This is a genomic window from Streptomyces hesseae (assembly GCF_031845785.1).
GTDB classification, from domain to species: Bacteria; Actinomycetota; Actinomycetes; order Streptomycetales; family Streptomycetaceae; genus Streptomyces; species Streptomyces hesseae.
Window position 1 is genome coordinate 1 of sequence record NZ_JAVRFI010000003.1, and the last position, 113,897, is coordinate 113,897.

A 113,897-nucleotide genomic window follows, 5' to 3' on the forward strand; every position below is an offset into this window, starting at 1 on the left:
GGACCCCCGCTCCTCAAACGCCGGAGGGGCTGAATTACTATCCGTCCAGCTGGTCGATCGTCGCGATCGACGGCCCCCGCTTCGCGGAGACCTCCCGCGCCACCGCCTCCGCGTCGCGGAGGACGCGCGTCGCGTTCTGCCACGTCAGCTTGGCCAGGTCCGCCTCGGACCAGCCGCGGCGCAGGAGTTCCGCGATCAGGTTGGGGTAGCCGGAGACGTCGGCGAGGTCGGCCGGGGTGAAGGCCGTGCCGTCGAAGTCGCCGCCGATGCCGATGTGGTCGACGCCGGCGACCTCGCGCATGTGGTCGAGGTGGTCGGCGACCGTCGCGGCCGTGGCCACCGGGCGCGGGTGCTCCGCCTCGAAGGCATGGTGGACGGCCATGCCCTCGGCGGTGGTGTCGAGGTGGTGGAGGCCATGGGCACGCATGTTCTCGTCGGCGGCCCGGGTCCAGGCGACGGCCTCCGGCAGGACGAACTTCGGGACGAACGTGGCCATGGCCACGCCGCCGTTCGCGGCGAGCGCGCCGAGGACGTCGTCCGGGATGTTGCGGGGGTGATCGCAGACCGCGCGGGCCGACGAGTGCGAGAAGATCACCGGCGCCTCGCTGACCCGCAGCGCGTCCCGCATCGTGCCGGCCGAGACGTGCGAGAGGTCGACGAGCATGCCGAGGCGGTTCATCTCGCGGACGACCTCTTCGCCGAAGCGCGTCAGCCCGCCCGCCGCCGGCTCGTCGGTCGCCGAGTCCGCCCATGGGATGTTGTCGTTGTGGGTGAGCGTCATATAGCGGACGCCGAGGCGGTGGAGGGCGCGCAGCGTGGCCAGCGAGCAGTTGATGCTGTGGCCGCCCTCGGCGCCCATCAGCGAGGCGATGCGCCCCTCGGCGCGGGCGGCCTCCATGTCGTCGGCCGTCAGGGCGAGCCGCAGCTCGCCGGGGTAGCGGTCGACGAGCTGCCGTACGACGTCGATCTGTTCCAGCGTGGCGCTGACCGCCTCGTCGCCGGCCATGTCCGTGCGCACGTACACCGACCAGAACTGCGCGCCGACGCCGCCCGCGCGCATCCGGGGCAGGTCGGTGTGGAGCCCGGCGGCGCTCTGGTCGGTGGCGATGTCGCGCTGGTCGAGGTCGTAGCGGACCTGCTGGCGCAGGGCCCAGGGGAGGTCGTTGTGGCCGTCGACGACGGGGTGCGCGGCGAGCAGCTCGCGGGCGCGGATCAGCTCGTCCACGGCGCTCACTTCCCGAATCCGAAGCCGGTGCCGCCCTCGACCTTGGCGCGCAGGCGCTTGCCCTTCTCGGTGGCCTGGTCGTTGAGCTCGTCCTGGAAGCGGCGCATCCGGTCGAGCAGCTTCTCGTCGTGGGCGGCGAGCATCCGGACGGCCAGCAGGCCGGCGTTGCGGGCGCCCGCGACGGAGACGGTGGCCACGGGGACGCCGGCGGGCATCTGGACGATGGAGAGGAGCGAGTCCATGCCGTCGAGGTACTTCAGCGGCACGGGCACGCCGATCACCGGCAGCGGGGTGACCGAGGCGAGCATGCCGGGCAGGTGGGCCGCGCCGCCCGCGCCCGCGATGATCGCCTTGAGGCCGCGGCCTGCGGCCAGCTCCCCGTACTCGATCATCTCGCGCGGCATCCGGTGCGCGGAGACGACGTCGACCTCGTAGGGGATCTCGAACTCGTCCAGGGCCTTGGCGGCGGCTTCCATAACGGGCCAGTCGGAGTCCGAGCCCATGACGATGCCGATGAGGGGGGAGCCGGGAGAACTCATTCCGTGATCGTTCCTCGCAGGTATCCGGCGGCGTGCGCGGCGCGCTCGCGCACGTCCGCCAGGTCGTCGCCGTAGGTGTTGACGTGTCCGACCTTGCGGCCGGGCTTCACGTCCTTGCCATACATATGGATCTTCAGGCCGGGGTCGCGCGCCATGCAGTGCAGGTACGCGTAATACATGTCCGGATAGTCGCCGCCGAGAACATTGGCCATCACGGTCCACTTGGCGCGGGGGCGCGGGTCGCCGAGCGGCAGGTCCAGTACGGCCCGGACGTGGTTGGCGAACTGCGAGGTGATCGCGCCGTCCTGGGTCCAGTGGCCGGAGTTGTGGGGGCGCATCGCGAGCTCGTTGACGAGCACCCGGCCGTCGCGGGTCTCGAAGAGCTCCACGGCGAGGTGGCCGACCACGCCCAGTTCCTTGGCGATGCGGAGGGCGAGCTCCTGGGCGTGCGCGGAGAGCTCGTCGGACAGGCCGGGCGCGGGGGCGATCACCGTGTCGCAGACGCCGTCGACCTGGATGGACTCCACGACGGGGTAGGAGACGGCCTGGCCGTGCGGGGAGCGGACCACGTTGGCCGCGAGCTCGCGGACGAAGTCGACCTTCTCCTCGGCGAGCACGGGCACGCCCGCCCGGAAGGGCTCCTCCGCTTCCTTGGCGTCGCGCACGACCCAGACGCCCTTGCCGTCGTAGCCGCCGCGCACGGTCTTGAGGACGACGGGGAAACCTGTTTCTCCCGCCCGCCCGCCCGGCGATCCCTCCGCCGCGAAGCGCTCGACGTCGGCGGGGTCCGCCACGAGGCGGTGCCGGGGGCACGGCACCCCGATCGCGTCGAGCTTGGCGCGCATCACACCCTTGTCCTGGGCGTGCACCAAAGCGTCGGGCCCCGGGCGGACGGGGATGCCGTCCGCTTCCAGGGCCCGGAGGTGCTCGGTCGGAACATGCTCGTGATCGAAGGTGATCACATCGCAGCCTTGTGCGAACGCACGAAGGGTGTCCAGGTCGCGGTAGTCGCCGATGACGACTTCGCTCACCACCTGGGCCGCCGAGTCCTGAGGGGTATCGCTGAGCAGCTTGAACCTGATGCCGAGGGGGATGCCCGCCTCGTGGGTCATACGGGCGAGCTGACCGCCGCCGACCATGCCGACTACCGGGAACGTCACTCCCCCAGAGTATCCGTACGTACGAACCACTCCGACCCCTCCTGGACGATCCTCCAATCTCGGAGGCTGCCGTTCCGGTGGCGCGGGGACGGCACGGAGGCGGCATGGAGACGGCACGGAGGCGGAATCAAAGCGGCAAAACCGGGCGTTCGCCGTTCGTTCACCGACTCTCCGGACGGGCTCCTCCGCGGGCTCGTTAGCATGAAGACCATGACTCAACGGCGCACAGTGCGTTCCCGGCTGGAGCGGCTGGCCCGCGAAATCGCGAAATTCGGCGCCGTGGGCGCCGTCGGATTCGTGGTCAACTTCATCGTCTTCAACATCTGCGTCCACGGCGCGGGACTGGCCGTGGTGCGTTCGGGCGTCATCGCCACGGCCGTGGCGATCGCCGCGAACTACGTCGGCAACCGCTACTGGACCTACCGCGACACGGACAAGAACCGGCGCAGCCGCGAGCTCACCCTGTTCCTGCTCTTCAGCGGCGTCGGCCTGGTGATCGAGAACGGCATACTCGCCCTCTCCCACTACGGCATGGGCCTGACCAGCCCGCTCGCCGACAACATCGCCAAGAACGTCGTCGGCCTCGGCATCGGCACGGTCTTCCGCTTCTGGTCGTACCGCTCCTGGGTGTTCCGCGCGATGCCCGCCCGCGACGCCGTCCAGGCCGCCGAATCGTTCCTGGCGGAGGCGCCCGAGCAGGAGCGGGTCAGAGCGGGGAAGTAACCGGCCTCTAGTCGTCCTGATCCGCTTCGCGGCTCAAGAAGAGCGCGAACACCGGCGGCTGCTGCTGGAGGAGTTCCAGCCGGCCGCCGTCCGCCTCCGCGAGATCGCGGGCGACGGCCAGGCCCAGGCCCGTGGAGTTACGGCCGCTGACCGTCCGCTCGAAGACCCGCGAGCCCAGATCGGCCGGGACGCCCGGACCCTCGTCGGAGACCTCCACCACCGCCTGGTTGCCGGTGACCCGGGTGCGCAGGGCGACGGTGCCGTCCCCGTGCATCAGGGAGTTCTCGATCAGCGTCGCCAGCACCTGGGAGACCGCACCCGGCGTGCCCACCGCGCGCAGCCCCTGCTTGCCGGAGCGGACCACGGCCCGGCCCGTGGCGCGGGCGGCCGGCCGCCACTCCTCGATCTGCTGCTTGATGACCTCGTCGAGGTCGAAGGTGACCGCGGACCCGGTCTGCGGGTCGCGGGAGTTCGTCAGCAGCCGCTGGACGACGTCGGTGAGCCGCTCCACCTGGGTGAGGGCGATCATCGCCTCCTCCTTGACCGTCTCCGGGTCGTCGGTGAGTGTGATCTCCTCCAGCCGCATCGACAGCGCGGTCAGCGGCGTCCGCAGCTGGTGCGAGGCGTCGGCGGCCAGCCGCCGCTCCGCCGTGAGCATCCGCGCGATCCGCTCGGCGCTCGCGTCCAGGACGTCGGCGACCCGGTCGAGCTCGGGGACGCTGTAGCGGCGGTGCCGGGGGCGGGGGTCGCCGGAGCCCAGCCGTTCGGCGGTCTCGGCGAGGTCGGTGAGCGGGGCGGTGAGCCGGTTGGCCTGGCGTACGGCCAGGAACACGGCGGCGATCACGGCCAGCAGGGCCACCGCGAGGATCACCAGCAGGGTGCGGCCGATCTCCCGGCTGACCGTGCTGCGGGACTCCTCGACCCGTACCGTCTCGCCCTGTTCTCCCTTCAGCGTCGTGGTGATGACGCCGCCCTCGGGCCGGCTGCCGATCTCGATCGGCTGCCGGCCGGGGAGGTCGACCCGGGCGTACCGGTTGGGGGTGATCTGATCGCTCAGCACCTCCGACTCCACGCGCTCGTGCCCGGCGAGCCGGCTGTCGACGATCGCCACCAGCCGGACGGCCTCGGACTGCACGCTCTCCTGCGCGCTGTTCTCGATCGTCCGGGTCTCGACGATGACGAGCGAGATCCCGAAGACCGCGATCACGACGAGCACGACGGCGAGCGTGGAGTTGATCAGTCGGCGGCGCACGGTGTCTTCGGTCAGCTCTTCTCGAAGCGGAAGCCGACGCCACGCACGGTGGCGATGTAGCGCGGGTTGGCGGCGTCGTCGCCGAGCTTCTTGCGCAGCCAGGAGATGTGCATGTCCAGGGTCTTGGTGGAGGACCACCAGGTGGTGTCCCAGACCTCGCGCATCAGCTGGTCACGGGTGACGACCCGGCCGGCGTCCCGTACCAGGACCCGCAGCAGGTCGAACTCCTTCGCGGTGAGCTGGAGTTCCTCGTCGCCCATCCAGGCGCGGTGCGACTCGACGTCGATCCGCACGCCGTGCGTGGCGGGCGGCTGCTGGTGGGCTTCGACGGTGCCGCGGCGCAGCAGCGCCCGGACCCGGGCGAGCAGCTCGGCCAGGCGGAAGGGCTTGGTGACGTAGTCGTCGGCGCCTGCGTCCAGGCCGACCACGGTGTCCACCTCGTCGGCGCGGGCGGTGAGCACGAGCACGGGGAAGCCGTGCCCCTCGTTGCGCAGTCTGCGGCAGACCTCGAGGCCGTCCATGCCGGGCAGCCCGAGGTCGAGGACGAGCAGGTCCACCCCTCCTTGCAGGCCGGCGTCCAGGGCCGTGGGACCGTCTTCGCGCACCTCCACCTCGTACCCTTCGCGGCGCAGGGCGCGCGCGAGCGGCTCCGAGATGGAGGCGTCATCCTCGGCGAGCAGTACTCGGGTCATGGGGTGATGGTAGTCCGCGCGGGCGCACGTCAGCGGCGGGCCGAGTGCTACCTACGGCAACACTTCACCGAAAGTGCTACCACCATCGAAAGGAAGGATTCGGTTCCGGAATCGACTGTGATCCATGTCTCAACACCTTCCATGGCCAGGCGGGGTGTGACGTATGGTGACCCGACATCTGTAGCACTACAGCGGGACCTTCGGGACATCCGACGAGCCGAAGGTCTCTGTTGTGCGCAGGGCTGGTGATCCAGCCTTGTTCCACAGTGTTTGACCTGTCGGCCGGGTCCCCTGCGCGAAGGTGCGCGGGGGGCGTGGATCCCGGAATACGGCCGTCCCGCGACTCCTCCACAGAGGAGCCGCACCCCAGGGGAGTGGGGTGGACGGCGTCAGTAGCCGGTGCCGGCCAACCCCCACCCGGGCGCGCGTCCTCCGGACCACCGCGCGTCCCGAGCACCCTAGGAATGACCATGGCGTCCAGCCTGACGAAGGACGCGGCGGAGCAGGAGAAGACCTCTCCGACCTCGCGCGGCATGACCTTCTTCGGCCACCCCTTCGGCCTGGCCCCGCTCTTCTTGACCGAGATGTGGGAGCGATTCTCCTACTACGGCATGCGGGCCCTGCTCGTCGTCTACCTGATCTCCGGCGGCCCCGATGCCAAGCCCGGCAGCCAGGGCGGCGGTCTGGCGATGCCCGAGGCCAGCTCGGTGGCGATCTACTCCATCTACGTGGCGATGGTGTACCTGCTCGCCATGCCCGGCGGCTGGTTCGGCGACCGCGTATGGGGTCCCCGTAAGACGGTCACGATCGCGGCCAGCACCATCATGGCGGGCCATCTGCTCCTGGCCGTTCCCGGCAAGCCGACCTTCTTCGCCGGCCTCGCGCTGGTGGCGATCGGCTCCGGCCTGCTGAAGTCCAACATCTCCACGATGGTGGGCCACCTCTACGACGGTCCCACGGACCCGCGCCGTGACGGCGGCTTCACGCTGTTCTACATCGGCATCAACCTGGGCGCCTTCTTCGCGCCGCTGGTCATCGGCACCATCGGCCAGGAAGTCAACTGGCACCTGGGCTTCGGCATCGCCGCCGCCGGTATGGCGCTCGGCCTGATGATCTTCCTGTGGGGCACCCGCCACCTCGACCCGAAGAGCAGCGTCGTCCCGCAGCCGCTGTCGGCCGAGGAGCGCAAGAAGACCCTCACCAAGGCCGCCATCTGGCTGGGCGTCGCGGTGGTCTTCTACGGCATCGTGGGCGGCGCCGGGATCTTCACCCTCAACTGGGCCCTGATCCCGATCACCGTGCTTGGCCTGATCATCCCGATCACCGTCCTGCTGCGCATCAAGCGCGACAAGGACCTGACGGACACCGAGCAGACCAAGGTCAGCGGCTACATCTGGTTCTTCGTCGCCGCCGCGGCCTTCTGGATGATCTTCGACCAGGCCGGTTCGACGATGTCGACCTTCGCCGAGAAGAAGACCGCCGACAACGTCTTCGGCTTCAGCTTCCCGTCGACCTGGTTCCAGTCGGTCAACCCGCTGTGGGTCATGGCGCTCGCCCCGGTCTTCGCCTGGCTGTGGGTGTTCCTGGCCCGCCGTGACCGCGAGCCCAGCACCACGGTGAAGTTCTCCATGGCGATGGTGCTCATCGGCGCCTCGTTCTTCGTCTTCGCCGTCCCGATGGGCATGGCGGGCGACGGCACCAAGGTCAGCCCGGCCTGGCTGCTGATGATCTACATGATCCAGACCATGGGTGAGCTGTGCCTCTCCCCGGTGGGTCTGTCGCTCACCACGAAGATGGCGCCGAAGAAGTACGCGAGCCAGATGCTGGGCGTGTGGTTCCTCGCCGTCACCGCCGGTGACTGCACGACGGGTCTGCTGTCCATCGCCGGTGTGGACATGAACGGCACCGGCACGATCGTGTTCCAGGCCGCGCTCGCCACCCTCGCGGGTGTCGCGGTGTGGATGTACCGCAAGCGGATCATCGCCCTGATGGGTGACGTCCACTGACGCGGGTCCATTGACGGACACACGGAAGCCCCCGGCACGGGAACGTGCCGGGGGCTTTCGCGTGCCCCCGTTTCGCCGTCCGTCAGCCGGGGGACGTCCCGGATCCGGGGTCGGCCGGGGCGGGACCGCCGGGGCCCCTGGGGTCGTTCTCCGACGTGAACCACGGGAGGGCGGCCTCCCGGCCCTCCGCCAGGTGTCCCGCACCGGCCGCGGCGGGCGCCCGGGGCGCCCTGGGCCGGACGTGGTCCACGACCGCCATGCCCGCGCGGAAGACCGCCAGCGGGACGACCACGCCCAGCAGGATCCAGAAGAGCGTCACCCCCCAGGGCCGGCTCACGTCCCACGGCTGCTCGACGAGCACCTTGCCGCCGTACTCGAGCGAGACGAGGTAGTCCCCGTACGCGCCCGCCGCCAGCTCCACGTCCAGCGTCACCCGCTCCTTGTGCCCGGGGGCCACCGTGCCGCGCCAGGGGCGGTCCTCCCAGACCGGGGCGAGGACCCCGCGCGAGGTGCCGAGCCGGAAGGCGGGGTTCTTGGCGGGGGTGGTGCCGAGGTTGGCGACGGTGACGACGAGCCTGCGGGCGGGCGGGGCGCCGAACCACGTCAGCAGCCCGCCGGCCCCCTCCAGCCGGGCGTCGAGCACGCTGAGCCGCTCCCCGCCGCTCTGCTCCGGCAGGGGCGCGACCGGGTGCCCGGTGATGACCAGCGGGACGTCCGTCGCGGCGGAGTCGCCGGTGACGGTCGCCACATGGACGACACACGGGCAGGGCTTGGGCGGCGCGGGGACGGGCACGTCCTTGCGGAAGGCGCCGTCGGCGCCGGTGGTGACGGCGCGGCCGTCGGCGTTGGCGCAGGCGTTGGTGCCGCCGATCATGTTCTGCCCGCAGACGAGCAGGGTGAGCAGCGCGCCGCCCGGCCAGCCCCTGCCGGTCACGGTGACCCGGCCGTCCAAGGGGGCCTCGGAGCGGTCCACGGAGGCCTGGGGGGCACCGTCGGCGAGGGCTGGGGGCGCGGGGAGGACGAGGAGCGTGAGCAGCGCGAGGAGGGAGAGGAGGGCGAGGAGCGGGAGCGGTGCCGGGAGCGCCGTTCTTCGCTTCCGGGCGCTCTCCCGGGCGCTGCAGCGCCCTCCCGGCGGGCGGCTCATGAGCGGACCGCCCGTCGGCGCCTTACGAGGCGTACGGCCGCCCCGGCCGCCACGAGCCCGGCCGCCCCGGCGAGGGCCGGGCCGAGCCAGGGCAGGGGCGTGTACGCGCCGGACGCGGCGGCCCGGGTGCCGTCCGGGGTGGTGGCGGTGACGCGCACCGCCACCCGGTCCAGACGCGGGGCCTCCGGCCACCGCTCCGCCAGCCGTACGCTCTCGCCGGGCGCCAGGGCGGCGGGGACTCCGGCTGCCTCGCGGCGCAGGACCTGTCCGAAGAGGCCCTCCGCCCGGATGGTCAGCCGGGGGGCGAGGGCGATGTTGCCCCGGTTGACCAGGGCGTAGTGGATCACCGCGTCCCGGCCCGTGCCGCTGACCCGCACGTGCTCCACCGAGAGCGCGGCGAAGGCGGTCCCCGCGACCCGTACGGCCATGGGCACCCGGACCCGCCGGCCGTCCCCGGAGGCGGTCACGGCGGCGGAGCGGTCGCCGGGTGCCGTACCGGCCGGGACGGTCACGGTGAGGGGGACGTCCGCGCGGGTGCGGGGCGGCACGCTCACGCGCCCGGCGGCGAGGGAGATCCACGGGTCGCTGCCGCTCAGCTCGACCGTCAGACGCCGGTCGCCGGGGTTGACGACCGTCAGCTTGTCCTCCAGGACCGAACCGGGGGCGCCTTCGAGGTAGAAGGACGACCGGTCCTCCGCTGTCGGCGCCTTCCTCCCGCCGGGGGCGGGTGCCGCCGTCCACGACGGCCGGCTGTCGGCCGGGGCCGGGGCGGTCGGCGCCGGGGCAGTCGGGGCCTGGGCGGTGGGCGTGGGCACGGCGAGCACCGAGGCGGCGCAGAGCAGCGCGGCGGCCCGGGCGCGGGAGGGCTTCGGGATGGTCGGTGGCGGCATCGGCGGCTCCCTGGGCGTGGGGTGAGGGGGTTCAGCCGGCGCTGCGGCGCCTCCGGGTGAGCCAGAGGGTGCCGGCGAGCCCGGTGAGGAGCACGGTGCCGCCGAGGGTGGCGAGGGCGACGGCGGAATCGGAGGGCCCGGTCTGTGGGAGCTGACCGCCGCCGGTGGTGCCGCTGGTGGTCGAGCCGGTGGACCCGCCGGTGGTACCGGCCGTGGAGCCGCTGCTCGACCCGCCGGTCGACCCGGCCGACGATCCGCTCGTGGACCCGCCGGTCGTGGCCCCACCCGTCGTAGAGCCGCCCGTCGTAGAGCCACCGGTCGTGGCCCCACTCGTCGTGGAGCCGCCCGTCCCGCCCGGCTCCTTGACCTCAAGGGTGAGCGAGGGCTTGGGGTTGTTGGTGGGGGTGCAGGTGGTCGTGGTGCCCAGGGCGGAGATGGTGAGGACGGAGGCCGTGAAGGTGACCTGGCCGCCCTTCTTCGGGGTGTACGTCCCCGACAAGTCGCTGATCTTGATGGGGGTGTTGGGCGGTATCGGCTGGTCGTTGGCGGGGCCGGAGACATCGACCGTGCCGCTGTCCGCGCCGCCCACCTTGATCACGGCACTTGGCTTCATCGCGCCCTTGCCGAGCTCGATGGGGCTGGAGGAGACGCCCTTCTGAAAGGTCATGGTGAGCTTGTAGGCGTCACCGCTCGCCGTGGCCTTGATGTCGATGGGCGAGACCGCGCTGCGGTCCCCGATCGGTGTCTTGCACTGGTAGTTGACGTCGACGACCTCGGCCCGCGCGTCCGGCGCGACCAGCAGGAACGCGCCGCCGGCCAGAGCCGCCGAGACCGCGAGCGCGCCGGCGCGGCGCATGGGGTTGCGTGAGGTGCGGTACACCTGGGGTTCCCCTCTCGTCCGGTGCCGCAGCCGAGCTTTGCTGACGGCACATCAGATCGGACGCCGAAGGTACGCCCGGGACGGTGGAGAGGGAAGACAAGGAACAGCCCGTAAGAGCTCTCCTACGACGGTCCGGCCAGCTCCGCCCAGACCGTCTTGCCGACGCCGTCGGAGCGCCGGACGACTCCCCAGTCGAGGCAGAGCCGCTGGACGATGAACATGCCGTGGCCGCCGGGGCGGCCCGCGCGGTGCGGGGTCCGGGGCGCCGGGGTGCCGGCGCCGAGGTCGCTGACCTCCAGCCGGAGCACTTTGCCCGTACGGCTGACGCACAGTTGCTCGGGGCCGTCGGCGTGCAGGCAGGCGTTGGTGACCAGCTCGGAGACGACCAGCAGGACGTCCTCGGCGGCGGCCCGGTGGTCGGCGGAGACCGCGGGGAGCCAGCCCCAGTCGTAGAGCGCCTGACGGGTGAAGTCGCGGGAGAGCGGTACGGCGCCACCGACCCCGACGAGGCGCAGCCTGCGGGCCGCTTCCGCCGGGGCCGGTGAGCCGGCCGAGGCGGCGTCCCCCGCCTCCGGGCCGGGACCGTCCGGCGGTGGGCACGCCCGGGTGGTGCTCATCAGCGCTTCACCTCACCGATTCACCGATACGAACACAAACATCTTCAATGGATTCAGCTGTCTCCTGCCCGGCCGGACCGTGAGAACACCCACGGATTCGACGCGGCGCCTGTGACACAGGCAACGGAGATTCCCGGATCGGCTCAGTCGGCGAGCGCCGAGTCGAGCGTGTCGTGCAGGGTGAAGACGGCCCCGGCTCCCGTGATCTCGAACACCCGGGCGACGACGGGGGTCATCGCGGCCAGGTGAACGGCGCCTCCGGCGGCCTCGGCCTTGAGCCGGGCGCCGAGGAGGACGTTCAGACCGGTGGAGTCGCAGAAGTCGAGCCGCGAGCAGTCGACGACGACGCGGGCGTCACCGTCGCGCACACAGCCCTCCAGGGACTCGCGCAGCAATTCGGCCGTGTGGTGATCGAGCTCACCCGCGGGTGAGACGACCGAGCTCGCGCCCTCGCGCCGGACCTCCACCTGCAGTCGGCCCCTGCTCGGATTGCCGACCATCCCGCGATCCATGCGCTCCCGCTCCCCTTCATGCGCTCGTGGTGTGCTCGCGCTCCGCTGCCGAAACACTACGCCTTCCTGACGCAGCTCCGGAAGCTGAAGTTCCGCCAAACATTGACAGAATGGGACAAACCACACTTGCCAGGGAGTGGTGAAGACCGGTAGGGCTAGTAGGGACACATTCGCCACGGACGGCTTTGGAGGCGCCGCAAACCGCAGCAAAAGGGTCACGGCTTCGGCAGCCATATGCCGAGAAACGATGGAGGAGACCATGTCACCCCGGCTCGACGAACAACGTCCCGGCACCTCGTGCGCCTCATACGAGGACCTCGCGACGGCCTCGTCGGCAACCCTGCCCGCACACGACGCCCCCGACACCCCCGGCCTCGCCGGACTCCCGGAGATCCCCCCGTACGACAAGGTGGACGCGGTCGACGCGCGGGCGCTGTCCAAGACGCTCTTCGCCCGCCTCGCGTCGCTCGAGGAGGGAACCCACGACTACGCGTACGTCCGCAACACACTGGTCGAGCTGAATCTGGCCCTGGTGAAGTTCGCGGCCTCCCGGTTCCGCACCCGCAGCGAACCGATGGAGGACATCATCCAGGTCGGCACCATCGGTCTGATCAAGGCGATCGACCGGTTCGAGCTGACCCGCGGTGTGGAGTTCCCCACCTTCGCGATGCCGACGATCATCGGCGAGATCAAGCGCTTCTTCCGCGACACCAGCTGGTCCGTCCGGGTCCCCCGGCGACTCCAGGAGCTCCGCCTCGACCTGGCCAAGGCCGGCGACGAGCTGGCCCAGCAGCTGGACCGCGCCCCGACCGTCGCCGAGCTCGCCGAGCGGCTGGGCCTGACGGAGGACGAGGTCGTCGAGGGCATGGCCGCGAGCAACGCGTACACCGCGAGCTCGCTGGACGCCCAGGCCGACGAGGACGAGCCGGAGGGCTCCCTGTCGGACCGCATCGGCTACGAGGACCACGGCCTGGAGGGCATCGAGTTCATCGCGTCGCTCAAGCCCCTCATCGCCGAACTGCCGTACCGTGACCGCCACATCCTCTCCCTGCGGTTCGTGTCGAACCTGACGCAGTCGGAGATCGGCGAGGAACTGGGCATCTCCCAGATGCACGTCTCCCGGCTGCTGTCCCGCACGCTGGTGCGGCTGCGGCGGGGGCTGCTGACCGAGGAGTGACACGTGGCCGCGCGCCACGACCGCCGCGACCGTCATGACCGCCACGTCTGTGCCGCATGGGACGAGCCGTCCCATGCGGCACAGCGCGTTTCACGATGGTTCTTCGTGGGTCCTTCGTGGCCGAAAACGTTCTCCACAAAGGCTTCACGCAAGCCATTGAATGTCCGTCATCAACGCCGATCACTCACCGGCGATTTTTCGACGGTCGGGAGACCCTCATGAGACGACTCCGCACCGCGGGTCTGGCCCTTCTCGGCGCGACGCTCTTCGCCTCCGTCGCGGCGAGCCCGGCCCAGGCGGCGCCGGGCGAAACCCGCACGGTGTGCGCCGACACGATGACCCCGGACGGCTGGGTCGACGTCAACTGGGGCACGAGCGCCTCCTGCCGCGCGACCGCCGGCCCCAACATCAAGATGATGAAGAACCTCGACGGCCTCCCCGTCGGCACCCAGGTCAACGCCTGCGCCACGGCCTTCCCGCCGAACGGCTGGACCAGGGTCCAGACCTACTACAGCGGCGGCTGCGTGGCCTTCACCAACTCGTCCTTCACGCCGAACGCGTGGCTGCTCAAGCGGGTTTCCTGACGGGACCGCGACGGGGCCTCACCCGCTGAGCGTACGCTCGCCCCATGGGTGCCACCTTCGGCCAGCGGCTCCGGGACGTACGCAAGCGCCGGGGCCTGAGTCAGCGCGAACTCGCAGCCGTGTCGGGTGTTTCGCTCTCCCTGATCCGCAAACTGGAGCAGGCCGAGCGCGACGGCACCCGGCTGGAGACGGCGCACAGACTCGCGGTGGCTCTGCGGGTACCGACGACCCAGTTGGTCAGCGACCGGGGTGACGGCGAGCCCGAGGGCTCCCCCGCGGACCAGTGGGAAGCGGTACGCCGGGCTCTGACGGATACCGTCCGGGTGCCCGGGCCGGAAGAGCCCCCCACCCTCACGGGCGTCCGCGCGGCCCTCGACTCGGCGCTACCGCTGTTCTCCACCGACCGGTACACAGAACTGGGCACGATCCTTCCGCCCCTCATCCGGGACACCGACGCGCTGGCGGAGACCGACCCGGACGGCAAAGCCGTCCGGGCCCGCCTGATGCAGCTGACGGGCTGGCTCCTCACCCAGACCCGCCAGTTCAAGGCAGCGCACGTAGCGCTGGAGCGCGCACTGGGCGAGGCTACGGACGAACTGCACGCGGCGACCACCGTCAGCACGCAATGCTGGCTGCTCCTGCGGCAGGGCAAGCTCGACGCCGCACGCGAACTCGCGACGCGCTGGGCCGACGAAGTCGAACCCCGCGTGTCCCGCGCCACGCCCGCGGAGCTCAGCGCGTGGGGATGGCTTCTGCTGCGGCACTCCGCCGCGTCCGTCAGGGACAATAGGCCCGACGAAGCCGATCAAGCACTACGGCTGGCCCACTCCGCCGCGATCGCGATGGGGCGGGAGTTCGCGCCGGAGAAGGACTTCCTCCGGGCTCTCGGCCCCGTGACGGTGAAACTCAAGCGCGCCGAGAACGCACTGATCGCCGACCGCCCCGACCACGTACTCCAACTCGCGGAACGCGTACCCACGAGCGGCCTGCGGCCCACCTCGAACAACCGCAACCGTCACCTGCTGGACGTCGCGGAGGCGAACGTCCGGCTGCGGCGGTACGCGGAAGCGGTGGACGTCCTGGAGCACGTCCGGACCGTGGCGCCCCAGTGGCTGCCCAACCAGCGGTACGCGCAGGACATTCTCGGCCGGGTGATCGAGAGGAGGAGGACCCTCACGCCGGGCATGCGATCGCTCGCGGACGCCATCGGCGTGCCGCTGTGACCGGATCAAGCGCACCCGGCGAGAGGCGACCGCACGGGGCGACGCCGAGGGGATGGCCCGCGCCGCCACGCTCATGGGCGTGCATCAGCGCGAGGCGCACGCGTGACCAAGGCAACCGGGACGCGACGAGCCGCGAACCGGTCCGGCTGGACGTCCCTTTAAAGGACTTGGGGAAAGAACCAACCCCTACCAACCCGACACGTCACCCCATCAGGTGACACGGTGGAAGTTGTGGGCGGCGGCGCGGTACGTTCGCCGCGCAAGCTCCAGACAGACGACGGCCCCCGGCCGGGACTGGCATCCCGATCGAGGGCCTGATCATCCAGGAAGCTGAGACCTTCCCAATGACTGAAGCGCAGTCTAGCGCGCACCCCTCCGCGCGCACCGGCTCTCCGCGAGCCGGAGTGGTCCACATCCGGCACCGCCACGACACGAACTTCACCGTCGTCGGCAACCACCTCGCCCAGCATCCCGACCTGTCCGCTGTCGCGATCGGCCTCGGCGTCTACATCCAGTCGCTGCCGGACGGCGCGGCCGTCGGCATCAAGGACCTCACCCGCCGCTTCAGGGAAGGCGAAATCACCATCGCCCGGGCCTTGAGGGAGCTGGAAACCGCTGGCTACCTGGAGCGGAAGCCCGAACGGATGGCGACGGGCCGGATGGTGACCCATACGAGCTGGTACGACCGGCCCGGCGCCGAGCCGCCCCCGCCCCCGCCCCCGCCCAAGGTCGACCTGGTGAAGCGGCGGCCTGCCGCCCAACCGCCCGTCCGGCGCGAGGAGCCGAGGGAGCCAACGGAGCCGACCCCCTTACCGCCCGCCGACCGGCCCGCAGCCGACCTGCTCGCCGGGCTGCGCCGTCGCGACCCACGGCTGTGGCTCTCGGAGATGGACGTCCGACGGCTCTCCCCCGCCGTACGCACATGGCTCGACCGGGGGATCGGCCCCGTACAGATCGCCCTCACCCTGACGGGCGGCCTGCCCATGGGCACCATCTCCTGGCCCGCCCGGCTACTCGGCTACCGCCTGACGAACTGGCTGCCACCCGCCCTGCCCGTACGGACCCCGGAGGCGCCACCGGGCCCGTCGCGGCCCCCGGCGCCCCTGCCGTTCCAGACCTGCGGCGGCTGCGAACGCGTCTTCCGCGCCGCCGAGCCCGGCCGCTGCCGGGACTGCCGCCGGGCGGCAGAACAGGCCGCATGACGTGTGGGCCTTTCAGGTCGTGGCGGATCCGGCCTTCGCGGACCTCAGGGAGTGGGACTCCCGCACCGGGCGGGATATTCCGCTCGTGACGCTGGAGAGGACGGGCTGAGCAGCGGTGGCGTTCTTGCCCAGCGGGGCGAGGGTCAGGAGGAAGAGCAGACCGCTCAGGGGTATCAGGTCCAGGCCGCCGGCCGCCGTAACCGCCACGCCCGCGACGATCGCGAGCGGCCGCCAGAAGGCTGTCGCGCGCAGGGCCGCCAACTGCCCCACGAGCAGCAGCAGTCCGACGTAGAAGAGCAGCGGGCCGACGGTGTAGACGGCCGGTGTCACGCCCGGCCAGCTGTGGATCCGCTCGAAGAGGGCGTCCATCGTCTCGCGGTCCACCGACGCGTATCCGACCAGCAGGTCGATGGCCGTCTGTGCCGTCACGGCCGCCACGCCCAGCAGGCCCAGGGTCGCGCCGACGCCCGCGAACGCCCGGCTCACCGGGCCTCGGCCCGTCGCCGCCGTCCGGCGGAGGCCCAGCATCACCTGTCCGAACAGCAGGACGCCCGCCAGCAGGGCGAGATGACCCAGCGACCAGGCCGGGCCCGGGCCGTGGCCGGGGTCCGTCAGCCGGATGAGGCCGTAGGCCGTCATGCACAGCGGGCCCGTCGCGAAGGCCGCCTGTCGCCATGTCGTGTTCGTCATGGCCCCGATCCTTCCGGCCGGGGCCGTCAAACGGCTTCCGGGAAGACCCTGGCCCCGCCCTGAGACCTCCCTGATCCGACCCGGACCTCAGAGCTCGCGTACCCCGCGCCGCCAGACGGCCGAGACGAGCGGCACGCCGGGCCGGTAGGCGAGGTGGACGTGCGAGGGGGCGTCCAGGAGCGCCAGGTCGGCGCGGGAGCCCGGGGTGAGGCGGCCGATGTCCGTGCGGCGGAGGGCCGCCGCACCGCCCGCCGTGGCGGACCAGACGGCCTCGTCGGGCGTCATTCCCATGTCGCGCACAGCCAGGGCCACGCAGAACGGCATGGAACTGGTGAAGGACGAGCCGGGGTTGCAGTCCGTGGAGAGGGCGACCGTGACGCCCGCGTCGAGGAGACGGCGCGCGTCGGGCCACTGGGCGCGGGTGGAGAACTCGGCGCCGGGCAGCAGGGTGGCCACCGTGGAGCCCTGGGCCAGGGCGTCGACGTCCGCGTCGGTGAGGTGGGTGCAGTGGTCGGCGGAGGCGGCGCCGACCTCGACGGCCAGCTGGACGCCGGGGCCGTGGCCGAGCTGGTTGGCGTGGACGCGCGGGACGAGTCCGTGGCGCTTGCCGGCCTCCAGGATCGCGCGGGCCTGGTCGCCGTCGAAGGCGCCCTTCTCGCAGAACACGTCGACCCAGCGGGCGTGCGGAGCGCACGCGTCGAGCATCTCGCCGGTGACGAGGGCGACGTAGCCGTCGGGGTCGTCGGCGAACTCCGGCGCCACGATGTGCGCGCCGAGGTAGGTGACCTCGTCGGTGTGGGCGGCGGCGATCCGCAGGGCGCGGGCCTCGTCGTGGGTGGTGAGGCCGTAGCCGGACTTGGTCTCGAAGGTGGTCGTGCCCTGGCGGAGGGCCTCGCCGAGGTAGCGCAGGAGATTGGCCTCCAGCGCCTCGTCGCTCGCCGCGCGGGTCGCCGCCACCGTCGTGCGGATGCCGCCCGCGCTGTAGCTCCGCCCGGACATCCGCGCGTTGAACTCGGCGGTCCGGTCGCCCGCGAAGACCAGGTGGGAGTGGGAGTCCACGAAGCCGGGGACGACCGCCCGGCCCCCGGCGTCGACGGCGTTGTCAGTGGCGGGTGCTTTGCTGGACTCACCGATCCACGCGACGCGGTCGCCGTCGATGACGACAGCCGCGTCCTGGACCAGACCGAGGGGGCCTTCGCCGAGAGAGGGGTCGTTGGTGACCAGGCTGCTGATGTTGATGATTGCCGTGCTCATGCTTGCTCCGGTCCTCGGCGTCAGCCGCTCAGGGCGGCGATGGAGTCGGCCAGTGCCCGCGGCACGTCCGGTACGAGCTGGTGGAGCCCGTCGCGTACGACGTGCCGGCCGCCCACGACCGTATGGCGGATGTCCGCGCCCGTCGCGGCGAATACGGCCGTCTCGGCACCGTGGCGCGGAGCCGGCCCCGCGGTACGGACGGAGTCCAGCGCGACCGTCGTGAGGTCGGCGAGGGCGCCCGGCTCGATGCGGCCCGCGTCCGCCCAGCCCAGGGAGGCGTGCCCGTCCTCGGTGGCGGCGCGCAGCAGCGCGGCGGCGGTCCAGTGGCCCCGGGTGCGGCTGCGCAGCCGTTCGTCGAGCTCCATGGCGCGGGCCTCTTCGAGGAGGTCGATGACGGCGTGGCTGTCGCTGCCCAGGGACAGCGGGCTGCCCGCCCGCTGGAGTTGGACGGCGGGGCCGATGCCGTCGGCGAGGTCCCGTTCGGTGGTCGGGCACATGCAGATCGTCGACGTCGCGCCGCCGAGGAGGGCGATGTCCTCGTCGGTGAGGTGCGTGGCGTGCACGGCGGAGGTGCGCGGGCCGAGCACACCGTGGTCGGCGAGCAGCCGCGTGGGGGTGCGGCCGTGCGCCGCGAGGCAGGCCTCGTTCTCGGCGGTCTGCTCGGAGAGGTGGACGTGGAGGGGCGCCTCGCGTTCGTCGGCCCAGCGGGCCACGGTCGTCAGCTGGTCGGCGGGCACGGCGCGCACCGAGTGCACGGCCGCGCCGATCCGGGCGTGGCCGGCGGGCTTGAGGGCGGCGGCGCGCTCGGCCCAGGCGTCGGCCGTGCCGTCGGAGAAGCGCGTCTGGTGGTGGTTCGGGGACTCCCCGAAGCCGGAGGAGAGGTAGGCGGTGTCGAGGAGGGTGATGCGGATGCCGGCTTCGGCGGCGGCCGCGATCAGGGCCTCGCCCATGGCGTTGGGGTCGGCGTAGGGCGTGCCGCCGGGGCCGTGGTGGAGGTAGTGGAACTCCCCGACGCAGGTGATGCCGGCGAGGGCCATCTCGGCGTACGTGGCGCGGGCGAGGGCGAAGTACGAGTCCGGGGTGAGCCGGTCGGCGACGCCGTACATCACGTCGCGCCACGTCCAGAAGGTGCCGCTGCCCACCTGTGTGCGGCCGCGCAGGGCGCGGTGGAAGGCGTGGGAGTGGGCGTTGGCCAGGCCCGGGAGGGTCAGGCCGCGCAGCGTCGTCGCGCCCGGGGGCGGGGAGGGGACCTCGGCGCGGACGGCCGTGATCCGGCCGTCCGTCACCTCGATGGCCACACCGGGCTCGACACGGTCGCCGAGCCACGCGTGCTCGGCCCAGTAGGTCACCTGCACGCCAGGCCCTCCAGTACGTCGGCGAGTGCGGTCACTCCGGCCACGCAGTCGTCCTCGGTCGCCGTCTCGGCGGGCGAGTGGGAGACGCCGGTGGGGTTCCGCACGAACAGCATGGCCGTGGGGATGACACCGGACAAAATACCGGCGTCGTGCCCGGCACCCGTGGGCAGCACGGGCGCGCCGCCCAGGAGCTTGGCGAGCTCGTCGCGCAGGTCGTGGGCGAACTCCACGACGGGGGTGAAGGACTCCCGGGTCACCCGGACCTCCACGCCGTCGCGGACACCGCGCTCGACCGCCGCCTGCTCGATCTCCGCGACGACGGCGGCCAGCGTCTCCTCGTCGGCGGCGCGGGAGTCCAGCCAGCCGCGGACGAGGGAGGCGATGGCGTTCACACCGTTCGGCTCGACGCCGATTTTCCCGAAGGTCGCCAGGGCGCCGGCGAGCCGGGCCTTCTTGCGGGCCGCGAGCACGGTGTTGGCGTACGTCAGCATCGGGTCGCGGCGGTCGTCGAGGCGGGTGGTGCCGGCGTGGTTGGCCTCGCCGTGGAAGTCGAACCGCCAGCGGCCGTGCGGCCAGATCGCCGACGCCACGCCCACGGGGTGCGGGGTGTCCGCGAGGGCCCGGCCCTGCTCTACGTGGAGCTCGACGAAGGCGCCGATACGGGCGAGGCGGTCGGGGTCGGGGCCGATGGCCTCGGGGTCGTACCCGGCGCGCTCCATGGCCTGGGCCAGGGAGACGCCTCCGCCGTCCCGGAGGGCGTGGGCCTTGTCGCGGGTGAGCTGGCCGGCGGTCAGGCGTGAGCCGACGCAGGCCAGGCCGAAGCGGGCGCCCTCCTCGTCGCCGAAGTTGACGACGGCGAGGGGGCGGTTCGGCTCGGCGCCGCGGGTGCGGAGCTCGTCGATCGCGGCGAAGGACGACACGACGCCGAGGGGGCCGTCGAAGGCGCCGCCGTCGGGGACGGAGTCGAGGTGGGAGCCGGTGACGACGGCGTCACCGGCGGTGGGGTCGCCGAGCCAGGCCCACTGGTTGCCGTTGCGGTCGACCTCGTAGGTCAGGCCGCGGGTTTCGGCTTGCGCCTGGAACCACGAGCGGCAGTCGGTGTCGGCGCCGGTCCAGGCGTAGCGGCGGTAGCCGCCGCTTTCGGGGTTCCGGCCGATGGGGCGCAGGTCCGCCCACATCTCGTGGAACGACGGCGCGTTCGCGGGTGCGGGCCGGTGGTCGCGTTGTGCCCACCCGTCCCGCCCTGCGGGACGACTGCCCGCAGCGGCGGTCACTCGCCCTCCCGCATCGGGATGCGCACCCCACGCGCCTCGGCGACGGCGTCGGCCTCGTCGTAGCCCGCGTCGACGTGGCGGATGACGCCCATGCCCGGGTCGTTCGTCAGGACGCGGCGGATCTTCTCGCCCGCGAGCGCCGTGCCGTCGGCGACCGTGACCTGGCCCGCGTGGATGGAGCGGCCCATGCCGACGCCGCCGCCGTGGTGGAGGGAGACCCAGGAGGCGCCCGAGGCGACGTTGACCATGGCGTTGAGGAGCGGCCAGTCCGCGATCGCGTCGGAGCCGTCGAGCATGGCCTCCGTCTCGCGGTAGGGCGAGGCGACGGAGCCGCAGTCGAGGTGGTCGCGGCCGATGACGATGGGCGCGGAGAGCTCGCCGCTCGCGACCATGTCGTTGAAGCGCTCGCCCGCGCGGTCGCGCTCGCCGTAGCCGAGCCAGCAGATGCGGGCCGGGAGGCCCTGGAAGTGGACGCGCTCGCCGGCCATCTTGATCCAGCGGGCCAGGGACTCGTTCTCGGGGAAGAGGTCGAGGATCGCGCGGTCGGTGGCCGCGATGTCCTTGGGGTCGCCCGACAGCGCCGCCCAGCGGAAGGGGCCCTTGCCCTCGCAGAAGAGCGGGCGGATGTACGCCGGGACGAAGCCGGGGAAGTCGAAGGCGCGGGTGTAGCCCGCGAGCTGGGCCTCGCCCCGGATGGAGTTGCCGTAGTCGAAGACCTCGGCGCCCGCGTCCTGGAAGCCGACCATCGCCTCGACGTGACGTGCCATCGACTCGCGCGCCCGGGTCGTGAAGTCGGCGGGCTTCTCGGCGGCGTAGGTGGCCATCTCGTCGAAGGAGACGCCGACGGGCAGGTACGCGAGCGGGTCGTGGGCGCTCGTCTGGTCCGTCACGATGTCGATGGGCGCGTTCATCGCGAGGAGCTGCGGTACGAGCTCGGCGGCGTTGCCCAGGACGCCGATGGACAGCGGGCGGCGGGCGTCGCGCGCCTCGACGGCCAGCTGGAGGGCGTGGTCGAGGGAGTCGGCCTTGACGTCCAGGTAGCGGTGCTCGATGCGGCGCTCGATGGCGCGCGGGTCGCAGTCGATACAGATCGCTACGCCGTCGTTCATGGTGACGGCGAGCGGCTGGGCGCCGCCCATGCCGCCGAGGCCGGCGGTCAGGGTGATCGTCCCGGCGAGCGTGCCGTTGAACTTCTTGGCGGCGACGGCGGAGAAGGTCTCGTACGTGCCCTGGAGGATGCCCTGCGTGCCGATGTAGATCCACGAGCCGGCCGTCATCTGCCCGTACATGGTCAGGCCGAGGGCCTCCAGACGGCGGAACTCCTCCCAGTTGGCCCAGTCGCCGACGAGGTTGGAGTTGGCGATGAGGACGCGCGGCGCCCACTCGTGCGTCTGCATCACGCCGACGGGGCGGCCGGACTGGACGAGCATGGTCTCGTCCTGCTTGAGCGTCTGGAGGGTGCGGACCATCGCGTCGAAGGAGCGCCAGTCGCGGGCCGCCTTGCCCGTGCCGCCGTAGACGACGAGCTTGTCCGGGTGCTCGGCGACCTCGGGGTCGAGGTTGTTCTGGAGCATCCGCAGCGCGGCTTCCTGCTGCCAGCCCCGGGTGCTCAGCTCGGTGCCTCGCGGTGCTCGCACGGGTCGCGGTCCTGACATGGGCGCTGCCTCCCTGGCTCTCTCCATCGCGTTCTGAATAGAACACTGCACAGTCTGAGCATCTGAATACCTCTAGTCAACAGGTTCGCCGGTCGACCTCATAGGCGGTCGCACCGTGGCCGTCGGCCTCCCTCGGTGGTGGAGTAGGGCTATGGGTCACGTGGAGAGCGCCGCGCGGCGGCGGGACGCGGCCGTGCTGGCGGCCGTCCGGCAGGGGGTCGTCTCGGCGGACCGGCCCGTCGTGGGCCTGCTGGACGTCCCGGGGATCAGAGCGGCCGCCGCCGCGCTCCACAGAGCGTTCGCGCAGGTCAGCGCCCCAGGGACGGACGTTCTGCACACCTTCGCGGTCAAGGCCGCGCCCCTGGTGCCCGTACTGAGGCTGCTCGCCGACGAGGGGCTGGGCGCCGAGGTGGCGAGCCCCGGGGAGCTCGCGCTGGCCCGCGCGGCGGGCGTGCCGCCCGGGCGGACCGTGCTGGACTCCCCCGCCAAGACTCCCGCCGAGCTGCGCGAGGCGCTGGCGCTCGGCGTCGCCGTCAACGCCGACAGCCGGGAGGAGCTGGCCCGGCTGGACGGCCTTCTCCACGACCTCCACGACACGACGTCCGTCCCGCCGCTCGGGCTGCGTGTGAACCCCCAGGTCGGAGGCGGCAGCATCGACGCGCTCAGCACCGCCACGCCGACGTCGAAGTTCGGGATCCCCCTGCGCGACGAGGGGGCGCACGAGTGGCTGGTACGCGCCTGCGCCGAGCGGCCGTGGCTCACCCGCATCCACGCCCACGTCGGCTCGCAGGGCTGCCCCCTGGAGCTGATGGCTTCCGGCATCCGGGCGGTGTACGAACTGGCCGAGGAGGTCAACGAGCGCGTCGGCGGCCGGCGGATCCGGTCCGTGGACATCGGCGGCGGTCTGCCCGTCAACTTCGCCTCCGACGACGTCACCCCCACCCACGCCGCGTACGCGCGACTGCTCGCCGAGACCGTCCCCGGGCTGTTCGACGGGCGCTACGGCCTGGTGACCGAGTTCGGGCGGTCGCTACTGGCCAAGAGCGGGACGGTACTGGCCCGGGTGGAGTACGCCAAGTCGGCGGGCGGCCGCCGGATCGCGGTGACGCACGCGGGCGCGCAGGTGGCCGTCCGCACGGTGTTCGCGCCGGAGGCGTGGCCGCTGCGTGTGGCGGTGTACGACGCGTGGGGACGGCCGAAGGACGGGGCGCCCGAGACGCAGGACGTGGCCGGGCCGTGCTGCTTCGCCGGGGACCTGGTCGCGACCGGGCGGTCGCTGCCCCGGCTGGAGGCCGGGGACCATGTCGCGCTGCTCGACACCGGCGCGTACTACTTCTCGAACCACTTCGCGTACAACACGCTCCCCCGCCCGGGGGTTTACGGCTACGCGGAGCACCAACAGCCGACCGGGGCCGAGGAGGCCCCAGGTGTGCGCTTCGTGCCCGTACGGCCGCCGCAGTCCCTCGACGAACTCGTCGCCGAGAGCGGCGGCGCCCATGCGGTGGGGCTCACCGCGCTGCGCTGACCACCGCACCGCCCGGGGCCGGACGTCCGCGCCGCCGGGCCCCGCCGGGCAGGGCGTCACCGGCGGCGAGACCGGTGGTGAACCAGCCGCTCACGGGCGCCGCGACGGGGCTGCCCTGCGCCCGCTCCGTACGCACCCACAGCAGCGACTCGCTCCGGCGCTCCAGGCCGCCCAGCCACAGGGCCTTCGCCCACAGCCCGGCGCCCGCGCCCGCCATCGCCAGGCCGGCCGCCGCGGGCACCGCGAGCGAGGAGGCCGTGGCGGCGACGAACGCGCCCGCCAGCCACCAGCGCCGGGCCCGCCGCCAGTTCCGCGCCGTCACGGCCCGGTCCTGGAGGAACACGGCCCGGCCCGCGCGCGTCGCGCCGCCCGCCAGCTCCGTGTACCGGCGGCGCCGCGCCAGGAAGGCCACGGCACCGGCCACGACGAACAGGACAGCACCCACCGCCAGCCCGAGCCGGCGTCCGGTGAGCCCCGGCACCAGCCCAGGAACCAGCCCGGGCGCCAGCTCCGGCACCGCGACACCGGCACCCGCGCTCAGCAGCCCGAGCCACCACAGCCGGCCCGCCGGCGCCCTCACGATCACGGCCACACGAGCCAGCGCATACGCTCCGCGCCCCACGTCGGACCTCCTCGTCGGTCTTCTCGCCACCTCTGACGCACCTCTGGCGCACCTCTGACGCCATCGCTGCGGGCCGCACGCTAGCCGACGATTCTGAGTGCGAGCTGAGAACCGCGCGAGCCCGTAGCCCACCGGGGTCATACCCGGGTAGCACAGGCGAGTTGCCCCCCACGTATGTCGTGTCGACGCATCATCGGTCCCTATGGTCGTCATACCAGCCGAGCGGTGGGAGGAGACCGGAATGCCGGTGAACGAGCGTGCCCTTCGGCGACGGGCACTGGCGGCGGCGGGTGCGCTGGCCCTGACCGGTCTGCTCGGCGCCTTCGCCCCGCACGCACGCGCTGCGGCCGACGGCGCCCCAGCTGCCTCTTCCGCTGCGGCCGGCTCCCGCGCCCACGTCCGGCTGCCCGAGCCCACCGGCCCGTTCCCCGTCGGCACCACCACCCGCCACCTGGTCGACACCTCCCGCGAGGACCCCTGGCACCCGGGGCGCGGCCACCGCGAGGTCATGATCGGCCTCTGGTACCCGGCGGCCCACGCGGGCTGGCGGACCGCACCGCGCACCGCGCCCCACATGGAGCGGCGCGCCGCCGCCCACTTCGGCTCGCCGGGCGGCTCCGGCCACCTCGGCTACCGCGTACCGGCCGGGGCCGTGGACTGGGCGGCCACCGCCACCCACGCGCGCGTGGACGCTCCCGCCGCGCGCGGGACGGGCGTACGGCCGGTCGTGCTGTACTCGGCGGGCCTGGGCGACCCCCGGACCTGGAACACCTCGCTCGTGGAGGACCTGGCCTCGCGCGGCTACGTGGTCGTCACGGTCGACCACACCTACGACTCCTCCGAGGTCGCCCTCCCCGGCGGCCGCCTCGCGCCCTCCGTGCTCCCCGGCCTCGCCGCGAAGCGCGGCACGAACCCGGGGAAGGTGCTGCGCAAGGCGATGAAGGCGCGCGTCGACGACACCCGCTTCGTCCTCGACCGGCTCGGCGACCGTCAGCACCGGCTCGCCCTGCCGCACGGCCTGGCGGCCGCCATGGACCTGCGGCACGTGGGGATGGTGGGCCAGTCGGCGGGCGGTTTCACGGCCGTTCAGGCGATGCACGACGACCGGCGCATCCGGGCCGCGGTGAACATGGACGGGACGATGGAGTTCCCCGGGCCCAAGGGCATGAGCTCGGCGTCCCGCGACGGCGTCGACCGGCCGTTCCTGCTGATGGGCACGGACGCGGCGGATTCCGGCGAGTACGGGCGCCAGCCGTCGTGGAAGGCGCTGTGGCAGCACTCGCGGGGCAGCGGAGGCTGGCGCGGTGACGTGACTCTCACCGGGTCGGAACACGGCGCGTATACGGATGCGGCGGCGCTGCTGCCGCAACTGGCGCGGCGGGGAGTGGTGCCGTGGGGGACGGTGCGGGGGGATGTCGGGTCGGTGCGGGGGGAGCGGGCGGTCGCCGTGACGCGGGCGTATGTGGCGTCGTTCCTCGACCGCTTCCTGCGGGGGCAGAACGATGGCCTCTTGGACAGGCCGTCGAGCCGCTTCCCGGAGGTGCGGTACGCCCGTTAGGGCGCTCCGCCCCCGGACCCCCGGCCCCCCGGTCCTCAAGCGCCGGACGAGCTGAGACCAGCTCCTCACTCCACGAACAAGCCCCGCGCCGCCGCCTTCGCGTCGAACTCCTCCAACCGCGCCTGCGCGTCCGGCAGCGCGTCGCACATCGCCTCCAGCAGCACCCGCCCCAGCAGCATCGGCGCGCACGCCGTGTCGAAGGCGAGCCCCGTGCCGACGGCGGCCGGCAGGAGGATGTCGCTGTGGCGCGCCACCGGGGCGAAGGTGGAGTCGGCGACGGTGACGACCGTCAGGCCGACCCCCCGCGCGTACTCCAGCGCCTCCACCACCTCGCGCGGATGCCGCGGCAGCGCGAAGCACAGCAGGGCGCTCGCCCCGGCCCGGACCGCCGCGTCGATGCGGTCGACGAGCAGCGTGCCGCCCTCGTCCAGCAACCGCACATCGGGGTGGACCTTGCGCGCGAAGTAGGCGAAGCCCGCCGCCTGGGCGGTCGCCGCCCGCAGGCCGAGGACCGGCAGGGGGCGGGAGGCGGCCAGCAGCCGGCCGGCCCGGGCGACGGGGGCCGGGTCGGCGAGCAGGGAGGCGAGGTGGCGGAGGTTGTCGATCTCGGCCTGCACGGCCTGCTGGTACTCGTTGTACGAGTCCTCGGCGGGCGCCTCGGCCGCGGGGACGACGTCGCGCAGGTGGCGGCGGAGCGCGGGGTAGCCGTCGAAGCCGAGGGCGACCGCGAAGCGGGTCACCGACGGCTGGCTGACGCCCGCGAGCTCGGCGAGCTCCACGCTGGAGAGGAACGGCGCGTCGGCGGCGCGGCGCACCATGCAGTGGGCGATGCGACGCTGCGTGGGCGTCAGCCGGTGCCCTTCGAAGAGCTTCTGCAGCCGCGCGGTGGCTTCCGGCTCGCCCCCGGTCTCGCCCATGGGCCCTCCTCGGTCAGTCAGTCATTCATCCGGCCCGTACCCTGCATGAAATTATGCAGGGTACGGCACCGGGATCGCGTCTCACAGCGGAGGCAGCAGCTTCTTCTGCGGCTTGCCCATCGCGTTGCGCGGCAACGCGTCCATGAAGCGGATCCGGCGCGGCCGCTTGTGGACGGAGAGATGGCCCGCCACGAAGTCGATCAGCTCGCGCTCGCCGATCCCGTCGGCCACCACATAGGCGACGATCTCCTGCCCCAGGTCGTCGTGCGGCAGGCCGACGACCGCCGCCTCGCTGACCGCCGGGTGGTCCAGGAGGGCGTTCTCGACCTCGCCGGCGCCGACGCGGTAGCCACCGGACTTGATCAGGTCGGTGGAGGCCCGGCCCACGATGCGGTGGGTGCCGTCCGCCTCGATCGCGGCGATGTCGCCCGTGCGGAACCAGCCGTCGGCCGTGTACGCGGCCGCCGTCGCCTCCGGGCGGCCCAGGTAGCCGGCGAAGAGCGTCGGGCCGGACACCTCCAGCTCCCCGATGCCGCCCTCCTCCCCGGTCTCCACCACGCGGGTGCGCACGCCCGGCAGCGGCAGGCCCACCGAGCCGGGGCGGCGCTCGCCATCCGCGCGGGCGGAGACGGTGATCAGGGTCTCCGTCATGCCGTAGCGCTCGACGGGGCATTGCCCGGTGAGCGCCTCCAGGTCGCGGAAGACGGGCGCGGGCAGGGCGGCGCTGCCGGAGACCAGCAGCCGGGCGCCGGAGAGGGCGCGGGCGGCGGTGTGGTCGCGCACCACCCGCGACCAGACCGTCGGCACGCCGAAGTAGAGGCTGCCGCCCGCCGCAGCGTACGCCTCCGGCGTGGGGCGGCCGGTGTGGACCAGCCGGCAGCCGGTGCGCAGGGCGCCCAGCACGCCCAGCACGAGGCCGTGCACGTGGAAGAGCGGCAGGCCGTGCACGAGGGTGTCCTCGGCCGTCCACTTCCAGGCCTCGGCGAGCCCGTCCAGGCCCGCAGCGACGGCGCCGCGCGGGATGAGCGCGCCCTTGGGCGCGCCGGTGGTGCCGGAGGTGTAGAGCACGAGGGCGGTCGACTCCGGGTCCGGCTCGGGCGCGGACCAGGTGCCGCGTTCCCGTATGTCCACGGGGACGTCCTCGCCGAGGACCAGTCCGGCGCCGGAGTCGCGCAGGATGTGGCCGCGCTCGGCGGGCCCGGCGTCCGGCGGCAGCGGTACGACGGGCACCCCCGCGAGCAGCCCGCCGACGACGGCCACGACGGTCTCGGGCTCCGCCACCGCCCGTACGGCCACCGACGGGGCCCCGGCGATCCGGGCCGCCACCGCGCCCGCCGCGCCCAGGAGTTCCTCCCGTGACATCGTCCGTCCCGCGATGGTCAGGGCGTCCGGGCGGTCGGCGGCGTCCGGGGCGACCAGGGACGACAGCAGGGGTTCGGGCACGGAATCGCTCCTTCCACGGGGCCCCGGCGGACCGGGGGGCATCCCCTCTGCGGATACGGGTGCTGGCCCCACTGACGCGGGGCCCTCGCCGACCGTACCGTCATGGCCATGATGGCCCGTGACACCGATGCCCCGAAGGACCCCGGTCGCGCCGACGACCCCGCCCTCGGCCTGAAGAAGGACCCCGAACTGCGCCGGGAGCTGGACGCGACCGCGCACACGCTCAAGGAGCTCGGGCCGGAGTACGAGGCGGAGCTCATCGACTCCTTCCTGGAGAAGGTCGGGGAGCGCATCGACCGGCGGATGGACGCCACGGCGGACCGTCAGGTGCGCCGGTATCTCGCCGAGCGGCAGATGAGCGCGGCGCGGGGCGTGGCCGGGCGTCAGCCGGGTGACGGCCCGGCGCTCGGGGGCTTCGGGCAGCGCTTCGGCTTCGCGGCGGTGTCGCTGGTGCTGGCGGTACCGCTGTCGGCGATCGCCGCGTATCAGGCACATCTGGCGGGGCTGGTGGTGACCTGGGTGGGGATCGTGGGGGTCAACGTCGCCCAGTCGGCGTGGATGCCGTGGCGGCGACGGTCGGCCGAACAGCCTTCGGAGGGCTGGGGCGCGTAAGCAGGCCGGTTGCCTGCGAGCCGGTGGGGGCTTGTCGCGCAGTTCCCCGCGCCCCTTCGGGGCGCTGCCGTACGGCCCGGAAAACAAAGAGCGCGGGGGCCGCCGCACCCCGGCTGTGGCCGGGGTCGGGACGACGGCGGTCCCCGCGAAGGACGTGGGCCGGATCCCGGGTGCCGGTATCCGGTGCCACGTCCGGACGGCACTGGAGTCCGGGAGCCGCTCCGGAGTTCCGCCGCCTCGATGCCCCCCACTATGCCGGTCCCGTGTTAAGCCCGTGCTGCGCGCACGTGACGCATACGTACCTTTTACGGACCGGTAGTTGACCGCAAGGGGTCCTACTTCGTTCCGCCGTTGCCGCCCTCGGCGAGGAACGCGAGCAGGTCCTGCCGGCTGACGACGCCCTTGGGCTTGCCCTCGACGATCACGATGGCCGCGTCCGCCGTGCCGAGGACGTTCATCAGGTCGCCGACCGGCTCGCCGGAGCCGACCTGCGGCAGCGGCGCGCTCATGTGCTTCTCCAGGGGGTCGGTCAGCGAGGCCCGCTGGGCGAACAGCGCGTCCAGCAGGTCGCGTTCGACGACCGAGCCGATGACCTCGGCGGCCATGACGTCGGGGTGACCGGCGCCGGGCTTGACGATGGGCATCTGCGAGACGCCGTACTCGCGCAGCACCTCGATGGCCTGACCGACCGTCTCCTCGGGGTGCATGTGGACGAGCGAGGGGATGCCGCCGTCCTTGCGGCGCAGCACGTCGCCGACGCGGGCGGCGTCGCCGGGCTCCTCCAGGAAGCCGTAGTCGGCCATCCACTCGTCGTTGAAGATCTTGCTCAGGTAGCCGCGGCCGCTGTCCGGCAGCAGCACCACGACGACGTCGTCCTCGCCGAGGCCCTCCGCGGCGCGCAGAGCGCTGACGACCGCCATGCCGCAGGAGCCGCCGACCAGCAGGCCCTCCTCCTTGGCGAGGCGGCGGGTCATCTGGAAGGCGTCCTTGTCGGAGACCGCGATGATCTCGTCGGTCACCGTGCCGTCGTAGGCGGTGGGCCAGAAGTCCTCGCCGACGCCCTCGATCAGGTACGGGCGGCCCGAACCGCCGCTGTAGACCGAGCCCTCGGGGTCGGAGCCGATGACCTTGACCTTGCCGCCGCTGACCTCCTTCAGGTACCGGCCGGTGCCGCTGATCGTGCCGCCCGTGCCCACGCCCGCGACGAAGTGCGTGATCTTCCCCTCGGTCTGCTCCCAGAGCTCCGGACCGGTGGAGTGGTAGTGCGAGAGCGGGTTGTTGGGGTTGCTGTACTGGTCGGGCTTCCAGGCGTTGGGCGTCTCGCGCACCAGGCGGTCGGAGACGTTGTAGTACGAATCCGGGTGCTCGGGGTCGACGGCGGTCGGGCAGACGACGACCTCTGCCCCGTACGCCCGCAGTACGTTGATTTTGTCCTGGGAAACCTTGTCAGGGCAGACGAAGATGCACTTGTAGCCCTTCTGCTGGGCCACGATCGCGAGACCCACGCCCGTGTTGCCCGAGGTGGGCTCCACGATCGTGCCGCCCGGCTTGAGTTCGCCGGACTTCTCGGCCGCCTCGATCATCCGCACGGCGATGCGGTCCTTCACCGAACCACCGGGGTTGAAGTACTCCACCTTGGCGAGCACAGTCGCCTTGATGCCTTCGGTCACATGGTTGAGCTTCACGAGCGGGGTGTTGCCAACGAGCTCAATCAACGAATCGTGATACTGCACGGTGATCTCCGCGGTCGGGGGCACTAGCGGTCGTCGCGTGCCCATACCGCCAGCCTAGAGCGCGTGCGACCGCTCCAACGGCGCGTTGCGAAGGCGAGTGCGCGGGGCAACCTGCTGATAGCGCGCACTGGCAAGGGCGCGCCGGATTCATGAAGCTTTTGTGAAGCGTTTGTAAACCGTCTTTCGGAGCGCTTCGAAGCGCTGAGGAGGCTGTCCGGTGTCGATGCTGAGGGCGAGGGCCGCGCGGCGGATCGCGGCCGCTGCGGCATACGGAGGCGGCGGGGTCGGCCTGCTCGGCGGGGCGGCGCTCGGGGTGCTGATCACGGAGGTGGCGCTGGCCCGGCGGGTCGTCGGCGGGGCCGGCGGCGCCCCGCCGCACGCGGACGGCCGCTACGGCTCCGCGTTCGTCCACGGGCCGGGGCGGGAGCCGCTGCTGCTGGGCGTGCTGGGCGACTCCACGGCGGCGGGCCAGGGGGTGCACCGGCCCCGGCAGACCCCGGGCGCGCTGATGGCCACGGGGCTCGCGGCGGTCGCCGAGCGGCCCGTGGAGCTGCACAACGTGGCGCTGTCCGGGGCGCAGTCCTACGACCTGGAGCGGCAGGTCACCCAGATCCTGTGCGATCCGGAGCGGATCCCGGACGTCTGCGTGATCATGATCGGGGCGAACGACGTCACCCACCGGGTGCCCGCCACCCGCTCCGTCCGGCTGCTCACGGAGGCCGTGGGCAGACTGCGGGAGGCCGGCTGCGAGGTGGTGGTCGGCACCTGCCCCGACCTGGGCACGATCGAGCCCGTCTACCAGCCGCTGCGCTGGCTGGCCCGGCGGCTGAGCCGGCAGCTGGCGGCGGCGCAGACGATCGGGGTGCTGTCGGCGGGCGGCCGGACGGTCTCGCTGGGCGATCTGCTGGGGCCGGAGTTCGAGGCCAACCCCCGGGAGCTGTTCGGGCCCGACAACTACCACCCGTCGGCCGAGGGTTACGCGACCGCGGCCATGGCCGTACTGCCCACGCTCTGCGCGGTGCTGGACCTCTGGCCGGAGGAAGAGGAGCGGCCCGACGCGGCGCGTCGCGAGGGCATCCTGCCGCTGGCCCGGGCGGCCGCCGAGGCGGCCGCGGAGGGCGGCACGGAGGTCACGGCCCGGGGCCGCTGGGCGCTGCTCAAACACCGCAAGCGGCGGCGGCTGCCGACGGGGGCGGAAACCGCTCCGGACGGGGAGCGGCCCGCCCATACTGGAAAGAGTCCGGCGTCACAGCCCGGAGACCGTGACCCGGGACGTACTTGCGGGTAACTTCCGGGGAGTCTTCGTTCCCGCGCAACTGGAGCCGTGTGATGCCCGAAGCCGTGATCGTCTCTACCGCCCGCTCCCCCATCGGGCGCGCCTTCAAGGGCTCCCTGAAGGAGCTGCGGCCCGACGACCTCACCGCCACGATCATCCAGGCGGCGCTCGCGAAGGTCCCCGGGCTCGACCCGCGCGACATCGACGACCTGATGCTCGGCTGCGGCCTCCCCGGCGGCGAGCAGGGCCACAACCTGGGCCGCGTCGTGGCCGTGCAGATGGGCATGGACCATCTGCCCGCCACCACGATCACCCGCTACTGCGCCTCGTCCCTCCAGACCTCCCGGATGGCGCTGCACGCCATCAAGGCGGGCGAGGGCGACGTCTTCATCTCGGCGGGCGTCGAGATGGTCTCCCGGTCCGTCAACGGCTCCTCCGACGGGATGCCCGGCACCCACAACCCGCTCTTCGCCGACGCCGAGGCCCGTACGGCCGCCCGCGCCGAGCAGGGCGGCGAGGGCTGGCACGACCCGCGCGAGGACGGCCTGGTCCCGGACGCGTACATCGCGATGGGCCAGACCGCCGAGAACCTGGCCCGCCTCAAGGGCGTCACCCGCGAGGACATGGACGAGTTCGGCGTCCGCTCGCAGAACCTCGCCGAGGAGGCCATCAAGAAGGGCTTCTGGGCGCGCGAGATCACCCCGGTGACGCTGCCCGACGGCACGGTCGTCTCGACGGACGACGGCCCGCGCGCGGGCGTCACCCTGGAGGGCGTCGCGGGCCTCAAGCCCGCCTTCCGCCCCGACGGCCTGATCACGGCGGCCAACTGCTGCCCGCTCAACGACGGCGCCGCCGCCCTGGTGATCATGTCCGACACCAAGGCGCGCGAGCTGGGCCTGACCCCGCTGGCCCGGATCGTCTCGACGGGCGTCTCCGCGCTCTCCCCCGAGATCATGGGCTACGGCCCGGTGGAGGCCAGCAAGCAGGCCCTGCGCCGGGCGGGGCTGACCATCGGCGACATCGACCTGGTCGAGATCAACGAGGCGTTCGCCGCGCAGGTCATCCCCTCCTACCGCGACCTGGGCATCGACATCGACAAGCTCAACGTCAACGGTGGCGCCATCGCCATCGGCCACCCCTTCGGCATGACGGGCGCCCGCATCACCGGCACGCTCATCAACTCGCTCCAGTTCCACGACAAGCAGTTCGGCCTGGAGACGATGTGCGTGGGCGGCGGCCAGGGCATGGCGATGGTGATCGAGCGGCTGAGCTGAAACGCCTCCAAAACACCGCTCGGCAACTGCCAATAGCAACGTTCGGCCACCTTGCCGGAACGTGACCCAATCTCCCCCAGGATGTGACCAACATCCCGGGGGAGATTCGTTTCCCCAGGTCAGAGTGGTTGAAGGAACAACGTCCGGGCCCTTGGTCCCGTCCGTTTACTGACGTTTTGCACTGTGGGCCTCCAAAGGCATGCGCGAAGCTGAGGTAGGAATTCGGGGGATCCAAGCAACCGGGAGTACGTCAGTGAGCGCCATGTCCCTTGCCCTGCTGCTGGGCGCTGCCGCCGCCACGGCCGCGGGCGCCGCCGCCCTGCACAGCACTCGCGGTCTGCGCCGGCAGATCACCGCCCTGCGCGAGGAACTGGCCGTCGCCACGGCCGGCGCCGCCGAGCGCGGTGCCGTGCCCGCCGCCCGTACCGCCCCCGTCGCGGAGCTCTCCGAGATACGCGCGGCCGTCGCCGACGCGCTCGCCGAGGAGCGGGAGCGCGAGCTGGCCGAGGCCCGGGCGTTCTGGGCCGCCCAGGAGGCCCGCGACCTGGCCGGGGCCGGCGACGCGCCCTCCCTGCCGGTGGTCCTGCCCGGCCTCGACGACGCCCTGTTCCTGCCCCGCCAGGCCGACCTCGCCGGACTGGACCTCGCCGGACTGGACGCGCTGGCCGACCTCGAGTCGCTCGAAGAGTCGCTCGAGTCCGAGGCCGCGGACTCCCCCGAGCTGGCGGCGGCCCGCCGCCGCCACCCCTCGCACCCCGACTTCACCCCCATGGCCTCGTCCGTCACCGACCACGAGCGCACGGTCGAGCGCCTCACCGAGCTCGCCGACGACGGCGTACCGCTCACGGACGTCCGCCCCGGCCCGCTGGGCACCCTCGACGTCTACGTCTTCGCCGACGGCACCACGGTCTGTATGACCCCCGGGCACCGCGAGACCGCCGAGCGCCTTGCCGAGGCCCTGCGGGCCGGTGACGCGCCCGTCCTGCTGGGCGGCTCCGGGGTCTCCGGCGCCTACGCCCTGACCTTCGACTGCGCGACGGGCACGGTCTACGTCCTGGCCGACCGCGTCATCGCGTCGCTGTAGCCGGAACGCCGCCACGCCGGGCCCCCGGCGGCCCGGCGGTCACAGCCCGCAGGGTCACAGCCCGCAGCGCCCCGCGGCCTCCTCGATCAGTCCCACGGCCCGGGTCACCCCTTCGGCGACCCCGCCGGAGGCGAGCAGCGCTTCGGCCAAATCATGGCCGGCCACCGCCACTTGATCGGCCACCGCGAAGATCCCGGCGTCCGGCATCTCCCGTACCGCCGGGGCGTCCGGCTCCTCGATCCGCTGGGTCCAGGCGGCCAGCTCCCGGGCCAGGGCCAGCGCTTCCGCCGCCGCGCCCCGGCTCAGCCGGGACTGGGGCAGGGTCCGCAGCCGGTCGGCGAAGGTGTCCACGGCGGCCAGAAGAGGTGTCACATCATCCACGCCATGAGACTATGCGCCGCCCGCCGACTGTTGCCAACGCTTGAACACTCGGGCACGGTGACATGAAGGACCATCATTCGACGCGTCCGGAGGCGCCGATGTCCCACGTCTTCTCCGACGAGACCCACCGGAACCTGCTCTCCCGAATCCCCCAGTGCACCGGCCGCGAAGTGGCGGACTGGCTGCGCACGGTCGAAGAAGGCCCCTCCCTGTTCCGTTTCGAGGAGAAGGTCAGCTGGCTGCGCGGCGAGCACAATCTCGCCTACGGCCATGCGAAGGCCATCGTCCACGAGTACGACCTCCGCCGAGCGGCACGAAAGCTGGGCTGAGCCACGCGCCACGCGTGAACGGAACAGGCCCGGGAAGGCATCGCCTTCCCGGGCCTGTCCTGCCATGGATATATCCAGGTATACCCATGCGGATGTTTAGTCGTTGTTCAGGATCGCGATGATCCGGAGAATCTCCGTGTAGATCCAGACGAGCGACAGCGTCAGACCGAAGGCCGCCAGCCAGGACTCCTCGCGGGGAGCGCCATAGGCCACGCCGTCCTCGATCTGCTTGAAGTCCAGCGCCAGGTAGGCCGCACCGAGCAGCACACCGACGACGCCGACCGCGATACCGAGACCACCGCTGCGGAAGCCCAGACCGTCACCGCCGCCGAAGACCGCGAACAGGGAGTTCGCGACCATCAGCAGAAGGAAGCCGATCGAGGCGCCGATCACAAAGCGCGTGAAGCGCCGGTCGACCCGGATGATCCGGGTGCGGTAGGCGATCAGAACACCCGCGAAGACGGCCATCGTGCCGAGCACGGCCTGCATCGGGGCGCCGTAGGCGACCGCGTTGTAGTACTTGCTGATCACGCCGAGGAAGAGACCCTCGAAGGCCGCGTAGGCCAGGATCAGCGCCGGGGAGGGCTTGGCCTTGAACGACTGGATCAGGCCCAGCACCATGGCCACGAACGCGGCGCCGAAGCCCACGCCGACGGGCAGCGAGAGCGCCCAGGCGGCACCGGCCGCGACGATCACCGTGCCCAGCGTGATGCCGGTCCGAGTGACGACGTCGTCGATCGTCATCCGGCCGGCGGCCCGCGCCGGGGCCTGCGGGTGGCCCTGCTGGAGATCCGGCCCGCCCTGCGCGTACGGATTCGTCGCGTAGGGGTTGCTGGGCTGGGCGTACGGGTTCCCGGCGTACTGGTTGCTCGCGTACGGGTTCCCCTGGGACGCGGCCCCGGCCTGCGCCCCCGCGTCGAAGCCCGCGTAACCGCTGTTGTCGCGGCTGAACCCCCGTCGCGAGAAGACCGGGTTGCTGCTCCTCATCTCACTCCTCCGTGGCCACCCTGCGCGGCCTTGGCGTCAAGGGTAATGGGCTAGCAAAGAAAAGGCCCTCATGCTACGGGACGATCTTTTCTCTGCCGGACCCCGTACCCGACAACGCGTTCCGGGGCCCACCGGTTCCGGGAGAACCACGAAATGCGGCACTCTTAACGCGATGCCGACGGCAATACGGCTCTCGCGAAGTGATCGCGAAGCGGCTCGCGAAGTGATGAGGTGCCCGGAGCCGGACTTGAACCGGCACGGCCCTGAGGGCCAGCGAGGTTTAAGCTCGCCGTGTCTGCATTCCACCATCCGGGCGGGGGGCTCTCGGGCAGCCCGGCGGTGAGGCGCGCGAGCCTCCCCAAGGAGAGCAGCACGAGCCTAGCCGGGGGGCGCCCCCCAAACAGCGGAACATGAACCCGAGGTTGTCTTATTTTATGGGCAACTGAGCCCCCATCAGCACTGGGATGACGCCGTTGGCACATGCCAGGGGCCGATCTCCGCCGTTCACCACCCCACCCCCATGGGCAACGGGAATTGTCGCAATCTCGTCGCCCTCGGTAAGGGTCTGTCTCCTACCCAGGGATGACAGGGCCCTCCCGGCATACCTCCGGAGGCTGTCCCGGGAACGGTAGCTACGGCTGATCCCGGCGGCCGAAGCGCGTCGGACCATGGTGTACGTGCCCTGATTCCGTGGACGACGAGTCCCGGAGCCCGCCGTCCCGACAGGAGAGGCCCCACCGTGACCACCATGCCCTTCGGCGCCCCGACCGCCGTCCGCAGCACCGTTGCGGCAGCCCGCGCCACGGACCTGACCAAGGTCTACGGCCAGGGCGAGACCCAGGTGGTCGCCCTGGACGCCGTCTCCGTGGACTTCCACCAGGCCGAGTTCACCGCGATCATGGGCCCCTCCGGCTCCGGCAAGTCCACGCTCATGCACTGCATGGCCGGCCTCGACAGCGTCTCCGGCGGCTCCGCCCGCATCGGCGACGTCGAGCTCACCGCGCTCAACGACAAGAAGCTCACCCGGCTCCGCCGCGACAAGATCGGCTTCATCTTCCAGGCCTTCAACCTGCTGCCGACGCTCACCGCCCTGGAGAACATCACGCTCCCCATGGACATCGCCGGCCGCAAGCCCGACCAGCAGTGGCTGAACATGGTCGTCGACACCGTCGGCCTCTCCGGGCGCCTCAAGCACCGCCCGAACCAGCTCTCCGGCGGTCAGCAGCAGCGCGTCGCCGTGGCCCGCGCCCTCGCGGGACGGCCGGAGATCATGTTCGCCGACGAGCCCACCGGAAACCTCGACTCCCGCTCCGGCGCCGAGGTCCTCGGCTTCCTGCGCAACTCCGTGCGCGAGCTCGGCCAGACGGTCGTCATGGTCACCCACGACCCGGTCGCCGCCTCCTACGCGGACCGCGTGATCTTCCTGGCCGACGGCCGGATCGTCGACGAGATGCGCGAGCCCACCGCCGACGGCGTCCTCGACCGCATGAAGCGGTTCGACGCCAAGGGCCGCACGAGCTGATCCCCGCCGGACTCGAACTTCAGGACTGAACCCCATGTTCCGCACCGCGCTGCGCAATGTGCTCGCGCACAAGGCCCGGCTGCTGATGACCGTCCTCGCCGTCATGCTCGGCGTGGCCTTCGTCTCCGGCACCCTGGTCTTCACCTCGACCATCTCCGACGCCTTCCAGAAGAGCTCCCAGAAGGGCTTCACAGGCGTCGACGTCGCCGTCCAGCCCCACAAGGAGAGCCGCGACAAGGGCGTCCCCGGCGCGGCCCCCCGGCTGACGCAGGACCTCCTCGACCGGGCCGCCAAGGTCCCCGGCGCCGCCTCCGCCACCGGCTCCGTCAGCGGTTTCGCGGCGATCGCCGACAAGAAGGGCAAGCTGATAGGCGAGGGCTTCTCCTCGTCCGGCGCCAACTACTACGCGGGCCAGGGCGGCAAGGACGCCCGCTACCCGATGAAGACCGGCCGCGCGCCCCAGGGCGCCGGCGAGATCGCCCTCGACGCGAAGACCGCCGACCGGGCCGGCTACAAGGTCGGCGACACCGTCCGCGTCTCCGTCGACGGCCCCGTCCTCCAGCAGAAGATCAGCGGCATCTTCACCACCGACGACGGCAACGTCTCCGCCGGTGGCAGCCTCGCCCTGTTCGACACCGCCACCGCGCAGAAGCTCTACGGCAAGCCCGGCGGCTTCGACGAGATCGACGTCAAGGCCGCCGCGGGCACCTCGCAGACCGCCCTGAAGTCCGCCGTCGAGAAGGTCCTCCCCAAGGACACCGAGGCCACCACCGGCAAGCAGCTCGCGGACGAGCAGAGCCGGATGATCTCCCAGTCCATGGACGGCATGCGGACCAGCCTGCTGGTCTTCGCGGGCATCGCCCTCTTCGTCGGCATCTTCATCATCGCCAACACCTTCACCATGCTGGTCGCCCAGCGCACCAAGGAACTGGCCCTGATGCGCGCCGTCGGCGCGAGCCGCCGCCAGGTCACCCGCTCGGTGCTCATCGAGGCGTTCGTCGTGGGCACGGTCGCCGGTGTGACCGGTCTTCTCGCGGGCATCGGCATCGGCGCCGGCCTGCGGTCGCTGATCGGCAGCACGGGCGCCACCATCCCGGACGGCCCGCTGGTCATCTCCCCCAGCACCGTCCTGGTCTCGATGGTCGTCGGCATCGTCGTCACCATGCTCGCCGCCTGGCTGCCCGGCCGCCGCGCCGCGAAGATCCCCCCGGTCGCCGCGATGAACAGCGTCCACGCCGTGGCCACCACCAAGTCCCTGGTCGTCCGCAACTCCATCGGCGGTGTCATCACCGCCCTCGGCGCCGCGATCGTCCTGACCGCCTCCAGCTCCACCATGATGGGCCTGGGCGCGGGCCTGGTCCTCATCGGCGTGTTCGTGCTGACGCCGCTGCTGTCCCGCCCGGTCATCGCCGCCTCGGCGCCGGTCCTGCGACTCTTCGGGATGCCCGGCAAGCTCGCCCGGCAGAACGCGGTCCGCAACCCGCGCCGCACCGCCGCCACCGCCTCCGCGCTGATGATCGGCCTGACCCTGATCACCGGTCTGACCGTCATCGCCGGCAGCGTCCAGCAGGCCATCGACAAGATGGCCACGGGCTCCCTGAAGGCCGACTACGTCGTCTCCATGGCCAGCATGACCCCGCTGTCCACCGACGTGGAGAAGAAGCTCTCCACCCACCCGGACGTCGTCGCCTCCAGCCCGCTGCGCTCCTCCCCGGCCCGGATCGACGGCGAGTACCAGAGCCTCACGGGCGTCAACGGCAAGGACATGAGCAAGCTGACGAACCTGGACTTCACGTCGGGCTCGTTCGCCGACCTCTCCGGTGACAAGGTCCTCGTGGACGACGCCACGGCCCGCACCAACCACTGGAAGTCCGGCTCCTCCTTCGACGTCACCTTCGAGGACGGCAAGAAGGGCAAGCTGACGGTCGGCGGCGTCTACAAGGGCAACGACCTGATGCGCGGCGTCTGGATCGACGCCCCGACCCTGGCCCCGCACCAGCAGCAGGTCGACGACCGCCAGGTGATGGTCAAGGTCAAGGGCGGCGCCGACGAGAAGGTCAAGGACTCCCTGGCCAAGGCCCTCGGCGACAACCCCGCCATCCAGATCCAGACCAAGCAGGACATCTCCGACGGCATCTCCAAGGCCATCGGCCTGCTGCTGAACATGCTCTACGGCCTGCTGGCCATGGCCGTGGTCGTCGCCGTCCTCGGTGTCATCAACACCCTGGCGATGTCCGTCTTCGAGCGTCAGCAGGAGATCGGCATGCTGCGCGCCATCGGCCTGGACCGCAAGGGCATCAAGCGGATGGTGCGCCTGGAGTCGCTCGTCATCTCCCTCTTCGGCGGTGTGATGGGAATCGGCCTGGGTGTCTTCTTCGGCTGGGCCGCGGGCGACCTCATCAAGAAGGGCCTGAACACCTACGAGCTGGTGCTCCCCTGGAGCCGGATGGGCGTCTTCCTGCTGCTGGCCGCGGTGGTCGGCGTGCTGGCCGCGCTGTGGCCCGCCCGCCGGGCGGCCAAGCTCAACATGCTGTCGGCCATCAAGGCCGAGTAGCCTCCGGAGTACGAACGGGCCGGGCCCCGCGGCTACCGCCGCGGGGCCCGGCCCTTTTTCAGTTCCAGTCGCGGGTGCGCAGCGGCAGCCCGGGCTCCCCGGACTCGGGCGTGCGGATCGCCAGCACCTGGTTGACGCCGATGCGGTTGCGCTCGAAGGCCAGCGCGCAGGCGGCCATGTAGAGCCGCCAGACGCGGGCGCGGCCCGTGGATGTCAGCAGCACGGCCTCGTCCCAGTGGGCCTCCAGGTTGGCCACCCAGCTCCGCAGGGTGAGCGCGTAGTGCTCGCGCAGCGCCTCGACGTCCCGGACCTCGAAGCCCGCCTCCTCCAGCTGGGCCACGGTCCGCCCGACGGGGGCGAGCTCGCCGTCGGGGAAGACGTAACGGTCGATGAACTCGTCGACGCGGTAGTCGTCCTCGTCCCGCAGCGGGCGGCGGGCGATCTGGTGGTTGAGCAGCCGGCCGCCGGGCCGCAGCAGGGCGTACAGGTCGGCGGCGTACTCGGCGTAGCGCTCGGAGCCGACGTGTTCGGCCATGCCGATGGAGGAGACGGCGTCGAAGGGCCCGTCGGCGACCTCGCGGTAGTCCTGGACGCGCAGCTCTATGCGGTCCGCCAGTCCGGCCTCGGCGACGCGCTTGCGGGCGTAGGCGGCCTGCTCCTCGGAGAGGGTGACGGCGACGACGTCCGCGCCGTACTCGCGGGCGGCGTGGAGGGCCATCGAGCCCCAGCCGCAGCCGACGTCGAGCAGCCGCATTCCGGGTTTGAGCCCCAGCTTGCGGCAAACAAGGTCGAGCTTGGCCCGCTGGGCCTCTTCAAGAGTCGACTCAGGACTCTCCCAGTAGGCGCAGGAGTAGACCATGGAGGGGCCGAGGACGTGCTCGTAGAAGGCGTTGCCGACGTCGTAGTGGTGGCTGATGGCCTGCTTGTCGCGGTGCAGGGAGTGGAGGGGCCCGCTGCCCCGGCGGGCCTCCTCGGCGGGCGGCGCGGGTGGCGTCCAGGGCCCGGTGAGCTTCAGGAGCTCGCGTCCGGCGGCCCGGATCTCCGGGTCGCGCAGGGCCTTGAGGACGGCCATGGGGCCGGTGGGCCGGTCCGCGTCCTCGTCGCGCTCCCAGAAGAACCCGGAGAGCAGGGCGAGGGCCTCGTAGAGATCGCCCTCGACGTCGATGTCCCCGGCGACCCAGGCGCGGGCCAGGCCGAGCTCACCGGGCTTCCACAGCAGCCTGCGCAGGGCGCGCCGGCGCCGGACGACCAGTACGGGCGTGCCGGGCGGGCCTGACTCGCTGCGGTCCCAGGCGCGTACCCGGACCGGGAACGGGGCGCCCAGGGCGCGCTCCGCGAGCGCGGTGAGCCGTCGAGCGGCCTCGGCCATGTCGCACACCTCCATGATGAAGGGTCAGCAGATCGTTTCGCCTGACACCTGAAACACCGGCAGGTCGTGCTCTAGTCCTTCCCCGCGCGAGAGGTCCGTCCTCGTCCGGGTACGCCGAAGGGCGTCCACCCCACGGATAGGCGGACGCCCTTCGGCTGTGCTGTTCAGTTGTGACCGGGGGTCAGGAGGCCTTGGCCTTCTCGGTCTTGGCGGGGGCCTGCGGGGCCGGCTTGGCGGCCTCGTAGAACTCCTCGCGCGGGTTCTCCATGGCGCGCAGGGAGACGACCTCGCGCTTGAGGAACATGCCCAGGGTCCAGTCCGCGAAGATGCGGATCTTACGGTTCCAGGTCGGCATGGCCATACCGTGGTAGCCACGGTGCATGTACCAGGCGAGACGGCCCTTGAGCTTGATCTTGGTCTTGCCCATGACGATCATCGCGACGCCCTTGTGGAGGCCGAGACCGGCCACCGCGCCCTTGTTGGCGTGCGAGTACGTCTTCTGCGGGAAGCCGCGCATGCCGGACAGGACGTTGTCGCCGAGGACCTTGGCCTGACGCAGCGCGTGCTGGGCGTTGGGCGGGCACCAGGCGTTCTCGTTGCCCGCCTTGCGGCCGACCATGTCCGGGACCTGGGCGTTGTCGCCCGCGGCCCAGATGTAGTCGGTGCCCTGGACCTGAAGGGTCTCGGAGGTGTCGACGTGGCCGCGCGGGCCCAGCGGCAGGCCGAAGCGGGCCAGAGCCGGGTTGGGCTTGACGCCCGCAGTCCACACGATCGTGTTGGAGTCGACCTCGAGGCCGTTCTTCAGCACGACGTGGCCGTCGACGCAGGAGTCCATGGAGGTCGAGAGGTAGATCTCGACGCCGCGGCTCTCCAGGTGCTTCTTGCCGTACTCGCCGAGCTTGGGGCCGACCTCCGGGAGGATCTTGTCGGCGGCGTCGACGAGGATGAAGCGCATGTCCTCGCGCTTCACGTTCGGGTAGTACTTGGCGGCGTCGCGCGCCATGTCCTCGACCTCGCCGATCGTCTCGGCGCCGGCGAAGCCACCACCGATGAAGACGAAGGTCAGCGCCTTGCGGCGGATCTCCTCGTCCTTCGTCGAGTCGGCCTTGTCGAGCTGCTCGAGAACGTGGTTGCGCAGGCCGATGGACTCCTCGATGCCCTTCATGCCGATGCCGTTCTCGGCAAGGCCGGGGATCGGGAAGGTGCGCGAGACGGCGCCCATCGCGATGACCAGGTAGTCGAAGGGCAGCTCGTACGCCTCGCCCACGAGCGGGGCGATCGTCGCGACCTTGCGGTCCTGGTCGATGGTGGTGACGCGGCCCGTGAGGACCTCCGCCTTGGGGAGCACACGTCGCAGCGGCACCACGACGTGGCGGGGGGAAATGCTGCCGGCGGCTGCTTCGGGGAGGAAGGGCTGGTACGTCATGTACGAGCGCGGGTCGACGACCGTGACGGTCGCCTCGCCGTACCGCATCTTCTTGAGGATGCGGCGCGCCGCGTACAGGCCGACGTACCCACCGCCTACTACGAGGATCCGTGGACGCTCCGTGGTGCTCATGATTCGAGTATCCAGCACTCTCCCATGGGGTGCTCGTGAGCCCCTTCACAAGGCTCGAAAAGGGGTCTGCTACACTCCGCCGCCCCCGTGATGGACGCCATACTTCCGCAAGGGAACCGCAACGGGCGGACGGGCGTTGAGCACCCCCGCTGAACTGGCCTTGGGGCACGAACGGCGACTGGACCACGGTCCGGGCCGGGCCCGCATAAGGCTTCCTTTAACCCGGCCGAAACCGGATGGTTTCCTACCGCCAAGGCCCCGGAGGGCCCGAAAGAGGGGCCGAAGGCCCTCTTCCGACGCTCCGGAGCCGCTTTTTCATGTGAAGGATTTCACGAACATTTCCCGGCGGCCTGTCCACGGCACGTCCGGTACGCCCCTTACAGCCCGGTAGCGTCACCACCGGCCATGCCCAACGGGCATGCCGGCACCCGAGGAACCCGGAGGGAGCGCCACCGTGCGAGAGACCTGGGACACCGTCGAGCGGCTGGTCGAATGGCTCGACGCCGAGAGCACCGTGTCACCGGACATGGCCCGGCTACTGCGCGTGCTGAAGATCAGCGAGGAAGCCGGCGAGGTCGCCGAGGCGATCCACGGTGTCACCGGCTCGAACCCGCGCAAGGGCAACAGCCACACGTGGGACGACGTGCAGACGGAACTGTGCGACGTGATCCTCACGGGGATGGTCGCGCTCCGGACGATCACCCCGGACGCCGCGAAGGTGTTCGCGAAACGCCTCGCGCACGTCACCGAACGCTCCCTCGGTCGCTAGCCCCCGCACAGCGTCGGATCTCCTGTGCCGCTCGGCACAGGAGATCCGTTCGGTGCTCGGTTACGCGACGCTCCACGCGATGCCATCAAGGATGTCGTGCTCGCTCACGACGACTTCCTCGGCTCCCACGCGCTCCATCACGCACTGGAGGATCAGCGCGCCCGCGGCGATCACATCGACCCGGCCGGGGTGGAGCACCGGGATCGCGGCGCGCTCCTCGTGGGTGGAGGCGAGCAGCCGGGCGGTGATCTCCCGGACCCGCTCCAGGGGGATCCGCGCGTGGTGGATGGCGGTGGAGTCGTACTCCGCCAGGCCGAGGGCGATGCCCGCGACGGTGGTGACGGAGCCGGCCAGGCCGACGAGCGTGCGGGCCTCGGTGAGCGGGACGCTCTGCTCGGCGAGGTCCAGCGCGGCCTCGACGTCGGCCCGTATGGCGGCGATCCGGTCGGCGGCCGGCGGGTCGGACACCACGCCGTCCGTCACGAGATGACGCTCCGTCATCCGTACGCAGCCCACGTCCACGCTGCGCGCGGCCCGGACGTGCTCCTCGCCCACGACGAACTCGGTCGAGCCGCCGCCGATGTCCACGACGAGAAACGGCTTCGTCAGGTCGGCGCGGCCCGCGAGCTCCTTGGTGGCGCCGGTGAAGGAGAACTCGGCCTCCTGGTCACCGCTGATCACCTCGGGCTCCACGCCCAGGATGTCCTTGACGCCGCGCACGAACTCCTCGCGGTTGGAGACGTCCCGGGAGGCGGACGTCGCCACGAAGCACACCCGCTCGGCCTTGAGCTCGCGGATGACCTCGGCGTACTCGCGGCAGGCGGCGAAGGTGCGCTCCAGCGCCTCCGGCGCGAAGCGGCCCGTGCGGTCCACCCCCTGGCCGAGGCGGACGATCGTCATCCGGCGGTCGAGCTCAATGAGTTCGCCCGTGGCCGGGTCGGCGTCGGCCACCAGCAGCCGGATGGAGTTCGTACCGCAGTCGACGGCGGCGACACGGGTCACGCGCAGCCCTCCTCACCGGCGCACGGGTTCACGCACGGGCCCTTGCTCCACCACTCCGGGAGCAGGGCGATGGCCTCGTCGCCGAAGGGGTTCACGCCCGGGCCGGCCGCCAGCGAGTGGCCGACGAGCACATGGAGGCACTTCACCCGGTCCGGCATGCCGCCGGCGCTGGGGAAGCCCTCCAGGACCTCGATGGCGTCGCGGCGCGCGATGTAGTCCTCGTGGGCGGCCCGGTAGGCGGCGGCCAGCTCCGGGTCGGTCGCCAGCCGGTCCTGCATCTCCTTCATCAGGCCGGAGCCCTCGAGGGTGCCGATCGCACCCGCGGCGCGGGGGCAGGTCAGGTAGTAGAGGGTGGGGAACGGCGTGCCGTCCTCCAGGCGCGGCGCCGTCTCGACCACGTCGGGGTTGCCACAGGGGCAGCGGTGCGCGATGGAGCGCAGTCCGCGCGGCGGGCGGCCCAGCTGCTCCTTGAACGCGGCGATGTCCGCGTCCGTCGGCTCGGTGGGCTCGGTCTTCGGAGGAGGCGTGTCCATGTGCTCGCTCGTGCTCGATCGGTCGTGTGCGTCGGTCGTGTGCGTAAAGGTGTGGATCCGCCGTCAGCGATGGCCGTCGGAGGTGTCCACGTCGTCGAAGAGATTGCTGTACCAGGGGCGGTCGGCGGCGCCCTGGTCCTTGTGGCGCCCGCCGTCGGCGGTGCCGTCCACCACGGTGTAGCCGGTCTCGCCGGGGCGTACGAAGTGGAGGTGCTCGCGCGCCAGCTGTTCCACGTACGCCGGGTCCTCCAGCCGGGCCTTCTCCTCGTGCAGCCGCTTGACCTCCTCGCGCGCCTGCTCCGTCCGGTGCCGCTGGTCGGAGATGTCCGAGCGCTGGGTGACCCACTGGCGCATGGGGTAGGCGAGGGCGACGACGAGCGAGCAGACGACGAGCGCGAGCAGGGCCGCGCGGCCGGTGAGCCGGGAGCGGCGCTGCGGGCGGGCGCGGTAGACCCGGGCCGCGGTCGGCCCCTGGACCAGCGCCGTGCCCAGCGCCTTGAGCCTGGTCGCGGTGGAGAACCGGTCCGCGCCCACGTCGCCTCCCCTGGAGAGTCCGTTACGAACGTACGTCCCCGGACACGGTACGGGACCGCGGCCGGGGACGTACGGAGACTGGCGAGAAGGTCAGCCCTTGAGGCTTACGGCCTCATCGCTCAGGCGAAGCGGGACGGCTCAGCCCTTGAAGCGCGGGAAGGCGCTGCGGCCGGCGTAGACCGCGGCGTCGTCGAGGATCTCCTCGATGCGCAGCAGCTGGTTGTACTTGGCGACGCGCTCGGAGCGGGCCGGGGCGCCGGTCTTGATCTGACCGCAGTTGGTGGCGACGGCCAGGTCGGCGATGGTGACGTCCTCGGTCTCGCCGGAGCGGTGGGACATCATGCACTTGAAGCCGTTGCGCTGGGCCAGCTCGACGGCGTCCAGGGTCTCGGTCAGCGAGCCGATCTGGTTGACCTTGACCAGCAGGGCGTTGGCGGAGTTCTCCTCGATGCCGCGGGCGAGGCGCTCGGGGTTGGTGACGAACAGGTCGTCACCGACGAGCTGGACCTTGTCGCCGAGCTTCTCGGTGATGGTGTTCCAGCCGGCCCAGTCGTCCTCGAACAGCGGGTCCTCGATGGAGACGAGCGGGTACGCGGCGACGAGCTCCGCGTAGTACTCGGTCATCTCGGCCGCGGTGCGGTCCTTGCCCTCGAACTTGTAGACGCCGTCCTTGAAGAACTCGGAGGCGGCCACGTCCAGGGCGAGCGCGATGTCCTGGCCGGGGGTGTAGCCGGCCTCCTTGATGGCCTCGAGGATGAGGTCGAGGGCCTCGCGGTTGGAGCCCAGGTTCGGGGCGAAGCCGCCCTCGTCGCCGAGGCCGGTGGACAGGCCCTTGCGCTTCAGGACGGCCTTGAGGGTGTGGTAGACCTCGGTGCCCCAGCGCAGGGCCTCGGAGAAGGACTCCGCGCCGATCGGCGCGATCATGAACTCCTGGATGTCCACGTTGGAGTCGGCGTGCGAGCCGCCGTTCAGGATGTTCATCATCGGAACGGGCAGCAGGTGCGCGTTCGGGCCGCCGAGGTAGCGGAAGAGCGGCAGGTCGGACGCCTCGGAGGCGGCGTGCGCGACGGCCAGGGAGACGCCCAGGATGGCGTTGGCGCCCAGGGAGCCCTTGTTGTCGGTGGCGTCCAGGTCGAACATGGCCTGGTCGATCAGGCGCTGCTCGGTGGCGTCGTAGCCGACGAGCTCCGGGCCGATCTGCTCGATGACGGCGAGGACGGCCTTCTCGACACCCTTGCCGAGGTAGCGCTTGGGGTCACCGTCGCGGAGCTCGATGGCCTCGAAGGCGCCGGTGGAGGCGCCGGACGGTACGGCGGCACGGCCCGTGGAGCCGTCGTCGAGGCCGACCTCGACCTCGACCGTGGGGTTGCCTCGCGAGTCGAGGATCTCGCGAGCTACGACGACGTCGATGGACGGCACGAGGGTCTCCTTCGTGTGTGTCTGGAGTTCTGCAGCACGAGCCTAACGGGCCCCGGAGCATGCGCCCGCCCTTGCCCTGTCACCCGCGCCGAAAATTGGCACAAACGCCGAGATCCCCGGACGAATCGTCGGTGTGTTCGCTCAACGAGCGACCGGCAGAACGAGCGGAGCCCCGCTCCGATGCGGCTCGGGGGGAAGTCGCATCGGAGCGGGGCGGTCGCTCGGCCGGCCGGGGCCCGGTGGGGTCCCGGCCGGCCCTTGCTCAGCGCAGGTGGAGCTGCTGGCCCGGGAAGATCACGTCGGCGTCGGGCACGATCTTCTTGTTGAGCTCGTGCAGCTTCTGCCAGCCGCCCTGGACCTTCTGGGACGCGGCGATGGTGCCGAGGGTGTCGCCCGCCTTCACCTGGTACTCGCCGTCGCCCTTCTGGACGGTCCGCGGGGCGGTCTGCTTCGGCGCCGGGGCCTCGTCGTCGGAGTCGTCCGACTCCTGGACCGGCTTGCTGCTGTGCTTGCCCTGGGGCGCGGCCTCACGCTTGCTGCGGTCGGCGTGGGCCTTGCCGTAGGCGCCGGAGGCGGACTTCGTGGACTTCTTCGCGACGTAACCGCCGTCGGAGTCGTCGGTGTCGACGTTCGCCTTGGCGCCGCCACTGGTGAGGCCACCCTCACCGGCGCAGCCCCAGGCGCCCGGACCCTGCATGGCGAGCAGGCGCTCGGCGGTGGCGATCTGCTGGGACTTGGTGGCCAGGTCGGCGCGCGGGGCGTACTGCGTGCCGCCGGCGGCCTTCCAGGAGGAGTTCGAGAACTGGAGGCCACCGTAGTAGCCGTTGCCGGTGTTGATGTGCCAGTTCCCGGTGGACTCGCACTGGGCGACCTTGTCCCACGTGGAGACGGAGGCGGCGTTGGCGGAGGTCGCGACCATCAGAGGGGCTGCGACCGCTGCGCCGGTGACGCCGGCGAGCGTGACGATGCGGACGGCCTTGGACGGACGACGGTGCTTGCCCTTGGACATAAGTCGGTTTCCTCACCGACGCCTACGAGGTGAGCTGTCGGGTTCGGGCTGTGAGTTCGCCCGGCCCGGTGCGCTTTCGCGTTCCGGGCTTCACCCCAAGCCGTCCCGTTCCTTCGGCCATTGGCCTTGGGACCGTTACGGCGACTTACCTTGGTTCCCCCGCTCCTGCCTACGGCGCTTGCGCGACGACTCCCCCGGCCGCCGGCAGGATTCGGCGTGCGGCCGTGGTGCTCGCGGTGGCGAGCGGTGACGACGGTAATCACAGGCGGCCGACGGGTTCAAACCCCACTTTTCAGCCACCGGCGGCCGGAGTTAGCCCCAGAAACTTGACGTTTCCGCAGGTGAGAGGCCATTCGAGCAAAACGGATTTGAGGCATCCGACGGGTCGTCAACGAGACCCATGTCTCACTTTCGACTGGAACGGACATTCGCCTCGAACCGGAGCGCTACTGCTTGATGTCAAGCCTCTGACCAGGACGGATAAGGTCCGGATCGGAACCGACTGCTTTTTCGTTCTTCTGATACAGCGTCTGCCAGCCTCCGGCGACCGAGTGCTGCTCGGCGATCGCTGACAGGTTGTCACCGGGCCGCACGGTGTAGTCGTTGGCGGCGGGCAGGTCCGTCCGGCCCTCGCCGCCCCGGGAGGGCCGCTGAGCATCGCCGGAGGGCGACGGGTCGCCGCGGTGCCGGCCCGTTCCGGAGGGCGTTCCGGCATCGCCGGGAAGCGGCGAAGCGGAAGGCGAGGATCCCGTTCCGGGGGTGTCCGAGGGCGTGTTCGCCGGGGTGTTCGAGGGGCTGCCGACCGGGGCCGTCGGGATGGCGGTCGGATCGGTCGACGCGCCGGGGGTCGTACCCGTCGTCGGCTGCCCCGACGGGTCCTTGCGGTGCTTGCCCGGGGAGGTGTCCGGGGACGGGCTCGTCGAAGCGGACGGGGTGCCGGAGGAGTCCGGGGTGGGTGAACCGGACGAGCCGGGCGCGGGCTTGTGCGACCCGGAGGACGGGGCGGACGGCGCGGGCGACGTGCGCTCGGGAGCGGGCAGGTTGCCGCGCCCGGGCGTACGCGGGCGGACGGGCTCCGGCGCTGCGGAGGACGACCCGTCACCCGGGTCCACCTCCGGCGCCTTGTCCTCGCCCTGGGCCGCCTCGCCGGCCAGGCCCGAACTGACCGCGCAGCTCCGCCAGGTGTCGGCGCCCTCCGCCTTGAGGATCCGCTCGGCCACGGCTATCTGCTGGGACCGGCTGGCCAGGTCGGGGCGCGGCGCGTACGCGATGCCGCCGTTCTGCTCCCACATCTGCTGGGTCATCTGGAGACCGCCGTGGAGGCCGTTGCCGTTGTTGGCGCTCCACATCCCTCCGCTCTCGCACTGGGCGACCTTGTCCCAGGTGCCCGCGTCCGCCGCGACGGCGGATCCCGACGCCAGCAGCGGAAGGGCCGCGCTGGCGCCGGTCACTCCGACGGCGAGCACGATGGCGGGTGCCTGGCGGGGGCGGCGATGTCTACCGGTTCCTGAGCGCATGTGTGGGCCTCTCGTGTAGGCGGCGTCCGGTTGGTCGCAGACCATAGCGACGCCTCCCGGGAGTCACAAGCCGGTGTAGCGGAGGTCACGCGCCGATAAATGCCGATTGACCGGGCGTCACACGAGGGGGCTTTTGGGCGTGAACTCCACGGGCAAAGTACGCAATCCACGCATGATCAGGCCGCCGCGCCAGCGCAGGTCCTCGGGTTCGGCGGCGAGGGAGAGATCGGGCAGCCGGCGCAGCAGCGTCGCGATCGCGGCCTGGCCCTCCAGGCGGGCGAGGGGCGCGCCGAGGCAGTAGTGGATGCCGTGCCCGTAGCCCAGGTGCTGGTTGTCGCGCCGGGACAGATCAAGGGTGTCGGGGTCGGCGAAACGCTCGGGATCGCGGTCGGCGGCGGCCAGGACGACGAGCACGGGATCACCCTCGGCGATGCGCTGCCCGCCGAGGGTCAGGTCCTGGGTGGCGAACCGCCAGGTGGCCAGCTCCACGGGGCCGTCGTAGCGCAGGAGTTCCTCGATGCCGGTGGCGAGGAGGCTCTCGTCGCCCTCGGCCAGGGCGTTTTGGAGCCTTTCGCGCTGATCCGGGTTGCGCAGCAGCGCGTAGGTTCCGTTACCGATCAGGTTCACAGTTGTTTCAAAACCGGCGAACAAGAGGATGAAGGCCATCGCCGCGGCCTCGTTCTCCGTGAGGTGCTCGCCGTGGTCGCTCGCCCGGATGAGACCGGAGATGAGGTCCTCCCCGAGGTCCTCGCGCTTCCGGTGGATCAGCTCCGCGAGGTACGTCCGCATCCGCTTGACGGAACGGGCCACTCCGCCGCGTGGCCCGCCGCCGTGGCGGATCATCATCCCCGCCCAGTCCCGGAAGTCGTCCTGGTCCTCGCGGGGGACGCCGAGCATGTCGCAGATGGCGTAGATGGGGAGGGGAAAGGCGAACTCGTGGATGAGGTCGGCTTTCCCTTTCTCGATGCCCTGTTTGTCTAGAATCGTGTCGATCAGCTGGTCGGTGAGCTCCTGGACGCGGGGCGCGAACTCCGCGACCCGGCGCGGGGTGAACGCCTTGGACACCAGCCGGCGCAGCCGGGTGTGGTCCGGCGGGTCGATATTGAGCAGGTGCGTCATGAGATTGGCGCTGCGCTCGCCGGGGATGCCCACTTTCCCCTTGCCGTGGGCGCTCTCGGAGTGGTGCACGGGATTCTTCGACAGCCGCTGGTCGGCGAGCGCCTGCCGGGCGTCGGCGTAGCGGGTGACCAGCCAGGCCTCGACGCCGCTGGGCAGCTCGGTGCGGTGCACCGGCGAGTGCTCGCGCAGCCAGGCGTACGCCGGGTAGGGGTCGGAGGCGAACTCCCAGGTGAAGAGGGGTGGGGCGGGGGGCGTGTGATTCTCGTGCACGCCCCGACGCTACCTAGTGGTGCCCACCGCCGCCGCTGCCGAAGGCGCCGCTGCTGCCGGGGTCCCATTTCTTCCGCTCCTCGGAGAGCTCCTCGGGATGGCTGCCCGGGTTCCTCATCTCATGCGGAAGGCGGCGCTCCCCGTCGGCCTCCGTCTGCATCTCGTCCGGCTCGTGGTGCTCGGTGACGTACCCCACCGACTCCTCGTCATGGGTGTGCCCCGGGCCGTGATCGGGGGAGCTGGGCCCCCGGTCGTACTCCTGCCGGGTCTGCCAGGCGCCCTGGCGGCGCTGCGGCTGGCTCGGCGGCGGGGGCTCCCGGTCGCGGACCCTCCGGCCGACGACGATGGCGCCGATCAGGATGGCGACGACGAAGAGCCCCACGATGAAGGGGGCGATGCCGCCGAGCTGAGGGGGAGCGGCGAGGGCCGCGGCTGTGACGAGGGGATCGGTGCGCATGGGATTCGGGTACCCGTTGGCCGCGCCGTCAAGACCGCCACTGGGCCGAACGGGTGAGCGAACGCCCCGTCCGCGCTACTCCGGGGCCCCGCCACCGGCCTCGCCACGGGTCTCACCACGGGCCTCCTCGGCGGCCCGGATCGCGTCACGATAGGTGCGCGCGGCCGCCCGCAGGGCGGTCTCCGGCTCCACACCGGCCGCCTCCGCCCGTACGGCCAGGGCCAGCAGCTCGTAGCCGACGCCGTCCCCGTCCGGCAGGGCCACCTCCAGCCGCTCGTGGCGGGCCCGGGAGGCCAGCTTCGCGGCGAGGGCCAGGGCGGGCTGCCCCAGCGGCACGCCCTCGGTGACCGACTCCCGGCGCTTCTCGGCGGCCTTCGTCCGCATCCAGTGCGCCTTGACCTCCTCCGGCGTCTCGGCGGACTCCTCCCCGAAGACGTGCGGGTGGCGGTGGATGAGCTTGTCGACGATCCCGGCGGCGACGTCGTCGACGGAGAACGGCTCGTCCGGGTCGTCCTGGGCGATCCGGGCGTGGAAGACGACCTGGAGCAGAACGTCGCCCAGCTCCTCCCGGAGCTCCTCCCGGTCACCGGTCTCGATGGCCTCCAGGAGCTCGTACATCTCCTCCAGCCCGTACTTCGCCAGGTCCTCATGGGTACGGACACCCGTCCACGGGCAGGACACGCGGATCCGGTCCATCACCTGCACCAGGTCGAGCAGCCGGGCGCCGGGCAGATCGTACGAGCCGGGGAGCAGCTCCAGCGCGGGCATCGACTCCCGGCCGGAGCCCGCCAGCCGGGCCAGACCGTCGGTGAGGGCCGACTCGCCCTCGGCGGAGGTGAGCACCACGGCGGTACGCCCGCCCGCCGCGCAGTAGTCGACGAGCTCCCGCGCGACCGGCGCCGCCTGCTCGACCACGACGCCGGCCTCCCCCAGATACGGCAGCTGGGGGTGGCCGGCGTCGGCGCACAGCACCCGGTCGGCGGCGCGCAGCGTCTGCCACGCCGGCCAGGACAGCAGACCGGGGGCGACCCGGTGGCTGGTGGTCAGCAGGACGATACGGCCGAGGGAGTCGCCCTCGGGGGCGTCGGCGGGAGCGTTCACGCGGTCAGTCACACGGCCGAGCCTAAGCGCTCCGCTGGAAGTCAAGCGCTGCGGGCACATCGTGGCTGGTCGCGCAGTTCCCCGCGCCCCTTCGGGCGCGGCCGAGCCCGCTCAGGCGGGCTGTTCGGGGGCGGGCTGCTCGGCGGGGCGCAGCCAGGGCTCCTGGACGGTCCGGGCCGTGCCGCGCTTGGCGTCCCACGTGCCGTAGCGCGGATTGACGTCGACGCGCAGGGCCTCGGACGTCTTCATCAGCTCGTCGACGGCACGGGCCTGGCCGAGCTTCTTCTCCAGCTTGGCGCGGACGAGCCCGGCCGACAACTCCTGGTCGACCTGGTCGGGGGCGATCCCCGCCGCGAGGAACCGGTTGTCGACCGCCGCCGGGCCGCCGAGCAGCTTCTCGACCTCCTCCCGGCGCTCCTGGAGCTCCCGCCGGGTGACGTCGATGCCGTTGTCCCGGCCGGCGGCCTCGATGACCCGGTACTGGATCAGCCGCACCAGGGTGTCCTGGCCGAGCCGGGCGCTGCCCGCCAGCAGCTGCCGCCCCTGCGGCGAGGACCGCTGCGCCTTCCTCACGTCCTCCACCTGGTTCTGGAGCTGGGCGACGGTGATCCGGTCCTTGCCCACCACGGCGGCGGCACCGGGATGCGGGGTGGAGCCGCAGCCGGTGAGCAGGGGCACGGCGAGCAGCCCGGCGGCGGAGACGGAGAGCGCTGTCCTGCGGCGGATCATGAAGCCTCCCGGCAACGGAGATCGTGCGGCATGCGTGGGCAGGGGCGTAGGGCGGGGCGGCGCCCCGCGACGTGCGGTCCATCGGCCTGGCGTTGATCGATGGTAGGCAGTCCGCGTGGCCCAAGCCACTGATTCGGCCAACGATTCGCGGTCCGCCGGGATGCGCGAAGCCCCGGGGAGACTCCCGGGAGAGTGGCATCGCGCGTGCGTCCGGCCCAGCCGCCGGAGAGAGCGCCGGATCCCGGCGTCCGACGGCATCGTGACGCCCGCCGCCGAGGACGCATACTTCAAGACCAGCAGGGAGCACGGACCGCAAGAAAACCGGCTGAAGCCAGCCAAGGGGCACGAAGCAGCCCCCGGAAGCCGTAGGAAGCAGAGAGGACCACCCATGGACTCGGCCACCGCCGACGTGTCGGCAGCAGGCCACAGCCCGGCCGAGGCCACACCGGCCGGCCGCCCCCCGTCCGCCCGGCTGCGCGCACCGGGACTGGACCCCTACTGGGTGGGCGCCGCCCTGTTCGTCCTCTACACCACCCTGTCCGTCAGCCGTCATCTGCGGATGCTCACCATGTCCTGGGACCTGGGCATCTTCGAGCAGGCGATACGGGCCTACGCCCATCTACGGGCCCCCATAGCCGACCTCAAGGGCCCCGGCACCAACATCCTCGGCGACCACTTCAGCCCCGTCACCGCGCTGATCGCCCCCCTCTACCGGGTCTTCCCCACCCCCGTCACCCTCCTCGTGGTGCAGGCCGCGCTGTTCGCGCTGTCGGCCGTGCCGGTCACCCGGCTCGCCGCCCACCTCCTCGGCCGCGGCCGGGGACTGGCGATCGGCATCGCCTACGGACTGTCCTGGGGAGTCCAGCGCGCGGTCGAGTTCGACTTCCACGAGATCGCCTTCGCCATGCCGCTGCTGGCCTTCTCCCTGGAGGCGCTGGTCCGCCGGCGGTGGACGGCCGCGGTGCTCTGGGCGGTTCCGCTGGCCCTGGTCAAGGAGGACCTCGGAGTCACGGCCGCGGCCATCGGCGTGGTGATCCTCCTCCGGCTGCGCGGCACGGGCCGCGACCCCCGCGCCATGGCCCTGGCCTGCGGACTGGTGGCCTTCGGACTGGCGGCCACCGCGCTCGCCCTCGGCGTGATCATCCCCGGCTTCAACAACAGCGGCTCCTACGACTACTGGAACAAGCTCAGCGGCGACGGCGGCCCCGCACCCACCATCCCCGTGGACACCGCCGTCCGCACCCTGCTGTGGATCCTGCTGCCCACCACCGGACTGCTGGCACTGCGCTCACCGGTGCTGCTCGTCGCCCTGCCCACCCTGGGCTGGCGGTTCGCCTCCCACGACGACCACTACTGGGGCACCGACTGGCACTACAGCGCCGTCCTGATGCCCATCGTCTTCATCGCCCTCACCGACGCGCTCACCAAGGCGCGCGGCGCCGGCCGCCAATGGATGCGCCGCTACGCCCACCAGCTGCCCGCCGCCGTCCTCGCCGCGGCCCTCGCGCTCAGCGCGTCCCTGCCGGTGTACTCCCTGACCATGCCGGACACCTACCGGATACCCGAGAGCGTCAAGGCCGCGGAACGCCTCTTCGACCGGATCCCCGACAACGCCACCGTCGAGGCCGACATCACCCCCATAAGCCGGCTCGTCCACCGCTGCCGGGTCTTCTGGATAGGCGACACCCGCGGCATCGTCCCCGCCTACATCGCGCTGCGCATAACCGACGGCCGGACCGCGCAGGACCTCGTCGAGGACGCGCGGCACCGGCACCCGGGGGCCACCTTCACCGTGCTCGGCACCGAGAGCGGCTACGCCGTCCTGCGGCACATCGGCTGACCCGCGCCCGGGTGCTCAGGGGCCCACGCCCCTGAGCACCCGGCCTCAGCCGAGGATCGTCGTAAGAAACTCACCCGTCCACGCGAGCAGCTCGCGCCCGACCAGCGGCTTGCCGCCGATGGGACGGGTCGCCGGGCGGGGCACCAGGATCTGCCGGGTGGCGGGCTTCATGACCGTGCGCGGGTGGAGCCGCTTGAGCCTCAGCTCCTGGGACTCGCGCAGCTCCACCGGGCCGAAGCGCACATTGGAGCCCTGAAGGGTGATGTCGGAGACCCCGCAGGCACGCGCGAGCATCCGCAGCCCGGCGACCAGCAGCAGGTTCTCCACGGGCTCCGGCAGCTTGCCGTAGCGGTCGGTGAGCTCCTCGCGGACGGCCTTGATGTCCTCCTCGGAGTTGGCCGAGGCGATGGCCCGGTACGCCTGGAGGCGCAGCCGCTCGCCCGGCGCGTAGTCGTGGGGGACGTGCGCGTCGACGGGCAGCTCGATCTTCACCTCGAGCGGCGCCTCCGCCTCCTCCGCGCCACCCTCGACCGAGGCCCGGTAGTCGGCCACGGCCTCGCCGACCATCCGGATGTAGAGGTCGAAGCCGACGCCCGCGATATGACCGGACTGCTCGCCGCCGAGGAGATTGCCCGCGCCGCGGATCTCCAGGTCCTTCATGGCGACGTACATGCCCGCGCCCATCTCCGTGTGCTGGGCGATGGTGGCCAGCCGCTCGTGCGCGGTCTCGGTGAGCGGCTTCTCCGGCGGGTAGAGGAAATAGGCGTAGCCGCGCTCACGGCTACGGCCCACCCGGCCGCGCAGCTGGTGGAGCTGCGACAGGCCGAAGTTGTCGCCGCGCTCGACGATGAGGGTGTTGGCGTTGGAGATGTCGATGCCCGACTCGACGATCGTCGTCGAGACCAGCACGTCGAACTTCTTCTCCCAGAAGTCGACCACGACCTGCTCCAGCGCCGACTCCCCCATCTGGCCGTGGGCCGTGGCGATCCGCGCCTCGGGCACGATCTCGCGCAGCTTCGCCGCCGCCCGGTCGATGGACTCGACGCGGTTGTGGATGTAGAAGACCTGGCCCTCGCGCAGCAGCTCGCGCCGGATCGCGGCGCCGATCTGCTTCTGGTCGTACGGACCGACGAAGGTGAGCACCGGGTGGCGCTCCTCCGGCGGGGTGGTGATCGTCGACATCTCGCGGATGCCGGTGACCGCCATCTCGAGCGTGCGGGGGATGGGGGTCGCGGACATCGTCAGGACGTCGACGTTGGCGCGGAGCTTCTTCAGCTGCTCCTTGTGCTCGACGCCGAAGCGCTGCTCCTCGTCGACGATGACCAGACCCAGGTCCTTGAACTTGGTCTCGGAGGAGAAGAGACGGTGGGTGCCGATGACGATGTCGACCGAGCCGTCGCGCAGGCCTTCCAGGACGGCCTTGGCCTCCGTGTCGGTCTGGAAGCGGGAAAGGGCCTTGGTGACCACCGGGAACTGGGAGTAGCGCTCGGAGAAGGTGCCGAAGTGCTGCTGCACCAGCAGCGTGGTGGGCACCAGCACGGCCACCTGTTTGCCGTCCTGTACGGCCTTGAAGGCCGCGCGGACCGCGATCTCGGTCTTGCCGTAGCCGACGTCGCCGCAGACCAGGCGGTCCATGGGGACGGTCTTCTCCATGTCCTCCTTGACCTCGGCGATGGTGGTGAGCTGGTCGGGCGTCTCCGCGTAGGGGAAGGCGTCCTCCAGCTCCCGCTGCCAGGGGGTGTCCGGTGCGAAGGAGTGACCGGGGGCGGCCATCCGGGCCGAGTAGAGCTTGATCAGGTCGGCGGCGATCTCCTTGACGGCCTTCTTGGCGCGCGCCTTGGTCTTCGTCCAGTCGGCGCCGCCCAGCCGGTGGAGGGTGGGGGCCTCGCCGCCGACGTACTTGGTGACCTGCTCCAGCTGGTCGGTGGGGATGTAGAGGCGGTCACCGGGCTGGCCGCGCTTGGCGGGGGCGTACTCGACGAGCAGGTACTCGCGGGTGGCACCCTGGACGGTGCGCTGGATCATCTCCAGGTAGCGGCCGACGCCGTGCTGCTCGTGGACGATGTAGTCCCCGGCCTGGAGGGTCAGCGGGTCGATGGTCTTGCGGCGGCGGACCGGCATCCGGCCCAGGTCCTTGCTGGCGGACTTCTGGCCGGTGAGGTCGGCCTCGGTGAGCACCGCGAGCTTGAGGGCGGGGTCGACGAAGCCGTTGTCGAGGCTCGCGCAGGAGACGTGGACGAGGGCGGGCGTCAGCCCCGGCAGGTCCGCGTCGAGACGGGCGGGGATCCCCTCGCCCGCCAGCACCTCGGCCGTACGGGCGGCGGGGCCGTGGCCCTCGGTGAGGAAGACCGTGCGCCAGCCGTCGGCGACCCAGCCCTTGGTGTCGGCCAGGGCGCGGGCGGTGTCGCCGCGGTAGGTCTCGGGGGCGTGCATGCCGAGCCGGAGGACGTCGCCGCCCAGCCCCTCGTCACCGTCCTCGCCCGCCTCTCCCGCCGCGAACGGACTGACCGACCACCACATGATGCCGAGCTCACGGGCCCGGTCGCGAACGTCGGCGATGCTCCACAAGGACGCGGCGTTCACATCGATGGGAGCCTCGCCGCCGCCGGCCGTGGCGGCCCAGGACGCCTGGAGGAACTCCTGGGAGGTGGCGACCAGGTCGGCGGCCCGCGTCCGGACCCGCTCGGGGTCGCAGACCACGGCCATCGCGCGGGCCGGCAGCACGTCCAGGAGCAGCTCCATGTCGTCGACGAGGACGGGCGCGAGGGACTCCATGCCCTCGACCGCGATCCCCTCGGCGATCTTCCCGAGGAGCTCGCCGAGCTCGGGGTGCTCCTCGGCCAGGGCCGCGGCTCGTTCACGGACCTGGTCGGTGAGCAGCAGCTCACGGCAGGGCGGGGCCCACAGGCCGTGCTCGGAGACCTCCAGGGAGCGCTGGTCGGCGACCTTGAAGTAACGGATCTCCTCGACGTCGTCGCCCCAGAACTCGACGCGGAGGGGATGCTCCTCGGTCGGCGGGAACACGTCGAGGATGCCGCCGCGGACGGCGAACTCGCCGCGCTTCTCGACCAGTTCGACGCGGGAGTACGCGGCGGCGGCGAGGGCGGCCACGACCTCTTCGAGGTCGGCGGTCCGGCCCGTGCGCAGGCTCACCGGCTCCAGGTCGCCGAGGCCCTTGACCTGCGGCTGGAGCACGGACCGGATGGGCGCCACGACGACGCTGACGGGCCCCGCGGCCGGGTCGTCCTTGCTCGGGTGCGCGAGGCGGCGCAGCACGGCGAGGCGGCGGCCGACGGTGTCCGAGCGCGGGGACAGCCGCTCGTGCGGCAGCGTCTCCCACGCGGGGTACTCGACGACGGCGTCCTCCGGGAGGAGCGAGCGCAGCGCCGCCGCCAGGTCCTCGGCCTCCCGGCCGGTGGCGGTCACGGCGAGCACGGGCCGCCCGGCGTCCCGGGCGAGCGCGGCGATCGCGAAGGGACGCGCGGCGGGCGGGCCGACCAGGTCGATGTGCGGCCGGTTGCCGTCGCCCGCGGCCTTCACCGCTTCGGCGAGCGCCGGATCGTTGACGACGGCGTCGAGCAGACCGTGCAGGCTCATGAAGTGCATCCCGTCCCGGGGGTGGACAACGCGACTAGCCCGACGCGGGTGCCCTGCGGGCGGCCGAGCCGGGGGTTCCAGACTACGACGGGGTGCCGACACGTGCCGGGGCTCGGCGCGGGGCCCCGCGCTGACGCGCGCTTGAGGACCGGGGTCCGGGGCGGGGCCCCGGGAAGACGAACGGCCCGGACTCGCACCCCCGTGGCGCGTCCGGGCCGTCGTTTCCTCGGGCAGCGGCCTGCTAGTCCGTCGCGATCGCCCGCAGGACGTTCATCCGTCCCGCCCGGAACGCCGGGATGAGCGCGGCGAGGAGGCCCACCACCGCCGAGCCGAGGAAGACCGTGGTGATCGTCGGCCAGGGGATGTCCAGCACGCCCAGCCCCTGTGTGGCCAGCAGTCGCTGGGACGTGGTGCCCCAGGCCATGCCCAGGCCCAGGCCGAGCAGCGCGCCGAAGAGGGCGATGACCACCGACTCCAGGCGGATCATGCGGCGCAGCTGGCGGCGGGAGAAGCCGATGGCGCGCAGCAGGCCGATCTCGCGGGTGCGTTCGACGACCGACAGGGCGAGGGTGTTCACGACACCCAGGACGGCCACGATGATCGCGAGGGCCAGCAGGCCGTAGATCATGTTGAGCAGCTGGCCGACCTGGTCCTGGATGAGCTTCTTGTAGTCGGCCTGGTCGCGGACCTTGACCTGCGGGTAGTCGGCGACGGCGGCCTTGAGGGAGGCGGCGGCCTCCTTGGCGTGGCCGTCGGCGGCCTTGGCGAGGATCAGCATGTCCAGCGGCATCCGGTCCGCAGGCAGGTACTGCCGGGCGGTGTCGAGGCCGATGAACATCCCGCCCTTGTTGATGCTGGTGTCGTCGGAGGTGATGGCCTTGACCTGGAGCCTGGCCTCGCGGCCGCCGGTCATCGTGACGGTCAGCCGGTCGCCCAGCTTGATCCTGTGGTCCTTGGCGAAGCCCTCGGGGAGGGTCATGGCGTCCTTGCCCCAGGCATCGGCGAAGGTGCCCTGGACGGTCTCCGTGCGGAGGTCCTCGCCGTAGGTGGCCTGGGAGGCGTTCAAACCTTCGGTGACGGACGTGCCGTCGGGGAGGGCGATCCGGGCCTTGACCGTGGTGATCGTCGTGAAGTGGGCGATGCCGGTGGCCCGGCGGACGGCCTCGCTCTGCTTCGGCGTGAGCGGCCCGTGGTCGCTCTGGACGATGAAGTCCGCGCCGACGGACTTGTCGAGCTGGTCCGTAGCCGAGGCGACCATGGAGGAGCCGACCACCGACAGGGCGGCGACCAGCGCGAGGCCGATCATCAGGGCGGAGGCCGTGGCGCCCGTACGGCGCGGGTTGCGCAGGGCGTTGCGTTCGGCGAGCCGGCCGACGGGGCCGAAGACCCGCAGAACGACGGCGCTGATGACGCGGACCACGAAGCCGGCCAGCAGCGGGCCGACGACCACGAAGCCGACGAGGGTGAGCAGTACGCCCAGGCCCAGCAGGCCCGAGCCGGCCGAGGGCTCGTCCGCGTTCGCGGCGGCCAGCAGCGCGGCGCCGCCGGCGGCCGAGAGAGTCAGGCCGATGACGGCCCGGATCCTTCCGGCCTTGCCGTCGGCGGGGGTGCCCGCGTCGCGCAGGGCGGCGATCGGGGAGATCTTCCCGGCCCGCCGGGCGGGCAGGAAGGCCGCCAGGACGGTGACGACGACGCCGAGGAGCAGGCCCACGACGGGCGTGGTGGCCTTGACGGTGAGCTCGGAGGTGTCGAGGTTCATGCCCATGGAGCCCATGAGCTCCATCAGTCCCACGGCCAGGGCGATACCGCCGCCGATGCCCAGCACCGAGCCGACGACGCCGAGGAGGACCGCCTCCACCAGCACGGACCGCAGGACCTGCGAGCGGCTCGAGCCGATGGCCCGCATCAGGCCGGTCTCGCGGGTGCGCTGGGCGACGAGCATGGAGAAGGTGTTGACGATGAGGAAGACGCCCACGAGGACGGCGATGCCGGCAAAACCCAGCAGCGCGTACTTCATGACGTCGAGGACCGAGCCGATGTCCTTCTTGTTCTCGGCCTTGGTCTCGGCGGCGGTCCGGATCGCGAAGTCCGCGCCGTCCGTGCCGAGGGCGGCGGTGACGTTCTGCTTCAGATCCTCGTCGGTGACGCCGGGGGCGGCGGTCAGCCCGTAGCCGCTGTAGGCGCCGGCGCCGCCGAGGAGCCGGGTCTGCGCGGTGGGGGTGTCGAAGTAGAGGACGGCCGCGCCGGGGTTGGTGGTCTTGTACGTGGCGATGCCGACGATCGTCACGGAGAAGTCACCCGGGGCCGCCATGACCCGGAGCCTGTCGCCCGTCTTCAGGCCGTGCTTCTTGGCGGTGTCGGCGTCCAGGACGGTCTCGCCGGGGCCGTGCGGCTCATGGCCGCTGGTGATCTCGACGGACTTCTTCTGGCTCTCGTCCCAGTTGGTGCCGACGGTGGGGGCGCCGGACTCGGGGCTGATGCTCTTGTTCTTCGCGTCGGCCGCGGTGAGCTGCTTGCTGGTGGCGTGCGGCTCGACCTTGGCCACGCCGGTCACCTTGGCGAGGCGGGGCGCCAGGGACGCGGGGACGGTCTCCGGCCGGCCGGTCTCCTGGGCGTCGTCGGTCTTCTTCGGGGAGACGCTGACGTCGGCGGCGGTGGAGGCGAAGAGCTTGTCGAACGTGGCGTTCATGGTGTCGGTGAAGACGAGCGTGCCGCACACGAACGCCACCGACAGCAGGACGGCGACGGCGGAGAGCGCCATGCGTCCCTTGTGCGCGAGAACGTTGCGCAGGGAGGTCTTGAGGACGGTCACGACACCCGCCCACGGGCGTCGAACTTCTTCATCCGCTCGAAGACGGCGTCGGCGGTGGGCTCGTACATCTCGTCGACGATGCGCCCGTCGGCGAGGTAGAGGACCCGGTCCGCGTACGAGGCGGCGACGGCGTCATGCGTCACCATGACGATGGTCTGCCCCAGTTCGTCCACCGAGCGGCGGAGGAAGCCGAGGACCTCGGCGCCGGAGCGGGAGTCCAGGTTGCCGGTGGGCTCGTCACCGAAGATGATCTCGGGCCGGGCGGCGAGGGCGCGGGCCACGGCGACGCGCTGCTGCTGACCGCCGGAGAGCTGGTTCGGGCGGTGTTTGAGCCGCCCGGACAGACCGACGGTGTCGACGACCCGGTCCAGCCACGCCTGGTCGGGCTTGCGGCCGGCGATGTCCATGGGGAGCGTGATGTTCTCCAGGGCGTTCAGCGTCGGCAGCAGGTTGAACGCCTGGAAGATAAAGCCGATCCGGTCCCGGCGCAGCCGTGTGAGCTTCTTGTCCTTCAGCGACGTGATCTCGGTGTCGTCGATGAATATCTGCCCCGAGCTGACGGTGTCGAGCCCGGCCAGACAGTGCATCAGCGTGGACTTGCCGGACCCCGACGGGCCCATGATGGCCGTGAACCGGCCACGGGCGATGTCCACGTCCACCTGGTCGAGGGCGACTACCCGGGTCTCCCCGGACCCGTAGGCCTTGACGACCTGCCGGGCCCGCGCCGCGACGGCCGCTTGGCCTCCGGTGCCCCCGGCCATGGGTATCGATACAGCGGTTGTCACGGTGTGCTTCTCCTATTGCGGGTGTGGGCTCATGCCGAAGCGCCCCGAGCCCCACCCCCCGCACTCCGGCCGCTCACAGAAATGTAGGCAGCGGCCCGGGCCCCACTCCTCCTCCTGCGGTACGAACCGGGAGGTGGAGAACGTACGGCGATACCCCTAGGGGTTCGCAGGGCCGACCCTGACGGAGGCGGGAGCTCCGCTACGCACCGGCCACGCGTCGGCCGCGCAAAAGCCCGGAAGTACCCACTCCGGAAGGCCACTTGCGGAAGAAGAGGCCGCGAAGAATCTGTGAAGCCAGTCCCCGGACAAGACAATTGCGGCCACTGGGAATTAATGTTCGGGTCTATGGCCGAGGGGGGAGACGGGCGAACCCCTTCACACGGCCGCCGGTCTCCCGAGGAAGCAGCCTCCGTGAAGATACTTCGTACCCGCGCTGCGAGCGTCTCGCGCCAGGGACTGTGCACCGCTCTGCTCGTCGCCAGCCTCACGACCGCCGCGGTGGGCGCCAGCCCCGCGAGCGGCGCGTTCGGCGGCGACCCGTCCCCCGGGCCCGACAATCCGCAGCGGAAGCCGCACGGCGTCCCCAACCTCACCCTCCCCGACCTCGTCCCGCGCCCCGGCGCCTCCGGCAAGCCCGGTTCCCCCGCCGGCCGCGGTGACACCCCCGACGGCAGCACGGGCATCCCCGTGACCGCCCTCGCCGCGTACAAGAACGCCGAGAAGCTCGCCGCCGAGCGCTACCCGGGCTGCCACATCCCGTGGCAGCTCGTCGCCGGCATCGGAAAGGTGGAGTCCGAGCACGCGGCCTCCTACGGGCTGCGCTCGGACGGCACGACGGACAGACAGATCCTGGGGCCCCGGCTGACGGGCGGCCAGTTCGCGGAGATCAAGGACACCGACGGCGGCCGCTGGGACGGCGACGCCCAGTACGACCGGGCCGTGGGGCCGACCCAGTTCATCCCCTCCACCTGGGAGAGCTACGGCGTCGACGGCAACGGCGACGGCAAGGCCGACCCCAACAACATCTTCGACGCGGCCGCGGGCACCGCCCGCTACCTCTGCGCCGGCAGCAAGGACCTGCGCGACCCCGCCGACCTCGACCGGGCCATCCTCAGCTACAACAACTCCCGCGAGTACGTGAACGCCGTCCTCGCCTGGATGCGCACGTACCAGAGCGGCCAGGTCGGCACCACGCCCGACACCGGCACCGGCACCGGCACCGGGCCGTCCCGCACGCCGACCCCGCCGTGGAGCGGCCCGAAGCCCACGCCGACGCCGCCCTGGAACGGTGGCAACAACGGCGGCAACGGCGGTACGGGCAGCTCCAAGCCCGGTACGCCCTCGAAGCCCTCGACGCCGTCGACTCCGAACAAGCCGACGCCGGACAAGCCCAAGCCCGACAACCCAAGCAAGCCCGATAACCCGGACAAGCCCACCCCGGAGAAGCCGGCCGCCGTCTCCCGCCTCGACCGTGTCGGCGACGAGCAGCTGACGGCCACGGCCGGCGAGACCTTCGCCGACCAGCCGGCCGTCCGCGCCCTGACCGCCGACGGAAAGGCCGCCCCGGCGGGCACCCGCGTCACGTTCGAGGTCGTCGGCCTGAGGACCGAAGCCCGCTTCGAGGACAAGAGCCGCACCGCCACCGTCACCGTCGACAAGGACGGCAAGGCCGTCGCCCCGAAGCTCACCGCGGGCAGGCTCGCCGGCGACTTCACCGTCCGCGCCACGGTCGACGGCAAGGGCGGCGCAAAGATCACGGTCGACTTCGCCGGCACCGTCAAGGCAGCACCCGCCCCGCGCGCCACCGCCCTGGAACGCGACGGAAAGGGCGACCTGACGGCCGCTCCGAAGAGCTCCTTCAAGGCGCAGGTCAAGCTCAAGGCCACGGACAAGGGCAAGGCCGTCGCGGGCGCGATGGTCACCGCCACCGTCCTGGAGCGCGACGGCAAGACGCCCGCCACGACCGGCCCGTACTTCCTGGACGGGGGCGAAACCCCGCAGCGCCGGGTCACCCTCGTCAAGACGGACGAGAACGGCTACGTCACCCTGCCGACGCTGTTCACCGACGAGCACGCAGGAACGTACATCCTGCACCTGACCACGACCGACGGCGCGATCCTCGACCTGGAACTGACCGTCGCGGCCCCCGCGACGCAGACCCCGGCCCCGGCCACGCCCTCGGCGACGCCCTCGACGACACCCACCAAGAAGTAACGAGAAGCAGCACGCACGACGGCCCCGCCCCCACAAGGAGGCGGGGCCGTCCGCCGTACCGCTCGCTACTCGTTCGCCGCCACGTCCTCGGCCACCGGCTTGCCCGTCAGGGCCGCCAGGCTGTGCCGGACGTGCGCCATGTGCGACTTGAGCTCCTCACGCCGCTCCTCGTGCTCACGCAGCACCCGCTCGGTGTCCCGCGTGATGCGCTCCTCGCGCACCCGCGCCTGCGCGATCACCGCCGCCGCCTGCGCCTCGGCGTCCTCCTGGCCGTGCCGCGCGGCCTCCTCCGTGTCCGCGTACCGGCGCCGCGCCTCACCGAGCGCCGTACGCGCGTACTCCTCCAGCGCCGCCACCCGCGCGTCCATCGCCGCCTCGCGCTCGGCGATCTCCCGCCCAGCCGCGTCCCAGCGCTCCGAGTGCTCCTTCTCCTGCTCGGCCAGGATGTGAGCCGTCCGCTGCCGCATCTCCTTCAACGCGGCCAGCGACTCCTCACGCCGCTCCGTCGTCTCCTGACGCACCGTGGTCCGCAGATCGTCCGCGACGGTCTGCGCTGCCAGCTGCGCCTGCCGCGCCCACTCCTCCGCCTCGCCACGCACCGCCACCGCGTACTCGTGCGCCGACTCCCGCACCGAACGCGCATGGGCCTCCGCCGCCTCGGCGAGCCCCGTCGCCTCGGCCTGGGCACGCTCGCGCAGCCCCGCCGCCTCCAGCTCGGCCGTCGCCACCAGGCCCTGGGCACGCGGACCGAGAGTCTCGTACGTCTGCGGCGGAAGCTTGGCGACGACCTGGGCGAGGTGCCGCACCTCGTCCTCCATCTCCCGCGCCAGGACCGTCAGCCGAGCGGCCCGCTCCCAGGCGGAGTCCCGCTGGCGGGCGCACTCCGCCACCGTGCGGTCGACCTGCTCGGGCCGGTAACCACGGCCTCGGACAACAGCGAAACCGTCAGGAGACACCGGTGAACTCATCCTTGTAGCCCCTTATATCCGGAAATCCGGTATGCGACAGGTCGGCGTCCATCATTCCCGGACAACCCGAGCGCCCATGACACGACACTCCGCGACGCCGGACGCCCGGCCCCGAACCGGGGACCGGGCGCACCACGCCGTCCGGGCACGCCTCACCGACCGCTGGACCGGCCGCTAGAAGAGACCGTCCCACATCTGCTCCAGCAGCACGGCCCACCAGTTCTCCGGCGTGGACAGAGCGGCCGGGTCCAGCGCGGCCAGTTGCTCCTGAAAGTCCACGGTCCAGCGCCCGGCCTGCTCCGGCGTCAGCCCGTAACGCCACCGCCACATCTTCCCGAGCAGCGCCAAAGAGCGAACGAACTGAGGAAGGCTCGTGTTGACGAACTGCGGCGGCACGGGGTGGCCGTCCGGCCCCGCCTCAAGAGGAACGGCCACGATGTGCGCCATACCGTACTGCACACACAACTGACGGCCGAAGTCCCCGCCCATCACCAGGTACGAACCCGCGTCCGCCGCCGGCCGCACACCGCGCTCGGCGGCGAGCTCCGCCAGCGTCGGCACGGGCCGGCCCGGCTGCGCCTGCGCCCAGAAGAACGGCCCGAAGTCGGCCGGCAGCCCCGCCCAGACCAGCGTCTGAGCGACGACCTCCGGCACGCCCTGCCGGGACACGGCCCGCTGATCGAACCGGAACACCCCCTGCGGACCGAACGCCTCCGCCAGCTCCCGCCCGATCACGTCCGGCCCGACCGGCGGCGCCGGCTGGATCGCACCCGGATGCGGCAACGGCACCGGATTCGGCGCGGGCCGCGCGGGACCGTCCGCGACCTGGTGCAGCTCGCCCTGGTGCGCCACGAGATGACGCATGCCCTGCTGACGGGTGGCGTGGTCACGCCCGTACGGGGCGGTGTGACTGACCCGCACCTGCGGCCACGTCTCACGCACCATCCGCGCGCAGTACCCGCCGGGCAGATCACAGGACTCCAGCTCCGTGTGCAGCTCCAGCACCTGCTGCGGCGGCACGTTCATCGCCCGCAGCTCGTGCAGAATCTGCCACTCGGGATGCGGCGTACCGGGCGCGCTGCGCCGGATGATCTGCTGCTCGGACCCGTCCTGGGCACGGTAACGGAGCACGGCCATATAGCCCGGCCCGACGGTGGGGAGGCCGGTGGGGGCGGCTTGCGGGTAGCCGTAGGCGGGGGCGGCACCGGGCGCGGGGGCCTGCGGCGGCTGCGGGGCCGCGCCGGGGAGGCCCGGGGTTCCGGGGCCGGCGAGCATGGTCGCGGCCGCGTGCACACCGCCGCCGGGCGGCTGTGCGGCGCCGGGCCGCCCCGGCGCCTGCGGCGGCACGGCGGGCGCACCGGGTGCGCCGGGCATGCCGGGCGTGCCCGGGCTCGCCAGCATGGTCGCCGCGTGGGCGACCCCACCGGGCCCCTGCGGGGCCCCGGGCTGCGCGGGCGCGCCGGGAACGCCGGGCGGCGCGGGAGGCACGGGCCCCCCGGGGCTCGCCAGCATCGTGGCAGCGGCATGCGCACCCCCACCGGGGCCCTGCGGGGCACCGGCGGGGTCGGCACCGGGGACACCGGGAGCGCCGGGGGCCGGAGGCATCCCGGGCTGGCCGGGGGTTCCGGGGGCCTGCGGGGCGCCGGGGGCCGGAGGCATCCCGGGCCGACCGGGAACGCCCGGAGCACCGGGGATCGGCGGCATGCCGGACGGGCCGGGGGCACCAGGCCCCTGCGGGGCGCTGGGGGCACCGGGAGCGGGCGGCATCCCGGGCCGGCCAGCGGCGCCGGGGCCCTGCGGAGCACCAGCGGCATCCGCACCGGGGGCCGACGGCATCCCGGACGGGCCGGGGCCACCAGGGCCGTGCGCACCCGGGGCCTGACCGGGGGCACCCGGGGCGGGAACGGGCGGGACACCGGCCTGGCCCGGGAAACCCGGGGCGGCCTGCGGAGCGCCGGGCTGCCCGGCGGTGGGAGCCGGCGGCATCCCCGGCTGACCCGGCGCACCCGGAACCGGCGGCACGCCAGGCGCCTGCGCGCCCGGAACACCAGGCGCGGCACCCGGAACCGGCGGCACGCCGGACTGACCGGGGGCACCCGGCACGGGGGCGGGCGGCACGCCAGGCGCACCCGGAACACCAAGCGCAGGCGGCATGCCCGGCGCGTCCAGGCCGTCGATCGCCGGGGCGATCGACGTGCGCGGCAGGGCGCTGCCCTGCGGGAGGAGCTCGGTCTTGGCCTCCGGGCGCGTGCTCGGGGGCGGGGTGTCGTCGAAGTCCGAACCCGAGAGGGCAGGGGCCAGGACCGTGGCAGGCAGGCCGACGGAGAAGTCGTCGTCATCGTCGTCCGGGCGGACGTCCGCCCCCGCCCACGCCTCGGCGGCCGCAGCCGGAGCCGGAGCAGGCTCGGAAGCCGGCTCCTTGACCAGCACAGGCGCAGCCGCAGGCTCGGGCGCCCGCTCAGGCTCAGGCTCGGGCACAGGCTCCGGCTCGGCCTCCGGCCGCGCAGACGCCGACGCAGGCTCAGGCGCCTGCGACGACCCCGACCGCCGATCCGGAATCCCCATCGCGTCCGCCGCGTCCTGAAGCCACTGCGGCGGGCTCAGCAGGAACGACGTCGCCTCCAGGTCGAGCCGCCGCGGCGCGGCATCCCCCGTACCCCCGGCCGGCTGTTCCTCCACCGTCCCGTACTCCTCCTCGTACCGCCGGATCACCTCGCCCACCGGCAGCGCGGGCCACAACGTCGTCTCACCGCTGTCCCGCGCGATGACCAGCCGCACCCGGCCCCCGTCACCCCGGGGACCGTCCTCACGGTCCTCCGCCCAGCAGACGAAGCCCAGATCGAACTCCCGGACCTTCACCTCCCGCTGGAGATAGGCCGGCACATCACCGTTGACCCAGCGCTCCGCGCGCTCCTGCGCCTGCGCGAACGTCACCATTGCGCCGCTCATCCCTCCACCGGGACGGTGTGCGCGAAGCCACCGTCCACCATCAGGTTCGCCACCGTCTCCAGCTCCGGCGGACCACCCGCCAGCCGCGACAGGAACGCGTCGAAGTCCTCACCGCAGGGCAGCAGCAGCCGCTCCACCCGGTCCTGCACCGTCCAGCCGTCACGGTCGCGCGCGTCGTCGTACGGACAGAACCAGACCGAACCGGTCGCCTCGCCCCTGACCTTCACGGCCAGCACACCACCCTGGACGAAGGCGACGCCCAGATAGTCCTTGGTGAAGTGATCGCGCAGACACTTGTTGACGTACACGAGATCGTTGACGGCCGCCTCGTCGCGCACCGTGAAGAACGGCTGGTCGATCAGGAGCCCCAGCTCCGCGTCGAGCGCGGCACCCACCGGCGCACAACCGCCCGCCGCTTTCAGGAACGCCCGGTACGCGCCCGGCAGCCGGTAGCCGAGGTCCTCCTCGACGCCCTGCACCTGCTCCTCCGTCACGGCCAGATCCCGCTTCGGCAGCGCGAAGTGCACCGGACGGGTCTCCTGAAGCGGACGCGTCCCCCGCTTCTCCTGGTCGACGGCGGCCGACGCCAGCCCACCGTGATGCCGCAGCAGCGCCTTGATCTCCACCGGCACCAGCTCCAGCCGGCGGGACCCCGCGACGTGATGCCAGGTCCAGCCGTGCGGCGTCGCCACCGGCGACAGACTCGCCCACAGCTCATGCCCCTCGGCATGCTGCGCGGCATTGGCCGACACATAGTCGGTCAGCCGCAACTCGTCCACACCGAAACCCTCCGGCGGCTCGGCGATCTCCGCGGCCGCCCGGGCATACGCCGAGAAGTCCGGGAAACCGTCGTCGTCGACGCGCACACCCTTGGGATAACGGCTACGACGCACCGGATCCGGGAAGTGCACGACCTGCCCGGCATAGGCCGCGTTCGGTGGCGCGGCCTGCTGCCCGAGCCGACCTGTCGTCATGGCGGAAGCCCCCTGCTGAACTGTGTCTCCCCACAGGACCTACCGACCCCTGCGGGACTGCTGAACACCCCGGCCATGCGGCGGACGCCGGGAACACTCGTGCCCGACAGCCTATGCGCTGCCGCAAGAAGGACCCCGCGCCCATGGCCGCACCCGTATGCGAATGCGTACGAACCCCTTCCGTCGACGACCGGGCCGCGACGACTCGTGACCTCACGGTGACCGTTCGACACACCAGACCCGTACAACACCGACCTGCCTTCCACACCCGCCGCCCCGTTTGGCAGGCTGATCCCCGCAACAGGGGGATTGCACGGGAGGGAAGAACCGCCATGCACACGACTCAGGAACGGCACACCGACGCGAGCACCCCGGGCGACCCCCGGCTCACCTGGAGCTCCACCGAGGACGCCGAGCGGCCGCCCGCCCTGCTCCACCGCCGCGACGGCTTCCTGCCCGCCGTGGCCGCCGCCCTGTCCGTCCGCGGCGAAACACTCACCTGCACCGCGGCCAAATCCGACCAACCACCCAGACTCCACCCCCTCGTCCAGGACTTCCTCGACACCCTCACCCACGAACGCCGCGAACGCTTCACCGGCCGCTGCCCCGAAGCCATACTCCTCACCCGCTACCTCACAGCCCACGAGACCGGCCGCAGCAAACGCGCCGCCCGCAAACCCCTCACCCACGGCGAGGCACGCCGCGCCCTCAAGCAGGCCAAGGTGACCGCCCGCCACATCCGCGAGGACGGCGACCCCCGCCACGGCAGCTACGCCCCGCCCTGCCGCTCCTGCACCGAACTCCTGGCCCACTTCGGCGTACGGGCCGTCGACCCCGCCGCCCCGACCAACGGCAGGAGCTGACCGCCCACCATGCGCGCATTCGACCGCACCGCCGCCACCCGCTTCCCCGTCGCCGTCGACGCCGCCCTGCACGAAGCCGGCTGGAAACCAGGACGCTGGGACATCAAAGCCGCCGAGAACTGGGCCGACGCACTGCGCGCCCACGTCTCCCCCGCCGGACACCGGCACACGGTCTTCCCCGCCGCCGTCGAAGCCTGGGCGGAATTCGGCGGACTGCACATCACCGGCCCCGGACCGGGCCGGCACATCGCCCCCACGCCCTTCCACATCGACCCCCTGCACGGCCTCCACCTCGCCCGCACCGTCGCCGACCTCGGCCGCGCACTCGGCACCGAGGTCTGCCCCCTCGGCCAGGAACTCGACGGCCAGGCCCTCCTCGCCATCGACGCCCACGGCCGCGTCTACAGCCTTGACCACACCGGAGACTGGTACCTCGGTTCCGACATCGACCACGCGATCGGAACACTCGTGACGGGCGTCAGGCCCTCACGCCTCTCGGCGGCGAGCCCGCACTAGCACTCCACGACGCGCGCGGCGCGCGCTACGCCGCCGCCGCGTCCGGAATGACCGCCGACACCCGGAATCCCCCCGCGTCCGTCGGCCCCGACACGAACACCCCGCCCAGCGCCGTCACCCGCTCCCGCATGCCCACCAGGCCATTGCCACCACTCGGCAGCCCCGCGTCCGTACCGCCACCGTCGGACGGACCGTTCTCCACCTGCAAGGCCACCTCCGCGTCCCGGTGCGCCAGCCGCACGACGGCCTTGGCGCCCGGCGCGTGCTTGTGGACGTTCGTCAGAGCCTCCTGCACCACGCGGTAGGCCGTCCGCTCCACACCCGGCGCGTACGAACGCTCCTCGCCCATCACGGACAACTCCACGGCCATCCCGGCATCCCGGGACTGACCCACCAGGTCCTCCAGCCCCTCCAGCGTCGGCCCACCGTCCACGACAGCCGCCACCGGAACACCCGGAACACCCGACACCGCCGAGACCACCGGCACACCCGACGCCGCCCGCGCACGGGCCGACACGGCCGCCGCGACCTCCGCCAACCGCTGCGACTCCGCCGCCCCCGGCCGCTCGGCAGCCGGCGATCCGTCCTGCGACGTCCGCAGCACGCCCAGCATCTCCCGCAGCTCCGTCAGCGCCTGGCGCCCCATGTCACCCACCAGCCCCGCGTTCCGCGAAGCCTTCTCCGGATCCTTCAGCGCCACGGCCTGCAACGCGGCCGCGTGCACGACCATCAACGACACCCGGTGCGCCACCACGTCGTGCATCTCCCGGGCGATCCGGGTCCGCTCCTCGTTACGGGCCCACACCGCCCGCTCCTCCGCCCGGTCGGCCAGCAGCGACAGCTCCCGCTCCAGACCGTCCGCCCGCTCGCGCAGACTCTCCACCAGCCGACGTCTCGCCCCCACGTACAGCCCCATCAGCACCGGGGGCGCGGTCAGCCCCAGCGCCAGCAGCACGGAGATCGCGAGCATCGACCACCAGCCCGGGTGGTAACCGTCCTGGGCCATGTCCTGATGGAACCGGGCGACCGCCACCACCAGCGTGCCCAGCAGCGACGCCGCCGACAGCACGGCGATGATCCGCCGGGGCACCTCGGAGGCCGCCAGCGAGTACAGACCGACGATGCCGAGCAGGAAACCCATCTCGGCCGGAGTCGTCGCTATGGAGATCAGCACCACGGCGACCGGCCAGCGCCGCCGCACCACCAGAGCGGCCCCCACGGGCACGCCTATCAGCCCGCCGAGCTCGGCGGGCATCCCCACCCCGTGCGCGAAGGAGACACCCTCCAGCAGACACTCCAGAGCCGACACCAGAGCCAGCGCCACATCGAGCACCATGCTCCGCCGCCGAGCCCACCACCACGGCCCCGAGGGCGCGCCGCGCGCGCCCTCTTCCACGATTGCCCCCGTTGCGGTCATACCACCCAGACTACGGGCGGGCGCCATCGGTTTTCCCGTGCGCGCGGCAGCACGGAGCGGATCCGAACGAGGGCGAAAGGAGCATGTTTCGCCCGAAACGCTGAATCGATCGCGGATTCGATCCTTCCGGTGCGGCCGGGCGCGGACGCTGACGTCATGGTTCAAGCAAAGACGGACATGCGCGCCCGCGCCCGCGAGCTACGGCTGGCCGGGAAGACGTACGACGAGATCGTCGCCGAGCTGGGTGTGGCGAAGAGCTCGGTGTCGCTGTGGGTGCGGGATCTTCCCAAGCCGCAGAAGACGGCGAAGCAGATGCACGAGATGCGGGAGGCCCGATGGGCCCCGCACAGACGGGCCCAGGCGATCAAGCGGATCGAGACGAAGCTGGAGGCCGCGCACGAGATCGGCCGGATGACCGACCGCGAGCTGTTCCTGATCGGAGTCGGGCTCTATTGGTCCGAAGGCTCCAAAAGCAAGCCACACCGACTCTACGAGCGCGCCACATTCATCAACAGCGATCCCGACATGATCCAGGTCTACCTGGCATGGCTGGCACTGCTCGGCGTGCAGCCCGACCGGATTCAGTACCGCGTGATGATCCACGAGAACGCCGATGTCGCCAGATCCGAGAAGTTCTGGGCGGACCTGGTCGGCGTCGACACCACCGCCCTTAAAAAGACGACTCTCAAGAAGCACAATCCGAAAACGGTCCGCAAGAACGTGGGCGAGGGCTATCACGGCTGCCTGGTCGTCGTCGTCCTGAGAAGCGCCGATCTGTACCGTCGCATCGAAGGCTGGTGGTACGGCATAGTGGTGGGGGTCAAAGCGACGATCTAGGGATCGTCCCTTTCGGCCTGGTTTGCCATCCCCTGTAGTGTAATTGGCAGCACGGCACCCTTTGGAGGTGTTCGGTCTAGGTTCGAGTCCTAGCGGGGGAGCTCAAAGTTCGAATCCTCGGGTCCTGACCTCCCAGGTCAGGACCCGCGCGCGTTTCGACCTTCTTACGCCCCGGTATCCTGCGGATGTCCACCCCCCTCGAAGCCGAAGGGCACACCCGTGAGCGCCAACCGCCCGGCAGCCGTCGTCGTCCTCGCAGCGGGTGAGGGCACCCGCATGAAGTCCACGACCCCCAAGGTCCTCCACGCGATCTCCGGCCGCTCGCTCGTCGGGCACGTCGTCGCCGCCTCCCGCGAGCTCGACCCCGAGCACCTCGTCGTCATCGTCGGCCACGCCCGTGAGCAGGTCTCCGCGCACCTGGCCGAGATCGACCCCGAGGTCCGCACCGCCGTCCAGTACGAGCAGAACGGCACCGGCCACGCCGTGCGCATGGGCCTGGAGGAGCTGTCGAACAGCGGTATCGCCCTCGACGGCACCGTGGTCGTCGTCTGCGGCGACACCCCGCTGCTCACCGGTGAGACCCTGAAGCGCCTCGCGGACACCCACGCCGCCGACGGCAACGCCGTGACCGTGCTCAGCGCCGAGGTGCCCGACTCCACGGGCTACGGCCGCATCGTGCGCGACGCCGCCTCGGGCGCCGTGACCGCGATCGTCGAGCACAAGGACGCCACCGACGAGCAGCGCGCCATCCGTGAGATCAACTCCGGGGTGTTCGCGTTCGACGCCCAGCTGCTGACCGACGCGCTCGGCAAGGTCCGTACGGACAACAGCCAGGGCGAGGAGTACCTGACCGACGTCCTGGGGATCCTGCGCGAGGCCGGCCACCGGGTCGGTGCCGCCGTCGCGGGCGACCACCGGGAGATCCTGGGCATCAACAACCGCGTCCAGCTCGCCGAGGCCCGCAAGCTGCTCAACGAGCGGCTGCTGCACGCCGCGATGATGAGCGGTGTGACGGTCGTGGACCCGGCCTCCACCTGGATCGACGTGACGGTGACCTTCGAGCCGGACTCGCTGGTGCAGCCGGGTACCCAGCTGCTGGGCTCCACCCACCTGGCCTCCGGTGCCGAGGTGGGCCCGAACACGCGGCTGACGGACACCACGGTGGGCGAGGGCGCCCGTGTGGACAACACCGTCGCGGAGTCCGCCGTCATCGGCGAGGGCGCGCTCGTGGGCCCGTACGCGTATCTGCGGCCGGGGACGAAGCTGGGCCGGAAGTCCAAGGCCGGCGCCTACGTCGAGATGAAGAACGCCGAGATCGGCGAGGGGACGAAGGTCCCGCACCTGTCGTATGTCGGCGACGCGACGATCGGCGAGTACACCAACATCGGCGCGGCGAGCGTCTTTGTGAACTACGACGGCGTGGCCAAGCACCACACCACGATCGGCTCGCACTGCCGGACCGGATCGGACAACATGTTTGTGGCTCCGGTCACGATCGGGGACGGCGCGTACACCGCCGCCGGCTCGGTCATCACCAAGGATGTGCCCTCGGGCTCGCTGGCCGTCGCCCGTGGCCAGCAGCGGAATATCGAGGGCTGGGTGGCCCGCAAGCGTCCCGGGAGCGCGGCCGCGCAGGCCGCTTCCGAGGCCCAGCGGGACACCGGCGACGAGCAGTGACCGTGACACCGGCACGCCGCGCGGGGCGTACCGTGATAAGCGCACACAAAGCGACATCCAAGGAGACTGTGCTGTGACCGGGATCAAGACGACCGGCGAGAAGAAGCTGATGCTCTTCTCCGGCCGCGCCCACCCCGAGCTTGCCGAGGAGGTCGCGCACCAGCTGGGCGTCGGCCTGGTCCCGACCAAGGCCTTCGACTTCGCCAACGGTGAGATCTACGTCCGCTTCCAGGAGTCGGCGCGCGGCGCCGACTGCTTCCTGATGCAGAGCCACACGGCTCCCATCAACAAGTGGGTCATGGAGCAGCTGATCATGATCGACGCGCTGAAGCGCGCGTCGGCCCGCAGCATCACCGTGATCCTGCCGTTCTACGGCTATGCCCGTCAGGACAAGAAGCACCGCGGTCGTGAGCCCATCTCGGCCCGTCTGATCGCGGACCTGATGAAGACGGCCGGTGCCGACCGCCTCCTGACGGTCGACCTCCACACCGACCAGATCCAGGGCTTCTTCGACGGCCCGGTGGACCACCTGTTCGCGCTGCCGATCCTGGCGGACTACGTGGGCGCCAAGGTCGACCGCGACAAGCTGACGGTCGTCTCCCCGGACGCCGGTCGTGTGCGTGTCGCCGACCGCTGGTGCGACCGTCTGGGCGCGCCGCTGGCGATCGTCCACAAGCGTCGTGACAAGGACGTCGCCAACCAGGTGACCGTCCACGAGGTCGTGGGTGACGTCAAGGGCCGTGTCTGTGTGCTCGTCGACGACATGATCGACACGGGTGGCACGATCTGTGCCGCCGCCGACGCGCTGTTCGCGCACGGTGCCGAGGACGTCATCGTGACGGCGACGCACGGTGTGCTGTCGGGTCCGGCGGCGGACCGGCTGAAGAACTCCAAGGTGAGCGAGTTCGTCTTCACGAATACGCTGCCGACGCCGAACGAGCTGGAGCTCGACAAGATCACGGTGCTGTCGATCGCGCCGACGATCGCTCGCGCCGTGCGTGAGGTCTTCGAGGACGGTTCGGTCACGAGCCTCTTCGACGAGCTGGGCTGAGTGCTGTAACGATCATGCAGATCCGCTGATGCGCTGATCGGTTGCACTGATCGATTTCTGAGCGGCCTCCCCCGCCGGGTAGACTCCTGGAGTTGCTCGGCGAGGGAGGCCGCACTCATGTGCGGCGGTCCGTTATCGACGCGCTCTTCGTAGCAGGCCTCGTTGGGCCGGGTGACCGTCCGCTTCAGCTGCTACTCGAGGAGTGCACCATGGCCGAGATCAAGCTCGCCGCTGCCGTCCGCACCGACTTCGGCAAGGGCGCCGCCCGCCGTATCCGTCGCGCCGACCAGGTTCCCGCCGTCGTCTACGGCCACGGCTCCGAGCCGCTTCACGTGTCCCTGCCGGGCCACGACCTGATGATGGCCCTGAAGACCCCGGGCGTCGTCCTGTCCCTGGACATCGAGGGCCGCAACGAGGTCGTCGTTCCCAAGCAGGTTCAGCGCGACCCGCTGAAGGGCTTCCTGGAGCACGTCGACCTGCTGGTCGTCAAGGCCTGATTCAGGGCCTGAGCCACGCCCCTCGTGGGTTTGTTTCCTGCCGCCGTCCCGTTCCCTCGCCGGAGCGGGGCGGCGGTTGGCGTATGAAGGAGGTATGCGCATGACGGACGACTCCAGCCCCTGGCTGATCGTGGGCCTCGGCAATCCCGGCCCGGAGTACGCGGGGAACCGCCACAACGTGGGCTTCATGGTCGCGGATCTGCTGGCCGAGCGGATGGGCGGCAGGTTCAAGGCGCACAAGGCGCGGGCGCAGGTCGTCGAGGGCCGGATGGGCCCGCCGGGGCCGGGGAGCCGCCGGGTGGTGATCGCCAAGCCGATGTCGTTCATGAATCTGTCGGGTGGTCCGACGACGGCGCTGCGCGACTTCTACAAGGTGCCGGTGGAGCGGATCGTCGCGGTCCATGACGAGCTGGACATCGATTTCGGGCAGCTGCGGCTGAAGCTCGGTGGCGGTGACAACGGCCACAACGGTCTGAAGTCCATCACCAAGGCGATGGGTGCGGACTACTGCCGGGTGCGGTTCGGGATCGGCCGGCCGCCGGGGCGGATGCAGGTGGCGGACTTCGTCCTCAAGGATTTCTCGTCCACCGAGCGCAAGGAGCTGGCCTTCGAGGTCGACCGTGCGGCGGATGCGGTGGAGACGCTGATCGTGGACGGTCTGGAGCGGGCGCAGGGCACGTACAACTCCTGACCGAAAGGGGTCCTGGGGGGCGGCGGCCCCCCAGGACCCCTCTTGTGGTCTCAGCCGGTGTTGCGCAGGCCGGCCGCGACGCCGTTGACGGTCAGGAGCAGGGCCCGTGCCAGGAGCGGGTCCGGGTCCTGGCCCTGTTCGGCGGCGCGGCGCTGCCGGTCCAGCAGTGTCACCTGGAGGTAGGAGATCGGGTCGAGGTAGGCGTCGCGGATGTGGAAGGTCTGCCGCAGCACCGGGCTCGCCGCCAGCAGTTCGCCTTCTCCCGTGATGCGCAGGACTTCCTGCACCGTCAGCTCGTGCTCCGCCCGGATGGTGTCGAAGACGTGCTTGAGCTCGTCGGGTACGAGGGTGTCGACATAGTGCTGGGCGATGCGCAGGTCGGTCTTGGCGAGGGTCATCTCGACGTTGGAGAGGAAGTTCTGGAAGAAGTGCCAGTGGGTGTGCATTTCGTCCAGGACGTTGTCGAGTCCTGCTTCGCGTGCGGCCTTGAGGCCGGAGCCGACGCCGAACCAGCCGGGGACGATCTGGCGGGACTGGGTCCAGCCGAAGACCCAGGGGATGGCTCGGAGTCCGTCGAGGCCGGCTCCGGAGTCGGGGCGCCGGGAGGGGCGTGAGCCGAGGTGGAGCTCGGCGAGCTGGTCGACGGGGGTGGAGGCGAAGAAGTAGGCGGGGAGGTCCTTGTCCTCGACCAGGCGGCGGTAGGCGGAGTGGGCGGCGTCGGAGACGGTGTCCATGGCCGCGTCCCACCGTGCCAGGGCCTCGTCGGACTGACGGGGGGCGGTGTGGAGGGCGGAGGCCTGGAGGGTGGCCGCGACGGTCAGTTCCAGGTTCTCGCGGGCGAGGGCGGGGATGAGGTACTTGTCGGAGATGACCTCGCCCTGCTCGGTGACCTTGATCTCGCCTTCGAGGGTGCCCCAGGGCTGGGCGAGGATCGCGTCGTGGGTGGGGCCGCCGCCGCGGCCGACGGTGCCGCCGCGGCCGTGGAAGAGGCGCAGCCGTACGCCGTAGCGGTGGGCGACGTCGCGGAGGCGGCGCTGGGCTCGGTGGATCTCCCACTGGCTGGTGGTGATGCCGCCGAACTTGGAGGAGTCGGAGTAGCCGAGCATGACCTCCTGGACGTCGCCGCGCAGCGCGACGAGGCGTCGGTAGGAGGGGTCGGCGAGCATCTCGTCGAGGATCCGGTCGGCTTCCTTGAGCTCGTCGGTGGTCTCCAGGAGCGGCACGATGCCGATCCTGGCCCAGCCGGCGTGGAGGTCGACGAGGCCGGCCTCGCGGGCGAGGACGGCGGCGGCGAAGACGTCGTCGGCGCCCTGGCACATGGAGATGATGTAGGACTCGACGACCTCGGGTCCGAACTTCTCCAGGGCTTCGCCGATGGTGCCGAAGACGCCGAGGGTCTTGGCTCCGGCCGCGTCGAGGGGCGCGGGGCTGGGGGCCAGGGGGCGGCGTGAGCGGAGTTCCTTGGCGAGGAGGCGGCGGCGGTAGTCGCGGGGCATGTCGGCGTAGCGCCAGGATTCCTCGCCGAGGCGGTCGAAGAGCTGACCGAGGGCGTGGTGGTGGGCGTCGGCGTGTTCGCGGACGTCCATGGTGGCGAGGTGGAGGCCGAATGCCGCGAGGGTGCGGATGGCGCGTTCGAGGCGGCCGTCCGCGATCAGGCCGCCGCGGTGGACGCGGAGGGAGTCCTGGATGAGCTGGAGGTCGGTGAGGAGGTCGCCGGCGCCGAGGTAGTCGCGGCCTTCCTGGTGGGGGGTGCCCTTGGCGAGTCGCTCGCGGGTGTTGACGAGCTTCTGGCGGACGCAGGTGGCCTTGAGGCGGTAGGGCTCCTCGGCGTTGAGGCGCTTGTAGCGGGGGCTGATCTCGGGGAGGGCCTCGAGGTCGCGCTGGAGGGAGGTGAGGAGTTCCTCGGTGGCGCCGCTGTTGCGGATGGAGTTGGAGAGGGCGCCGCGGAGGCCGTCGACGAGTTCGAGGGCGTCGGTGATGCCGTGCTCGTGTTGCAGTATCAGCACGTCCCAGGTGACCTGGGGGGTGACGTTGGGGTTGCCGTCGCGGTCGCCGCCGATCCAGGTGCCGAAGGTCAGGGGGCGGGTGCCGGCGGGGAGGCCGACACCGACGCGGTCGAGTTCGGCGGCGAGGTCCTCCAGGACGTCGCCGACGGCGTCGGCGTGGAGCTCGTCGAGGTAGTAGATGGCGTTGCGGGCCTCGTCGGTGGGCTCCGGGCGGGCGACGCGGAGCTCGTCGGTCTGCCAGAGCAGGTCGATGTTCTCGGCGAGGCGGAGGTCGGTGCGGCGCTTGTCGCCGGTGCCGGTGGCGGGGGTGTCCAGGAGCTCGGCGATGCGGCGGAGCTTGTTGAGAACGCTGCGGCGGGCGGCCTCGGTGGGGTGGGCGGTGAAGACGGGGCGTACGCCGAGGTTCTCGACGGTCTGGCGGAGGTGCTCGGGGTCGGCTTCCTTGAGCTGGTCGGCGGTGCGGGCGAGGATCGAGCCCTCGGCGTCGCGCTTGGCGCGCAGTTCGCGGCCGCGGTGGACCTGCTCGGTGACGTTGGCCAGGTGGAAGTAGGTGGAGAAGGCGCGGACGAGCTTGGCGGCCGTGTCCGGGTCGGTGCGGGCCAGGAGCGCGGCGGCGGCCTCGCCGTCGGTGCGGGTCAGCGCTCGTACCCGCTCCACCAGATCGAGGAGCTCTTCACCCTCCTGGCGGACCAGGGTTTCCCCGAGGAGATCACCGAGGCGGCGGATGTCGGCGCGCAGGGCGGCGTTGGTCTGGTCGGCACTGCTCACAGGTGCTGCTCCTTGCAGAGTTTCCGGCACTTCTGGAGGGGTGGCGGACCGCGCTGTCCGACGGCAACAGCATAGGTCGCCACCCGACGCGCGGTTGCCCTCAGCCTCTTGCCCAGGCGCCCGGCCCTGCCATACTTACGAAGCCGTAGGTTACGGAACCGTAGGAACCGTGATCAAGATCCGACCCCCATGAGGGAACCCATGACTGCAAGCCCCGACGTGCTCGAAGACGCGCCGAAGGCCCAGGAGACCCCACTCCCCTCCGCCACGCTGGGCGGGGAGCAACGCCGGTCGATCGAGCAGTTCACCCTGCTGCTGTTCATCGTCGTCCCGTTCGTCGCCCTGCTCGCCGCCGTTCCGCTGGCCTGGGGCTGGGGGGTGAGCTGGCTGGATCTGGGCCTGATGGTGGCCATGTACTACATCGGTTGCCACGGCATCACGATCGGCTACCACCGGTACTTCACCCACGGTTCCTTCAAGGCCAAGCGGCCGCTGCGGATCGCGCTGGCGGTCATGGGGTCGCTGGCGGTCGAGGGCCCGGTGGTCCGCTGGGTCGCGGACCACCGCAAGCACCACAAGTTCTCCGACGCCGAGGGCGACCCGCATTCGCCCTGGCGCTATGGCGAGTCCGTTCCGGCCCTGATGAAGGGGCTGTGGTGGGCCCACGTCGGCTGGATGTTCGACCAGGAGCAGACGTCGCAGCAGAAGTACGCGCCCGATCTGGTCAAGGACCCCGCCCTTCGCGCGATCTCGCGGCAGTTCGTGCTGTGGACGGCGGTCTCGCTGCTGGTGCCCCCGCTGGTGGGCGGGCTGGCGACCTGGTCGTGGCAGGGGGCGGTGACGGCGTTCTTCTGGGGTTCGCTGGTGCGGGTGGCACTGCTGCACCATGTGACGTGGTCGATCAATTCGATCTGCCACGCCGTCGGCAAGCGTCCGTTCAAGTCGCGGGACCGTTCGGGGAACGTGTGGTGGCTGGCCGTGCTGTCGTGCGGTGAGTCCTGGCACAACCTCCACCACGCCGACCCGACGTCGGCGCGGCACGGTGTGCTGAGGGGGCAGCTGGACTCCAGCGCCCGTATCATCCGCTGGTTCGAGCGGGCGGGCTGGGCGTACGACGTGCGCTGGCCGAACGCCGACCGGATCGAGTCCCGGCGGGCGTCCGGGGAGAAACGGGATAAGGAGGGTGCCGCGCACGCGGCATGATTGACAGCGTGGCGATCGACAGCAACACCAGTGACAAGGACCTGCCCGCTGCCTCCGGGAGCCGGCGTGGCCGGCCCCGCCGTGTGCGGATGACCGGCGCGGAGCGCCGTGAGCAGCTGCTGGACATCGGTCGCACGCTCTTCGCCGAGAAGGGCTTCGAGGGGACGTCGGTGGAGGAGATCGCGGCGAAGGCCGGGGTCTCCAAGCCGGTGGTCTACGAGCACTTCGGCGGCAAGGAGGGGCTGTACGCGGTGGTCGTGGACCGTGAGATGCGGCGGCTCCTCGACCTGGTCACGGGCGCGCTGACGGCGGGCCATCCGCGGGAGCTGCTGGAACAGGCGGCCTTCGCCCTCCTGGACTACATCGAGAAGTCCACGGACGGCTTCCGGATCCTGGTGCGGGATTCGCCGGTGGCGCAGTCGACGGGCACGTTCGCCTCGCTGATCAGCGATATCGCCACGCAGGTGGAGGACATCCTGGGCCTGGAGTTCAAGGCCCGCGGCTTCGACCCGAAGCTCGCGCCGCTGTACGCGCAGGCGCTGGTGGGGATGGTCGCCCTGACCGGGCAGTGGTGGCTGGACGTCCGGAAGCCTCGGAAGGCGGAGGTGGCGGCGCATCTGGTGAACCTGGCGTGGCACGGGCTGGACGGGCTGGAGCCGAAGCCGCGACTGGTGGGGCACCGGAAGTCGTAGCCCCGGCCGGGCCGGGTGCCCCCGGGGGCAGCGACGGCCGGTTCGGCACCGCCGGGCTCCCCGGCGGGGGCTGCTCGCCGTGGCGGCGGGGTGAGGACCCCGGTCCCGCCGCGGCGGCGATCAGCCGACGGGGGCCGGGCCGGCGGTGCCGAGCCGGGCCACCGCGAAGATCCGCCGGAAGGGGAACGGCGTCGTCCCACCGGCCCCCGCCGGATACGCGTCCCGCAACAGCGCCCCGTACTCCGCGAGGAACGCCTCCGTGGCAGCGGGATCATCGGCGAGGCCGGTCAGGACCGGCCGAAGCCCCGTGCCGCGGACCCAGTCGAGGACGGGGTCCTCGCCTTCCAGGACGTGGACGTACGTCGTCTCCCACGCGTCCACCTCGCAGCCGAGTGCCGTCAGCCGCTCCAGGTACTCCACGGGCTGGAGGATGTCGAGGGTGCGGCGGCCCGCCGTGCCCAGGCGGTCATGCCAGCGCGGGGACGCGCACAGCTCGCGCAGCAGGGCGTGGCTGGGGGCGTCGCCGTTGCCGGGGACCTGGAAGGCGAACGTGCCGCCGGGGGCGAGGCCGGCCAGCCAGGCCGGGAAGGCCCGTACGTGGTCGGGCACCCACTGGAGCGCGGCGTTGGAGACGATCAGGTCGTAGCGCTGGGCGCCCGGCGCCCAGTCCGCCAGGTCCGCGTGGGCGAAGTCGACGCGGCCGCCCCCGGGGGTCGGGCCGGCGTGGGCGGCGGCCTCGGCGAGCATCGGGGCGGAGTTGTCGTAGCCGGTGATGTGCGCGTCCGGCCAGCGTTCGGCGAGCAGCGCCGTGACGTTGCCGGCGCCGCAGCCGAGGTCGGCGATCCTGGCGGGGCGGCCGCCCTCGCCCGGCAGCTCCGGTACGCGGGCGAGCAGCTCATGGAAGGGGCGGGTCCGGTGCCCGGCGTGGCGGAGGTACTGGGCGGGGTCCCAGTGGGGGGTCTGGCGCATCGCGGTGTCTCCCTGCCTCAAGAAGTCCTGCCTCAAGGAGCCCACGAAAGCTATCTTGACGTCAAGAGACTTCATGTCGACAGACCTACTACACTGATCCCATGGAGGACGAGGTCGATCGGCTGGTCGCGGCGTGGCGCCGAGAGCGCCCCGATCTCGACGTGGAACCACTCGAAGTGCTCAGTCGCGTCTCCAGACTGGCCCGGCATCTCGACCGGGCGCGCCGGATCGCCTTCGCCGAGCATGAGCTCGAGCCCTGGGAGTTCGACGTCCTGACCGCCCTGCGCCGCGCCGGGGATCCCTATCAGCTCTCCCCCGGGCAGCTGCTGACCCAGACCCTGGTCACCTCGGGCACCATGACCAACCGCATCGACCGGCTCGCCAAGAAGGGCCTGGTCCAGCGGGAGCCGGACCCCAGCGACCGGCGCGGGGTGCTCGTCCGGCTCACCGCCGAGGGGCGGGACCGCGCGGACCAGGCGCTCGCCGGGCTGCTCGCCCAGGAGCGCGCGATCCTCGCCGAGCTGTCCACCGGGCAGCGCGGTGAACTGGCCGGTCTGCTACGCCAGTTGACCGCCCCGTTCGACAACGTCCCCGGCTAGGTCCACCGGGCCCACCCCGGCCCGCCGGGCCAGCGCGACGGCGGCCAGGGTGGAGTGCACCCCGAGCTTGCCGAGCACGTTCTGCATATGCGTACGGACCGTGTGCGGGGAGAGATAGAGCCGCTCGGCGACGGCCTTGCGACCCAGCCCGGCCACCATGCAGCGCAGCACCTCGCGCTCGCGCGGGGTCAGCGACTCCACCAGCCGCTCGCTCTCGGTGCGGTGCTTGCGCGCGGCCGTCAGCTCGCGCAGCACGCCCGTCAGCAGGGCGGGCGGCAGATGCGTCTCGTCCCGCAGCACGCCTCGTATCACCGACAGCAGGCGGGAGAGCGAGCAGTCCTTGGCCACCCAGCCGCCCGCCCCCGCCTGGAGCGCTGCGGCCGCCCGCCGTGGATCGTCGCGCTCGGCCAGTACGACCGTCCGCACCCCCGGATGGCCCGTGCGGACCCTCGCCACCAGCGAGATCCCGTCCACCGCGCCCTCGCCCGGCCCCGAGCCGTCCTGGCCCGGACTCCGGGGCTGCGCGGGCACATGCGCGACGTCCGAACCCACCGTGCCGAGGTCGGCGTCGATCAGCAGGACGTCGAAGCGACGCCCTTCGCCGGCCGCGCGCTCCAGTGCGCGCAGCGCCGCCGGCCCGCTGCCGGCCGCCGAGACGTCCACGTCCTGCTCCGCCGCGAGGGCGGCGGCGAGCGACTCGGCGAAGATGCGGTGGTCGTCGACCACCAATACCCGAATACGTGCCACAACCACCCCCATGTCCCGGTAGGCGGAGGCAGTGCGGGTACGGCGCCCGAACCCGGGGCCGCCACGCGCGCACGGCCGCCGCCGTGCCCTGACAACCACCCCGCCCCGGGCGTCGTACCTGCCTGTCTCGCCCCCTGATCAGCGCCGGCCCCCACCGGCACTGTGCATCAGCGTACGGCCGGGGTCCGGCGACGGAAGCCGATTGGCAAAACTGCTTGACCCGGGTGTTTATCGTGAGCTTTATGTTCAGTATTGAGGCGGTGAACGACTCGGAACGACGTGATGTGGTCCTCGCGCGACTCCGCGCGACCAATACCGAACGTTCGTCCGTCATGCGGGCGTTGCGGGGAACATCCGTCGAGCGCAGCGTCCCCGTGGAGGTGTACGCGACCGGCCCGGACGGCGAGCCGGCGGGCGGGCTCGCCGGGCACGTCCAGTGGGGCTGGCTCCATGTCGACCTCCTCTGGGTGGACGAGCGCCACCGCGGCACGGGGCTCGGCTCCGCGCTGATGGCACGCGCGGAGGACGTGGCGCGCGAGGAGCACGGTGCGGTGGGCAGCCAGGTGGAGACCTGGGACTTCCAGGCGCCGGGCTTCTACCGGAAGGTGGGCTACGAGGAGGTGGCGGCGGTCGAGGACTATCCGCCGGGGATGACGAACCACCTGTTGATCAAGCGGTTCCCGCCCGTCTCCGGGGCCTAGAGCTCACGCCGGGCGCCCTCGCCCGCCGTCGCCGTGAAGACGCGCGGCGGGGCGTATCCGGCGGCGGCGAAGGCCTCCGCCACGGCCCGTTCCACCGCTCCGGCCGCCGCCTCGTCCGTGAGGACGAGGGCCGAGCCGCCGAAGCCGCCGCCGGTCATCCGCGCGCCCAGCGCGCCCGCCCTGGTCGCCGCGGCGACCACCAGATCCAGCTCGGGGCAGGAGACGGCGAAGTCGTCCCGCAGGGAGGCGTGCCCGGCCGTCAGCAGCGATCCGACGGCGCGCGGGTCGCCCGCGTCGAGCAGTGCGGCCACGGCCCGTACCCGCTCGTTCTCGGAGACGACGTGCCGCACCAGCGCGCCCGCCCCGTCCACGGCACGCAACTCCCGCACCGCGTCGTCGAGTTTCTCGTACGGGACGTCCCGTAGGGCGCGCACCCCCAGTGCGCGCGCTGCTGCCTCGCACCCCGTGCGCCGCCGCGCGTATTCGCCCTCCCCCAGGTCGTGTTTGACGCGCGTGTCGACGACCAACAGGCGCAGGCCGTGCGCCGCCGGGTCGAAGGGGATGTGCCGCCGGGCGAGGTCGCGGGTGTCGAGGTGGAGGACATGGCCGGCCGCGCAGCACGCCGAGGCGGTCTGGTCCATGATCCCGCAGGGGACGCCGGCGAAGGCGTTCTCGGCCCGCCGCGCCAGCCGGGCCAGCTCCGGGCGGGCGAGCCCGAGCCCGTACAGCCCGTCGAGGGCGAGCGCGGTGGCGATCTCCAGGGCGGCGGAGGACGAGAGCCCCGCCCCCACCGGCACCTCGCTCTCCACATGGAGGTCCGCGCCCGCCACGGCGTGCCCCGCCTCGCGCAGCGCCCACAGGACGCCCGCCGGGTACGCCGCCCAGCCCCGGACGGCGCCGGGGCACAGCTCGTCCGGCGCCACGGTCACGACGCCGCCCGGCATGTCCGCCGAGTGCAGCCGCAGCCGCCCGTCGGCGCGGGCGCGGGCCGCCACCCGGGTGACCCGGGGCAGGGCGAGCGGCATCACGAAGCCGTCGTTGAAGTCGGTGTACTCGCCGATGAGGTTCACCCGGCCGGGCGCCGCCCACACGCCCTCGCAGCCGGTGCCATGAACGGCGTGGAAGGCGGCTGCGGCGCTCAAGCGCGCTCCCGGGCCGCGCCGTGCCGCGCGAAGTCCCAGGCGTCCTCGACGATCGCGGCGAGGTCCGGGCGGCGCGGTCGCCAGCCGAGCAGCCGGTGCGCCCGTTCGGCGGAGGCGACGAGCACGGCGGGGTCGCCCGCCCGGCGCGGGCCCGGGAGCTCCGGGACGGGGTGTCCGGTGACCTTGCGGACGGTCTCGACGACCTCGCGGACGGAGAAGCCGCGCCCGTTGCCGAGGTTGCAGATCAGGTGCTCGCCGGGGCGGGCGGCGCCGAGGGCCAGGAGGTGGGCGTCGGCGAGGTCGGCGACGTGGATGTAGTCGCGGACGCACGTCCCGTCCGGCGTCGGGTAGTCCTCACCGTGGACGGAAATCGCCTCGCGCTCCCCCAGCGCGACCTGGAGGACGAGCGGGATCAGATGGGACTCGGGCGCGTGCCGCTCGCCGTGGCGCCCGTACGCCCCCGCCACGTTGAAGTAGCGCAGGGAGACGGCGGCCAGGCCGTGGGCCGCGCACTCCCCGGCGATCATGTGGTCGACGGCGAGCTTGGTGGCGCCGTAGGGGTTGGTGGGGGCGGTGGGGGCGTCCTCGGTGATCGGGACAGTGGCCGGTTCGCCGTAGGTGGCGGCGGTGGAGGAGAAGACGAGGGTGCGCACGCCCGCGTCCCGCATGGCGGTGAGCAGTTCGAGCGTGCCGCCGACGTTGTTGCGCCAGTATGTGTCCGGGCGGGCCACGGACTCCCCCACCTGCGAGAACGCGGCGAAGTGGAGCACGGCGTCATGGCCGGCGACCAGCTCGCGGGCCGCGTCCTGGACCCGGCCCTCGATGAAGCGGGCCCCCTCGGGGACGGCGTCGCGGTGGCCGGTGGAGAGGTCGTCGAGGACGGTCACCTCGTGCCCGGCGGCCAGCAGATGTGCGGCCACGACGCTCCCGACATAGCCGGCACCACCCGTGACCAGGTACGTTCCGCCGCCTCCGCTGCTCATGCGCTCGCTACCTCCCGTAGCCGTCCGGCCGCGGCCTCCGGCCGCACGTCGTTGATGAACACGTTCATGCCTGCCTCCGAACCGGCGACGAACTTCAGCTTTCCGGGAGCCCGGCGGCTGGTGAAGAGCTCGAGGTGGAGCGCGAATTCATTCCTGTGGGGGTGCCGGAAGGGCGCCTGGTGCCAGCCGGAGACATAGGGGGTCGGCGGCAGGCCGGGGCCGAAGATCCGGTCGAAGCGCCGCAGGAGCTCCAGATAGACCCGGGGGAACTCGGCGCGCGCCGCGTCGTCGAGGGAGGGCAGGTCGGGCACCCGGCGGCGCGGGTGGAGCCGGATCTCGTACGGCCAGCGGGCGGCGTAGGGCACGAAGGCCAGCCAGTGCTCGCCGTCGAGGACGATCCGGCGGCCGTCGGCCAGCTCGTCGGCGACGACGTCGTCGAAGAGGTTCCGGCCGCCGGTGCGCTCGCGGTGGGCGGCCGCGGAGTCGAGCATGCGCGCGGTGCGCGGGGTGACGAAGGGATAGGCGTAGATCTGGCCGTGGGGGTGGCCGAGGGTGACGCCGATCTCGTGGCCGCGGTTCTCGAAGCAGTAGACCTGCTCGACGGCGGGGAGCAGGGCGAGTTCGGCGGTGCGGTCGGTCCAGGCGGCGAGGACGAGCGCGGCGCGGTCGTCGTCGAGGCCGGCGAAGGAGGTGTCGTGGTCGTCGGTGAAGCAGACGACCTCGCAGCGGCCGTTGTCGCCGGAGAGGGCGGGGAAGCGGTTCTCGAAGACGGCCACCTCGTAGGCGGGGGCGGGGATTTCGGTGTGCCGGCCGTCGCGCGAGGGGCACAGCGGGCAGGAGTCGGCGGCCGGGTGGAGGGGCCGGTCCTGGCGCTGGGCGGCGATGGCTACGCCGTCGCCGACGAGCGGGTCGTAGCGGATCTCGCCTGCTGCGTCCGGGGGTTGGAGCGGGCGCCGGTCGGCGGTGTCGCGCACGGCGTCGTCGCGGGAGTCGAAGTAGAGCAGTTCACGACCGTCGGCGAGCCGGGTCGCCGTCTTCTTCATACGACCTCTCCTCACACACCTTCACACATAACCGAACACAAGGAATCATGACCCGACAGCACGGTCAACAGCGCCCGAGCGACCGAGAGGTGAAGCATGCGCTATTCGGCCGAGAGTCTGCGGCTCCCCGTCAACGGGCTCGACTACGCCATCCTGGCGATCTACTTCGCCGTGGTCCTGGGCATCGGTGTCGCCGCGCGCCGTTCGGTCCGCACCAGCCTGGACTTCTTCCTCTCCGGCCGGTCCCTGCCCGCCTGGATCACCGGGCTCGCCTTCGTCGCCGCCAACCTCGGCGCCACCGAGATCCTGGGCATGGCCGCCAATGGCGCGCAGTACGGCGCGTACACCGTGCACTGGTACTGGATCGGGGCGATACCGGCCATGGTCTTCCTGGGGCTGGTGATGATGCCGTTCTACTACGGGTCGAAGGTCGGCTCGGTGCCCGAGTTCCTGCTGAGGCGGTTCGGGCCCGCCTCGCATCTGCTCTCCTCCGTGATCTTCGCGGTGTCGTCGGTGCTGATCGCGGGCGTCAACCTCTACGCGCTGGCGCTCGTGCTGCGGGCGCTGCTCGGCTGGCCGCAGGGGGTCGCGATCGTCGTCGCGGGCCTCTTCGTCCTGGCGTACATCACACTCGGCGGACTGACCTCGGCCGTCTACAACGAGGTCCTCCAGTTCTTTGTGATCCTGGCAGCGCTGGTGCCCCTGACGGCCGTCGGCCTGGCGCGCGTGGGCGGGCCGGGCGGGCTGCGGGACTCGCTGTCCGCCGCGCACGGGGAGGACTTCCTGAGCGCCTGGGGCGGTACGGGGATCGGCCACGCCAATCCGCTGGGCGCCAACTGGCTGACCATCGTGCTCGGCCTGGGCTTCGTGATGAGCTTCGGGTACTGGACGACGAACTTCGCCGAGGTGCAGCGCGCGCTGTCCGCGAAGGACCTGGGCGCGGCGCGCCGGACGCCGCTGATCGCGGCCTTCCCGAAGCTGCTGGTCCCGCTGGTGGTGGTCGTACCGGGGCTGATCGCCCTGGTGCTGGAGCCGTCCCTGGGCCGGGCCGGCAGCGGGCTGAGCTACAACGACGCGATCCCCGTGCTGATGCGCGACCTGCTGCCCAACGGCATGCTGGGCATCGCGGTGACGGGCCTGCTCGCGGCGTTCATGGCGGGCATGGCCGCCAATGTGTCGTCCTTCAACACGGTCTTCACCAGCGACATCTGGCGGGCGTACGTACGGCCGGGCCGCCCCGACGCGTACTACCTGGCCACCGGCCGCGCGGTGACGGCGGTCGGCGTGCTCGCGGGCATGGGCACGGCGTTCATCGCCTCGTCCTTCTCCAACATCATGAACTATCTCCAGACGCTGTTCTCGTTCTTCAACGTGCCGCTCTTCGCGGTCTTCGTCATCGGGATGTTCTGGAAGCGGGCCACGGCCGCGGCGGGCTTCTGGGGGCTGCTGTCGGGCACGGCGGCCGCGATGGTCAACTACTTCTGGCTGTACCGGCGGGGCGTCATCGGCATCCCCACCGACCAGGGCGCCAACTTCGTCTCGTCCATCGTGGCGTTCGCCGTCGCGGGCGCGGTGATGCTCGTGGTCTCGCTCGTCACCGAGCCGAGGCCCGCCGGGACGCTGACGGGGCTGGTGTACGGGACGGCCGCCGCGCCCGTCGAGGGCGGGACCGTCTGGTATCGCAGGCCCGCGCCGCTCGGCTGGGGGGCCGTGCTCCTGGCGGCCCTCTGCTACGTCCCCTTCTCGCTGTAGGACCCTCCGCTGTAGGGAGCAGGACATGAAGAGCGCCTTCGACATACGGCGGGTCATCGGCGGCCTGTTCGCCGTCTACGGGCTGCTGCTCACCGCCGCCGGGCTGGCCGCCTCCGACGCGGACCTGCGCAAGGCCCAGGGGGTGAACGTCAACCTCTGGGCCGGTCTCGGCATGCTCGCGCTCGGCGGCCTCTTCCTGTGGCTCAGCCGGCGCCCTGCTGACCCGGCACCCCCCGGGGAGGCCCCGGCGGACGGGGAGGACTGACCGCCGGCGCGGGGGCGGTCGCGGAGCCGCCCGTGGCACGGTCCAGCAGGCCCGTACGGGCGGCCAGGGCGGCCGCCTCCAGCCGTGAGCCCACTCCGAGCTTCATCAGGACGCGCTGGACGTGGGTGCGGGCCGTGCTGGGCGCTATCCCCATGCCGGCGGCGATCAGCCGGGTGTCCTCGCCCTCGGCGACCCGCACCAGGACCTCGACCTCGCGCGGGGTGAGCAGCTGGAGCAGCCGCGCGCCCTCGTCGTCGGGCTGGGTGGCGGGGTTGAGCAGCTCGGTGAAGGCGCCCTGGAGCAGTTGGGGCTCCACTGCGGCCTCGCCCGCGCGGGCCTTCATCATCGCCCGTTCGACGCCTTCGATGCGCTCGTTGTGCCGGACGTAGCCGGAGGCGCCGGCGGCGAAGGCCGCGGCGATGCCCAGCGGGCTCGGCACGGGGCCGAGCACGACGACGGCGACCTGGGGGCGCTCCCGTTTGATCCGGACGACCGGGTCGAAGGCGCCCGGCTCGGCCGGGGACGCCGTGCCCAGCAGGCACACCTCGGGGGCGCGGCTGATGACCAGGTCGGCCGCGCCGGCGCTGGGCGCGGCCGCGGCCAGCACGCGGTGCCCGCGCAACTTCAGTGCCGAGGCGAGGGCCTCGGCCAGCAGACGATGGTCGTCCACCACCATGAGCCGCACGCCCATTGAGCTTCCCCCCTGTCGTCCGCTGCCGCCCACTGCCGCTCGCGTACGTCTCCCCGGCACCCTCTTGCCCGGGAAGCTACACGCTTGTTCGACGTTCCGCGCCCCTTACCGGTGAGAAGTCCCCCGGAATGCCGAAATCCCTGCCAATCACGTGTACTTCGCGACTGAAACGGATCGTTCAGGCATGCACACGCGGTGGGCAGGGATACGGCTGGAGTGCTCGTCAATCGATCAGTATCAACTACCGCCGAAAATCATCACCAGATACTGCTTGCCGAAACTCACCGAGCTGGGCTTGTTGGCGTAACTGCCGCCCAGGTACAGGCGGCCCTGGGACCAGAGGGTCGGCTGGATGGTCGGCGAGAGCATGCGCTCACTCTGCGCCGACGAGGCCGGATTCTTCAGCAGGACATCGGTCTTGAACGACTTCGGGTCGATCCGGACCACCTGGCCGCCCGCCTTGTAGGTCGGGTCCTGGTAGCCGATGGGGTAGCCGTCCTTGTCGACGCCCAGCGGGGTCAGAGTGGATCCCGGGACGCCGTCCGCCTTGCCCCTGGACTGGCCGGTGGCCAGGTCGAAGCCGACGATCTCGTTGACGCGGCCGACCTGCTGGGCGTTGCCGCTGGAGTGCTCCTCGGAGGGCAGGTAGAGGGTGTCCTTGGTGACGGCGAGCCTCGTGCAGCCCTCGACGTCGGTCGACGGGCACTTCGGCGTGAACCCGCCGTTGCCCGTGGAGATCTTGGAGCGCAGTTTGCCCTCCGTGGCGCTGTCGTCGATCGCCAGGAAGTCGGAGGCGCCGCTGCCCTTGTCGCCTCCCGCGTCGACCGCGATGACCAGCGGGTCGGTGGACGCGACGTGGACGTACTGGATGCCGGCGGGGACCTTGAAGACCGACTTGGGCGCGCCCGACGCGGGGTCGAGGGTCTGCACCTGCATCTGCGGGCGCGAGTAGTCGCCGCAGCGGCGGACCGCGACGAGCTTGGAGCCGCCGCCGTAGCCGTCATCCCGGCAGTCGTCGCCCGGCTTGGGCTTCCACAGCTCCTTGCCGCCGTCCAGCGACCAGGCGGCGCCGCCCGACGTGCCGCCCGCGGCGACGGTGCCGCCGCCGATGGTGGCCTCGTCGAAGCGGACGTCCTGGTCGCCGCTCTTGGCCGACTTCTGCCAGAGCTTCTTGCCGTTGTTCAGGTCGAGGGCGACGACCTGGGTGCACTGGGCGTTGTTGGCCTTGCTGTCCTTGACGACCAGGGCCGTCTTGCCGTCGGCCGTGGTCTGCTGGGACGACCAGCAGATCTCGCCGTCGAGCGGGACCTCCCACTGCTTGCCGCCGGAGAGGCCATAGCCGACGATCTTGTAGACGTCGGCCTTGGCGAAGACCTTGTCCGTCGCCCACAGGCCCTTGACGCTGACGAGGTCGTCGACCTTGGGCTGGTCGACGGTGAAGAGCAGCTTGCCGTCGATGGTCTTGGGGGCCTTGCCGCCGCCCTGGGCCTGGCCGCCCTGGGTACCGGCGGTGGAGCCCGCCTCGGTCTTCTTGCCGTCGTCACCGCCGCCCTTGGTGGCGAACCAGATGCCGCCGCCGGCGACGACCAGCACCGCGGCCACCGCGCCGGCGATGATCGCCATGCGCTTCTTGGGCCCGTTGCCGCCCGGGGCGCCGGTGGGCGCGCCGGCGGGGAACTGCGCGGTGGGGCCGTACCCGCCGAACTGCGGCTGGCCGGGGGCGCCGGGCGCACCCGGGTAGCCGTAACCGCCAGGGGCACCGGCCGGGCCGGGGTAGCCGTAACCGGGAGCGGGAGGCGCGGCGGGAGCGCCGGGCGCGCCCGGGTAGCCGTAGCCGCCGGGGGCGGCAGGGGCACCGGGCGGCGGGTTCTGCGGGGCGCCCGGCGGCGGGACCGCGGGCGTGCTCAGCATGGTGGGCGGCGGCGCCTGGGGCGGGACCTGCGGGGCCGTGCCCGGCTGCGGCGGCTGGGGAGCGCCGGCGGGCGGGGGCACGGGCGGGCTGACCATGGTGGGCGGCGGGGCCTGCGGGGCCGTGCCCGGGGGCGGGCCCTGCGGCGGCTGCGGTGCGCCGAAGCCGCCCCGGGGGTCCTGCGGTGCGCCGAAGCCTCCGCCCGGCGGTCCCTGCGGTGGCTGGGGTGGCTGCGGCGGCTGTGACATCAGCTTTCCTCTTTACGCGCGGTCCGGGGCTTGCTGCACCGCATGAATCCCGCCAGTGTGCGGCAGGCGAGCGGGTGTTCTTTGTACCACCCGGCGCCGACACGCCAAGGGCCGATCTCGGATGTATCCACCACCTGAGACCGGCCCGTAACGAGACTGTTGCGCCTGATGACGCCTTACGGCGCCTTTCGACCCGTCAGGCGTCCTCGGCCAGTTCGAGCCAGCGCAGCTCCAGCTCGTCGCGCTCACCGGCCAGTTCCCGCAGTTCGGCGTCGAGCTTGGCCACGGCCTCGAAGTCGGTCGCCTGCTCGGCGATCCGCGCGTGGAGCTTGGCCTCCTGCTCGCTGATGCGGTCCAGGCGGCGCTCGATCTTCTGGAGCTCCTTCTTCGCCGCGCGGGCGTCGGCGGCGGGCTTCGCCTTGACGGCGGCGGGCGCGGCGGGGGCGGCCGGCGCGGCGGCCTCGATGACGCGCTGACGGCGCTCCAGGTACTCGTCGAGGCCGCGCGGCAGCATCCGCAGCGCCCGGTCGCCGAGCAGCGCGAAGACGCGGTCGGTCGTGCGCTCGACGAAGTACCGGTCGTGGCTGATGACGATCATCGAGCCGGGCCAGCCGTCGAGGAGGTCCTCGAGCTGGGTGAGCGTCTCGATGTCGAGGTCGTTGGTGGGCTCGTCGAGGAAGAGGACGTTGGGCTCGTCCATCAGCAGGCGGAGGATCTGGAGGCGGCGGCGCTCACCGCCGGAGAGGTCGCCGACGGGCGTCCACTGCTTCTCCTTGGTGAAGCCGAACTTCTCGCAGAGCTGGCCGGCCGTCATCTCCCGGCCCTTGCCGAGGTCGACCCGGTCGCGGATCTGCTGGACGGCCTCCAGGACCCGCATGGCGGGGTCGAGTTCGGCGACCTCCTGGGAGAGGTAGGCGAGCTTGACGGTCTTGCCGACGACGACCTTGCCGGCCGCCGGCTGCTTCTCGCCCTCGGTGCGGGCGGCCTCGGCGAGGGTGCGCAGCAGCGAGGTCTTGCCGGCGCCGTTGACGCCGACGAGGCCGACGCGGTCGCCGGGGCCCAGCTGCCAGGTGAGGTGCTCGATGAGCGACTTGGGGCCGGCCTGGACGGACACGTTCTCGAGGTCGAAGACGGTCCTGCCCAGCCGCGAGCTGGCGAACTTCATCAGCTCGGAGGTGTCGCGCGGCGGCGGCACGTCGGCGATCAGCTCGTTGGCGGCCTCGATGCGGAAGCGCGGCTTGCTGGTGCGGGCGGGGGCGCCGCGCCGCAGCCAGGCGAGCTCCTTGCGCATCAGGTTCTGCCGCTTGGCCTCCTCGGTGGCGGCGATCCGCTCCCGCTCGGCGCGCGCGAAGACGTAGTCGCTGTAGCCGCCCTCGTACTCGTGGACGGCGCCGCGCTGGACGTCCCACATGCGGGTGCAGACCTGGTCGAGGAACCAGCGGTCGTGGGTGACGCACACCAGCGCCGAGCGGCGGGCCTGGAGGTGGCCGGCCAGCCAGGAGATGCCCTCGACGTCGAGGTGGTTGGTGGGCTCGTCCAGGACGATCAGGTCCTGCTCGGAGATCAGCAGCTTGGCCAGCGCGATGCGGCGGCGCTCACCGCCGGAGAGCGGGCCGATGACGGTGTCCAGGCCCTGCGGGAAGGCCGGCAGGTCCAGGCCGCCGAAGAGGCCGGTCAGCACGTCGCGGATCTTGGCGTTGCCGGCCCACTCGTGGTCGGCCATGTCCCCGAGGACCTCGTGCCGCACGGTGGCGGCGGGGTCCAGGGAGTCGTGCTGGGTGAGGACGCCCATGCGCACGTGACCGGCGTGGGTCACCCGGCCCTTGTCGGCTTCCTCCAGCTTGGCGAGGATGCGGATGAGCGTTGTCTTGCCGTCACCGTTGCGGCCGACGACGCCGATCCGGTCGCCCTCGTTGACCCCGAGGGAGATGCCGTCGAGCAGCGCACGCGTGCCGTACACCTTGTCGACGGCTTCCAGATTGACCAGGTTGGCTGCCATGCCGCTGCCGCTCCTTGATTGGTGGGACTCCTCCCAGGATCCCACGCCGGGAGCGGGGCCCCGGACCCAGGCCCGGGGCCCCGGGGTCAGATGCGGATACGGCCGCTGCTGCCGTTGCCGAGGCCCGTGGCGATCCGTCCGTAGGCGGGCCAGCCGCCGTGGCCGTCGCCGCCGGCGTTGCGCCAGGCGCGCAGGCCGTTGTCGTCGTCGACGACCACGTAGTCGGCCTTGGCGATCGTGCCGAGGCCGGTCCAGCCGCCGCGCCCGTCGCCGTTGTGCCAGGCGCGGACGGAGCCGTCGGACTGGAGGGCGATGTAGTCGGCCTTGCGGTCGCCGTCGAGGTCGGCGAGGCGGACGTCGGCGCCGGGCACGCCGGTGCCGGTGGCGATCAGGCCGAGGGCGGTCCACGCGTCGCGGCCGCCGCCGTCGTTCCGCCAGGCGCGCAGGGAGCCGTCCGCGCCGACGACGAGGTAGTCGGCCTTGCCGTCGCCGTCGATGTCCGCGAACCGGACGTCACGGCCGGAGGCCCCGGGGACGCCGGTGGCGATCCGCCCGAGGTCGTCCCATTCGTCGCGGCCGCCGCCTCTGTTGCGCCAGGCGCGGACCGTGCCGTCGCGTTCGACGACGACGTAGTCGGCCTTGCCGTCGCCGTCGATGTCGACGCGGTAGTCGCCGCGGGGTACGGGCCGGGGCGGGGCGGGCTTCACGTCGACGGCCTGGCGGATCCAGCCGTCGGCGGCGGCCTTGGCCACGCCCTGGTAGAAGGCGTCGGTCATCTTCGCGAAGCCGCTGTCGTTGGGGTGCAGCCGGTCGTAGAAGTCGCCGGGGGCGGTGACCGCACCCATGGACACGTAGCCGACGCTCGCGCCCTTCGCGCGGCGCTCGGCGACCAGGCCCGGGATGGCGGCGTTGTACGCGTCGACGCGCTGCTGGGACCCGTGGTCCTTGTGCGGCACCAGGGAGGAGACGAGGACGGTGACGCCGGGGGCGGCGGTGGTGATCTGGTCGACCAAGTGGCCCAGGCGGGCGGGCGCGCCCGGCGCGTCCGTGTCCCGGTCCATGTCGTTGGTGCCGATGTTCAGCAGGACCACATTGGGGCGGGCGGCGGCGAGCCACTGCTCGACGTTCTCGGAGAGGTCGTCGATCTGCCAGCCGGAGTGGCCCTCGTTGTCCTGGCCGTTCCTCTGTACGGAGCCCACGAACCGCAGGTCGTCGGCGTGCCCGGCCAGCCGGTCGCGCAGGGCGACGCGGTAGCCGTCGCCCTTGGAGCTGCCGACGCCCCAGGTGATGGAGTCGCCCAGCGGCATCACCGAGAGCCGGGGGACTTTCCAGTCCGCGGCGACGGGCGTGGGATCGGCCACGGCGGGAGCGGCCGTGACCAGGGTGGGTATGAGCGCCGCCGCCAGTACGGGCGCGGCGAGTCTCGCCGCGAGGCCGCGGCGGGGACGGTATCTGATCTTCACGTCCATGACATGTATCAGGTCCGCCCACGGTGGCGACGGTCGCGCTCCGGGCGGCGGCCGCCGCCGTCCCGCTACGCCCCGCGCGCCACCACGGTCGCCCCCGGCACCGGACCTGCCGCGACCCGTACCGCGCGGCACGTGCCGGAGGAGCGGAGCGCGTCCGCGACCTTCTCCGCGCCGGCCGCGTCGGCGGTCAGGAAGGCCGTCGTGGGGCCGGAGCCGGACACCATGGCGGCCAGCGCCCCGGCCTCCTCGCCCGCCGCCAGCGTCGCGGCGAGCGACGGGCGCAGGGAGACGGCGGCCGACTGGAGGTCGTTGGTCACGGCGGCCGCCAGGGCCGCCGCGTCGCCGGTGCGCAGGGCTTCCAGCAGGGCGGCCGACGGCTCCGGGTCGGGTACGGGCGTGGTGCCGCGCAGCCGGTCGCACTCGGCGTAGACGGCGGGCGTGGACAGACCGCCGTCGGCGACGGCGAACACCCAGGAGAAGGAGCCGCCCGCCTCCAGCGGCGTCAGCAGCTCGCCTCGGCCGCGGCCGAGGGCCACGCCGCCGACGAGGCTGAAGGGCACGTCGCTGCCGAGCTCCGCGCAGATCTCCAGGAGCTCCTCGCGGGAGGCGCCGGTGCCCCACAGGGCGTCGCAGGCGAGGAGGGCGCCCGCGCCGTCCGCGCTGCCGCCGGCCATGCCGCCCGCGACGGGGATGTCCTTGTCGATGTGGATGTGGACACCTGCGTCCCGGCCGTGGCGGGCCGCGAGGGCGAGCGCCGCCCGGGCGGCCAGGTTGGTGCGGTCCAGGGGGACCTGGGCGGCGTCCGGGCCGGAACAGGTGACGCGCAGCTCGTCGGCGGGGCGGACGGTGACCTCGTCGTACAGCCCGACCGCCAGGAAGACGTTCGCCAGGTCGTGGAAGCCGTCGGGCCGCAGCGGGCCCACGCCGAGCTGGACGTTGACCTTCGCGGGGACGCGAACCGTGACGGAGACGGTCACTGCGCGGCGCCCTTCTGCTCGGCGATGGCGGCGAACTCGTACACGGTCAGCGCCTCGCCGCGGGCCTGCGGGGAGACCCCGGCGGCGACCAGCGCCGCCTCGGCGGCGGCCGCCGAGCCCGCCCAGCCCGCCAGCGCGGCGCGCAGCGTCTTGCGGCGCTGGGCGAAGGCGGCGTCGACGACGGCGAAGACCTCGGCCTTGGTGGCGGTGGTCTTGATCGGCTCGGTGCGCCGGACCAGCGAGACGAGGCCGGAGTCGACGTTCGGCGCGGGCCAGAAGACGTTGCGGCCGATGGAGCCGGCGCGCTTGACCTCCGCGTACCAGTTGGCCTTCACGGAGGGGACGCCGTAGACCTTGTTGCCCGGCTTGGCGGCGAGCCGGTCGGCGACCTCGGCCTGGACCATGACCAGGGTGCGCTCGATGCTGGGGAACCGGTCCAGCATGTGCAGCAGCACGGGCACGGCGACGTTGTAGGGCAGGTTGGCCACGAGCGCGGTGGGCGCCGGGCCGGGCAGCTCCTGGACGTGCATGGCGTCGCTGTGCACCAGTGCGAAGCGGTCGGCGCGGCCGGGCAGCCGGGCGGCGATGGTGCCCGGCAGGGCCGCGGCGAGCACGTCGTCGATCTCGACCGCGGTGACCCGGTCGGCGGCCTCCAGCAGGGCGAGGGTCAGCGACCCGAGGCCCGGTCCGACCTCGACGACGACGTCGTCGGGCCGCACCTCGGCGGTCCGCACGATCCGCCGGACCGTATTGGCGTCGATCACGAAGTTCTGGCCGCGCTGTTTGGTGGGGCGGACCCCGAGGGCGGCGGCCAGTTCGCGGATGTCGGTCGGGCCGAGCAGGGCGCCGGACTCGCCGGACTCGTCTGTGCTGGGGCTGGAGCTCACCCGTGAAGTTTACGGCCGCACACGGGCCACGGGCTCGCCCCCCGGCTGACGTACAGCTTCTTGGCCCGCATGGTCTGCTCCTCCGACGGGGCGTCCTGGGGGCGGCCGGCGCCGCCGAGGGACTGCCAGGTGTGGGTGTCGAACTGGTACAGCCCGCCGTAGGTGCCGGACGGGTCGACGGCGTCGGGCCGCCCGCCCGCCTCGCACTGCGCGAGCCCGTTCCAGTTGAGCCCCTCCGCGCCCTGCACGGTGGTGGGCCGGGCCTTGGTCCCCACCTTGACCACCTCGGTGCGGGGCGGCCGGACGACCTCGGAGCGGATCTTCTTGGGCTTCTGCTTGACGCCGTTGACGGTCCGCAGGGAGTACGTGACGCGCTCGACGCCCTTCTCGCCGCGCTGGGAGACGACCTCGGTGCCCTTGTAGAGCGAGGGGTCCTCGTGGCGCTCGGTGGAGAAGTCGATGGGCTCCTCCCTGGTCTCCTCGTCGGCGGAGATCCGCATGACGGAGATCGTCTGGCCCTCGCGGGGGAAGCTCTCGGGGTCCACGGAGGTGGTGTCCTCGCCGCGCAGCCCGATGCCGGCCTGCTCGATGGCCTCGCGGACGGTCGCGGCGTTGGTGCGGACGGTGCGTTCGCGCCCGTCGGCCATGAAGGTGACGGTGCGTTCGGTGCGGACGTCCAGGTCCAGGCCCTTGCGCCCGATGGGCGCGGAGCGGGACGCGGACAGATACGCGCCCTCGGCCCGGACGCCGAGCTGGCGCAGGGCGCCGTCGACGGTGCGGGCGGTCGTCCACACCTGGCGGCGCTCCCCGTCGAGGGTGAGGGAGACGGGCCGTCCGTAGCGGACGATGACGCGGTCGCCGGAGGCCAGGTCGTGGTGGCGGCCGGGGGCGACGATGTCGTGCTCGCCTACGGCCATGCCCTCGTCGGCCAGCAGCTCATCGACGTCGCCGGCGAAGGTGTGGAGGGTGCGGGGCTTGCCGTCGACGCTGAGCTGGACGGCCTTGTCGCCGGCGATGAAGGCCGACGTCCCGCCGGCCAGGAAGGCCACGACGAGGGCCTGCGGCAGCAGCCGCCGCAGCGGGTCGGCACCCCGCTCGCGGGGCGCCGAACGGGTGCGGGGCGGGGACTGGGGCACGGGCTGGGCGCCCGCCTCCGCCCCGGCCCCGGCCCCGGCCCCGGGCCGGGAGGCGGCGCCGCGCGCCGAACGCTTACGGCCACCGGCCGCGGCCGCCGCCCGCCGCGAGGCGGCCCGGCCGCCCTGGGCTCCGGGGCCTTGACCCTGGCCAGGGCCGGCGTCGTGGTCGCCGGGGCCGGCGTCGACGTCCGTGCCGAGCCCGGCCACGGGCGGGCCCGCCACGGGGAGGCTGTCGGCCACGGCGACTCCGGCGGGGGCGCCAGGGCCCCCGGGGCCGTCATAGGCGCCAGGGTTTCCGTAGATCCCGAGATCCCCGTAGACCCCGGGGCCACTGTGGGCCTCCGGCCCGCCATGGGCGCCGGACCCTCCGGGGGACCCGGGACCGTGGCCCCCGGAGCCCCGGCCGCTCGGAGGGGTCGCCTGCCGGGGGAGCTGGGGTTGCCCGAACGGCTCGTACGCCTCGTAGCTCTCGTGGGCCCCGTACGAGCCGTACGTCCCGTACCGCTCCTGCGCATCGGACGTATGCGGATCGGCCGGACCGTGCGGGTCATGCGACGGCCGGTAGGGGTCGTAGGGCTCGTACGCCTCGAACGGCTCCAGGGGCGCGAACGCCCCATGGTTCCCATGGCTCCCATCGTTCCCGTACGGCTCGTACAGCGATCCGTACGGCTCGGGTGGCGGCGGCCCGTACGGCTCGCGGGGCGCGTACGGGTCGTACGACGGGGTTCCCGTCGCGGCGCGGGGTGCAGCGTGGGGGCTGCCCGGTGCATGACTCACGACACTCCACTGGTCCGGCTAGGCCCGGGACTGTAGCGGAGCGACCATCACCCACCAAAGTCGTATCGTCACACGGTGTCGCGAAAACCGGCGTCAGTATCCGAAGACGCGTGCGGTATTGGCCGCTACCGCCGTGGCCAGGGCGTCCTCGCCGATGTCCTTCACTTCGGCCATCGCGCGCAATGTGACCGGAATGAGGTAGGGCGCGTTGGGCCGTCCGCGATACGGGGCCGGGGTCAGGAAGGGCGCGTCGGTCTCGACGAGGATCAGGTCGAGGGGGGCGACGGCCAGGGCGTCACGCAGGTGCTGGGCGTTCTTGAAGGTGACGTTGCCGGCGAAGGACATGTAGTAGCCCGCCTCGGCGCAGACCTTCGCCATGTCGGCGTCACCGGAGTAGCAGTGGAAGACCACCCGCTCGGGAGCGCCCTCCTCGGCCAGGACGCGCAGCACGTCGTCGTGGGCGTCGCGGTCATGGATGACCAGGGCCTTGCCTTGCCGCTTGGCGATGTCGATATGGCGCCGGAAGGAGTACTCCTGGGCGGCCATGCCCTCGGGTCCGGTACGGAAGTAGTCCAGTCCCGTCTCCCCCACCCCGCGTACCTGGGGCAGGGAGGCGAGCCGGTCGATCTCTTCGAGCGCGGTGTCGAGGGCGGCCATGCCGCCGGGCTCGCGGGTGCCCTGGCGCGACCAGCCGTCGGGGTCGCCGAGGACGATGCGGGGCGCCTCGTTGGGGTGGAGTGCCACCGTGGCCCAGACGGGCTCGTGCGCGGCGGCCGTCTCGGCCGCCCAGCGCGACCCGGCCAGGTCGCAGCCCACCTGGATCACCGTGGTGACCCCGACGGAAGCGGCCTTGGCCAGCGCGTCTTCGACCGTGCCCCCTTGCATGTCGAGGTGGGTGTGCGAGTCGGCGACGGGCACGGCCAACGGTGCCGGGAGCGGCGGGGGGACGTCCTTGTTGTCGTTCTTCTTCCGCTCGCCGCCGACCGGACCGTTGCTCGTACTGTCGTTCGATGTTGTTGCCGCCATGACCGCGATTCTAGGGAGGGCGGTCCCCCGCGGCCGGGCTCACCCGGTCGGGCTCACTTCCGGGCTCACTTCCGGTGGAAGGGCCGCAGCAGATCGGAGAGGTGCCAGTGATGACCCTCACGGCGCTCGTGGGTGCCGTGGGTGCCACCGTCATGGAGCGGTCCGGCGGCCGACTGGAGGGTCGCCGGGACGGCCGTGCGCTCGGCCAGATGCAGGGCGTCGGCGACCACGGACACCTGCCCGGACCGCATGATGCGCACCGTGTGCGAACCGCAGTTGACGCAGGTCGGGCGGGTCAGCGGAGACGGCACGCGCTTGCCGTCCGCGTAGTAGGTGACGAAGGGCAGGCCCTTCGCGTCCACGTGATGCCTTATCTCGTACGACTGCTCCCAGCCGCTCCCGCATCGCATGCAGACGAAGGAGTAGGACTCGTGGGCCGGCTCGAACGCGGCGGCGGTCTGTTCCGTCACCGTGCGGGTCGCGCGCTGGGCTCCGTTCGAAGCTCCTGCGGTCTCGCTCATGGCAGCTCCTCTTGTCCGTCGGACAAGTCTCTCCGGGACCGGACGTCCCACCACAAGGGAACGCCCATCCCGGCGACGGCGCAGCAGCCTGACCCACGAATTGGGACAAACTTGGCGGCTCCATGCCCGAAAGCGTTGGCTGCCATGCCAGGGCTTTGCTTTTCAGGTTAGCCCTTTACCTTACTGTCAATCCCGCTGTGCGGCATTTTTTGCCGCTACGACCGCATCGAACACATCTCTCTTGGGTAGGCCCGTCTCCGCCGCCACGGCCGCGATGGCCTCCTTGCGGCGTTCGCCCGCTTCCTCCCGGACGCGTACGCGCCGGACGAGCTCGGCGGCGTCCAGGGCCTCGGGCCCGCGCTCAGGGGCCCCTTCGACGACGATCGTGATCTCGCCCCGGACGCCCTCGGCCGCCCAGGCCGCCAGCTCCTCCAGGGGGCCGCGCTTGACCTCCTCGTACGTCTTCGTCAGCTCCCGGCACACGGCGGCGCGGCGGTCCGCGCCGAAGGCCTCGGCCATCGCGGCGAGCGTGGCGTCCAGGCGGTGGGGGGCCTCGAAGTAGACGAGCGTGCGGCGTTCGCCGGCCACCTCGCGCAGCCGGCCCAGCCGCTCGCCGGCCTTGCGGGGCAGGAAGCCCTCGAAGCAGAACCGGTCCACGGGCAGGCCCGAGACCGCCAGCGCGGTGAGCACCGCGGAGGGGCCCGGCACGGCCGTGACCTTGACGCCCTTCTCCACGGCGGCCGCGACGAGCCGGTAGCCGGGGTCGGACACGGACGGCATTCCCGCGTCGGTGACCAGCAGCACCCGCGCCCCGCCCACGAGGGCCTCGACCAGCTCGGGCGTCCGGGCGGACTCGTTGCCCTCGAAGTAGGAGACCACCCGGCCGGTGGTCTGCACCCCCAGCGCCTGGGTCAGCCGGCGCAGCCGGCGGGTGTCCTCGGCGGCGATCACCTCGGCGGCGCCGAGCTCGGCGGCCAGCCGCGGGGGCGCGTCGGCGACGTCGCCGATGGGGGTTCCTGCGAGTACGAGAGTTCCAGTCACGCTCCCATCCTCGCAGCTCGCCGGAGCCCGGGCGTCAGCCCCGGGCGGCGCCCGGCACCACCGTGATCTCCCGCTCCGGGACGACCGCCAGGAAACGCGGCAGCGGAATCCCGCCCCTGTCGCGGCTGATCTGCAGCAGCGTGCCGTCCGCCCGCGCCGGGCCCGGGCGGAGCGGCGACCCGTGGGGGCGGGCCGAGTTGCGCCACCGGTGCCGGGCGCCGTCGCAGACGGCCTTGCTGCCGCCGATGCCCTCGGTGCGGGCGTGCTGCAGGACGTTGCTGGCGACGTAGACCGTGCCGGTGTGCTCGACGACCGTGCAGCGGTAGGTGCCCGTCATGGTGAGGGTGCCGTCGGGGGCGAGGGTGGCGGTGGGGTCGATGGTCATGGAGCCCGTGGACCGGGGGGCGGGGGCGGCGGCCACGGGCGCGGCTGCCACGGGGGCGGCCGTGGCCAGGCCGGCGAGAACTCCCGCCGCGACGCTGTTGCGGATGATGGGGTTGCGCATGGGCCAGGGATACCGGAACGGGCTGCCGTGGTGTTTGCACCTCACCCGCCCGGCGGCGCGTCACGATGGCCCGGACGGGCCGTCAGCCCGTGTGCAGCATCAGCCCGATCCCGACGACCATCAGTCCCGCCGCCGCGATCCTCGGCGCCCCGAACCGTTCCTTCATCACGACCGTGCCGATCGCCGCACCCACGATGATCGACGACTCGCGCAGCGCCGCGACCGGGGCGAGGGGCGCCCGGGTCTGCGCCCACAGCACCAGCCCGTACGCGAAGACGGACAGCAGTCCGCCGAGCAGCCCGCGTACGGCGAAGGGGCGGATCTGGGCGAGCAGGGCGCCGCGCCGGGCGGTCACCGCCCAGGCGGGGATCACCAGCCCCTCCAGGATCATCAGCCAGGAGATATAGCCGAGCGACGAGCCCGAGGCCCGTACGCCCAGGCCGTCGACGACCGTGTACGCGGCGATGGCGAGCCCGGTGGCGACGGCCGCCCCGATCGCCGCCCACCGGGGCCGGGTGCCCGAGCCGCGGATGCCCCACAGGGCGAGGCCGGTCAGCCCGGCGGAGGCGACGGCGACGCCCGCGAGCTGACGGCCGTCGGCGACCTCGTGGGCGAAGAGCGCCGCGAGACCGGTGACCGCCAGCGGGGCGGTGCCCCGGGCGATCGGGTACATCTGGCCGAAGTCGCCGAGGGTGAACGACCGCATGAGCAGGAACTGGTAGACCGTGTGGAGGACGGCCGAGGCGAGCAGGTACGGCCAGGCCCCGGCGGCGGGCGTCGGTACGAACGGCAGCAGCGCCGCCCCGCAGAGCGCCCCGCCGCCGCCCACGAGGGTGAAGGCGAGGAGCTGGTCCCTGATGCCGTGGGCGATGGCGTTCCAACTGGCGTGGGTGACGGCGGCGATGAGGACGGCTACGGCGACGAGCGGCGTCATGCGCCACCACTCCCGGCCCGGCGGTCAGGTATGCGGCACGGAATGCTCATGACACCCGACGCTAGCGGCGCCGCCGGGGGCCCGCGATGTCGTTTCCGTCACCCGGGCAGCCCGTCACACCGTCACCCCGTCCCGCCACGTCACCCCGTCACGTCGGCCCCGGGCCTGGGGTCCTCGCGCAGCACCGCCGCGACGACCGGGCCGGCCGAGTCGCCGCCGTGCCCGCCCTGCGGGACGACGGCGGCCGCCGCCACGTCGTTGCGGTACGCGGCGAACCAGCCGTTGGGCGCGGACTGGCCGTCGACCTCCGCCGAGCCCGTCTTGGCGCCGATCTCGCCGCCGAGGCCGGCCATCGCCCTGGCGCCCGTGCCGGAGACGGCGGTGAGCCGCATCATCGAGCGCAGGTCGTTGGCGGCGGCAGGGGCCAGCGGGCGGGCGGCCTTGGCGAGTTGACGGCCGTCCAGGGACGGGTCCACGAAGTACGGCTGGTGGAACGATCCCTCGCGGACGGTCGCCGCTATCGACGCCATGTTGAGGGGGCTCATCTGCACCCGGCCCTGCCCGATGAGCGAGGCGGCCTTGCCCGCGCCGCTGTCGGTGGGCACCCGGCCGTCAAACGTCGCGACGCCGGCCTTCCAGTCCAGCCCGATCCCGAAGACGTCGCGGGCCTCGGCGGCGAGGGCGCCGTCGGAGAGCTGCCCGGCGAAGGAGATGAAGGCGGTGTTGCAGGAGGCGGCGAAGTCCTGGGCGAAGGTGGCCCGGGGGTTCTCGCTGTTCTCGACGTTGTGGAAGGTCATGCCGTACGTGGCGTTCTTCGGGCACGGCACGGACTTGGCGGGCGCGGCCTTGCCCTGCTCCAGCAGCAGCGCGGACGTCACGATCTTCATCGTGGAGCCGGGCGCGGTCGTACCGCCCAGCGCGGCGTTGAAGCCACCCTTCTTGGAGTTGGCGACGGCGAGGATCTCACCGGTGCTCGCCTTCACGGCGACCACGGAGGCGTCGCTGTACCTGTTCACCGCGGCCTCGGCGGCGCGCTGGAGGCCCGCGTCGATGGTGGTCCGCAGCTTGCCGGGCTTGCCCTCGGAGACGACGTGGAGGTTCTTGGGCGCCGTGCCCGCGGGTCCTTCGAGCCGGACCGCGACGGCGGGCTCGCCGCCCGCCTTCTCGCCGTACTTCTTGCGCAGCTCGGGCAGGACGGACGCCAGGGACGGATGGTCCTTGGTGGGGTCCAGCTCGACGCCGCCCCGGCCGACGGCGACGACCTTGGCCTCCTCGGTGGCGCCGGTGCGCAGCGTCCGGCCGGCGGTGAGCTCGGGGTGGACGACGGTCGGCTGCCAGCCGACCTTGGCGCGGCCGCCCTCCGCGCCGCGGACGACGTCGAGCGAGGAGTCGTAGGCCCAGGTGGTGCGCTGCTTGTCGAGGACGACCTCGGCGCTGACGGAGAAGGGCACCTTCGTGCCGACGGCCTTGCCCTGCTTGAACGTCACCTTCTGCACGTGCGCGGCGTCCCGGAAGGCGGTCAGGGCGGTGGTCGCCGCCTGGGCGTTGTCGGTGAGGCCGACGGCCTTGCCGGTGTCCCCGGCGGCCCAGGCGCCGAGGAAGTCGCGCGCGGTCTTCTCGGTCTCGTCGGACGTCGGCGGCCCGGTGCGGGCCGGGGCGGCTTCCGCTCTCAGTCCGCCCGCTCCGCCACCTGTGACGGCGTCGACGAGGTTGTAGGCGCCCAGCCCGGCCGCCCCCACGACCGCCGCTGCGGCGACGCCTATGCCGATCTTCGCACCAGTGCGCATGTTCCCCTGCCCCCTCCTGGTTTTAATCACCTGATTAAAACCTCGGACGGCACTCTACGGGATGGTGGTGACGCATGGTGTGAAACGGCCGGAAACAGCCGCTTGAACCCGACGGGGCGTCAAACGGACCTGGGGAAAGGCATTCCGGCCGGAATCGGATCCAGGTGTCAGACCCAGGCGTCAGATCCAGGTGTCCAACCACATCCGGTTGCGCCAGGCGTCCATGGGGATGGCCTGGCCGGTGTAGATCGGGAAGAAGTAGATGAAGTTCCAGGCGATGAGCAGGACGAGCACGCCCGCGCCGACGGCGCCCAGCGCGCGGCGCCGTTCGGTGGAGCCGGGCGGGCCGAGGATCGCCCCGACCATCATGGCCACCGCCAGGCAGAGGAACGGCACGAAGACGACCGCGTAGAAGACGAAGATCGTCCGTTCCTGCCACATGAACCAGGGGAGGTATCCGGCCATGAGCCCGCACAGCACCGCGCCGGCCCGCCAGTCGCGGCGCAGTGCCCACCGGTAGAGCAGATAGACGACCGCGAAGCAGCCCGCCCACCACAGCAGCGGGGTGCCCAGCGCGAGCACCTCGCGGGCGCACTTGTCGGTGGTGTCGATGGGGCAGCCGCCGTTGCCGGGCTTGGGGGACTCGTAGAAGTACGAGACCGGGCGGGACTGGACCAGCCAGCTCCAGGGGTTGGACTGGTAGGTGTGCGGCGACGAGAGGGTGGTGTTGAAGTCCCACACCTGCCGCTCGTAGTGCCACAGGCTGCGCAGCGGGTTGAGGACCCCGGCGAGGAAGCCGTCCGGGCTCTGGCCGCCGTCGCTCTCGGCCCAGTGCCGGAAGAAGCCGCTGTGCTGCCAGCCGGCCGTCTTGCTGTACGTGCCGCTGTGGGTGAACCAGCCGGTCCAGGAGGCGATGTACACACCGATCGCCACGGGCACGGTCGACAGGAACGCCCAGGGCACGTCGCGCCGCAGCGTGGACAGCCAGGGCCGCCGGGCGCCGGCGAGGCGGCGGGAGCCGACGTCCCACAGCACGATCATCAGGCCGAACGCGGCGAGATAGACGGCGCCGTTCCATTTGGTGGCGAAGGCCAGCCCGAGGAACACCCCGGCGGTCAGCCGCCAGGGCCGCCACCCCAGCTTCAGCCGGTCGCCGACCCCGGCGTCGGGCAGGACGGTGCCGTCCTCCCGCTCCGGCAGGGCGGCGGCGAGCCGGGCCCGCGCCTTGTCCCGGTCGACGAGCACACAGCCGAAGGCGGCGAGGACGAAGAACATCAGCACGGTGTCGAGCAGCGCCGTGCGGCTCATCACGAAGTGCAGCCCGTCGACGGCGAGCAGCGCCCCGGCGAGGCACCCCAGGAACGTCGACCGGAACAGCCGCCGCCCGATGCGGCACAGCATCAGCACCGACAGCGTGCCGAGCACGGCGACCATGAACCGCCAGCCGAAGGGGTTCAGCCCGAACATCCACTCGCCGACGGCGATGACCCACTTGCCGACGGGCGGGTGCACGACGTACCCGGGGGCGTCGGGGACGGCGGCGTGCCCGGCGATGATCTGGTCGTTGACGTCCTTGACGCTGTTCCAGTCGACCTCGTAGCCGCGCTTGAGCAGGGCCCAGGCGTCCTTGGCGTAGTACGTCTCGTCGAATATGACGGCGTTGGGGGAGCCCAGATTCCAGAACCGGATCAGCCCCGCGAACAGCGCCACGACCAGCGGCCCGGCCCACCCCATCGACCGCGCGAGCACCCGCGCCGCCCCCGGCCCGGCCCCCATCGCCTCCCACACCCGCGTCCCGGGCTCGGGAAACGCGGGCACGAGCCGCTCCCGCACATCCGGCTGCGCCACCCCCTGATAGCCGAACCGGCGGAGTCTGCGCTGCCACGGGAGTGGCTGCTCGTCCGTCGTTCGGCCCTGCCGGGGGTGCGTCGCGGTGTCACTGGTCACCGCGCCATCGTAGGGAACGGACCTATGAGGGCGCGGGGCGGCGCGGCGCGACCGCCCCGGCGGGGCCCGCTACGACGCGTGCGCCTCGCGCCGGTCGGCCTTGATGATGTGGACGACGCCGTCACGGCCCGTCTGGCACGGTCGCGAGTTCTCCACGAAGGAGATCACCGGTTCGCCCTGCTCGTCGAGGAGTCCGTACTCCGGTACCGGATAGGTGATGCGGAAACCATGGCGGGCCAGCTCGGCCACTTGCTTTCCGTCGGCTCCCTACCCTCCGTCTCCCTGGGGGTCATCCCGTTCGCGGCAGAGACACGGCGGGTCTGGCCCATGGAAACGTTCCATGTGTACGACGACGAGCTGGTGTCCGTGGAGCTGCTGTCGGCCCGGGCGACCGTCCAGCAGCCCAGCGAAGTAGCCCTGTACGTAAAGGCCTTCGCGGGACTCGCCCGCATGGCGGTCTACGGTCCCAGCGCCCGGGCGCTCATCGTCTCGGCCATCGAGGATCTGGATCGCGCCGCCACCTGAAGGGAGATTCGCGCCGGCTACGCCCTCCCCCTCACGGCCAGAAACCCACCTGGGCCGCCGGTAGCGCCGACCGGGAGGACCGGAAGGGCGGGAAAGGCCGGAGAGGCGTCGCCGCCGCGCGGTGGTAGAGCGACATGCGGTAGATGCCGGACAGGGTGGACGACGCGATGCCCGTCAGGAGCCAGACGACGATCACGCCGCCCGCCGCCGCGAGCATGACCGCGACGTCGTCCGTCTCGACCGCGAGGATCAGCGTCGCCACGCCCACGAACGCCACGAGCACGGTCGTCAGGAACACCCGCGCGAATCCGGCGACCTGGGCGCCCAGTTCCTGGCGTCCGAGGGTCAGCGAGCGGCGTAGGGCCGCGAGGAGGCCGGAGCGTTCGGCGACGAGGACGGGGAGGGCGAAGTAGGTCAGCAGCGACCAGGACAGGCCGGCCAGGTCGAAGAGCCAGGAGACGCCGACCGTCGACTCGGCGATCCGCAGCAGTGCCCCGACCGTGTTGCCGAGCACGCTCCAGCAGGCGAGCGTCGGCAGGCGGCGGAGCATCGCGCGCAGGGAGGTGCGGATCGTGGGCCGGTCGTCGTCCAGCAGGGCGTGCACGGAGTGGAGCAGGGCCGCGGTGAAGTAGGTGCCCACGCAGGACAGCAGGGCCAGCAGCGCGAAGAGTTCGGCCGTCTGGGCCGTCGTCGGCTCCTGGCCGTCCAGCGCCCGGTCGCGGACGCCGCTCAGGGGCAGTAGCCAAGCGGCCGTCAGGACCGCGGCGAGCGCGGCGATGTTCATCGCCGGGAGGCACAGGAGCGCCGGTCGGCGCTTCAGCACCCCGAAGGCCGTTCTGATGATTCCTCGTCTCATGCCGCTCCTTTTCAGCCAATCGGGAGCCGCATCCTTCCACAGCACGCCATCTGACTTGTTCTATCACTATGCAAATAACTGGAGGTGCCCAAGCCATGCCGCCCACCACACGCCGCTTTCTCGTCGCCGTCCTCCCCCATCCCCTCGCCTGCGCCGCCGTCGCCGGCGCCTACTACTCGTTCCGCGACCGGCTGCCACATCCCATGGCCTCGCACATCGGCCCCGGGAACAAAGCCGACGGGTTCGACGACCCGGGATCGTTCCTCACCGTCTCCCTCGTCGCGTTCCTCGCCGTCGGTGTGGTGTTCGCGTTCCTGACGTGGCTGACGCGGTCGGCACCCGGACAGCAGCGCGGGGTCGCCGTGGCCGGGGGCGGCGTGGGCGTGGCCCTCGGGTGGATCGTCGTCGGCATTCTGCGCGCCAATGCCCAGGTCGGCGCGGGTGGCGACGCCGCCGACGTCACTCTCCCCATCTGGCAGGCGGGCCTGGGCTTCGCCGCCGGTGTCGTGTACGGCGTTCTCGGCTGGCTGGTCACGGGGCGGGACAAGGCCCCCGCCCCGGCCACCGAGCGAGCCCCCGCCGAAGCCGCGCGGCTGCCGCTCGGCGAGAGCGAGAACGCGAGCTGGACCCGGGTCGTGGGGGCACGGGCGCAGCTCGGCGTCACAGCGATCATGCTCGTGACGGGCGCGTTCGTCGCGGTCGTCGGGGGCTGGACCGGCGGGCTCGTCTGCCTCGCCTTCGGAGTGCCGCTCGTGCTCCTCTGCCGGGTGCGCGTCAGCGCCGACCGGCGCGGCATCACCGTCACGCCCGCCGTCCTGCCCTGGCCGCGCCTGAACGTACCGCTGGAGCGGATCGAGGAGGCCGGCCACCGTTCCGTCGACGCCCTGCGCGACCTCGGCGGCTGGGGCTACCGGGCCCACCCCGGCATCAGCGGTATCGTGCTGCGCTCCGGCGACGCGCTCAGCGCCCGGCTGACCACCGGCAGCGAGTTCGTCGTCACCGTCGACGACGCGGCCACCGCCGCCGCGCTGCTCAACACCCTGGCCGACAGGGAACGTTCCAACGGAAACGGAGTGCGGGGCTGACATGTTGTTCCGGGTCGACCCGTCCTCATCCGTCCCCCTCGGCGAGCAGATCGCCGGCGGGCTGCGCGGCGCCATCGCCGACGGCTCCGTACGCCCCGGCGAGCGGCTGCCGTCCGCGCGGGAGGTCGCCGCGTCCCTCGGCGTCAACATGCACACCGTGCTGCGCGGTTATCAGCAGCTCCGCGACGAGGGGCTCATCGAGCTGCGCCGGGGGCGCGGGGCCGTGGTGACGGGCGGGACGGCGACCTCCGGGCGCGCCCGGCTCACCGCGCGGGCGCGCGAACTCGTCGCCGAGTCACGCGCGCTCGGGCTCTCCGACGACGACATCGTCGACCTCGTCCGGACGGTCATGGGTTGACCGGCTCAGCGCCTGCCGCAGGCCCAGGTTCCCGATCAGGATGCCGCCGTCCACCGGCAGCGTCACCCCCGTGATCCACGACGCGTCCGGCGAGGCCAGGAAGGCGACGGCCGCCGCGATGTCCTCCGGACGTCCCACCCGCCCCAGCGGGTAGTGCTCGGCCGCCCGCTCCAGCGAGTCCTCCCGCCCCGCCCAGCCGGGGGTGCGGATCGTGCCGGGCGCCACGAGGTTGACCCGTACGCCCCGGGCCGCGCAGTGGCCGGCCAGCGTCCGGGTCAGGCCGGCCAGGCCCGCCTTTGCCGCGCTGTAGGCGTGGTTGCCGAAGTCCTGCTCGCCGTTGACCGAGCCGACGCTGACGACCGAGGCGCGGCCGCCCGCGGCGGTCAGCAGCGGCATCGCGGCCCGGACGCACCGGAAGGCGCCGGTGAGGGTGATGTCGAGGTCCTGGGCCCACGCCTCGTCCGGGAAGTCCTCGACCAGCGGCGGGTCCGGGTGGAACGAGTAGGCGTTGTTGACCAGCACGTCCAGGCGTCCGTAGCGCTCCGCCACAAAGGCCAGCGCTGCCTCGACCGCCGCCGCGTCGCCGACGTCGCAGGCGAGCGAGTCGGCGGTGAGCCCGTCCGCCCGCAGGCCCGCCGCGGCCTTCGCCGCGCGCTCGCCGTCCAGGTCGGTGACGAGCACCCGCGCGCCCTCCGAGGCGAAGCGGCGCGCCGTGGCCTCGCCGATGCCCCGGCCCGCGCCCGTGATCAGTACCGCGTAGCCCTCGAACCTTCGGGTCATGCGGCCAGCTCTACCCCGCCGAGGGCCCCTTCTACCCCGCCGGACCCGATGGCGGCCTCTACCCCGCCAGGGACCGCGCGACCGCCCGGACGAGCGCCTGGGCGCGCGGGTCCGCCGTGACGTTCTTCTGCATGCCGTTCGTGACGTACCCGAAGGCGACGCCCGACTCGGGGTCGGCGAAGGCCAGGGAGCCGCCGCGGCCCGGGTGGCCGAAGGAGCCCGGGGCCAGCAGCGGGGACGCCGGGCCGTGGAGCATGTAGCCGAGGCCGAAGCGGGTGTTGACGACGAGGACGCGGTCCGGGCCCGCCGACTCCTCCGTGCGCGCCAGGGTCAGCGTCGCCGGGGCGAAGAGCCGGCGGCCGCCGTCGAGCGGGCCGATCAGCGAGGCGTAGAAGCGGGCCAGCGCGTCGGCCGTGGCGATGCCGGCGGAGGCGGGCAGTTCGGCGGCGCGGTAGGCCGGGTCGTTCTCGTCGGCGGCGGGGCTGATCGCGCCGAAGGCGCGGCGGGTCAGCGAGTCCGGGTCGCGGTAGGCGTCGGTGACGGACGCCTTGGGGCGGACGCGCAGCCCGGCGGCGGGGGGCTCGATGTCGGCGATCCGGCCGACCCGGTGCCGCTCCGCGTCCGGCAGGCCTATCCACAGGTCCAGGCCCAGCGGCCCGGATATCTCCTCGGCCACCCACCTGCCCAGGGACCGGCCGGTCACGCGCGGCACCAGCTCACCGAGCAGCCAGCTGTACGTCTGGGCGTGGTAGCCGTGGTCCGTGCCGGGCTCCCAGGCGGGGGCCTGCGCGGCGAGGGCGCGCGGGCCGCTGACGCCGTCGATGGCCTCGGCGGGCGTGAGCGGGGTGTCCAGCACGGGCAGCCCGGCGCGGTGCGCGAGCAGGTGACGGACGAGGACCCGCTCCTTGCCGGCCGCCTTGAACTCGGGCCAGTACGTGCCCACGGGCGCGTCCAGGTCCACCTGGCCGCGCTGGTGCAGCAGGAGGAGGACGGCGGCGGCGACGCCCTTGGTGGCGGAGCGGACGATCTGGGCGGTGCCGTGCCGCCACGGCTCGCCACCACCGTCCGCGTCCGCGTCCTTCGTGCCGGCCCACAGGTCGGCCACCTTCAGCCCGTCCCGGTAGACCGTCACGGCCGCGCCGCGCTCACCGCGCCGTGCGAAGTTCTCCGCGAAGGCGTCCCGGACCGGCTCGAAGCCGTCCGTCACCGTGCCCTGGACGTCCACCACTGTCTTCCGCTCCCACTGTGCCGATCGCTACAAATGCATCCACCATGGTGCAACGTGTCCGGAAGTGGTCGCGGACAGGGGTCACCCTCGCACAGGAACCGTGCGCGGGTCGAAGCCGAACGGCAGCTCCAGGCGGTGGGCCCGCATGGTGTCCTCGTCGCACAGCAACTCCCCGGTGGGCCCGTCGGCGGCGATGACCCCGCCGCTGAGGATCACCGAGCGCTCGCACAGCTCCAGCGCGTACGGCAGGTCGTGGGTGACCATGAGCACCGTCACATCCAGCGAGCGCAGAATGTCGGCGAGCTCACGCCGGGAGGCCGGGTCGAGGTTGGAGGAGGGCTCGTCCAGGACGAGGATCTCCGGCTCCATGGCGAGGACCGTGGCCACCGCCACCCGGCGCCGCTGCCCGAAGGACAGGTGGTGCGGGGGGCGGTCGGCGAAGTCCGCCATGCCGACCCGCTCCAGGGCCGTACGGACCCGCTCCTCCAGCTCCGGCCCGCGCAGCCCGGCGGCGGCCGGGCCGAAGGCCACGTCCTCGCGGACGGTCGGCATGAACAGCTGGTCGTCCGGGTCCTGGAAGACGATGCCGACCCGGCGCCGCACCTCGGCCAGGTTCGGCTTCGTCACCGGCAGCCCGGCGACCCGGACCGAGCCCACACCGCCGCCGAGGATGCCGTTGAGGTGGAGGACGAGGGTGGTCTTCCCGGCGCCGTTGGGGCCGAGCAGGGCCACCCGCTCCCCGCGCCGGACGGTCAGGTCGACGCCGAAGAGGGCCTGGTGGCCGTCGGGGTAGGCGAAGGCCAGCCCGGAGACCTCAAGGGAAGGGGCCTCAAGGGAAGGGGCCTCGCGGGAAGGGGAAAGGGCGGTCATGTCAGGGTCCATCCCGTCAGGCAGACCGCCAGCGCGGCCAGCGGCAGCGCGGCCGCGTGCGTCCACTGCGCACGGGTCGCGGTCACGTTGTCGATCACGGGCATCGTGCCCGCGTACCCCCGGCTGACCATCGCCAGGTGGACGCGTTCGCCACGCTCGTACGAGCGGATGAACAGCGCCCCCGCGGACTTGGCCAGCACCCCCCAGTGGCCCACCCCGCGCGCGGTGAAACCGCGCGACTCCCGGGCGATGCGCATCCGCCGCATCTCATCCGTGACCACATCGCCGTAGCGGATCATGAAGGACGCGATCTGGACGAGCAGCGGCGGCATCCGCAGCCGCTCCAGCCCCAGCAGCAGCGCCCGCAGCTCGGTCGTCGCGGCGAGCAGCACCGAGGCGGCGACGCCCAGGGTGCCCTTGGCCAGGATGTTCCAGGCGCCCCACAGCCCGGGTCCGCTGAGCGCCACGCCGAGGACGTGCACCCGCTCGCCGGGTACGACGAACGGCATCAGCAGTGCGAACGCCA

97 protein-coding genes, 2 tRNA genes, 2 pseudogenes and 1 riboswitch (1 of these 102 running past the window's edge) are annotated in these 113,897 nt (G+C 72.2%); of the genes and pseudogenes, 35 read left to right on the forward strand and 66 right to left on the reverse strand.

Annotated elements, in window-relative coordinates; all coding sequences use genetic code 11:
* Positions 1-37: 37 nt before the first annotated feature.
* From RM609_RS05980 to RM609_RS05990, 3 genes are read right to left on the reverse strand one after another with little or no spacing between them, the layout of a single operon-like run.
* Positions 38-1,234: a dipeptidase gene (locus RM609_RS05980; RefSeq protein ID WP_311608542.1), complete on the reverse strand. Its 1,197-nt coding sequence runs from the start codon at positions 1,232-1,234 to the stop codon at positions 38-40.
* A complete protein-coding gene (gene purE, locus RM609_RS05985) occupies positions 1,231-1,764 on the reverse strand; it encodes a 5-(carboxyamino)imidazole ribonucleotide mutase (RefSeq protein ID WP_311608543.1) in 534 nt (177 codons plus the stop codon). Before purE ends, RM609_RS05980 begins: the two co-directional genes overlap by 4 nt.
* A complete protein-coding gene (locus RM609_RS05990) occupies positions 1,761-2,903 on the reverse strand; it encodes a 5-(carboxyamino)imidazole ribonucleotide synthase (RefSeq protein ID WP_438828396.1) in 1,143 nt (380 codons plus the stop codon). The genes purE and RM609_RS05990 overlap by 4 nt, the downstream gene beginning before the upstream one ends.
* Before the next feature lie 231 nt (positions 2,904-3,134).
* Between RM609_RS05990 and RM609_RS05995 the strand changes: the two genes are divergently transcribed.
* Entirely contained in the window at positions 3,135-3,647 is a 513-nt protein-coding gene (locus RM609_RS05995) for a GtrA family protein (RefSeq protein WP_311608546.1), read from the forward strand.
* A gap of 7 nt (positions 3,648-3,654) precedes the next feature.
* On the opposite strand, the gene RM609_RS06000 is transcribed toward RM609_RS05995, so the two are convergent.
* Both RM609_RS06000 and RM609_RS06005 read right to left on the reverse strand, forming a co-directional pair.
* Positions 3,655-4,899 carry a sensor histidine kinase gene (locus tag RM609_RS06000; RefSeq protein WP_311608547.1) on the reverse strand — a complete coding sequence of 415 codons (1,245 nt, stop codon included), beginning with the start codon at positions 4,897-4,899 and terminating at the stop codon, positions 3,655-3,657.
* An 11-nt stretch (positions 4,900-4,910) separates the two neighbouring features.
* Complete coding sequence (locus RM609_RS06005; protein ID WP_126914456.1) at positions 4,911-5,591, reverse strand: response regulator transcription factor; 681 nt, start codon at positions 5,589-5,591, stop codon at positions 4,911-4,913.
* Positions 5,592-6,061: 470 nt separating this feature from the next.
* On the opposite strand from RM609_RS06005, the gene RM609_RS06010 reads away from it, so the two are divergent.
* On the forward strand, positions 6,062-7,597 hold the full coding sequence (locus RM609_RS06010) for a peptide MFS transporter (protein ID WP_311608549.1): 1,536 nt from the start codon (positions 6,062-6,064) through the stop codon (positions 7,595-7,597).
* An 82-nt stretch (positions 7,598-7,679) separates the two neighbouring features.
* Here the strand turns inward: RM609_RS06010 and RM609_RS06015 are convergent, their stop codons facing one another.
* From RM609_RS06015 to RM609_RS06035, 5 genes are all read right to left on the reverse strand, one after another.
* Positions 7,680-8,741, reverse strand: coding sequence for a hypothetical protein (locus RM609_RS06015; RefSeq protein WP_311608550.1), 1,062 nt, complete (start codon positions 8,739-8,741; stop codon positions 7,680-7,682).
* A complete protein-coding gene (locus tag RM609_RS06020) occupies positions 8,738-9,631 on the reverse strand; it encodes a COG1470 family protein (protein WP_311608551.1) in 894 nt (297 codons plus the stop codon). Before RM609_RS06020 ends, RM609_RS06015 begins: the two co-directional genes overlap by 4 nt.
* Before the next feature lie 31 nt (positions 9,632-9,662).
* Positions 9,663-10,487, reverse strand: coding sequence for an LPXTG cell wall anchor domain-containing protein (locus tag RM609_RS06025; RefSeq protein WP_311609125.1), 825 nt, complete (start codon positions 10,485-10,487; stop codon positions 9,663-9,665).
* 146 nt (positions 10,488-10,633) lie between these two features.
* Positions 10,634-11,128: an ATP-binding protein gene (locus tag RM609_RS06030; protein ID WP_311608552.1), complete on the reverse strand. Its 495-nt coding sequence runs from the start codon at positions 11,126-11,128 to the stop codon at positions 10,634-10,636.
* Positions 11,129-11,271: 143 nt separating this feature from the next.
* Positions 11,272-11,640 (reverse strand): STAS domain-containing protein, encoded by a 369-nt coding sequence (locus RM609_RS06035; RefSeq protein ID WP_311608554.1) that lies wholly within the window; start codon positions 11,638-11,640, stop codon positions 11,272-11,274.
* Positions 11,641-11,887: 247 nt separating this feature from the next.
* Between RM609_RS06035 and RM609_RS06040 the strand changes: the two genes are divergently transcribed.
* The 4 genes from RM609_RS06040 to RM609_RS06055 all read left to right on the forward strand — a co-directional run bounded on the left by RM609_RS06040 (position 11,888) and on the right by RM609_RS06055 (position 15,826).
* Positions 11,888-12,817, forward strand: coding sequence for an RNA polymerase sigma factor SigF (locus tag RM609_RS06040; RefSeq protein WP_311608555.1), 930 nt, complete (start codon positions 11,888-11,890; stop codon positions 12,815-12,817).
* A 218-nt stretch (positions 12,818-13,035) separates the two neighbouring features.
* A complete protein-coding gene (locus tag RM609_RS06045; RefSeq protein WP_311608556.1) occupies positions 13,036-13,401 on the forward strand; it encodes a hypothetical protein in 366 nt (121 codons plus the stop codon).
* A gap of 44 nt (positions 13,402-13,445) precedes the next feature.
* The gene (locus RM609_RS06050) at positions 13,446-14,624 is read left to right on the forward strand and encodes a helix-turn-helix domain-containing protein (protein ID WP_311608558.1); all 1,179 of its coding nucleotides are present in this window, start codon (positions 13,446-13,448) and stop codon (positions 14,622-14,624) included.
* Positions 14,625-14,968: 344 nt separating this feature from the next.
* Positions 14,969-15,826, forward strand: coding sequence for a helix-turn-helix domain-containing protein (locus RM609_RS06055; RefSeq protein ID WP_311608559.1), 858 nt, complete (start codon positions 14,969-14,971; stop codon positions 15,824-15,826).
* A gap of 12 nt (positions 15,827-15,838) precedes the next feature.
* On the opposite strand, the gene RM609_RS06060 is transcribed toward RM609_RS06055, so the two are convergent.
* The 5 genes from RM609_RS06060 to hutU all read right to left on the reverse strand — a co-directional run bounded on the left by RM609_RS06060 (position 15,839) and on the right by hutU (position 22,054).
* A complete protein-coding gene (locus RM609_RS06060) occupies positions 15,839-16,516 on the reverse strand; it encodes a hypothetical protein (RefSeq protein ID WP_311608560.1) in 678 nt (225 codons plus the stop codon).
* A gap of 87 nt (positions 16,517-16,603) precedes the next feature.
* Entirely contained in the window at positions 16,604-17,770 is a 1,167-nt protein-coding gene (gene hutI, locus RM609_RS06065; RefSeq protein ID WP_311608561.1) for an imidazolonepropionase, read from the reverse strand.
* 20 nt (positions 17,771-17,790) lie between these two features.
* The gene (locus tag RM609_RS06070; protein ID WP_311608562.1) at positions 17,791-19,125 is read right to left on the reverse strand and encodes a formimidoylglutamate deiminase; all 1,335 of its coding nucleotides are present in this window, start codon (positions 19,123-19,125) and stop codon (positions 17,791-17,793) included.
* Positions 19,116-20,303 (reverse strand): allantoate amidohydrolase, encoded by a 1,188-nt coding sequence (locus tag RM609_RS06075; RefSeq protein ID WP_311609127.1) that lies wholly within the window; start codon positions 20,301-20,303, stop codon positions 19,116-19,118. Before RM609_RS06075 ends, RM609_RS06070 begins: the two co-directional genes overlap by 10 nt.
* A 92-nt stretch (positions 20,304-20,395) precedes the next feature.
* Entirely contained in the window at positions 20,396-22,054 is a 1,659-nt protein-coding gene (hutU, locus tag RM609_RS06080) for a urocanate hydratase (protein WP_311608563.1), read from the reverse strand.
* Between the two features lie 151 nt (positions 22,055-22,205).
* Here hutU and RM609_RS06085 point away from each other — a divergent pair, with 151 nt between their 5' ends.
* Positions 22,206-23,579: a type III PLP-dependent enzyme domain-containing protein gene (locus RM609_RS06085; protein WP_311608564.1), complete on the forward strand. Its 1,374-nt coding sequence runs from the start codon at positions 22,206-22,208 to the stop codon at positions 23,577-23,579.
* On the opposite strand, the gene RM609_RS06090 is transcribed toward RM609_RS06085, so the two are convergent.
* Entirely contained in the window at positions 23,563-24,201 is a 639-nt protein-coding gene (locus RM609_RS06090; protein ID WP_311608566.1) for a hypothetical protein, read from the reverse strand. The two genes, RM609_RS06085 and RM609_RS06090, sit on opposite strands and share 17 nt — an antisense overlap.
* Before the next feature lie 202 nt (positions 24,202-24,403).
* On the opposite strand from RM609_RS06090, the gene RM609_RS06095 reads away from it, so the two are divergent.
* On the forward strand, positions 24,404-25,759 hold the full coding sequence (locus RM609_RS06095; protein WP_311608567.1) for an alpha/beta hydrolase family protein: 1,356 nt from the start codon (positions 24,404-24,406) through the stop codon (positions 25,757-25,759).
* 65 nt (positions 25,760-25,824) lie between these two features.
* On the opposite strand, the gene RM609_RS06100 is transcribed toward RM609_RS06095, so the two are convergent.
* On the reverse strand, positions 25,825-26,676 hold the full coding sequence (locus RM609_RS06100; RefSeq protein ID WP_311608568.1) for a MurR/RpiR family transcriptional regulator: 852 nt from the start codon (positions 26,674-26,676) through the stop codon (positions 25,825-25,827).
* An 81-nt stretch (positions 26,677-26,757) separates the two neighbouring features.
* Positions 26,758-28,161 (reverse strand): acyl-CoA synthetase, encoded by a 1,404-nt coding sequence (locus RM609_RS06105; protein ID WP_438828391.1) that lies wholly within the window; start codon positions 28,159-28,161, stop codon positions 26,758-26,760.
* Between the two features lie 66 nt (positions 28,162-28,227).
* On the opposite strand from RM609_RS06105, the gene RM609_RS06110 reads away from it, so the two are divergent.
* The gene (locus RM609_RS06110; RefSeq protein WP_311608570.1) at positions 28,228-28,731 is read left to right on the forward strand and encodes a hypothetical protein; all 504 of its coding nucleotides are present in this window, start codon (positions 28,228-28,230) and stop codon (positions 28,729-28,731) included.
* 335 nt (positions 28,732-29,066) lie between these two features.
* On the opposite strand, the gene RM609_RS06115 is transcribed toward RM609_RS06110, so the two are convergent.
* On the reverse strand, positions 29,067-30,464 hold the full coding sequence (locus RM609_RS06115; protein WP_311608571.1) for a cystathionine beta-synthase: 1,398 nt from the start codon (positions 30,462-30,464) through the stop codon (positions 29,067-29,069).
* Between the two features lie 223 nt (positions 30,465-30,687).
* Here RM609_RS06115 and RM609_RS06120 point away from each other — a divergent pair, with 223 nt between their 5' ends.
* The 3 genes from RM609_RS06120 (at position 30,688) to RM609_RS06130 (ending at position 34,098) form a co-directional block, all read left to right on the forward strand.
* Complete coding sequence (locus tag RM609_RS06120; RefSeq protein WP_311609128.1) at positions 30,688-31,752, forward strand: SGNH/GDSL hydrolase family protein; 1,065 nt, start codon at positions 30,688-30,690, stop codon at positions 31,750-31,752.
* Between the two features lie 41 nt (positions 31,753-31,793).
* The gene (locus tag RM609_RS06125) at positions 31,794-33,014 is read left to right on the forward strand and encodes an acetyl-CoA C-acetyltransferase (protein WP_311608573.1); all 1,221 of its coding nucleotides are present in this window, start codon (positions 31,794-31,796) and stop codon (positions 33,012-33,014) included.
* Positions 33,015-33,267: 253 nt separating this feature from the next.
* Positions 33,268-34,098: a hypothetical protein gene (locus RM609_RS06130; RefSeq protein WP_311608574.1), complete on the forward strand. Its 831-nt coding sequence runs from the start codon at positions 33,268-33,270 to the stop codon at positions 34,096-34,098.
* 54 nt (positions 34,099-34,152) lie between these two features.
* Here RM609_RS06130 and RM609_RS06135 read toward each other — a convergent pair whose 3' ends face one another.
* A complete protein-coding gene (locus RM609_RS06135) occupies positions 34,153-34,479 on the reverse strand; it encodes a hypothetical protein (RefSeq protein ID WP_311608575.1) in 327 nt (108 codons plus the stop codon).
* 98 nt (positions 34,480-34,577) lie between these two features.
* Between RM609_RS06135 and RM609_RS06140 the strand changes: the two genes are divergently transcribed.
* A complete protein-coding gene (locus RM609_RS06140; protein WP_229353983.1) occupies positions 34,578-34,808 on the forward strand; it encodes a DUF4287 domain-containing protein in 231 nt (76 codons plus the stop codon).
* 96 nt (positions 34,809-34,904) lie between these two features.
* On the opposite strand, the gene RM609_RS06145 is transcribed toward RM609_RS06140, so the two are convergent.
* Both RM609_RS06145 and RM609_RS06150 read right to left on the reverse strand, forming a co-directional pair.
* Positions 34,905-35,795, reverse strand: a complete 891-nt coding sequence (locus tag RM609_RS06145) for a Bax inhibitor-1/YccA family protein (RefSeq protein WP_311608577.1) — start codon at positions 35,793-35,795, stop codon at positions 34,905-34,907.
* A gap of 232 nt (positions 35,796-36,027) precedes the next feature.
* Positions 36,028-36,110 (reverse strand) — tRNA-Leu (locus tag RM609_RS06150).
* 433 nt (positions 36,111-36,543) lie between these two features.
* Between RM609_RS06150 and RM609_RS06155 the strand changes: the two genes are divergently transcribed.
* Together RM609_RS06155 and RM609_RS06160 are read left to right on the forward strand one after the other, a co-directional pair.
* Positions 36,544-37,317: an ABC transporter ATP-binding protein gene (locus tag RM609_RS06155; RefSeq protein ID WP_311609129.1), complete on the forward strand. Its 774-nt coding sequence runs from the start codon at positions 36,544-36,546 to the stop codon at positions 37,315-37,317.
* Between the two features lie 34 nt (positions 37,318-37,351).
* A complete protein-coding gene (locus RM609_RS06160; RefSeq protein ID WP_311608578.1) occupies positions 37,352-39,871 on the forward strand; it encodes an ABC transporter permease in 2,520 nt (839 codons plus the stop codon).
* Positions 39,872-39,929: 58 nt separating this feature from the next.
* Here the strand turns inward: RM609_RS06160 and RM609_RS06165 are convergent, their stop codons facing one another.
* Together RM609_RS06165 and RM609_RS06170 are read right to left on the reverse strand one after the other, a co-directional pair.
* A complete protein-coding gene (locus RM609_RS06165) occupies positions 39,930-41,240 on the reverse strand; it encodes a class I SAM-dependent methyltransferase (protein ID WP_311608579.1) in 1,311 nt (436 codons plus the stop codon).
* Positions 41,241-41,421: 181 nt separating this feature from the next.
* Positions 41,422-42,798: an NAD(P)/FAD-dependent oxidoreductase gene (locus RM609_RS06170; RefSeq protein ID WP_311608580.1), complete on the reverse strand. Its 1,377-nt coding sequence runs from the start codon at positions 42,796-42,798 to the stop codon at positions 41,422-41,424.
* Positions 42,799-43,252: 454 nt separating this feature from the next.
* Here RM609_RS06170 and RM609_RS06175 point away from each other — a divergent pair, with 454 nt between their 5' ends.
* A complete protein-coding gene (locus RM609_RS06175) occupies positions 43,253-43,567 on the forward strand; it encodes a MazG-like family protein (protein WP_311608581.1) in 315 nt (104 codons plus the stop codon).
* A gap of 60 nt (positions 43,568-43,627) precedes the next feature.
* On the opposite strand, the gene RM609_RS06180 is transcribed toward RM609_RS06175, so the two are convergent.
* The 10 genes from RM609_RS06180 to RM609_RS06225 form a co-directional block, all read right to left on the reverse strand.
* Complete coding sequence (locus tag RM609_RS06180; protein ID WP_311608583.1) at positions 43,628-44,569, reverse strand: Ppx/GppA phosphatase family protein; 942 nt, start codon at positions 44,567-44,569, stop codon at positions 43,628-43,630.
* Positions 44,566-45,102: a DUF501 domain-containing protein gene (locus tag RM609_RS06185; RefSeq protein ID WP_311608584.1), complete on the reverse strand. Its 537-nt coding sequence runs from the start codon at positions 45,100-45,102 to the stop codon at positions 44,566-44,568. Before RM609_RS06185 ends, RM609_RS06180 begins: the two co-directional genes overlap by 4 nt.
* Positions 45,103-45,165: 63 nt before the next feature.
* Entirely contained in the window at positions 45,166-45,636 is a 471-nt protein-coding gene (locus RM609_RS06190) for an FtsB family cell division protein (RefSeq protein WP_311608586.1), read from the reverse strand.
* A 138-nt stretch (positions 45,637-45,774) separates the two neighbouring features.
* A complete protein-coding gene (eno, locus tag RM609_RS06195; RefSeq protein WP_311608588.1) occupies positions 45,775-47,055 on the reverse strand; it encodes a phosphopyruvate hydratase in 1,281 nt (426 codons plus the stop codon).
* Between the two features lie 262 nt (positions 47,056-47,317).
* The gene (locus RM609_RS06200) at positions 47,318-48,064 is read right to left on the reverse strand and encodes a transglycosylase family protein (protein ID WP_311608589.1); all 747 of its coding nucleotides are present in this window, start codon (positions 48,062-48,064) and stop codon (positions 47,318-47,320) included.
* A gap of 4 nt (positions 48,065-48,068) precedes the next feature.
* Positions 48,069-48,251: riboswitch (cyclic di-AMP (ydaO/yuaA leader) on the reverse strand.
* 259 nt (positions 48,252-48,510) lie between these two features.
* Positions 48,511-49,581 carry a transglycosylase family protein gene (locus RM609_RS06205; protein ID WP_311608591.1) on the reverse strand — a complete coding sequence of 357 codons (1,071 nt, stop codon included), beginning with the start codon at positions 49,579-49,581 and terminating at the stop codon, positions 48,511-48,513.
* A 117-nt stretch (positions 49,582-49,698) separates the two neighbouring features.
* On the reverse strand, positions 49,699-50,970 hold the full coding sequence (locus RM609_RS06210; RefSeq protein ID WP_311608593.1) for a cytochrome P450 family protein: 1,272 nt from the start codon (positions 50,968-50,970) through the stop codon (positions 49,699-49,701).
* 13 nt (positions 50,971-50,983) lie between these two features.
* Positions 50,984-51,427: a DUF6479 family protein gene (locus RM609_RS06215; RefSeq protein ID WP_311608595.1), complete on the reverse strand. Its 444-nt coding sequence runs from the start codon at positions 51,425-51,427 to the stop codon at positions 50,984-50,986.
* Positions 51,428-51,502: 75 nt separating this feature from the next.
* Positions 51,503-52,588 (reverse strand): nucleoside triphosphate pyrophosphohydrolase, encoded by a 1,086-nt coding sequence (locus RM609_RS06220; RefSeq protein ID WP_438828392.1) that lies wholly within the window; start codon positions 52,586-52,588, stop codon positions 51,503-51,505.
* Positions 52,589-52,639: 51 nt separating this feature from the next.
* The gene (locus RM609_RS06225; RefSeq protein WP_311608597.1) at positions 52,640-53,257 is read right to left on the reverse strand and encodes a SurA N-terminal domain-containing protein; all 618 of its coding nucleotides are present in this window, start codon (positions 53,255-53,257) and stop codon (positions 52,640-52,642) included.
* 388 nt (positions 53,258-53,645) lie between these two features.
* Between RM609_RS06225 and RM609_RS06230 the strand changes: the two genes are divergently transcribed.
* Positions 53,646-55,097: a DUF2079 domain-containing protein gene (locus RM609_RS06230; RefSeq protein ID WP_311608598.1), complete on the forward strand. Its 1,452-nt coding sequence runs from the start codon at positions 53,646-53,648 to the stop codon at positions 55,095-55,097.
* A 45-nt stretch (positions 55,098-55,142) separates the two neighbouring features.
* Here RM609_RS06230 and mfd read toward each other — a convergent pair whose 3' ends face one another.
* The 3 genes from mfd to RM609_RS06245 form a co-directional block, all read right to left on the reverse strand.
* Positions 55,143-58,694: a transcription-repair coupling factor gene (gene mfd, locus RM609_RS06235; protein WP_311608599.1), complete on the reverse strand. Its 3,552-nt coding sequence runs from the start codon at positions 58,692-58,694 to the stop codon at positions 55,143-55,145.
* A gap of 241 nt (positions 58,695-58,935) precedes the next feature.
* Positions 58,936-61,506: an ABC transporter permease gene (locus RM609_RS06240; protein ID WP_311608601.1), complete on the reverse strand. Its 2,571-nt coding sequence runs from the start codon at positions 61,504-61,506 to the stop codon at positions 58,936-58,938.
* Positions 61,503-62,267 carry an ABC transporter ATP-binding protein gene (locus RM609_RS06245; protein ID WP_438828397.1) on the reverse strand — a complete coding sequence of 255 codons (765 nt, stop codon included), beginning with the start codon at positions 62,265-62,267 and terminating at the stop codon, positions 61,503-61,505. Before RM609_RS06245 ends, RM609_RS06240 begins: the two co-directional genes overlap by 4 nt.
* A gap of 435 nt (positions 62,268-62,702) precedes the next feature.
* On the opposite strand from RM609_RS06245, the gene RM609_RS06250 reads away from it, so the two are divergent.
* Positions 62,703-64,505: a lytic transglycosylase domain-containing protein gene (locus tag RM609_RS06250; RefSeq protein ID WP_311608603.1), complete on the forward strand. Its 1,803-nt coding sequence runs from the start codon at positions 62,703-62,705 to the stop codon at positions 64,503-64,505.
* Between the two features lie 65 nt (positions 64,506-64,570).
* Here RM609_RS06250 and RM609_RS06255 read toward each other — a convergent pair whose 3' ends face one another.
* The 3 genes from RM609_RS06255 to RM609_RS06265 form a co-directional block, all read right to left on the reverse strand.
* Positions 64,571-65,461, reverse strand: a complete 891-nt coding sequence (locus RM609_RS06255) for a coiled-coil domain-containing protein (RefSeq protein WP_311608605.1) — start codon at positions 65,459-65,461, stop codon at positions 64,571-64,573.
* 186 nt (positions 65,462-65,647) lie between these two features.
* A complete protein-coding gene (locus tag RM609_RS06260) occupies positions 65,648-68,410 on the reverse strand; it encodes an SUKH-4 family immunity protein (RefSeq protein ID WP_311609130.1) in 2,763 nt (920 codons plus the stop codon).
* Positions 68,411-68,418: 8 nt separating this feature from the next.
* A complete protein-coding gene (locus RM609_RS06265) occupies positions 68,419-69,396 on the reverse strand; it encodes an SMI1/KNR4 family protein (protein WP_311608607.1) in 978 nt (325 codons plus the stop codon).
* 332 nt (positions 69,397-69,728) lie between these two features.
* Here RM609_RS06265 and RM609_RS06270 point away from each other — a divergent pair, with 332 nt between their 5' ends.
* Both RM609_RS06270 and RM609_RS06275 read left to right on the forward strand, forming a co-directional pair.
* Positions 69,729-70,259, forward strand: a complete 531-nt coding sequence (locus RM609_RS06270; protein WP_311608609.1) for a YwqJ-related putative deaminase — start codon at positions 69,729-69,731, stop codon at positions 70,257-70,259.
* A gap of 9 nt (positions 70,260-70,268) precedes the next feature.
* Entirely contained in the window at positions 70,269-70,775 is a 507-nt protein-coding gene (locus tag RM609_RS06275; RefSeq protein WP_311608610.1) for an SUKH-3 domain-containing protein, read from the forward strand.
* Between the two features lie 25 nt (positions 70,776-70,800).
* On the opposite strand, the gene RM609_RS06280 is transcribed toward RM609_RS06275, so the two are convergent.
* On the reverse strand, positions 70,801-72,192 hold the full coding sequence (locus tag RM609_RS06280; RefSeq protein ID WP_311608612.1) for a sensor histidine kinase: 1,392 nt from the start codon (positions 72,190-72,192) through the stop codon (positions 70,801-70,803).
* 108 nt (positions 72,193-72,300) lie between these two features.
* Between RM609_RS06280 and RM609_RS06285 the strand changes: the two genes are divergently transcribed.
* From RM609_RS06285 to pth, 6 genes and pseudogenes are all read left to right on the forward strand, one after another.
* Positions 72,301-73,029, forward strand: coding sequence for a hypothetical protein (locus RM609_RS06285; RefSeq protein WP_438828398.1), 729 nt, complete (start codon positions 72,301-72,303; stop codon positions 73,027-73,029).
* A 28-nt stretch (positions 73,030-73,057) separates the two neighbouring features.
* Positions 73,058-73,130, forward strand: a tRNA-Gln gene (locus RM609_RS06290).
* A gap of 118 nt (positions 73,131-73,248) precedes the next feature.
* A complete protein-coding gene (gene glmU / locus RM609_RS06295) occupies positions 73,249-74,706 on the forward strand; it encodes a bifunctional UDP-N-acetylglucosamine diphosphorylase/glucosamine-1-phosphate N-acetyltransferase GlmU (RefSeq protein WP_311608614.1) in 1,458 nt (485 codons plus the stop codon).
* Between the two features lie 73 nt (positions 74,707-74,779).
* Positions 74,780-75,757 carry a ribose-phosphate diphosphokinase gene (locus RM609_RS06300; RefSeq protein ID WP_229356662.1) on the forward strand — a complete coding sequence of 326 codons (978 nt, stop codon included), beginning with the start codon at positions 74,780-74,782 and terminating at the stop codon, positions 75,755-75,757.
* A gap of 209 nt (positions 75,758-75,966) precedes the next feature.
* Positions 75,967-76,248, forward strand: a pseudogene (locus tag RM609_RS06305) (50S ribosomal protein L25); the annotation flags it as partial.
* Between the two features lie 106 nt (positions 76,249-76,354).
* A complete protein-coding gene (gene pth / locus RM609_RS06310) occupies positions 76,355-76,945 on the forward strand; it encodes an aminoacyl-tRNA hydrolase (protein ID WP_311608617.1) in 591 nt (196 codons plus the stop codon).
* Between the two features lie 50 nt (positions 76,946-76,995).
* On the opposite strand, the gene ppc is transcribed toward pth, so the two are convergent.
* A complete protein-coding gene (gene ppc, locus RM609_RS06315) occupies positions 76,996-79,719 on the reverse strand; it encodes a phosphoenolpyruvate carboxylase (protein WP_311608618.1) in 2,724 nt (907 codons plus the stop codon).
* Between the two features lie 201 nt (positions 79,720-79,920).
* On the opposite strand from ppc, the gene RM609_RS06320 reads away from it, so the two are divergent.
* Both RM609_RS06320 and RM609_RS06325 read left to right on the forward strand, forming a co-directional pair.
* Positions 79,921-80,922, forward strand: coding sequence for an acyl-CoA desaturase (locus RM609_RS06320; RefSeq protein WP_311608619.1), 1,002 nt, complete (start codon positions 79,921-79,923; stop codon positions 80,920-80,922).
* A complete protein-coding gene (locus tag RM609_RS06325) occupies positions 80,919-81,614 on the forward strand; it encodes a TetR family transcriptional regulator (protein ID WP_311608620.1) in 696 nt (231 codons plus the stop codon). The genes RM609_RS06320 and RM609_RS06325 overlap by 4 nt, the downstream gene beginning before the upstream one ends.
* A 120-nt stretch (positions 81,615-81,734) precedes the next feature.
* Here RM609_RS06325 and RM609_RS06330 read toward each other — a convergent pair whose 3' ends face one another.
* Positions 81,735-82,583: a trans-aconitate 2-methyltransferase gene (locus RM609_RS06330; RefSeq protein ID WP_311608621.1), complete on the reverse strand. Its 849-nt coding sequence runs from the start codon at positions 82,581-82,583 to the stop codon at positions 81,735-81,737.
* Positions 82,584-82,684: 101 nt separating this feature from the next.
* Between RM609_RS06330 and RM609_RS06335 the strand changes: the two genes are divergently transcribed.
* Entirely contained in the window at positions 82,685-83,182 is a 498-nt protein-coding gene (locus RM609_RS06335) for a MarR family winged helix-turn-helix transcriptional regulator (RefSeq protein WP_229354713.1), read from the forward strand.
* Here RM609_RS06335 and RM609_RS06340 read toward each other — a convergent pair.
* Positions 83,141-83,929: a helix-turn-helix transcriptional regulator gene (locus tag RM609_RS06340; protein ID WP_311608623.1), complete on the reverse strand. Its 789-nt coding sequence runs from the start codon at positions 83,927-83,929 to the stop codon at positions 83,141-83,143. The genes RM609_RS06335 and RM609_RS06340 overlap by 42 nt on opposite strands.
* Before the next feature lie 242 nt (positions 83,930-84,171).
* Between RM609_RS06340 and RM609_RS06345 the strand changes: the two genes are divergently transcribed.
* On the forward strand, positions 84,172-84,630 hold the full coding sequence (locus RM609_RS06345; RefSeq protein ID WP_311608625.1) for a GNAT family N-acetyltransferase: 459 nt from the start codon (positions 84,172-84,174) through the stop codon (positions 84,628-84,630).
* On the opposite strand, the gene galK is transcribed toward RM609_RS06345, so the two are convergent.
* Genes galK through galT form a run of 3 tightly spaced genes read right to left on the reverse strand, consistent with a single transcriptional unit; the run spans position 84,627 to position 87,798 of the window.
* A complete protein-coding gene (gene galK, locus RM609_RS06350; protein ID WP_311608626.1) occupies positions 84,627-85,772 on the reverse strand; it encodes a galactokinase in 1,146 nt (381 codons plus the stop codon). The two genes, RM609_RS06345 and galK, sit on opposite strands and share 4 nt — an antisense overlap.
* Positions 85,769-86,755 carry a UDP-glucose 4-epimerase GalE gene (gene galE, locus RM609_RS06355; RefSeq protein ID WP_311608628.1) on the reverse strand — a complete coding sequence of 329 codons (987 nt, stop codon included), beginning with the start codon at positions 86,753-86,755 and terminating at the stop codon, positions 85,769-85,771. The genes galK and galE overlap by 4 nt, the downstream gene beginning before the upstream one ends.
* On the reverse strand, positions 86,752-87,798 hold the full coding sequence (galT, locus tag RM609_RS06360) for a galactose-1-phosphate uridylyltransferase (RefSeq protein WP_311608629.1): 1,047 nt from the start codon (positions 87,796-87,798) through the stop codon (positions 86,752-86,754). The genes galE and galT overlap by 4 nt, the downstream gene beginning before the upstream one ends.
* 96 nt (positions 87,799-87,894) lie before the next feature.
* On the opposite strand from galT, the gene RM609_RS06365 reads away from it, so the two are divergent.
* Together RM609_RS06365 and RM609_RS06370 are read left to right on the forward strand one after the other, a co-directional pair.
* Positions 87,895-89,550: a sodium:solute symporter family protein gene (locus tag RM609_RS06365; RefSeq protein ID WP_311608630.1), complete on the forward strand. Its 1,656-nt coding sequence runs from the start codon at positions 87,895-87,897 to the stop codon at positions 89,548-89,550.
* 25 nt (positions 89,551-89,575) lie between these two features.
* Entirely contained in the window at positions 89,576-89,815 is a 240-nt protein-coding gene (locus tag RM609_RS06370) for a hypothetical protein (protein WP_311608631.1), read from the forward strand.
* On the opposite strand, the gene RM609_RS06375 is transcribed toward RM609_RS06370, so the two are convergent.
* From RM609_RS06375 to RM609_RS06440, 14 genes are all read right to left on the reverse strand, one after another.
* Positions 89,754-90,506 carry a response regulator transcription factor gene (locus RM609_RS06375; protein WP_311608633.1) on the reverse strand — a complete coding sequence of 251 codons (753 nt, stop codon included), beginning with the start codon at positions 90,504-90,506 and terminating at the stop codon, positions 89,754-89,756. The two genes, RM609_RS06370 and RM609_RS06375, sit on opposite strands and share 62 nt — an antisense overlap.
* A gap of 237 nt (positions 90,507-90,743) precedes the next feature.
* Positions 90,744-92,663 (reverse strand): outer membrane protein assembly factor BamB family protein, encoded by a 1,920-nt coding sequence (locus RM609_RS06380; protein ID WP_311608634.1) that lies wholly within the window; start codon positions 92,661-92,663, stop codon positions 90,744-90,746.
* A 196-nt stretch (positions 92,664-92,859) separates the two neighbouring features.
* Positions 92,860-94,662: an ABC-F family ATP-binding cassette domain-containing protein gene (locus tag RM609_RS06385; RefSeq protein WP_311608636.1), complete on the reverse strand. Its 1,803-nt coding sequence runs from the start codon at positions 94,660-94,662 to the stop codon at positions 92,860-92,862.
* Between the two features lie 86 nt (positions 94,663-94,748).
* Complete coding sequence (locus RM609_RS06390) at positions 94,749-96,131, reverse strand: GDSL-type esterase/lipase family protein (RefSeq protein WP_311608638.1); 1,383 nt, start codon at positions 96,129-96,131, stop codon at positions 94,749-94,751.
* 65 nt (positions 96,132-96,196) lie between these two features.
* Positions 96,197-97,108 (reverse strand): 4-(cytidine 5'-diphospho)-2-C-methyl-D-erythritol kinase, encoded by a 912-nt coding sequence (locus RM609_RS06395; protein ID WP_311608640.1) that lies wholly within the window; start codon positions 97,106-97,108, stop codon positions 96,197-96,199.
* Positions 97,105-97,995: a 16S rRNA (adenine(1518)-N(6)/adenine(1519)-N(6))-dimethyltransferase RsmA gene (gene rsmA, locus RM609_RS06400; RefSeq protein WP_311608641.1), complete on the reverse strand. Its 891-nt coding sequence runs from the start codon at positions 97,993-97,995 to the stop codon at positions 97,105-97,107. Before rsmA ends, RM609_RS06395 begins: the two co-directional genes overlap by 4 nt.
* Positions 97,992-99,434: a resuscitation-promoting factor gene (locus RM609_RS06405; protein ID WP_438828399.1), complete on the reverse strand. Its 1,443-nt coding sequence runs from the start codon at positions 99,432-99,434 to the stop codon at positions 97,992-97,994. The genes rsmA and RM609_RS06405 overlap by 4 nt, the downstream gene beginning before the upstream one ends.
* Positions 99,435-100,001: 567 nt before the next feature.
* Complete coding sequence (locus tag RM609_RS06410; RefSeq protein WP_311608643.1) at positions 100,002-100,934, reverse strand: TatD family hydrolase; 933 nt, start codon at positions 100,932-100,934, stop codon at positions 100,002-100,004.
* Positions 100,935-100,999: 65 nt separating this feature from the next.
* Complete coding sequence (locus RM609_RS06415) at positions 101,000-101,455, reverse strand: hypothetical protein (RefSeq protein ID WP_311608645.1); 456 nt, start codon at positions 101,453-101,455, stop codon at positions 101,000-101,002.
* 186 nt (positions 101,456-101,641) lie between these two features.
* Entirely contained in the window at positions 101,642-102,496 is an 855-nt protein-coding gene (rsmI, locus tag RM609_RS06420; RefSeq protein WP_311608648.1) for a 16S rRNA (cytidine(1402)-2'-O)-methyltransferase, read from the reverse strand.
* 34 nt (positions 102,497-102,530) lie between these two features.
* The gene (locus RM609_RS06425) at positions 102,531-103,001 is read right to left on the reverse strand and encodes a DUF6299 family protein (protein ID WP_311608650.1); all 471 of its coding nucleotides are present in this window, start codon (positions 102,999-103,001) and stop codon (positions 102,531-102,533) included.
* Positions 103,002-103,083: 82 nt separating this feature from the next.
* The gene (locus tag RM609_RS06430; protein WP_311608651.1) at positions 103,084-103,935 is read right to left on the reverse strand and encodes an EamA family transporter; all 852 of its coding nucleotides are present in this window, start codon (positions 103,933-103,935) and stop codon (positions 103,084-103,086) included.
* A 140-nt stretch (positions 103,936-104,075) separates the two neighbouring features.
* Entirely contained in the window at positions 104,076-105,722 is a 1,647-nt protein-coding gene (locus RM609_RS06435; RefSeq protein ID WP_311608652.1) for a penicillin-binding transpeptidase domain-containing protein, read from the reverse strand.
* Between the two features lie 180 nt (positions 105,723-105,902).
* Complete coding sequence (locus RM609_RS06440) at positions 105,903-107,669, reverse strand: dolichyl-phosphate-mannose--protein mannosyltransferase (RefSeq protein ID WP_311608656.1); 1,767 nt, start codon at positions 107,667-107,669, stop codon at positions 105,903-105,905.
* A 102-nt stretch (positions 107,670-107,771) separates the two neighbouring features.
* Here RM609_RS06440 and RM609_RS06445 point away from each other — a divergent pair.
* Positions 107,772-108,194: pseudogene (locus RM609_RS06445) on the forward strand (Scr1 family TA system antitoxin-like transcriptional regulator); the annotation flags it as partial.
* Between the two features lie 31 nt (positions 108,195-108,225).
* Here the strand turns inward: RM609_RS06445 and RM609_RS06450 are convergent.
* A complete protein-coding gene (locus tag RM609_RS06450; protein ID WP_311608658.1) occupies positions 108,226-109,050 on the reverse strand; it encodes a DUF6159 family protein in 825 nt (274 codons plus the stop codon).
* Between the two features lie 95 nt (positions 109,051-109,145).
* On the opposite strand from RM609_RS06450, the gene RM609_RS06455 reads away from it, so the two are divergent.
* Together RM609_RS06455 and RM609_RS06460 are read left to right on the forward strand one after the other, a co-directional pair.
* Positions 109,146-110,135, forward strand: a complete 990-nt coding sequence (locus RM609_RS06455) for a hypothetical protein (RefSeq protein ID WP_311608660.1) — start codon at positions 109,146-109,148, stop codon at positions 110,133-110,135.
* Position 110,136: 1 nt separating this feature from the next.
* Positions 110,137-110,493 carry a GntR family transcriptional regulator gene (locus tag RM609_RS06460; RefSeq protein ID WP_311608665.1) on the forward strand — a complete coding sequence of 119 codons (357 nt, stop codon included), beginning with the start codon at positions 110,137-110,139 and terminating at the stop codon, positions 110,491-110,493.
* Here the strand turns inward: RM609_RS06460 and RM609_RS06465 are convergent.
* The 4 genes from RM609_RS06465 to cbiQ all read right to left on the reverse strand — a co-directional run.
* Positions 110,431-111,273, reverse strand: coding sequence for an SDR family NAD(P)-dependent oxidoreductase (locus tag RM609_RS06465; protein ID WP_311608666.1), 843 nt, complete (start codon positions 111,271-111,273; stop codon positions 110,431-110,433). The genes RM609_RS06460 and RM609_RS06465 overlap by 63 nt on opposite strands.
* 58 nt (positions 111,274-111,331) lie before the next feature.
* Positions 111,332-112,501 carry a serine hydrolase domain-containing protein gene (locus RM609_RS06470; RefSeq protein WP_311608667.1) on the reverse strand — a complete coding sequence of 390 codons (1,170 nt, stop codon included), beginning with the start codon at positions 112,499-112,501 and terminating at the stop codon, positions 111,332-111,334.
* A gap of 81 nt (positions 112,502-112,582) precedes the next feature.
* Positions 112,583-113,371, reverse strand: a complete 789-nt coding sequence (locus RM609_RS06475) for an energy-coupling factor ABC transporter ATP-binding protein (RefSeq protein ID WP_311608669.1) — start codon at positions 113,369-113,371, stop codon at positions 112,583-112,585.
* Positions 113,368-113,897 carry the 3' portion of a cobalt ECF transporter T component CbiQ gene (gene cbiQ / locus RM609_RS06480; protein WP_311608671.1) on the reverse strand. It continues 235 nt past the right edge of the window, so 530 of the gene's 765 nt are visible here — the last part of the coding sequence; its start codon lies beyond the right edge, outside the window — the gene reads right to left on this strand; the stop codon is at positions 113,368-113,370. The genes RM609_RS06475 and cbiQ overlap by 4 nt, the downstream gene beginning before the upstream one ends.

Bases quoted from the DNA above. Each gene is read 5' to 3' on its own strand.
- RM609_RS06455 (WP_311608660.1), top strand. From the start codon at position 109,146: ATGCCGCCCACCACACGCCGCTTTCTCGTCGCCGTCCTCCCCCATCCC.
- RM609_RS06205 (WP_311608591.1), bottom strand. From the start codon at position 49,581: ATGCGCTCAGGAACCGGTAGACATCGCCGCCCCCGCCAGGCACCCGCC.
- RM609_RS06410 (WP_311608643.1), bottom strand. From the start codon at position 100,934: ATGGCGGCAACAACATCGAACGACAGTACGAGCAACGGTCCGGTCGGC.
- RM609_RS06020 (WP_311608551.1), bottom strand. From the start codon at position 9,631: ATGCCGCCACCGACCATCCCGAAGCCCTCCCGCGCCCGGGCCGCCGCG.
- RM609_RS06260 (WP_311609130.1), bottom strand. From the start codon at position 68,410: ATGGTGACGTTCGCGCAGGCGCAGGAGCGCGCGGAGCGCTGGGTCAAC.
- RM609_RS06465 (WP_311608666.1), bottom strand. From the start codon at position 111,273: ATGACCCGAAGGTTCGAGGGCTACGCGGTACTGATCACGGGCGCGGGC.
- RM609_RS06415 (WP_311608645.1), bottom strand. From the start codon at position 101,455: ATGAGCGAGACCGCAGGAGCTTCGAACGGAGCCCAGCGCGCGACCCGC.
- RM609_RS06280 (WP_311608612.1), bottom strand. From the start codon at position 72,192: ATGACCGCAACGGGGGCAATCGTGGAAGAGGGCGCGCGCGGCGCGCCC.
- galT (WP_311608629.1), bottom strand. From the start codon at position 87,798: ATGAAGAAGACGGCGACCCGGCTCGCCGACGGTCGTGAACTGCTCTAC.
- RM609_RS06370 (WP_311608631.1), top strand. From the start codon at position 89,576: ATGAAGAGCGCCTTCGACATACGGCGGGTCATCGGCGGCCTGTTCGCC.
- RM609_RS06385 (WP_311608636.1), bottom strand. From the start codon at position 94,662: ATGGCAGCCAACCTGGTCAATCTGGAAGCCGTCGACAAGGTGTACGGC.
- RM609_RS06040 (WP_311608555.1), top strand. From the start codon at position 11,888: ATGGAGGAGACCATGTCACCCCGGCTCGACGAACAACGTCCCGGCACC.
- pth (WP_311608617.1), top strand. From the start codon at position 76,355: ATGACGGACGACTCCAGCCCCTGGCTGATCGTGGGCCTCGGCAATCCC.
- RM609_RS06030 (WP_311608552.1), bottom strand. From the start codon at position 11,128: ATGAGCACCACCCGGGCGTGCCCACCGCCGGACGGTCCCGGCCCGGAG.
- RM609_RS06145 (WP_311608577.1), bottom strand. From the start codon at position 35,795: ATGAGGAGCAGCAACCCGGTCTTCTCGCGACGGGGGTTCAGCCGCGAC.
- RM609_RS06185 (WP_311608584.1), bottom strand. From the start codon at position 45,102: ATGGACACGCCTCCTCCGAAGACCGAGCCCACCGAGCCGACGGACGCG.
- RM609_RS06010 (WP_311608549.1), top strand. From the start codon at position 6,062: ATGGCGTCCAGCCTGACGAAGGACGCGGCGGAGCAGGAGAAGACCTCT.
- RM609_RS06325 (WP_311608620.1), top strand. From the start codon at position 80,919: ATGATTGACAGCGTGGCGATCGACAGCAACACCAGTGACAAGGACCTG.
- RM609_RS06170 (WP_311608580.1), bottom strand. From the start codon at position 42,798: ATGAGCACCACGGAGCGTCCACGGATCCTCGTAGTAGGCGGTGGGTAC.
- RM609_RS06275 (WP_311608610.1), top strand. From the start codon at position 70,269: ATGCGCGCATTCGACCGCACCGCCGCCACCCGCTTCCCCGTCGCCGTC.
- RM609_RS06245 (WP_438828397.1), bottom strand. From the start codon at position 62,267: ATGGCCGGGGGCACCGGAGGCCAAGCGGCCGTCGCGGCGCGGGCCCGG.
- RM609_RS06320 (WP_311608619.1), top strand. From the start codon at position 79,921: ATGACTGCAAGCCCCGACGTGCTCGAAGACGCGCCGAAGGCCCAGGAG.
- RM609_RS05990 (WP_438828396.1), bottom strand. From the start codon at position 2,903: ATGGTCGGCGGCGGTCAGCTCGCCCGTATGACCCACGAGGCGGGCATC.
- RM609_RS06270 (WP_311608609.1), top strand. From the start codon at position 69,729: ATGCACACGACTCAGGAACGGCACACCGACGCGAGCACCCCGGGCGAC.
- RM609_RS06060 (WP_311608560.1), bottom strand. From the start codon at position 16,516: ATGACGAACACGACATGGCGACAGGCGGCCTTCGCGACGGGCCCGCTG.
- RM609_RS06215 (WP_311608595.1), bottom strand. From the start codon at position 51,427: ATGCGCACCGATCCCCTCGTCACAGCCGCGGCCCTCGCCGCTCCCCCT.
- RM609_RS05995 (WP_311608546.1), top strand. From the start codon at position 3,135: ATGACTCAACGGCGCACAGTGCGTTCCCGGCTGGAGCGGCTGGCCCGC.
- hutI (WP_311608561.1), bottom strand. From the start codon at position 17,770: ATGAGCACGGCAATCATCAACATCAGCAGCCTGGTCACCAACGACCCC.
- RM609_RS06200 (WP_311608589.1), bottom strand. From the start codon at position 48,064: ATGTCCAAGGGCAAGCACCGTCGTCCGTCCAAGGCCGTCCGCATCGTC.
- RM609_RS06345 (WP_311608625.1), top strand. From the start codon at position 84,172: ATGTTCAGTATTGAGGCGGTGAACGACTCGGAACGACGTGATGTGGTC.
- hutU (WP_311608563.1), bottom strand. From the start codon at position 22,054: ATGTCAGGACCGCGACCCGTGCGAGCACCGCGAGGCACCGAGCTGAGC.
- RM609_RS06120 (WP_311609128.1), top strand. From the start codon at position 30,688: ATGCTGAGGGCGAGGGCCGCGCGGCGGATCGCGGCCGCTGCGGCATAC.
- RM609_RS06380 (WP_311608634.1), bottom strand. From the start codon at position 92,663: ATGTCACAGCCGCCGCAGCCACCCCAGCCACCGCAGGGACCGCCGGGC.
- RM609_RS06050 (WP_311608558.1), top strand. From the start codon at position 13,446: ATGGGTGCCACCTTCGGCCAGCGGCTCCGGGACGTACGCAAGCGCCGG.
- RM609_RS06025 (WP_311609125.1), bottom strand. From the start codon at position 10,487: ATGCGCCGCGCCGGCGCGCTCGCGGTCTCGGCGGCTCTGGCCGGCGGC.
- RM609_RS06100 (WP_311608568.1), bottom strand. From the start codon at position 26,676: ATGGGCGAGACCGGGGGCGAGCCGGAAGCCACCGCGCGGCTGCAGAAG.
- RM609_RS06140 (WP_229353983.1), top strand. From the start codon at position 34,578: ATGTCCCACGTCTTCTCCGACGAGACCCACCGGAACCTGCTCTCCCGA.
- RM609_RS06265 (WP_311608607.1), bottom strand. From the start codon at position 69,396: ATGACGACAGGTCGGCTCGGGCAGCAGGCCGCGCCACCGAACGCGGCC.
- RM609_RS06125 (WP_311608573.1), top strand. From the start codon at position 31,794: ATGCCCGAAGCCGTGATCGTCTCTACCGCCCGCTCCCCCATCGGGCGC.
- RM609_RS06160 (WP_311608578.1), top strand. From the start codon at position 37,352: ATGTTCCGCACCGCGCTGCGCAATGTGCTCGCGCACAAGGCCCGGCTG.
- RM609_RS06095 (WP_311608567.1), top strand. From the start codon at position 24,404: ATGGTCGTCATACCAGCCGAGCGGTGGGAGGAGACCGGAATGCCGGTG.
- RM609_RS06425 (WP_311608650.1), bottom strand. From the start codon at position 103,001: ATGCGCAACCCCATCATCCGCAACAGCGTCGCGGCGGGAGTTCTCGCC.
- RM609_RS06475 (WP_311608669.1), bottom strand. From the start codon at position 113,371: ATGACCGCCCTTTCCCCTTCCCGCGAGGCCCCTTCCCTTGAGGCCCCT.
- RM609_RS06005 (WP_126914456.1), bottom strand. From the start codon at position 5,591: ATGACCCGAGTACTGCTCGCCGAGGATGACGCCTCCATCTCGGAGCCG.
- RM609_RS06085 (WP_311608564.1), top strand. From the start codon at position 22,206: ATGGGTCACGTGGAGAGCGCCGCGCGGCGGCGGGACGCGGCCGTGCTG.
- RM609_RS06165 (WP_311608579.1), bottom strand. From the start codon at position 41,240: ATGGCCGAGGCCGCTCGACGGCTCACCGCGCTCGCGGAGCGCGCCCTG.
- galE (WP_311608628.1), bottom strand. From the start codon at position 86,755: ATGAGCAGCGGAGGCGGCGGAACGTACCTGGTCACGGGTGGTGCCGGC.
- RM609_RS06015 (WP_311608550.1), bottom strand. From the start codon at position 8,741: ATGAGCCGCCCGCCGGGAGGGCGCTGCAGCGCCCGGGAGAGCGCCCGG.
- RM609_RS06055 (WP_311608559.1), top strand. From the start codon at position 14,969: ATGACTGAAGCGCAGTCTAGCGCGCACCCCTCCGCGCGCACCGGCTCT.
- RM609_RS06220 (WP_438828392.1), bottom strand. From the start codon at position 52,588: ATGTGCCCGCAGCGCTTGACTTCCAGCGGAGCGCTTAGGCTCGGCCGT.
- RM609_RS06105 (WP_438828391.1), bottom strand. From the start codon at position 28,161: ATGCCCCCCGGTCCGCCGGGGCCCCGTGGAAGGAGCGATTCCGTGCCC.
- RM609_RS06390 (WP_311608638.1), bottom strand. From the start codon at position 96,131: ATGGACGTGAAGATCAGATACCGTCCCCGCCGCGGCCTCGCGGCGAGA.
- RM609_RS06450 (WP_311608658.1), bottom strand. From the start codon at position 109,050: ATGAGACGAGGAATCATCAGAACGGCCTTCGGGGTGCTGAAGCGCCGA.
- RM609_RS06225 (WP_311608597.1), bottom strand. From the start codon at position 53,257: ATGATCCGCCGCAGGACAGCGCTCTCCGTCTCCGCCGCCGGGCTGCTC.
- RM609_RS06365 (WP_311608630.1), top strand. From the start codon at position 87,895: ATGCGCTATTCGGCCGAGAGTCTGCGGCTCCCCGTCAACGGGCTCGAC.
- RM609_RS06330 (WP_311608621.1), bottom strand. From the start codon at position 82,583: ATGCGCCAGACCCCCCACTGGGACCCCGCCCAGTACCTCCGCCACGCC.
- RM609_RS06335 (WP_229354713.1), top strand. From the start codon at position 82,685: ATGGAGGACGAGGTCGATCGGCTGGTCGCGGCGTGGCGCCGAGAGCGC.
- RM609_RS06035 (WP_311608554.1), bottom strand. From the start codon at position 11,640: ATGGATCGCGGGATGGTCGGCAATCCGAGCAGGGGCCGACTGCAGGTG.
- RM609_RS06430 (WP_311608651.1), bottom strand. From the start codon at position 103,935: ATGACGCCGCTCGTCGCCGTAGCCGTCCTCATCGCCGCCGTCACCCAC.
- RM609_RS06110 (WP_311608570.1), top strand. From the start codon at position 28,228: ATGATGGCCCGTGACACCGATGCCCCGAAGGACCCCGGTCGCGCCGAC.
- RM609_RS06155 (WP_311609129.1), top strand. From the start codon at position 36,544: ATGCCCTTCGGCGCCCCGACCGCCGTCCGCAGCACCGTTGCGGCAGCC.
- RM609_RS06435 (WP_311608652.1), bottom strand. From the start codon at position 105,722: ATGCGCACTGGTGCGAAGATCGGCATAGGCGTCGCCGCAGCGGCGGTC.
- RM609_RS06230 (WP_311608598.1), top strand. From the start codon at position 53,646: ATGGACTCGGCCACCGCCGACGTGTCGGCAGCAGGCCACAGCCCGGCC.
- mfd (WP_311608599.1), bottom strand. From the start codon at position 58,694: ATGAGCCTGCACGGTCTGCTCGACGCCGTCGTCAACGATCCGGCGCTC.
- purE (WP_311608543.1), bottom strand. From the start codon at position 1,764: ATGAGTTCTCCCGGCTCCCCCCTCATCGGCATCGTCATGGGCTCGGAC.
- RM609_RS06045 (WP_311608556.1), top strand. From the start codon at position 13,036: ATGAGACGACTCCGCACCGCGGGTCTGGCCCTTCTCGGCGCGACGCTC.
- RM609_RS06460 (WP_311608665.1), top strand. From the start codon at position 110,137: ATGTTGTTCCGGGTCGACCCGTCCTCATCCGTCCCCCTCGGCGAGCAG.
- RM609_RS06075 (WP_311609127.1), bottom strand. From the start codon at position 20,303: ATGTGGGCGGACCTGCGCCCCATCGGCCGGAACCCCGAAAGCGGCGGC.
- RM609_RS06375 (WP_311608633.1), bottom strand. From the start codon at position 90,506: ATGGGCGTGCGGCTCATGGTGGTGGACGACCATCGTCTGCTGGCCGAG.